The following is a 115,343-nucleotide window of genomic DNA, read 5'->3' as shown; positions in this document are numbered from 1 at the left end:
TAATTTTGGAGAGCATTATTAAAAATAATCATATCAAAGGACTGAGCTTATGTTGGATTTTTTTTCCATGGAGAAAATTGTTGAATTGACGCAGTCCTATCGGGCTTTTGGTCCGTTGATCGGTTTCCTGCTGCCGTTCATTGAAGCATTCTTGCCGTTCTTGCCACTATTTGTCTTTGTTTTTGCCAATGCAACGGCCTATGGGCTGTGGCTTGGCTTCTTACTATCCTGGAGTGGTTCAGTCCTAGGTGCGTATGCGGTGTTTCTAGTAATCCGCAAGTACGGCCGGGCACGTTTCATGAACTTCATGACAAGGCATGAAAAAGTGCAAAAACTGATTCACTGGGTGGAACGAAATGGATTTGGTCCGTTGTTCTTGTTGTTATGCCTGCCTTTTACACCGTCAGCCCTGGTCAACCTGGTTGCAGGCTTGTCGAATATCCGCAGACACTATTACCTGTTAACGGTCATGGCTGGGAAATTCGTCATGGTGTTCACAATTTCCTTTGTGGGCTATGATCTGCGTGCTCTTTTTACCCAGCCGGTACGGACAGCGATTGTCGTCCTGGTGATCATCTTGCTGTATGTAATCGGTAAAATTCTTGAGAAGCGACTAAATAAAAAAGTGGAAGCAGATTTCCGTTTGGCAAAAGAAGAACGTGAAAAGCAGAGATAATAAAAGATTATTGGATGGCGTTCAACTATTGATAATTGTATAATTAGAACAAACGTTCTTATTCGAGGGAGTGGTCATGTGTCTTTACGCATTGTATATGGCAGAGCGGGGGCGGGGAAAACTCGCTTTGTCCAGGAAAAAATAGTGGATGAGCTAAAACGGCAGGCGGACGGAGAGCCGATTTTTCTCATCGTACCTGACCAGATGTCGTTTTCCACAGAGTATCGACTTGCTGCCGCCTATGGCATGAATGGCATGATCCGGGCACAGGCTGTCACCTTTAAGCGGCTTGCGTGGCGTGTTCTGCAGGAAGTCGGGGGCATCAGCAGGAAAGAAGTCGACACCTTCGGTTACCGGATGCTGATCCGCAGCCTGCTGGAAGAGCATCGTGAAGATTTTCAATTGTTTCGCAGAGCAGCCGGAAAGCGTGGCTTTACAGACCAAATTGAACAATTGGTAAAGGAATTCGCCCGTTATTGTGTGGACTGCGGGGAATTGAGTTTGATCCGCTCTTCCTTAACGGAAGCGGGGGCGCCCAAAACGCTGCTCGACAAAGCGGAAGATCTGGAATTGATCCTGACGCAGATTGAAAACCGTCTTGGCAAAGTGTTTGTTGACTCAGAAGGCCATTTAGCCCTTCTGAGTGAGAAAGTTCCTTACTCTGATTTAGTCAAATCGGCGACTATCTATATCGATGGATTTGTGACATTCACTGCCAGGGAGTATGAAATTCTCTTTGAATTGATGAAGCATGCCAAATCGGTGACCATTGCGCTTCCGATGGATGAGCGGACAGATCCGAACGACGAGCAGGCCCTGTTCTATCAATCTGCCAATACGGCCCGCCGATTGAGCGAACAGGCAGCCAAAGAGGGCATCGAGATTGAAAGTCCGGTGTACCTCGATTTGCCGCGCCGATTTGTGCATCCGGAACTGGAACATATTGAACGTCATTTCGATGATTATCCGATCAGGAAAATTCAAGGCCAGGGCCATGTGTCCCTCGTCGAGTCATCGAACAGAAGAGCAGAAATGCATGCTGTGGCTCGGAATATAAGAGACCAAGCGAGAAATGGCCTTCGCTATAATGAAATCGCGATCCTTTACCGGCAGCCTGAAATTTATGACGAGCTGATCAACACCATATTTCCGCAATATGAAATTCCGTATTTCATCAGCCAGAAAAAATCGATGCTCCATCATCCGTTGATTGAATTCAGCCGTTCGGTCCTTGAAGCCGTTGTCTCCAATTATTCCTACGAATCTGTTTTTCGGGCAGTCAAGACAGATCTGTTTTTTCCGTTAGGGCCTGTCTCCAAATGGCGGGAGCGAAGCGATGTGCTGGAAAACTTCGTCATAGCCAATGGCATATACGGCGAGCGCTGGTTTGAGGAAAAGCGCTGGTTCTATAAGAAATACCGCGGCTTGGAATTTCATACCTCTATACAAACGGACGAAGAATTGGCTGCACAAATGGAACTTCATGCGGTCCGTGATTTGATCAGAGAGCCGTTAGCCCAATTAAAAGAACAGCTGAAACTCGGCAAAACCGGAAGAGATATCGCGGAAGCCTTGTTCCTATTCATCGAGAAAATGGATGTTTACGCAAAAATCCAGGCTTTGAGGGAACGTGAAGAAAACGAGCATCGCCTATTGGCAGCTACTGAACATGAACAGGCCTGGAACCAATGGGTCGGTGTACTGGATCAATTTGTGCTGATGTTTGGGGACAAAGAAATCAATTTGGCCACAGCTGTCAAAATTTTGGACGAAGGGTTTGAAACGCTGGAGTTTTCACGGATTCCGCCTTCGTTGGACCAAGTGACGGTGTCTAAAATCGATTTGGCGCGTTTAATGGACATCAAGTCAGTATTCGTCATCGGTGCCAATGATGGCATATTGCCAAAACGAATCGAGCAAGAAGGGATTCTAACCGATACGGACCGTGACTGGTTTGCACAAATTGGCTTTGAATTGGCCCCGACGTCGAAAATGCGTTTAATGGATGAAACCTACATGGTCTACAAGGCCTTTACCTCCGCCTCGGAGTTGCTGACTGTGTCGTTTCCGATTGCAGATGAGGAAGGAAAAGCGCTGCTGCCTTCCCTTTATATCCAAAAATTGAAGGATATGCTGTCAATCGATTTAATTCCTGCAGTCATCGACCCTGAAGAGCTGCTGGATAGATCGCCAATGGCTTATATTTCGCATCCCCGGGCGACCCTGGCTTATTTGACTTCGCAGATCCGCGGCGGGGACTTGACGGCCGAGTGGCGTGCCGTTTTGAACTATTACCGGGAAGATCCGTTTTGGTCTTCTGTCATTGAGCGGATTTTAGCGCCGATTAAGCCAAATACAGCGGATCCACTGCGTCAAGACATTACCGAGCCCTTGTATGGCTCTCCAATTTCATCCAGCGTTTCACGGGTTGAAACCTATTATAGCTGCCCATTTGCGCATTACGTCACCTATGGCCTGCGCCTTGAAGAACGCAGCCAGTATAAATTAGCGGCTCCTGCAATGGGAGACCTGTTCCATGCGGCGATCAAATGGATTTCAGACGAAGTTTTGAGGCTTGGGGTGTCCTGGTCATCGCTGACCCGTACGCAATGCCAGAATCTGGCCAAAGAAGCAATCGAGCAGTTATCGCCTTATTTCGTCAATCATATTCTGATCAGTTCTCACCGCTATCGCTATATCCAGCACAAATTGGAGGGCATCATCCGCCAGACCGCGTTTATGCTCAGCAAGCATGCCAAAGTTTCGGGATTTGTACCAGTGGCTTTGGAAGTCGGTTTTGGACCGCAAGAAACGATTCCTCCGCTCGACATTCCGTTGGACAAGGGGCGCAAAATGAATGTCCGCGGCCGTATTGACCGAATCGATTCGACTGAAATCCACGGCAAACCGTATTTGCGCGTTGTCGACTACAAATCATCCAAACAAGGGCTCGACCTCAGCAATGTCTATCACGGCTTGTCTCTGCAGACGTTCACGTATCTGGATGTGGCATTGACCCACTCGGACCGTTGGCTTGGGGAGAGTGCGGAACCGGCTGGTGTGCTGTATTTCCATATGCACAATCCGATGCTGAAGCTGACCAAATTGATGACAACCGAAGAACTGGAAGAAGAAATGGCTAAGTCATTTAAAATGAACGGCTTGGTCGTCGAAGATCCTGAGGTGATCCAGGCCATGGATGATGGGATTGATGGCTATTCCAACGTCATACCGGTAAGGCTCAATAAAAGTGGTTCAGTGTCCGCTTCCCAGTCAAAAACAGTAGTCAAAGAGGATATGCAGGCCATCCGCCGATTTGTCCGCGGCAAGCACCAGCATGCCGGCAATGGCATTTTGGAAGGCAATACCAGCATCACCCCTTATAAAGTGAAGGAAGATACGCCTTGCCAATTTTGTTCCTATCGTTCTGTATGCCAATTCGACCCGGCAGATCCGGAACAAAGCTATCGCAAACTCCCGGCTTTATCACCGGATAAGGCCGTGGAGTTGATCAGAAAGGAGACCGCTGACGATGATACCGAAAAAACCGATTGATGCCACATGGACCGATGAACAATGGCTGGCGATTTGGGCAAAAGGCCAGGATATGCTTGTGTCAGCGGCAGCCGGTTCAGGAAAAACAGCTGTCTTGATCAATCGTATGATTGAAAAGGTGCTGGCTGAAGAAGACCCCATTTCAGTGGATGAACTTCTGGTCGTTACCTTCACCAATGCATCAGCTGCTGAGATGCGGCATCGCATGTCGAATGCATTGGAAAAAGCGGTAGCAGAAAATCCTGAATCGAACCATCTGAGAAAACAATTGCGTTTGATCAATAAAGCCCAAATCTCGACACTGCATTCTTTTTGTCTGCAGGTGGTAAAACAATACGCTTATTTGCTTGAGATTGATCCGGGATTCCGGATTGCAGGAGAGACAGAAGCAGCTTTGCTGCGGGACGACGTCCTCGAAGCGGTTCTTGAAACAGCTTACGAGGGAGAAGGAGCGGGCGCGGTATACCGGCTGGCGGACAGTTTTACTTCCGACCGAAGCGACCAGGCGATGGAAGTGCTGCTTAGCAAGCTTTACGATTATTCGCGTGTTCACCCTGACCCGGAGAGATGGCTGCAGCAGGTACCGGCCTTATACGATGTGCCGGCATCTGCCGCCATCGACGAGCTGCCGTTTATCGGTGACTTGAAACTGACGATACGCCATGCTTTGGAGGAAGCCTTGCAGCTCACGCAGGAAGGCCTTCAATTGGCGCTGCAGCCGGATGGTCCAGCCTTGCTGGAAGATACCTTCAAGACAGATGCAGAAGTGATCAAGACCGCCATCCTGTCACTCGAAGCTTCCTGGGACAAGCTTTATGCTTTTTCGAAGTCATTCAAATGGGAAAAGGCGGCCAGTATCCGTAAAGACTCGTGCGCCCCTGGTCTTGCAGAAGAAGCGAAGGCTATGCGAAATGAAGTGAAGAAAATCGTCAGTGGCCTCTTTGATGCCTATTTCACCCGCTCTCCTAAGCGGCTTCTTGATGAGATGCGCGAAATGGCACCCATGATGAAGACCTTAGTGGAGCTGACACAGGATTTTGCCGATCAATACAAAGCGCTGAAGATCGACCGGGCATTGGTTGATTTCTCTGATTTGGAGCATTATGCGCTGGAGATCTTATCGGATGGAGGAGAACCTTCCGCCATTTCCAAAGAATACCAGGATCGTTTTAAGGAAGTGCTGGTGGATGAATACCAGGATACCAATCTGCTTCAGGAAACCATTTTGAAGCTAGTGAAGTCCGGAGACGAACACGACGGCAATCTGTTTATGGTGGGCGACGTCAAGCAATCGATTTACCGATTCCGACTTGCTGAACCGATGCTTTTTTTAGGAAAGTATTCCCGCTTTCGCCATGATGCAGAAGGTGCGGGGCTGCGCATTGATTTGAATGCGAATTTCAGGAGCCGCAAAGAAATACTGGATGGCACCAACTATATCTTCTCGCAGATCATGGGCGAACGGGTTGGGGAAATCGATTATGATGAAGCTGCGGCGTTAAAAGCCAAGGCCCCTTATCCGGAGCAGCAGATTCCGATTGAGTTGGCTTTGATCCATGAGCCGGAAACTGAAGAGGAAGTGTTGGATGAGGACCTGGTGAAATCCCAATGGGAAGCGCGCTTTATTGCAAAGAAAATCAAAGAAATGATGGACCAGGAAATGCTTGTCAACGATCCCTGGACACAGCAGCAGCGCAAACTGGAATACCGGGATGTCGTCGTCTTGATGCGTTCCATGACATGGTCGGGGGATTTTGTGGACGAATTCAAAATGGCTGGCATTCCATTATATGCCGAGTTGACCGGTGGCTATTTTGATGCACTTGAAGTGATGATCATGCTCAATACGCTGCGCGTCATCGATAATCCGTACCAGGACATTCCACTGGCTTCCGTTTTGCGTGCACCCTTTATCGGATTAAAGGAAAATGAACTGGCTGAAATCCGTTTAGCGGCACCCCAAGCCTCGTTTTACGAAGCAGTGAAAACCTTTATGCGCGCCGGGTCAGGAATTGATCCTGCCGCGGCTGAAAAGCTGCAGCGCTTTATTCTCCAGCTGGAGGGATGGCGCAATCAGGCTCGACGGGGATCGCTGGCGGAGCTGATTTGGCAGGTCTATCTGGACACGAATTATTATGAGATGGCAGGCGCCATGACAAATGGCAAGCAGCGGCAGGCCAATTTGCGTGCGTTGCACGACCGGGCGCTGGAATACGAAAAAACTTCTTTCCGTGGCTTGTTCCGCTTCTTGCGTTTCATCGACCGGATGCGTGAGCGGGGCGACGATCTCGGCACAGCCAAATCGCTCAGCGAAAAAGAAAATGTCGTTCGGCTCATGACTGTCCACAAGTCAAAGGGCCTTGAGTTTCCAGTGGTTTTCTTTGCCGGTACCGGCCGCTCCTTTAATGAAATGGATTTCCGAAAATCTTATCTGTTCGATCAGGATTATGGATTGGCCGTCAAGGCGGTCAATCCTGACACGAGAATTGAATACACGTCCCTGCCTTTCTTGGCGGTCAAGGAAATGAAGCAGCTGCAGATGAAAGCGGAAGAGATGCGGGTGTTGTACGTAGCCATGACGCGGGCAAAAGAGCGGCTGTATTTAACAGCTTCTGTAAAAGACGTCGATAAGCTCTTTGAAAAATGGAAAGTCGGTACAAATGATGTCCGGCTTCCGGATTTCATGCGGTCGCGGGCTAAAGGCTATTTGGATTGGATTGGCCCGGCCGTTGCAAGACATCCGGACGCCGCAGGACAGTTAAATGTCAATGGCAATATTCTCGATCACTCTTCCCGATTCCATATTGAAATCATTGAATCCCAGTCGTTGCTTCCAGGAGTGGTGAATTTGGATGAGTTGCTGAAAGGCGACGACTCGAATGAAGATTATCAGCAGCTTGTCAATGACCGTTTCAATTATCAATACCCGCATCAAGAAGCAGTTGAGAAGCGCTCCAAACAATCGGTGTCAGAAATGAAACGGCTGCAGATGCTGCAGCGCCTGGATGAACCTGAATCCTTCATTCAAACGGCAAAGCCTGAAAGAAAAATGCTGCTGCACCGTCCGGATTTCATGATGGACAAACGGTTATCCGCAGCTGATGTCGGGACGGCTGTCCATGCGGTCATGCAGCACATTCCACTCGATCGAACGATGGATTCCGTTGAAATAAAAAAATTCATCGACACATTGGTGGGAATGGAAATCCTGTCGCCTGACGAAGGAAAAGCTGTGGAGATTGAAGAAGTCGAACGCTTTTATGCCAGCGAAACCGCGGCGCGTCTTCGTGCAGCGAAGAACATCAAGCGGGAAGTTCCGTTTACATACGCCAAAGCGGATGCAGACGGAGACCATCAAATCATCCAGGGAATCGTCGATTGCCTGTTTGAGGAAGCGGATGGCTGGGTGCTGCTCGATTATAAGACCGACCGGGTATCGCATATCAACAATGTCCAGACGGAAATGGCCAAGCGCTATGGGGTTCAGCTGGCTGTCTATCAGGAAGCCGTTGAAGCGATTCTTCGCATTCCGCTCAAAGAACGGCTGCTGTATTTGTTTGCAGCAAGCCAAGAAGTGAAAATCTAGGAGGATTATTTTGAACTTACAGCCGGTTTCTACAAATGAACGAGTAAAAGCGATCGATTTAATGAGAGGGTTCTCGCTTTTTGGCATATTGATCATCAATATGCTGGCTTTTCACTCTCCTCTTTCCTATATCGATCCCTATAAATGGTTTGATGGAAATGTGAATGAAGGAACGTACCTGTTTATCGATATATTCATCCAAGCCAGTTTCTATCCTTTGTTTGCCATGCTGTTCGGCTACGGACTGGCGATGCAATTTATGCGCGCAGAAGCTAAGCAGCGTCCCTTTATGCCAATAGCCGTCAGACGATTAACGGTGTTGTTGCTGTTCGGCATCATCCATGCCTTTTTGATCTGGTATGGGGATATTCTGATCACTTACGCCATCATGGGCTTTTTGCTGATTGGTATGATTCGGCTGCCGTCTAGCTGGCTGATGGGCTTTGCAGCCATCATCTATGCAGTTCCGCATGTGCTTTTATTAGCCATCATGTTTATAGCAGCTGCCGCGGATCCCAATCTTTATGTGGGGTACATGGAAATTGAAAGCTCAATCCAATCCTACCAATCAGGCAGTTTTGCGGAAATCTTCAGCCAGCGTTTAGCAGATTGGACCTACAGCAATAATTTGGCCAACTACATTATCCTGATTGCTACCATCTTGCCATTTCTGATGGTCGGAGCGGCTGCAGCCAAATGGCGGCTGATTGAGCGGACGCAGGAAAAGCGCAAACTTTGGCTGTTTTTGGCTGTTGGTCCACTGCTGATCGGTTTGCTGTTGAAATCTGCTCCGTTCCTGTTTGAGCCGAATTATGCTTTTGTTTATCTGCAGGATATATTCGGGGGGCCGCTTGTAGCAATCGGCTATGCAGCTGTAATTGCGTTGCTGGCCCAAAAAAACAGCCTCCAGAAGCTGTTGTCTCCGGTGGCTAAAGTGGGACGGATGTCGCTGACGACCTATATTAGCCAATCTGTTTTAGCTACACTGATTTTTTATTCGTACGGCTTCGGTCTTTACGGGCAAGTGGATCTGCTGACAGGCACGTTGATTGCCCTCGGAATTTTCGTAGTTCAGCTGATTTTTGCGGAACTTTGGTTTGAGAAATTTTCACGGGGACCACTTGAAATTGTTTGGAGAAAATGGACATACGGAAATAATTTCGAAAAAACTAACAATTCAAAACCCTGAGTGTGTATAATGAATTCAATCAAAGAAAAGGAGTGTTTGACGAATGAAGCTGTTATCATTTCGCTACGAAGGAAAAGAAGGATTCGGACCAAAGGTTAAAAAGGAAGAAGCTGTTTGGGATCTGGTTGCTATTCAACAGCAATTAGAAGTTCTGCCTGCATTTCCTGCACAATTGATCGAAGGAATTCCGCAAGGACTGGAGTTTATCGAACAGATTCGTAAACTGACGGAAGCCGCTGTCCAGTCTGACCGCTCTGAAGAATTCAAACACTCTTTTTCAGAAATTGAATGGTTAGCTCCGATTTCAAGAACACCTAAAAATATTATCTGCATCGGAAAGAATTATGCGGATCATGCAAAAGAGATGGGCGGAGAAGCTCCTGTAGATTTGGTGGTTTTCACCAAGTCACCGACCTGTATTTCAGCGGACGGCGAAACTGTTTCTGTTCACAATGATGTGACCGATTCTTATGATTACGAAGGGGAACTTGCTGTCATCATTGGAAAAGCTGGCCACAAGATACCGAAGCAGATGGCTTATGACTATGTTTTTGGCTACACGATCGCAAATGACTTGACTGCACGGGACCTGCAGGAAAAGCACCAGCAGTACTTTCTTGGGAAAAGCCTGCCGGGCTCATGCCCATTGGGGCCTTATATCGTGACAAAAGATGAAATCCCACAATCACAGAATTTGTCGATTGTGACAAAAGTCAATGATGAAGTGCGCCAAAACGGCAACACGGAAAATATGATCCGCCGTGTGGATGACCTTGTAGCAGAAGTATCAAAATATGTTGAACTTGAACCAGGAGATGTTCTGCTAACCGGCACACCCGCTGGAGTTGGAAAAGGCTTCCATCCACCTAAATTCCTGAAAGCAGGGGACACCATCAAAGTGTCAGTTGAATCCATCGGTACACTCGTCACACATTTGTCATAAGATCTGCCCTCTTTCTTACGTCCGATTTATGATAAACTGGAAAGGACTTTATTAGAAGAGGTGAGCTTTTGGATATTTTTACACAGACTACACATTTACACATCACAACATGGGTTATTGCAGTCGTTTTGTTCCTGATTGCGGCATTTATGCAGCGCGACAGCAAAGGGCGTAAAATCCTGCATATGGTATTGCGGTTGTTCTACATTTTGATCATTATCACAGGACTTACGTTGTTCATCGAATGGTCTGCTTCAGATTCGATGCTGTACGGCATCAAATTCCTATTAGGTGTTTTGACAATCGGAATGATGGAGATGGTTTTGGTCCGTTCGAAAAAACAAAAACCGGTTACTATGTTCTGGGTGTTGTTTGCGGTATTCTTATTCGCAACAACATTCATCGGATTTATGTTGCCGATCGGTATGGATTTCTTTTAAGGAAAGCAGGCAGGTGCACTCAGCACCTGCCTTTTTCGTATTTTGAGAAGGTATAGTTTATAGCGCTTCATTTGATGTCCAGAACCCAAAGCCCAACTCTTCAGGTCATAAGCCACTCGAGTGTCCAATTTCAGTACCTAGCTCTTCGGGATTTTCACAGTTTAGACGAAACTCCGGCAAGTCGGTGCTGAAAACTTAACTTAACATGGCGGCGGTAGCTGTAGTTTGATAAAATTAACCGAGTGGAACGCAATAAAAACCTCATTGAAGGAGGATTTCAGATTGAAGGCAAAATGGATTTCAAGCATCATAATAAGTATGTTGCTGCTGGCACTTGTCAATCCAGCATTTGCTGCAGACGAGCGTGAACTTAAAGATGAGCTCATCTATGATGTGCTGGTTGACCGTTATTTCAACAAAAAGATCAACAATGATTATGAAGTGAATGCTTTGGACCCTGCAAGTTTCAGCGGGGGTGATTTTGATGGCATGGCCAGTGAACTATTATTTGTGAAAGAAATGGGCTTTACTGCTCTTTCAATAGGACCTGTATTTTCGACAGCTACATATGATGGAAAAAGAGTCTTGGACTATACCAAATTTGAACGCCATTTTGGGACAGAAGAAGAATTTGAGACATTGGTAGCTGGAATCCATGATCAGGACATGAAAGTAATTGTGGATATTCCCACGCAGCAAGTAAGTGAAGATCATGTGTGGGCAGCCGAAAACCCCGAATGGTTTACGGAAAATGAAGACGGCAGCCTGGCTTTGGACACAGCAAATGCTGAGGTTCAGGAAGCGCTGATTTCTACGTTTGCCGAATTTAGTGGGACTTACAACATTGATGGTTTCCGGCTGCAGAATGCAGATCAACTGGATCCTTCCTTTATCCTGGAATTTTCTGAAGCTATTAAAGACGTTCGGGATAGCTATATCCTAAGTGATCGGGAAATGGATGAGACACCTGGATTTGATGCCGTGGTACTGCCTGGCGTAGAAGAAACCTTGCGTGCTGCATACAAGAATTTCGACCAGGATTTGACGGATATTTCTTCTGTAATGGAAGAAAGTAAAGACAAACTGATTCAAGTGGATTCTTTGATAGGGTCCCGGTTTACAGCGGATGTTGTTGAGGAGAATGGATTTCCGCCGACACGTTGGACGCTGTTGCTGACCCAATTATTGACAATGCCAGGCATTCCGGTTGTCCAGTATGGTTCAGAATCAGCAATGAACGGAACCGAGCTGCCTGAATCTCATCAAATTTTGGATTTGGCTGTAGATAAAGAACTGGTAAACCACATCACAGACTTGACGTCGTTGCGCAATTCGTCTGAAGCGTTGCGGACAGGTGAATTGGAAATACTGCATGACGAAGATGGCTGGTTGCTCTACAAACGTTCCAATGACGAAGAAACATGGATTATCGCCATCAATAATTCTTCTTCGACAAAGAACATCAACCTGTCTGCTGACGCCATTGGTGACGGACAGGAATTGCGCGGGTTGTTCGAGAGCGATATTGTCCGCCAGGAAGACAACGGGGACTACCGTGTGACGCAGGACCGTGAAATTGCAGAAGTTTTCCATGTGATCGAAGAGACGAAACTTAACTCCGCCTATATTGCGACACTTGCCATCATGTATGTCGTGTTCATGCTGTTCCTGTGGGTTGTTTGGCGCAAAGGCAAGCAACGCAAAGCAGACGCAGCGAAACAAAAAGCAAGTGGAAAAACGGTACAATAGGTTCTCATAATAAAACAGGCAAAGAAAAAGCGAATTGCTTTTTCTTTGCCTGTTTTGATGTTGTGGTCAATTATCGATGGTCTTATAGCCAATCATATTGATTGGATCTTTTGGTGAAGAATAGGGAGGGGCATAGCAGAGCTCCAGTGCCTGCAAATCATCGACTGTCAACCCGCCATAGATGGCTGTAACAATGACATCGATTCGCTTATCGACGCCTTTGCCGCCGATGCATTGCGCTCCTAGAATTTTTCGGGTCTGTGGATCATAATGGACCTTTAAAGTGAGTTTTGAATGTTCAGGGTAATAACCCGCATTCGAGTTGCCGGTGTGGATGACCGTAGCTGATTGCAGATTTTTGTCTTTAATGGCCTGTTCATTCAACCCGGTCATGGCAGCGGTCAACGAGAAAATCTTCAGTACAGAAGTACCGAGCAATCCTTTTTTCGCTATTTTGTCCCCGGTTAAATGGCGTGCTGCGATAAATGCCTGACGATGGGCTGGAGAGGCAAGCGGGACTCTCTTTGGATCCCCTGTCACCATATCAAAATTCTCTGAAGCATCCCCAATTGCATAAATCGACGGGTCATTGGTCAGCATATATTCGTTGGTTTGAATGCCTCCGGTTTCCCCAATCTTCAGGCCGGATTTAACGGCAAGACCGGTATTGGGCCTCAACCCGATACTCATGATAATGAAATCGGCCTCCAATTCAATGCCATTCGTCAGCTTGATGGTTTTGCCTTGGGTTTTTTCAATCGCAGTTCCAGTAAGCAATTTAACGCCCTGGACGGCCAGTTCTTTTTCGATGATCAGTGAAATATCGAGATCTAAAATAGACATGATGGCCGCAGATTTATGTACCAAGGTAACGTCCAAGCCGATATTTTTCAGGTTTTCGGCCATTTCAAGACCGATGAATCCGCCTCCTGATACCACGCAGTTTTTAGGATGCTGAGTTTTGATGAATTGGTCAATCCGCTGCATATCTTCATAATTGCGCAAAGTGAAAACCTTTGAAGTATCCAATCCTTCAACTTCAGGAACGATGGCAGAACCGCCTGGAGCCAAGATCAACGCATCGTAAGGCTCTTTGAATTGTTCCCCATTTCCCATATTTTGGACCAGGACTGTTTTAGCTTCTCTGTCGATTTCCAGCACTTCATGGCGCAATTTAACATCAATATCACGCTTTTTCTTGAAACTCTCAGGATCTGTCATGATGATTGAACGTTCGTCTTCAATCACATCGCCAATGACGTACGGTGTTCCGCATGCCGCATAGGACATCGTTGAATCGCGATCGAATACAGTGATGCGTGCATCCGGATCATAGAACCGGACTTGGCCAGCGGCTGTTGCGCCGCCGCCTACTGCACCTATGATAACTATTTTTTTCAAAGTCCCATCAGCTCCTAGTTAATCTTATTGAAGAAGAATAAAGCCAAAGTTCCAGGCCCCGTATGTGCTGCAATGACAGAACCGATCATATGGATCTCAATTTTTTGAGGATGGAAGTTCTCCTCGATTTCCTGTTTCAGGACGTTAGCAAACTCTTCGTCATCGCCATGGCTGATGGCAATTGTCTGCTGATCTAATTGCGTACCGCGTTCTTTCATCAATTCAATCATGCGCTTGATGACTTTCTTGCGTCCACGCAGTTTTTCAATCGGCACCAACTTGCCGTCTTCTACGTGAAGCAATGGTTTGATGTTCAATAATCCGCCTACAAAGGCGCTGCCTTTGGAGATGCGTCCGCCTTTTGCCATATAATCCAGGTCCTCAACGGTAAAGAGGCTCTCCAGATGATCGGCCATAAACCGGATCTTTTCAATGATTTTTTCCAGCGGTTGTCCCGCGTTGCGCATTGCGGCAGCTTTTTTCACCAACAGTCCATAGCCGAGGGAGGCAGCTTTCGAGTCCAGTATCGTCAGTTTCATGTCTGGGTATTCTTCACGTACCTGATCCGCCACCATTACCGCTGTGCTGTAAGTGCCGGAAAGTTCAGAAGAAAAGGCGATGTAATAGCCTTCATCGTCGTCTTTTGCCAGCTGCTCAAAAGCACTCAGCATTTCCTCGGGTGAAACCTGGGATGTTTTTGGGTGGTTGCCTGCACGGATCGTATCGAATACTTTAATAGACTGAATACCTCTTATGTCTTCAAAATCCTGGTCTCCAATGTGGACGCGGAGCGGGAACAGAACGACTTCCTCGTTTTCAAAAAAATCCTTTGGCAGATCCGATGCGCTGTCAGCGAATAATCTCATAAGTAATCCCCCTTTTATTATTTACAGTTTCAATCGGTCAATCAGCATTTCAGCGATGCCGTCGTCGTTATTGGTTAAGGTGATTTCATTGGCAATATTTTTTAAAGGACTTATGGCATTGCCCATGGCCACACCGATTCCTGCAAAATCAATCATTTCAAGGTCGTTGTCTTCGTCTCCGAAAGCGATGATATTCTCCCTCGGAATGCCAAGAGACTTGGAAACTCGGTCCAATCCGACAGCCTTGCTCATGCCGCTTTTAACAATTTCAATAACATGCCAGGGAGCTCCCCAGCGGCGGTGGTCGATCACTTCGGCATGGACGGAAGACAGATGATCGTGGATTTCCTGTACCCGCTCATAAGGAGCGTGGATCAAAATGGACGTCGGATCAGTCTTCAAATAATTACGCAAATCCCCTGTTGTGATGGTAGGATCTCCGAAGCGGAAAATATCCATCAGTTTTTCATCATGGTGATGAACGTAAACATCGTCCAGGACTTCGGCGACAATATTGTGGAAATCATAGTCATGCATTGATTCCACCACTTCGTGCACAACGTCCAATCCGATCGGTGTGTGATGCGTGCCCCAATGCCGATTGGCAGGGTGATGGACAAACGCACCGTTAAAGTTAACGATCGGCGTTGTTAATCCTAATTCCTTGTAATAGGTTTCGCTTGAACGATAAGGCCGGCCGGTTGCAATCATCACCTCATGCCCTGCTTCTAGTGCTTTATTTAAGGTTAGTTTTGTTTTTGGTGAAATGACTTTCTGGTCGGTTAATAGGGTTCCATCCAAATCAAGAACGATTAAATGCTGTTTCATAAAATAGCCGTCTCCTTTCTATATATTACTAGTGTAGCGATAAAACAAGGGATTCGTCAAAAAATCTTGAGGAAATCAAAAGACTTTAATTGGAAGAAGATTGGTGTTTGCTGGATATCTGGAAGATTGGTACGATTAATGGCGAAGGAAGTGATTTCAATTGAGAGTGCAACGACAAATTTGGGGGCATATTCCCTTGCTTCATATAACTCCGGATCAAGATGCGGAAGCGGCATTGCCGACAGTTGTTTTTCTTCATGGTCATATGAGCGCCAAAGAGCATAATTTGCATTACGCTTATCAATTGGCTGAAAAAGGGTTGCGGGTGATTTTGCCGGATGCGCTTCTTCACGGGGAACGAAATGAAGGATTGGATGAAGTTCAAATAAGTCTGCGGTTTTGGGAAATCGTGCTGACATCAATTGAAGAGCTGGCATTTCTGCACAAAGAATTGCATAGGCGGGGATTGGTCGCCGGGGAACCGGGAGTAGGCGGAACTTCCATGGGTGGAATCACCACCTTGGGCGCGATGGCGGTTTATCCGTGGATCAAAGCCGCGGCCGTCATGATGGGCGCCGGAAACTACGTGGAACTGGCACAGGCACAGATGGCGCAATATGAATCGAGAGGCTTCCAGCTGCCAATCAGTGCGGCAGAACGGGAGCGGATGCTTGCGACTTTAGCTATTTTTGACAGCGAACGGAACCAGCCGAAATTCAATGGACGCCCGATCTATTTCTGGCATGGCGAACAAGATGTGACCGTGCCGTTTGAACCGACTTACCGCTTGTTCAAAAACCTCGAAAATCAATATGAAGCAGCACCTGAAAAAATTGTATTTACCCGTGAAAGGGAAGCGGGACATGCAGTAAGCCGAAAAGGAATGCTTGAAGCGACACAATGGCTCGCGAAACACCTGACTGATTAAGCGTGTAGATTTCAATTCTACTCAAAGTTTGATAAGATGGTACTACTATAAAGGGAGGGATTTTGAATGGATCAAGATATGAAAGACAGCATGATGGGTGCGTTGGAAACAGTAATCGATCCCGAATTGGGCGTTGACATTGTCAATCTCGGGCTTGTATATGATGTAATGGTGACAGAAGACGGCTTTGCGGTAGTAACCATGACGTTAACGTCGATGGGATGCCCAATGGGACCTCAAATTGTAGAAATGGTCAAAGCTGCTTTGTATGAGCTGCCTGAAGTGGAAGAAGTCGATGTTAAAATCGTCTGGACGCCAGTATGGGGCAAAGACCATATGTCACGTTATGCAAAAATGGCGCTTGGCGTCCGATAATCAATACGCGAAAATCCTTTCTGGAATATATTCCGGAAAGGATTTTTTGTGTTGAAAAAATTATTTTGTGGCATGCTCTTCTGCAGCAATGCAGCGACATCTGAAAGACACTGCCGGCGCTTGAAGCGATTTCTTTAACTAATATATAGATTCTCAAACACAAAAAATTCAGGGCCTTTATAATTGCTTATTTCTGAGAATTTGACTATAATCTAATTAGTCAAAGATAGTCAAACTAATTGAGAGGTGTGGTTGGTATGGTTCAATCCCCAAATAACACAGAGCAAAAATCCCCATTGGAGCAGTTTGGCCGCAATATGGTAGAACAGGCACAATCAGGAAAAATGGATCCGGTCATCGGCAGAGACCAGGAAATCCGCAATGTCATACGTATCCTGTCACGGAAAACAAAGAACAATCCAGTATTGATCGGAGAACCTGGAGTTGGTAAGACGGCGATTGTCGAAGGGCTGGCACAGCGGATCGTCCGCAATGATGTTCCGGAAGGCCTGAAAAACCGGACCATCTATGAACTCGACATGAGCGCATTGATTGCCGGAGCCAAGTACCGCGGTGAATTTGAAGAGCGCTTGAAAGGCGTTTTGAAGCAAGTTAAAGACAGTGAAGGCCAAATCATCTTGTTTATTGATGAAATTCATACCATTGTCGGAGCCGGAAAAACGGAAGGGGCAATGGATGCAGGAAATATGCTGAAGCCGATGCTTGCACGGGGGGAACTGTATTGCATCGGAGCGACCACATTGGATGAGTATCGGATGCATATTGAAAAAGATCCAGCCTTGGAACGCCGTTTCCAGCAGGTTATGGTACGAGAGCCTTCGGTGGAGGATACAGTGTCCATTTTACGCGGTTTGAAAGAACGCTTTGAACTGCACCATGCTGTCCGTATACATGACCGGGCGATTGTAGCTGCTGCTGCGATGTCGGACCGCTATATCACAGAGCGCTTTTTGCCGGACAAAGCAATCGACTTGATCGATGAAGCTTGTGCAATGATCCGTACAGAAATCGACTCGATGCCGCAGGAGCTGGACGAAGTGACGCGCCGCCTCATGCAGCTGGAAATTGAAGAGCAGGCACTGATGAAAGAAAAAGATGTAGCGAGTAAAACAAGGCTGGAAACCCTGCGGAAAGAAATCGATGAGCTGCGAGACTCTTCTGCTGGCATGAAAAACCAGTGGACTGAAGAAAAAGAGTCATTGAAAAAAATTCAGGAAAAGCGTGAGAAGTTGGATCAGTTTCGCCGTCAGCTGGAGGATGCGGAGAACCGTTATGACTTGAATGCGGCCGCTGTTCTGCAGCATGGCAAAATTCCAGAACTGGAAAAAGAATTACTGGGGCTGGAAGCAGAACTGGAAAAAGAAGGTGCTGAACGCTTATTGCGTGAAGAAGTCACCGAAGAAGAGATTGCCGGAATTGTGGCAAGATGGACTGGAATTCCGGTGACGAAATTGGTGGAAGGCGAGCGGGAGAAGCTATTGCGTTTAGGGGAGACCTTGAAAGAGCGCGTAATCGGTCAGGACAAAGCGGTCGAATTGGTGACTGAAGCGGTGTGGAGAGCACGCGCCGGCATCAAAGACGAGCGGAAGCCGATTGGTTCGTTCATTTTCCTTGGACCGACGGGTGTCGGTAAAACCGAATTGGCCAAAGCATTGGCGGCGAACCTGTTTGACTCGGAAGATCACTTTATCCGTATCGACATGTCCGAATATATGGAGAAACACAGTGTTTCCCGTTTGGTCGGAGCGCCCCCAGGATATATCGGATACGAGGAAGGTGGGCAACTGACAGAAGCGGTTCGCCGAAACCCTTACTCGGTCGTGCTGCTTGATGAAATCGAAAAAGCACATCCTGATGTTGCCAATATCCTGCTGCAGATTCTGGATGATGGCCGCATCACTGATAGCCAGGGCCGATTGATCAACTTCTCAAACACTGTAGTAATCATGACTTCCAATATCGGATCTGCGTACATCAGCGATACCAGCAGTGAGCATGATATCGAGGATATCGTCATGACTGAACTGCGCAAGCACTTCAAACCTGAGCTCTTGAACCGCATCGACGATATCGTCATTTTCCATGCGCTCAATAATACCCATTTCTATGGCATCACCAAGAAGATGATTGCAGAACTTGCTGCTCGCATCAGTCAGCAGCAAATCAAGATGACTGTGGATGATTCAGTCATCGATTATATTGTAGAAGCTGGAACCGATCCGGTATTTGGAGCACGTCCGTTAAAACGGTTTATCCAGCGCAATATTGAAACTAATATTGCCCGCGAATTGATCAAAGGCGGAATTGTCGCGAATACGGAATTGGAATTGACCATGGATGACAATAAACAAATCGTCATCAACAAAAAAGAAGCGTAATCCGGATTTCCGGGTTACACTTCTTTTTTTTTAATGCTTTTCAGGAGCTGGTCCGTCTGGGATAACGGCTGACATCAAAAAGATCAGAACTGAAACCCCGACTGAGATGTAAACGCCGATCATGAAATCGAAAGGTACGTTCTGTACTGCACTTACCACGTAATTGACCAATGAAATCAATAAGAATGACCATAAAAAAGTTCCAATATATTGCATCTAGTTTCACCTCTACATAGAATATCTAGATTAATCATAGCATAAGCCTTAACAGACAGAAAGAAAGATTGTTGAGAATGAAGATTTTTTGTCGGAATTATGTCAGTTAGTTGAAATTAAGCACTTGTTGGCGTATTATTAACACCAGGTACTAATATATGATGACAATTGAAATGAGGGATAATAGATGAATGCTGGAATAATCGGTTTGGGCAGATGCTTGCCAGAAGACAGATTGACGAACTTTCAATTAGAACAGCGCATGGATACTAATGACGAGTGGATCCGTACTATGACAGGCATAGAAGAACGCCGGATTGCGAAAGCTGATCAGGATACTTCCGATATGACACGGGAAGCTGCAAAAAAAGCGATTGAAGATGCTGGCATTGATCCTGCTGAAATCGGTTTGATTTTAGTGGCGACAGTTACGCCTGATCAGCCTTTTCCATCGATGTCTTGTGTAATTCAACAGGAAATTGGGGCTGTCAACGCTGCCGCCATGGACATTTCTGCTGCATGTGCAGGGTTCATGTATGGAGTTATCACTGCAAAACAATTCATCGATTCGGATGTTTATAAATATGTCTTGGTTGTTGGTGTTGAGAAGTTATCAAAAATCACCAACTGGGAAGACCGCAACACGGCTGTCCTATTCGGTGATGGCGCCGGAGCAGCAGTAATCGGCAAAGTATCTGAAGGCCGCGGAATCCTATCTTTTGAACTTGGTGCAGACGGTTCAGGTGGGAAACACCTTTACCAGGATGAGAAAGACCATCTGCAGATGAACGGTAGAGAAGTATTCAAGTTTGCTGTCCGCCAAATGGGTGAGTCAGCAATAAACGTTATCGAAAAAGCAGGATTACAAAAAGAAGATGTCGATTTTCTCATTCCTCATCAAGCGAATATTCGCATCATGGAAGCATCTCGAGAACGCCTGGGTCTTCCGATTGAAAAAATGTCGAAAACGATTCATAAGTATGGCAATACTTCAGCAGCATCGATCCCAATTTCTCTTGTCGAAGACATCGAGGAAGGCCGTGTAAAAGATGACGATGTCATCGTTATGGTCGGATTTGGCGGCGGCCTGACATGGGGCGCGATTGCTATGAAGTGGGGCAAATAATCAGGTATGCGAAAGGAAGAAGATAGAATGGAAAATCGCCGTGTAGTCATTACAGGAATTGGTGCTGTAACACCTTTAGGAAATAATATCGAAACGACATGGGAAGCTGTGAAAAGTGGTAAATCCGGAGTCGGTCCTTTAACTAGATTGGATGCAGATCTGTATTCAGCGAAAATTGCAGCAGAAGTAGATGATTTTTCAATAGAAGATTATATTGAAAAGAAAGATGCACGAAAAATGGATCGGTTCACGCATTATGCATTGGCTGCGTCTATCATGGCCATGAAAGACGCAGATCTTGAATTGGACGACAACACAGCGTTGCGGACAGGCGTATGGATCGGTTCAGGTATCGGTGGCATGGAGACGATTGAAAATCAGATGAATGTGCTAAACACAAGAGGCGTTCGCCGCATCAGCCCATTCTTAATTCCAATGATCATTCCAGATATGGCATCAGGTCAAGTTTCGATTTACTTTGGTGCCAAAGCCATCAATTCATGTTCGGTGACTGCCTGTGCTTCAGGCACAAACTCAATTGGCGATGCCTTTAAAGTCATTCAGCGCGGAGATGCGGATGTTATGATTTCTGGTGGAGCCGAAGCGCCGATCACTCAATTGTCCGTTGCTGGATTTACAGCCAATACGGCATTGACGACAAATCCGGATGCAGCTACAGCATCCCGCCCGTTCGATAAAAACCGGGATGGCTTTGTTATCGGTGAAGGGGCAGGAATCGTTATCCTTGAAGAGTACGAGCATGCAATTGCGCGCGGTGCTAAAATCTATGCAGAAGTTGTTGGTTACGGCTCAACTGGAGACGCTTATCATATTACAGCTCCTGCTGAAGGCGGAGAAGGCGCAGCTCGTGCAATGGCGCAAGCCTTGGCAGATGCAGGTGTTAAAACGACAGAAGTCGGATACATCAACGCCCATGGAACAAGCACACCGTATAATGATTTATACGAAACAATGGCGGTCAAAACGGTATTTGGCGAGCATGCCTATAAACTGGGGATGAGTTCGACAAAATCCATGACCGGCCATTTGCTTGGAGCAGCCGGTGGAGTTGAAGCGATCTTTACAGCTTTGGCATTGCAGGAAGGCATCATGCCTCCGACAACTAATTATGAAACGCCGGATGAACAATGTGATCTGGATTATGTTCCAAATAAAGCGCGAAAAGCGGATCTTAAGTTTGCGATGAGCAATTCACTTGGATTTGGCGGTCATAATGCTTCTTTAGTATTCAAGAAAATTTAATGTCCGATTGTTGAAAATGGCCACCTGCAATTCTTGCAGGTGGCCATTTTTTATTTGTCTTGAAAGTAAATGATTAGGGGATACACCCATAATTTTATAAAAATTGAAAAAATTTTCCGATTATTAACTATCTTATGGTATTCTAAATTAAAGAGGTAATAGTATTTAAATATTTGGATCCATTCTACAAATTATATGAATAATATATACTGTAATTCTGATTTGCAATAAAAAAGTATTTATACCTAAAAGCCAATTAGACTAAAGAATGGTGATGTACAAGGATTTTGATAATGAAAAAAATTCATGCAACTTGATCATTCAAAAAATAAAAAATAATGTTGTCTTTGTAATTTTATCGTAATAAAATTAATAATAGAGACTATTATCCAAAAAAATATAGTGGCTTATGTAAGTTGTTTGGAAAAGTGTAAGGTTCCATTTTTTACATTATTTTTCTGGGGATATAAATCTGAAGATTCAATTTTTTTGAGTAAAAACTGCCGGTTGCGGCCAGAAGACAGCCGTATGACTGGCTCAATGTTGAGGGGGATAAATGTGAGTGAAGTTTTGCTTGATATCAAAAATCTGAAAACGTCCTTTCGAATCAAAGATGATTATTACGCAGCGGTCGATAATGTTTCGTTAATAGTCAAAAAGAATGAAGTATTGGCGATTGTAGGTGAGTCGGGTTCCGGAAAAAGTGCATTTGCGTTTTCCATTATGGGACTTCACACTAGAGCCAAAATTGAAGGGGAAATAAATTACAAGGGCAATAATTTAGTCCAAGCAAGCCCCAATCAAATGAAAAAGCTGCGTGGAAATGAGATGGGGATGATTTTTCAGGATGCGCTTTCTGCGCTGAATCCACTTATGGTAGTAGGTGCCCAGATTGATGAAGCGATTTTCCTCCATAATCCGAAAAGCTCCAAGAGCCTGCGGAAAAAGCAGGTCATTAATTTACTGAACCAGGTTGGCATACCCCGACCTGAAAAAACATATGATCAGTATCCGCATGAACTGTCTGGTGGAATGCGGCAGCGGATTGTCATCGCGATGGCAATTTCAAATCAGCCCGAGCTGCTTATTGCTGATGAACCGACTACTGCGCTGGACGTGACGATCCAATCGCAGATTCTGGATTTGATTAAAGAATTGAAAGAGACGATCCATGCCGGCATTATCCTCATTACCCATGATTTGGGAGTAGTAGCGGAAATGGCCGATAGAGTGGCGGTCATGTACGCAGGGCAAATTGTGGAGATTGCCGATGTTTATACATTAATGGAAAATCCACAGCATCCGTATACACGTTCACTTTTAAATTCAATACCGACATTGAACGATGTGAAGGAAGACCTTCATGTAATAGAGGGTGTTGTGCCGTCGCTTCAAAATTTGCCAAGAACCGGCTGCCGATTCGCTTCGCGAATTCCTTGGATCAAAGATTCTGTGCACGAGGCATCACCGGAACTCCATGAAATTAGTTCTGGCCATTATGTGCGCTGCACATGCTACAAGGACTTTTACTTCCCAGAACAAGCCGAGGAGGAGTGCAATTATGTCGCTAATTAAAGTGGAAAACCTGAAAGTTCACTTTCCAGTACGTGGAGGAGTTTTCCAGACAGTTAAAGACCATGTTCGTGCAGTGGATGGTGTCTCATTCTCCATTGAACAAGGCCAGACCTACGGGCTTGTTGGAGAATCAGGATCAGGAAAAACTACGACAGGCCGTGCAATAATTGGATTGAATGATATAACTTCAGGAAAAGTAATGTTTGAAGGCAAAGATTTATCGTCTGTCAGCAAAAAAGAGTATATAGATGTACGAAAAGATATCCAAATGATCTTCCAGGATCCGTTTTCATCACTGAATCCAAAAAAGCGGGTGGCGGATATCGTAGCTGAACCGCTGCGCAATTATGAAAATCTTTCTCCAAAAGAAGAGCGTATCCGGATTCAGGAATTGATGGAATTGGTGGGGCTGAGTCCTGAAGCCATTTATAAGTATCCGCACGAATTCTCAGGGGGACAGCGGCAGCGGATCGGCATTGCCCGTGCCATCGCGCTGAATCCAAAGTTGATCATTGCGGATGAACCTGTCTCTGCCCTGGATGTTTCCGTACAGGCTCAAGTATTGAACTTCATGCGGGAAATTCAAAAAGAGCTAAACTTGACGTATTTATTCATCAGCCATGACTTGGGCATCATCCGCCATATGTGCGATCACATCGGCATCATGTACAAAGGACGATATGTCGAAGAGGGCACATCAGAAGAAATTTTCACGAACCCGCAGCATATTTACACCAAACGGCTGATTGCGGCAATTCCGGATAGCAACCCGCGCAACCGGGAAATGCATTACGAAAATCGCAAATTAGTGAAATCTGAATATGACAAGCTGGAAAAAGACTTTTTTGATGAAAAAGGATTGCCTTTCTCGTTAAAATCAATTTCAGCTACCCATCAAGTAGCGTTGCCTGAGAGAGGTTGAATGGTATGTGGAAATTAATTGTACGCAGAACACTCATAACAATCCCACAAATTATTGTTTTAAGCATTTTGGTATTCATATTAGCCCAGGCAATGCCTGGAGATGCATTGACCGGGTTGATCGATCCAAACATTGATCCAGCAACCATTGAAGCGATGCGAGAGCGCCTTGGATTGAACAATCCCTGGTATGTACAGTATATAGACTGGGTCAAAGGGGTACTGCAAGGAGATTTCGGACAGTCGTTCCGCTTTAAGATGCCCGTATCTGATTTGATTGGCGAACGCATGGTCAATACTTTGTGGTTGTCATTGGCAACCCTGATCCTGACTTACTTGATCGCCATTCCATTAGGAATCATCAGCGGACGCTTCAACGATACATGGTTGGACCGTGCCATCACCGGATATACGTACATTGGTTTTGCAGCTCCATTATTTATTTTCGCTTTAGTTATGTTGTTCGTTTTCGGATTCCAGCTCGGCTGGTTCCCAACAAGCGGAAGTGTCGCTCCGGGCACTGAACCTGGTACCTTTGCATATTTCATCAGCAAGCTGAATCATTTATTATTGCCGGCATTGTCGATGGCATTGATTACGACTGTTTCAACAGTCCAGTATTTGAGAAGTGAGATCATCGATACGAAACAAAAGGATTTTATCGTAACGGCCCGTGCCAAAGGCGCTTCCGAATCACGTGTCTATAATCGCCATGTATTGCGGAATTCCCTGCTGCCGATTGCAGCGTTCTTCGGCTACGAAATCACTGGATTGATTGGCGGGACCATATTCATCGAAAATATTTTCGGCTATCCAGGAATGGGTGAGTTGTTCCTTTCCTCCATCAGTTTGCGTGATTACAGCGTAATGACGGCTCTTGTCCTACTGTTCGGACTGGCAGCAATTATTGGGGCATTATTATCTGATATCATCTTAAGTTTGGTCGATCCACGTATCCGAATTAAATAATAAATGACAATTTTGAGGTGTGAATATGAGAATTGATAAAGACAGTGGAGCACAAATCCAGGATGTGGATCTCGGCAAAAGCCCATCCGGGTTCAGTATATTACTAAGAGAGTTAATACGGGACAAAATTGCATTTGGTTCTCTATTGTTACTGTTCCTGATCATTTTCGGTGTATTCGGTACATCGATCATCATGGACCAGTCTGAAATTATCAAAGTCGACCTTTTCGCTCTTTATGAGCCGCCATCGGCCACTTATTGGCTAGGTACGGATTACGGCGGACGGGATATCTTTGGTCAATTGATCATTGGGACACGCAACTCATTGGCCATCGGTTTTTTGGTCACGTTGTTGACAGGAATCATAGGCATACTGGTCGGGCTGATTTCTGGATATTACGGTGGTACTGTGGACAATGTCTTCATGCGTTTCGTGGATTTCTTCATGGTTTTACCGATCTTGATGATTGTCATCGCATTCGTAACAGCTGTACCTGGATATAGCATTGTGTCCTTCTCGTTAATCATGACGGCTTTCCTATGGATGGGAATTGCACGGCTGATCCGTTCAAAGGCGCTGCAGGAAAAAGAATTGGATTATGTAAAAGCCTCTAAGACATTGGGGACATCCGATTTTAAAATCATGTTTTTCCAGGTCTTGCCAAATTTGAGTTCGATCATCATTGTGACGATGACGTTAAATTTGGCAGGCAATATCGGAATTGAATCCGGCCTGTCCTTTTTAGGATTCGGCTTTCCAGAATCAACTCCGAGTTTGGGGACCTTGATCAGTTATGCAAGAAACCCTCAAACACTGGAATTAAGATGGTGGATTTGGTTACCTGCATCAATTCTGATTTTTGTATTGATGCTTAGTATAAATAATGTTGGGCAAGCCTTAAAACGCGCTACCGATGCCCGACAGCGCAGAGGGTGACAAAAAAGTGGGGAAAAGGGGGAGTAGGGTTCTCGGTACCAGGCAGAAATAACTCTATTCAAGTACAGGGACAGTCCAAAAAAGCTTTATTTAAGAAAAAAGAGGAGGAAACAGAGAATGGCGAAAAATAAATGGTCTAGATATTTAGCATTGCCAATGTTGTCTTTTGTGTTGGTCTTGGCAGCTTGCACCGGTGACGATACGTCCACGGAAGAAAGCGGCGGGGAAAAGGATACTGAAGGCGGACAGGAACTTGAAAACGGCGGGATGTATTCAATTGATGATTTCAGCAATGTAAAAACGAATGAAGGGGAAGCCATCGATGGCGGAAACATTACATTCGGTTTAGTATCGGATACAGTATTTGAAGGAACATTAAACTGGAATTTCTACTCTGGAGCACCGGATGCAGAAATCTTGAATTGGTTTGATGAAGGTTTATTAACTTGGGATGAAAACTATGTCTACACAAATGATGGAGCTGCAACTTATGAAGTTTCAGAAGATGGCCGTACATTCACCTTCACAATCGGCGATAATGTCAATTGGCATGATGGCGAACCTGTGACTGCAGAAGATTGGTTGTTTGCGCACGAAGTAATCGGTAACCCTGAATATGATGGCCCGCGCTATAATTCTGACTTCACGAATATCGAAGGAATGGAAGAATACAATAGCGGATCGGCTGATACGATTTCAGGCATTGAAGTCATCGACGAAAAGACTTTGTCGATTACGTATATTGAATCTACACCTTCCCTATTAACGGGAAGCATCTGGTCTTACCCATTGGCTAAACACATCTTTGGAGACATGGCAGTTGCCGATATCTCTTCTTCACCTGAAGTGCGTGAAAACCCAATCGGTTTTGGACCATTCAAAGTGGACAGCATCGTACCTGGTGAGTCTGTAACTCTTACTAAGAACGAAGATTACTGGCGCGGAGAACCAAACCTTGATGGCGTAACAATCAAAGTAATCAGCAGTTCAACAGTTGTTCAGGAACTGGAAACTGGAGGAGTTGACTTGATCAGCGAATTCCCAGTGGATCAATTCCCTGACAATGCTGAAATGTCCAACGTAGAATATTTAGGAGCGATTGATCGCGCCTACACATATATTGGCTTTAAATTGGGAACATGGGATGCTGAAAGCAGCACTGTTGCTTACGACCCTGAAGCGAAAATGAACAATAAGGAACTTCGTCAAGCAATGTGGCATGCAGTCGATAACGCAGCAGTCGGCGAAAAATTCTATAATGGTTTGCGTTGGAATGCGACAACTTTGATTCCGCCATCCCACCCCGAGTTCCATGATGACAGCAATGAAGGAAGAACTTACGATCCTGAAGTAGCAAACCAGCTATTGGATGATGCAGGATATGTTGATACAGACGATGATGGATTGCGCGAAGATCCAGAAGGCAACCCACTTGAAATCAACTTCATTTCAATGACAGGCGGCGATACGGCTGAACCTTTGGCACAATACTATGTTCAGTCATGGGAAGCAGTTGGTTTGAAAGTCAATCTGGAAATGCTTGAATTCAACTCATTCTATGACCGTGTTGGCAACGGCGGGGAAGATGATCCGAGTGTTGATGTCTTCCAGGCAGCTTGGGGAGTCGGGATTGACGTAGATCCTTCAGGACTTTACGGAGCTAACGCCATCTACAACTTCGCACGTTGGGAAAATGAAGAAAATGAGCGCCTTCTTGAAGAAGGACGTTCAGAAGAAGCATTTGACCTTGCATACCGCCAGGAAGTTTACAACGAATGGCAGCAGTTGATGGTCGAGGAAGTACCGGTATTCCCTACTTTATACCGTGCAATTTTGAGCCCGGTTAACAACCGCGTATTAAACTACGCAATCGGTGACGGTACTGGGGTTTACTTGTCTGATCTTGCAGTCAGCGAAGAATCACCAGTTATTGCAGAATAAAAACTAAACAAAAAGGAGCTGCGAATTCGCAGCTCCTTTTTTCTATTTTCTTTTGCGTCCAAGACCCATGGCGTTTTCCATTTTCTTTAATGTCTTGTTGGCGAGGGAATTGGCTTTTTCAGCGCCAGCGTCAAGAACTTTGTCCAATTCATCCGACTCAATCAATGCAGCATAGCGCTCTTGAATCGGTGCCAAGTGTTCAGTGACGGCTTTAGCAACAGAAGCCTTGAAATCCCCATAACCTGAGCCAGCGTATTTTGTGACTAGATTATCAATTGATTCACCGGTAAGCGCAGCTTCGATGGTCAATAGGTTTGCGACTCCCGGTTTGTTGATCGGGTCGTAGCTGACAATGCCTTCCGAATCGGTAACAGCACTCTTGATTTTCTTTTCAATCGTTTTCAAGTCATCCAGCAATGTAATAATCGCTTTTTTATTGGTGTCTGATTTGCTCATCTTTTTCGTTGGATCCTGCAGCGACATGATGCGTGCGCCATTTTTCGGAACACGGATATCAGGGATCGTAAAGATATCGTTATATTTGCGGTTGAACCTCTCTGCCAGGTCACGGGTCAGTTCGATATGCTGCTTCTGGTCATCGCCGACAGGTACGATATCGGTCTGGTACAATAGGATATCAGCTGCCATTAATGGGGGATACGTAAGCAATCCAGCTAAGACGGAAGCATTTTTTGCCGATTTGTCTTTATACTGCGTCATGCGCTCAAGTTCGCCGATGGTCGAAACGCATTGCAGCATCCAACCTGCCTGCGCGTGTGCGGGAACTTCTGATTGAATAAACAAAGTCACTTTCTCCGGGTCGATTCCTACAGCCAGATAAAGCGCTGCTAATGCTTTGATGTTCTTCCTAAGTTCTAACCGATCCTGGGGCATCGTGATGGCATGCTGATCCACGATGCAAAAGATGCAGTCGTATTCATCCTGTAAATCCGTAAACTGCTTGAAAGCACCTATGTAATTTCCGAGTGTTACCGTACCGGTAGGCTGAACGCCTGAAAATATTTTTTTCATCCCAATTCCTCCTCAAAGTAAAAAACACAGCACACATCCCTGAAAAAAGGGACGAATGATGTGTTTTCCGCGGTACCACCCTAGTTGCCGTCGCCGGCCACTCTTCTTCATAACGTGAAGAACACGGAAACGGCTACTGTGTGTTCACCGGTTCAGCTCAAAAGTCCATTCAATGCAACACTCCATCTGTTCTCACCAACCACAGACTCTCTTTATAGAAGGAACTGCATTTACTCTTCTTTTTCATCGCTCGTTTTATATCTTTATATTATAATACATAAGCAAATTAAGAAGCAATATTAGATGCTGTAAATCACCAGGCAAATTACCATTACCAGCAAGGTGATCGTTCCTGTAATGAGCAACGGTGCACTGGAAAAGCCTAACGCTTCAGAAGGTGAGCGCATTTCGTCTTCCTCTAATGTGGATTTCAGCTTGAAAGCCTTTCTCATGCTGGCGGTGAATATATCAAATACACCTGTCCGTACAACAAAAACCCATAAACCAAAAAACAGTAGGATTCCTCCGTATACAAAGGAATTGTTAATATATGACAGAAGGGAGAGATCTTCTGTTCGCAAAAATATAGTAACAAAAATCAATATTTGAATAATGAATGTAAAAAAAAAGATTTTTTTCAAGTTTCGCACCTCGATTCTTATCAATTGTAGAAGAAAATCAAAAAAAAATCAAAAAAATTCACAATTATACTAGACGCAGAAAACGCTTACAAATCCAATATTCGTGCGGTGTTCTGTAATATGAATGTAACGGAATTGTTACAAGAGTGTAAAAATTTCCAAAAAAAGTTCTGTACAAGAAAAAAATCTTATGTATAATTAGCCTTGTACCAATTTTTCAGAAAACTTGAGGGGGTCAATTTAGTGAAGAACAGCAAGATTTTTTGGCTATTAAGCCTAGTATTAGTTTTAAGTGCTTTTCTAGCGGCGTGTGGCGGCGGAGACGACACTGATACAGGAACCGAAGCTCCAGAGGATACAGAAGGAACAGAAACATCTGGAGAATTAGACTCAGAACAAGTACTTAGCTTGATGGAAACAGCTGAAATTCCTACTATGGATATTTCATTAGCTGAGGATGCAGTCGCGTTTAACATTTTCAATAATGTTAACGAAGGCCTATTCCGTTTAGATCAGGAAAACTTAGCTGAACCGGCACTCGCTGAAGGCGAGCCAGAAGTTAGCGAAGACGGTTTGACTTACACATTTACATTACGTGACTCAAATTGGTCAGACGGTACACCTGTTACTGCCGAAGATTTCGTTTACTCTTGGCAGCGTTCAATTGATCCAGATACAGGTTCTCCATACGGAGCTTACATGATGGCTGGTTCAATTGTAAATGCTACTGAAATTGCTGCAGGGGAAATGGAACCAACTGAACTTGGAGTTACTGCTGTAGACGAAAAAACTCTTGAAGTACAACTTGAGCGTCCAGTACCTTACTTCATGTCATTGATGGCTTTCCCAACTTTCTACCCACAGAACGAAGCTTTCATAACTGAAAAAGGTGATGCTTATGCTTCTAACTCTGAAAACTTGATTTTCAACGGACCATTCACACTTACTAACTGGGATGGTACTGGTTTAACTTGGTCAATGGAAAAAAATCCTGAATACTGGGATGCTGAAACAGTTAAACTTGAAACAATCAATGTCGACGTTGTAAAAGAACCTGCTACTGCGGTTAACCTTTACAACTCAGGCGAGAAAGACCGTACTGGTTTGACCGGAGAATTTGCTATGCAATACGCAAATGATGAAAACCTGATTACTGAATTAGAACCAACTGTTTTCTACTTTAAACTTAACCAAGAGCGCAACGGTGAAGAAAATGCTCTTTCAAACGTTAATATCCGTAAAGCAATTGCAAAAGGCTTCAACAAGCAAAATCTAGTTGATGTAGTATTAGCGAACGGTTCATTGCCAGCTAACTACTTGGTGCCAACTGAGTTCACTTTCGATGAAAGCAACACTGACTTCCGTGATGTTAACGGAGATCTAATTGAATTTAATGCTGAAGAAGCTGCAGAACATTGGGCTACTGGCCTTGAAGAATTGGGAGTGGAAGAAGTCACTCTTGAAATCCTAGGTGGAGACACTGAAACTGCTAAAAACATGGATGCTTACTTGAAAGAACAACTTGAAACGAATCTTGAAGGGTTGACGATCAACCTTAAAGCTGTACCTTTCGGAGTTCGTTTAGAACTTGACGAAGCTCAGGACTATGACATCCAAACTGCTGGATGGGGACCTGATTACCAGGATCCTATGACATTCATTGACTTGTTTGTTACTGGATCTGCACAAAACAAAATGTCTTACTCTAACTCTGAGTATGATGCTTTAGTTGAATCAGCTAAAGGCGAATTGGCTACAGACCCAGCTGCACGTTGGGAAGCAATGGCACAAGCTGAGAAAATCCTTCTTGAAGATGACGCTGCAATCGCACCAATCTATCAGCGTGGTTTAATGTCACTTCAACAGCCTTATGTTAATGGTATCGTTACACACCCATTCGGTGGAGATTACAGCTACAAATGGGCATACATTTCGGGCAAAGAATAATTTAATCCCGCTACTGTAAAAACAAAATAGAAAGAGAGTATATCGCATTTAGGAGTCGATATACTCTCTTTTCTAATGTATAGGAATTAACCGAAAATTGACCATTTTCTGCTAAGTGATGAATGCTGCGAGTCCGCATTTTTCAGTCAACGGGCTTGTCAAATAGAATTAATTTTGGAGGTGCACTATGGCTAAGTATATTGGCAAGCGTTTAATTTATATGGTGATCACTTTAGCACTGATCGCTACTTTCACTTTTTTCTTAATGAAAGTTTTACCAGGATCCCCCGTCGCTTCCGCAGATAAATTATCTCCAGAACAAAGGGCAGTCGTAGAAGCCAGATATGGATTGGACAAACCGCTTCCGGTGCAATATTTCGATTACATGTTTGGCTTATTGCAAGGTGATTTAGGAATTTCCATCAACCAGTTTAAAGGCAAAGATGTTACGGATGTGATTTTAAGCCGTATGGGTCCTTCTGCACAAATTGGTTTACAAGGAATGCTATTGGGAACTGTGTTAGGGATCCTACTGGGAATGATTGCTGCTCTAAGGCAAAACTCCTGGGTTGACTACAGCAGCACATTCATCGCAATTGTCGGAATATCGATTCCTTCCTTCGTTTTTGCTTCGCTGCTGCAATACTGGTTCGGATTAAAATGGGGTTTATTCCCGGTTGCTTTGTGGAAAGACGGCTTTATGTCCAGCGTTCTGCCATCTATCGCATTGGCTATGTTCCCTCTAGCTACGGCGGCACGTTTTATCCGTACCGAAATGATTGAGGTTCTTGGCTCGGATTATATTACATTAGCTAAGGCCAAAGGGGCGAGCGGATCAGAGATTGCATTTAAACATGCCTTCCGAAACGCGTTGATTCCGTTGGTTACGGTTCTTGGACCAATGGCTGTCGCTATCCTTACCGGATCGCTTGTAGTGGAACAGATCTTTGCAATTCCGGGTATCGGGGAACAATTCGTTAAATCGATCATGGTCAATGATTTCGCCATCATCATGGGAACCACTCTCTTCTTCTCAGTATTCCTGATTGTGATAATCCTGTTAGTAGATATTTTGTATGGTGTCATTGATCCTCGTATTCGTCTTTCAGGAGGTAAAAATTAATGACTCAAAAAATTGATAAAATTCCCGAACTTCCGAAAGGTTCGTTTGAGCGGATTACATTGGATGCCCATCAAGCGGAACGCATCACTAAACCAAGCGTCAGCTTCTGGCAGGATGCCTGGTACCGTATCCGTAAAAACAAAGGTGCTTTGTTCAGTCTGATCCTATTCGGCTTGATTGTCATCATGGCATTTTTAGGGCCAGCGATCAGTCCATATGAGCCTAATGCACAAACGATTACTCACGCAAACCTGCCACCTAAAATTCCGGTCATTGAGAACTTAGGAATATTTGATGGTGTTGGTACTTTGGGCGGCCAGGAAGTCGACTTATACGAAATGAAAAATGTTGAAGTCAACTATTGGTTCGGAACTGATGGGCTTGGCCGTGATATGTTCTCCCGCGTTTGGACAGGGACTCAAGTATCCTTATTCATTGCATTTGTGGCAGCTGCGATTGACATGCTTATCGGGGTAATCTATGGAGGTGTTTCAGGATACTTCGGTGGACGCATTGATGACTTTATGCAACGGATCGTTGAAATTCTGACGGGTATTCCTAACCTGGTTGTGGTAATCTTGTTCATCTTGATTATGGATCCCGGGATACTGGCTATCATTATCGCTTTAACCATAACCGGATGGACCGGGATGTCCCGGGTTGTCCGTGGACAGGTACTTAAGTACAAGAGCCAGGAATTCGTTTTGGCTGCGCGCACACTAGGTGCGAGCGACAGCCGTATTATCTGGAAACATTTAATGCCGAACGTTCTGGGCGTTATCATCATCAACACGATGTTTACCATCCCAAGCGCTATTTTCTTTGAAGCTTTCTTAAGCTTTATCGGACTGGGGCTGCAGGCACCGGATGCTTCGCTTGGAACATTGATTAACGATGGTTATTCGTTAATTCAATTTTCACCGCATATTTTAGCATTCCCGGCTATCTTGTTGAGTTTAATCATGATTGCGTTTAACTTGATCGGTGACGGACTTCGTGATGCCCTCGATCCGAAGATGAAAGATTAAGGAGGAAAGTCGATAATGGAGAAAATTTTACAAGTAAAGGACCTCGAGCTTTCCTTTAATACCCAAGGCGGGGAAGTTAAAGCGATACGAGGCGTTAACTTTGATCTATATAAAGGCGAAACTTTGGCAATTGTAGGAGAGTCCGGTTCAGGTAAATCTGTTACGACAAAATCCATCATGCGGTTGTTGCCTGAAAGTTCAGCGGAGTTCAAAAGCGGTGAAATTCTGTTTGGCGGCCGGGATTTGACGAAGTTGAGCGATAAGGAAATGCAGAAGATCCGCGGAAAAGAAATCTCGATGATTTTCCAGGATCCGATGACTTCCTTGAATCCAACAATGCCGATTGGCCGTCAATTGACAGAGCCCTTATTGAAACACCAAAAAATTAGTAAAACTGAAGCGAAAAAAGTAGCGATCGATTTGCTGCGATTGGTAGGCATGCCAAAACCCGAATTGCGGATGAAGCAATATCCGCACCAATTTTCAGGCGGTCAGCGCCAGCGGATTGTTATTGCCATTTCACTTGCCTGCAATCCGAAAATCTTGATTGCAGATGAGCCTACAACTGCTCTTGATGTAACAATTCAAGCCCAAATACTGGAATTGATGAAAGACTTGCAGAAAAAAATCGATACATCAATTATTTTCATCACACACGATCTTGGTGTCGTAGCAAACGTAGCGGATCGTGTAGCGGTTATGTATGGCGGTAAAATTGTTGAAATCGGTACAGTCGATGAGATCTTCTACAACCCGCAGCATCCATATACATGGGGGTTGTTGAGTTCAATGCCATCATTGGATACAGAAGATGCAAAATTGTATGCGATTCCAGGAACACCACCTGATTTGCTGGATCCGCCTAAAGGAGATGCTTTTGCTCTTCGAAGTGAATACGCATTGAAAATTGATATGGAGCAAAATCCTCCGTTTTTTAAAGTCAGTGATACACATTCTGCTGCCACGTGGTTATTGCATCCGGATGCACCACGAGTAGAACCGCCTTTGACTGTCATTGAACGTATGAAAAAATTCCCAGGAAGCAGATATTATGAAGGGGGCGCGCTCTAATGGCTGAAAAATTACTGGAAATTAAAAACCTGAAACAGTATTTCAATATCGGTAAAGCTAATGAAGTCCGCGCGGTAGATGATATCAGCTTCGACATCTACAAAGGTGAAACTTTGGGCTTGGTTGGTGAGTCAGGCTGTGGTAAGTCCACTACTGGCCGCTCCATCATCCGTTTGTATGATGCAACTGATGGTGACGTTTTCTATGAAGGCGAAAATGTCCATGGCAAGAAATCAAAGCAGGAACTGAAAAAATTCAACCGCAAAATGCAGATGATTTTCCAGGATCCATACGCTTCGTTGAATCAGCGTATGAAAGTGATGGATATTATTGCTGAAGGTATCGATATCCACGGCTTGGCGAAAAATCAGGCTGAGCGCAAAAAGATGGTCTATGATTTACTGGAGACAGTCGGCCTTAACAAGGAACACGCCAACCGTTACCCGCATGAGTTTTCAGGCGGACAGCGTCAGCGCCTTGGAATTGCCCGTGCTTTGGCTGTAGATCCGGATTTCATCATTGCCGATGAGCCGATCTCTGCATTGGATGTTTCCATCCAAGCACAGGTTGTCAACTTATTGAAAGAACTTCAAGAGGAAAAAGGATTGACGTTCCTGTTCATCGCCCATGATCTATCAATGGTCAAATACATTTCAGACCGTATTGGGGTAATGTATTTCGGTAAGTTAGTGGAATTGGCGCCTGCTGAAGAGCTGTATAAGAACCCGCTCCACCCTTATACGCAATCCTTGCTGTCAGCCATTCCATTGCCAGACCCAAACTATGAGCGCAACCGGGTCCGAAAATCCTACGATCCTGCAGTTCATGACTATACTAAAGCTGATGATGTGCGGATGAGAGAAATCAGCCCTGGCCATTTTGTTCAATGCTCAGAGCGTGAATTCGAATCGATCAAAGCAGCTTCAGTGATCAATTAATCGAAGAACAGTGTCCTCAGGGGCACTGTTCTTTTTTTATAGTTTGCATGTGCCAGAGACAGTCATGTGCCAGGACTTCAATCGCTGGCACATGACTGTCTCAAATGCTGGATAGACCGGTAATTTCTTATTTCAATTTGTCAGTTAAATGATAGAATGGAAGAACAATGGATAAAGGGGTGTAGAGGGATGGGGAAGTCATGGAAGTGGCTGGCAATTTACGCAGCAAGCATCAGTTTGGTAAGTGCAGGAAGTGTATACGCAGCTGAGGAGGATAAGGCTCCTGATTTTACACAGCGAGCTTATCATACAGTGGAACTTGACTCACAGGTACTGGCATCATCGGAATTATACAAATTTGATTCAGGTTTGGATTTTAATTATCCCGATGCTGTTCGGGGTATTTTTGTAACAGCGCATTCTGCTGGAGGAGAACGGTTTGATTCATTGATCAATTTGGTGGATACAACTGATTTGAATGCGATGGTCATTGACGTGAAGGAAGATCTCGGCTATTTAACGTACATACCGGAGGAAAGCTCGCCTTTGGCAGAGCTTGACATGGGACAGCCTTTAATAAAAGACCCACGCGCAATGCTGGAAAAATTAGAGGAAAAAGAAATTTATCCAATCGCCCGTGTTGTGGTTTTTAAAGACACGGTATTGGCGGAACAAAAACCGGAACTGACGTTTATGGATGGAGAACAGGTTTGGAAGAATAACCGCGGAGACTCATTTGTAAATCCATTTCTTCAGGAGGTATGGGATTATAATGTCCAGATTGCCATCGAAGCGGCAAAACTTGGATTTAAGGAAATTCAATTCGATTATGTCCGCTTCCCGGAAGGTTTTGAAAACCGGGCCGATGATTTAAGCTATTCATTTGGCGACTATGCAGATTCTGATGCTGACCCTGTGCAGAGAAGGGTGGAGGCGGTAACTGATTTTGTTGCTTATGCAAAAGAACAATTAAAGCCTTACGGAGTGGAAGTATCGGTTGATATTTTCGGCTATGCTGCAACTTTGCCGGAAGCTCCGGGCATCGGTCAGAATTTTTCAAAGATTTCCGAAAACGTGGATGTCATCTCTTCTATGATTTATCCAAGCCATTGGACTTCTTATTTTGGAATCGATAAACCGGACCTAGCACCCTATCAGCTCGTTGCTGAATATGCCAAGGTGGAAAACCAAGTATTAGCTGCCTTGGAGAATCCGCCTGTCTCACGGCCGTGGCTGCAGGATTTTACCGCAAGTTATCTTGGATCAGGCAACTACATGAGATACGGCAAAGTGGAGGTGGAAGCTCAAATCAAAGCCCTGCAGGATAACGGGATTGAAGAGTTTCTTCTATGGAACGCAGGCAACTCCTATTCGCCAGGTGTAGATTACACACCTTAATAGCTTGAAGAGGAATTGTTCCCATAAGAATGGGGCAACAAGAATCGATAGACTATAGAACTGATCCGCGAGAAACGCTCAGCGGGATGTGTCCATAAAAAAACGAGTAATCAGGCATATATTTGCGGATTATATGAAACTATTTTGGTTTTTAAACGTATTATATAAGTATAAAAGTATTTTCAAGAAGAAAACGTAACTGAGAATAAATAAATTCATTTCGGAAGTTTACGACACTCGAAAAAGGGGTAAATTTAAGTTATATAGTTGTGAAAGTATAACGAATATATAGCTATTATGTGACAAAATGATTGATTTTTAATTTTTTTCTTGCTAAATACTATTAAATTCATTCCATACATTGTATAATGAATGTAGAGCCTCTAAACTATAATGATTCTAATTTGAAAAAAATTAAACTGATTTTCAAGAATCCGAAAGGAAGTGCTCCACTATGATGGTTACACTATTTACTTCTCCAAGCTGCACATCTTGCAGAAAAGCGAAAGCTTGGCTTGAGGAACACGAAATTCCATATACAGAACGCAATATTTTTTCTGAACCACTGACAATCAGTGAAATTAAAGAAATTTTACGCATGACTGAAGACGGCACAGATGAAATCATCTCTACCCGTTCTAAAATATTCCAAAAATTGAATGTAGATGTTGAGAGTTTACCGCTTCAGCGTTTATATGAGTTAATCCAAGAGCATCCAGGCCTTTTGCGCCGTCCAATTATCATGGACGAAAAACGCTTGCAGGTCGGCTACAATGAAGATGAAATCCGTAGATTCCTTCCACGTAAAGTTAGAGCTTATCAATTGCTCGAAGCTCAGCGAATGGTGAACTAACAATAAGCACATCAGCTGCCCGGTCTTTATGGTATTTCATAAGAGATCCTGGGCAGCTTTTCTTTATTTAATTAGTTGCATAAATCTGCTAAGTGAATTAAACTCTATGTACTTGTAACTTGTCTTTGGGGACAGGCATAAACTTTTTCTTTATCAACAAAAAAAGTTATACTTGTAAAAAGCAAAACAGCACGGCTCTGAGGAATGTTCTCTTAGTCCAAACCGTAAAGGAGAGGTGTAAAATGGAAATCGAACGTATCAACGACAACACAGTTAAATTTTACATTTCCTATCTCGACGTTGAAGAGCGAGGGTTTAGCCGTGACGAAATCTGGTTTAATAGAGATAAAAGCGAAGAGCTTTTTTGGGAAATGATGGATGAAGTCAATGAAGAAGCCGATTTCGTAATGGAAGGTCCACTTTGGATCCAAGTCCAGGCTATGGATAAAGGTCTTGAAGTTACAGTAACACGTGCTCAATTAACTAAAGATGGGCAGAAACTTGATTTGCCTGATGATATAGAAGAACGCCGTAAAATGTTTGCAAGTGAAGATGCGGCCACTACAGAATTTGATGAGTTTGAACCGGTTTTCGATGAGCCAGATATTAAGAAACTTGAATATACATTTGTTTTCTCGGAAGTGGAAGAGCTGCTGCCGATTGCACGACGCCTGATGTACGTGCCGATTGAATCTGCAGTTTATTATTTCGAGAACAAGTATTACCTTTACACAAGTTTTGATGAAGTCCTCCATTCGGAAGAAGACATCAAAAATAATGTCAGCATCATCACGGAATACCTGCGCATCTCGCCGGTAACGGTTCACCGTCTTGAAGAATACGGCAAATCGATTTTTAAAGAAGATGCACTCTCAAATGTACTTCATTATTTTGGCTAAGATCTCCTTTGCAGGAGGTCTTTTTCTTACGGATTCAAGACCCAAAAAGACCTTCGACCTCCACTTCACCTCTACTATAAAAAAATAGTAGGATAAACCAATGCCTTGGTTCGTCCTACTAATCTTAGTATGTTTTTATTGCCAAAAGCTTTCCTGTTCCATATAATGGAAAAAAGGAGAGTGATCTGTATATTAGTAGCCAAAACCGCCCGACAGGAATTTTTTTATTTAACCGGAAAGCACACTCGAACAGAACTTCAGGAGATTCGTTTGCGGGAACAGTTTTTTTGTCCTTCCTGCCAGGCTCCACTACTTTTGAAAATTGGAGAAATCAATATCCCTCATTTTGCACACCAGACGCTTTCGCTCTGCGATAATTTCAGTGAACCCGAATCCTCTCTTCATCTTCAAGGAAAACTTCTTCTTTATCAATTCTTCCAACAGCTGGACTTCAAAGTCGATTTAGAAAGCTATATCCCTCAAATCCGTCAGCGCGCAGACCTTTTGGTCAGTGGGCAGTTTGCCATTGAATTTCAATGCAGCAAGATACCAGTCCCACAGCTCAACCAACGTTCAGAAGGCTATCGAAGGCTGAATATACAGCCTATTTGGATTAAAGGCTTAAAAGAGCCCTGCTGTGAAGAAATCGGGTTGATCCGATTGGGAACGCATGAGGTCGAAATGAGGCAAGGTGCTGATCAGGCTCTCTTCATTCTCTTGTTCCACCCGCTGGACAATCGATTTTATTATCATTCGAATTTGTTTTATGTGAGTTCGAATCGCTGGGTGGGGAAAACCAAATCGATTCGAGCAAGAAACCAAATCTTTCCTTTCGCTGTCCCGAAACCTCTGACAAAAGAGGAATTTAACGTGGTGCTTGGAATTTTCCGGAATGTCAGGCAGCGGTACACCCGAAGTCAGCTGTACAATGAAAACCGAATAAAAAGTTTGTATTGCCGTCTGTGCTACGAATTGCGTTTGGATATGACGAATTTGCCGGCTTTTTTCGGAATTCCTATACTCGGTGCCGAATGCCTGAAGCAGCCGGCGGTATTATGGCAGTTGCAGGCAGTTGCAGCCTGGGAAAAAGGCGTTTCGGTGGATACGCTGATCGCTTCTGGAAAACTGGTGTTATCCAATCCGGCCCATGCTTCTCAGGCCGTGGCATTGGTTTCAGAATATCTGGCCATATATATGACGTTGAAGGATGGTTCTTCGAAAGATTCCAGCCTTTTGGATATTGCCTATGATAACTATTGCAAAAACTTGCGAAAATTGAGAAAATAAGGTGTAGTTCGTTTCCCGAAAGAATGGGACAGAGGAGGAAATTAAACGGTGAATAAAGTATTGGCAAGAGAAGAAGTTCCGACAGAATTGACGTGGAAATTGGAAGATATATTCGAAACCGATGAACTTTGGGAAAAGGAGTTTGCCGAAGTTTCAGCTATCGGCGACAAAGCAGAATCGTATCAGGGAAAATTACAGGAAAGCGCTGAAGCCCTTTACGAAGTGCTTGTTTATAAAGATGGATTGACAGAGCGGTTGAGACGTCTTTATACGTATTCTCATATGCGCTACGATCAGGATACGACCAACTCGAAGTACCAGGCGATGGACAGCCGTGTAAAATCTTTATTTGCGAAAGTATCCGCCGGCTTGTCGTTCCTGACGCCCGAAATTTTGGCTTTGGAAGAGTCTGTACTGAACGGCTATGTAGAAAGCCATGAAGGCCTAAGGCTATATAAGCAAGCGCTTGAGGAATTGAATTCGTTGCGTCCGCATGTGTTGCCGGCAGAGCAGGAATCCCTGCTTGCTCAGATGTCTGAAGTAAGCCGAGCGTCTTCAGAAACTTTCGGCATGCTGAACAATGCTGATCTGGAGTTTCCGGAAATAGAAGATGAATCAGGCGAAAAAGTGCAGATTACGCATGGCAATTACATCCGATTCCTGGAAAGCAAAGATCGTCGTGTACGGGAAGATGCATTTAAAGCGGTTTACGCGACTTACGGCAAATTCCGCAATACCTTTGCTTCCACGCTGTCGGGCAATATTAAGCGCGATAACGTCAATGCACGGATCCGTAAATTTGAATCGGCACGCCAGGCAGCTTTAGCTGATGATCATATTCCAGAAGCGGTATACGATAACCTGGTGGAGACCGTTAATAACAACCTTCACCTTTTGCACCGCTACGCAGCATTGCGCAAGGAAGTTCTTGGAATCGATAAAGTTCATATGTGGGACATGCACACGCCTCTTGTCAAAGAAGTGAAGATGGACATCCCATATGAAAAAGCCACAGAAATCATGCTTAAAGGGCTTGGCGCTCTGGGCGAAGAATATGTAGGCATTGTCCAAGAAGGCATCGACAACCGCTGGGTGGATGTGAAAGAGAACAAAGGAAAGCGCAGCGGAGCATATTCATCGGGCGCTTACGGAACCAATCCTTATATCTTGATGAACTGGCAGGACAATGTAGATAATCTGTACACTCTGGCGCATGAATTCGGCCACAGTGTCCACAGCTACTATACACGTGCAAACCAGCCTTACGTCTATGGGGATTACTCGATTTTTGTAGCAGAAGTGGCTTCGACCACCAATGAAGCTTTGCTGAACGAATATATGGTAAACTCCACTGAAAACGATCAGGAGCGTATTTATTTATTGAACCACTGGCTGGACGGATTCCGTGGGACGGTATTCCGCCAGACTATGTTTGCTGAGTTTGAACACATGATGCACAAAATGGACCAGGACGGCGAAGCATTGACAGCCGATCGCCTGACAGAGGTCTATTTTGAACTAAATCAAAAGTATTTCGGCCCGGATGTGGCGGTCGACGAAGAAATTGGTTTGGAATGGGCACGAATTCCACACTTCTACTATAATTATTACGTTTTCCAATACGCTACAGGCTTTAGCGCAGCTACAGCATTGAGCAAGGGGATTCTTGAAGAAGGACAGCCTGCTGTGGATCGCTATATCAATGAATTTCTGAAGGCAGGAAGCTCAGATTATCCAATTGAAGTGCTGAAAAAAGCCGGAGTCGACATGACGCAGTCAAAAGCTGTTGAAGAAGCCTGCAAAGTATTCGAACAAAAGCTGAACGAACTTGAGAAACTATTGCTGAATAAATAAAAATGGAAAAGAAGCTGACTTTGTAAGTCGGTTTCTTTTTTTATTTTAATATAATTAATTAAGAGCGAAAAGAGACAGGTATAGCATTAATTATGACGAATTTGTGAAAGTACCTGTGAATTATTGCATTAACTATTATCCCGTGATAAGATTATGTTGTGAAATAAATCACATACAAACATACACCCCTTTGTTTGAGCGTGAACATTTCTCCCATCCCCTTTGTGTAATATAGAAAGGCGCCTTCCGGACGTGGAAGGCGCCTTTCGCTTTGGTGTAAGAAAAGGGGAAGCAGCCATTAAGACCCGACAAGCGCTGGAGGCCTTACCAGTAATGGCGTTCTGCAGCCATTGTTGGTAAGGGTGAAGCGACTCGAGGGGCTGGCTGCTGAAGTCTGGACAATAAGAAAAGCGGAGGTGCCCGTGGAGATTCGACGGGCATAAGACGATCTGGCGAAGCGGCGTTCTTCAGCCGCACAGCCAGAGTGGCTTATGACCCTAGAATCTGCGCGCCGGAGCTGGACAATAAGAAAAGCGGAGGTGCCCGTGGAGATTCGACGGGCATAAGACGATCTGGCGAAGCGGCGTTCTTCAGCCGCACAGCCAGAGTGGCTTATGACCCTAGAATCTGGGCGCCGGAGTCTGGACAATAAGAAAAGCGGAGGTGCCCGTGTAGCTCTGACAGCCAATTTATAGAAGGCTTATTTCAGTTAAATGGATATATTTTCTGGTTATACGCAAATACTTTCTAGTTCGAGTCAAATACTTTCCAAAAGAAATCAATTACTTTCTAAACCCACTACAATATTTCCCGAAGCCAAATCTAAGCCCTAAAAAAATAACCTGTCTCCCACAATGGGGAGACAGGTTATTTTACTTTCCATAAGGTTTCTTTAGGCATACAAATGCGCTCGAGCTTTTGTTGGAGAACTTGTTTTTTTAGTTCGCATTCTGCGGTTTGTTCGGAAATATTGTATATAGAAGCAATTTCTTTGGTTGCCATAGTCGAGTATTTGGTGAAAAGATCATCCAAGGATGGTGGGGTCTGCCGGTTCAAGCTTTCTTCCCCCAACATTTCCTGTAAAATTGTTTGATAAACATCATAAGAATAAAGTCCGGATATTTTAACGCCTTCATCTTCAATGCATTCATTGAAAAAAACAATGCTTGGTACTTCATTGATTTCCATTTCACGGGTTATCTGTAAATCGCATTGGAAAGCTTTTGCGGTGTGTACAGAATGGAAATCCAATTTGAATTCTTCCTGATCCAGTTCTGCTTCTTCCGCTATTTCCAATAGGACGCTGTAAGAAGAGACGTCTTTCGACTGAAGGAACAGCTGCTCCTGCAATTTATGCAGGAACCGGTTTCCAGAACGTTTTCCCTGAAGCTCTGCAGCTTTGATTGCGACAGAGGGCAAAACAGGATGGGTCAAGTTGTCGGTATCGATATTTGCGGAAAGTGTTGCTTTATTTAAGTTGAATAGTTGTGTACTCAATACAGTACGCATGGAAAAATAATGGCCGTATTCAATCTGTAATTTTCGGATAACTGCCTGTAGCTCCCAGCAATCCGGATTCAAGGGATCTACAAAAACATACAGCTCCATTGGTTTTAAAGAATTCGCAGGTTCGCGAATTTCCTGGGCCAAATCTAGATTGCTCACTCCAACTCCTCCTCACTATCAGACGCATTGATCATATGATGTGCAGTTAAAACAAGTCGATTGTATAAGGTTTCACGGAATATCCCGTTTAACCCCACATCGTCCATTGCTTCACTCATGCACTCAAGCCAAGCCTGAGCTCTAGCAGGCGTAATTGCGAATGGGTGATGTCTTGCTTTAAGTCTCGGATGGCCATGCTCTTCTGAATAAAGATTCGGACCACCTAAGTATTGGGTTAAAAACTGTTTTTGTTTACGGGCGGTTTCTGAAAGGTCATTTGGAAAAATAGGCTGCAGCTTTGGATGTGCCGCTACGCGAGCATAAAATGCATCGACTAACTGTGATAATGTCTCCGCACCAATCTCTTCGTACGGAATAATCGGTTTTCCAGTCATCATCGTATCTCCTTTGCTTTAGCTGTAAATTCATTCTAACAACGCAGCCCGAATATCTCAAACAAATCGATTGAGTAGCTGGTAAAATTTAGGTTTTAAAATTGTTAATCTATGGAACGGGCAGAAGCGGAATCCATGAAGCGTGCGATTTTCTTTTGTGCTGAACGTTCCGGAATCTCTTGCTTCTGCAGGAAGGACAGGAAGCGTTCCAGGCCTGTTTCGGCGTCTGTCACTTCAAATTCCAGTTCGAAATCTTCCTGGCCGTTGTATTCGGAATGATCGATCACCAATAAGCCACCCAGGTAATCAAATTCCACCCGGTGCGTGGTCAATGTGCCGATTGTCGTCAACTCGGCAATCGCTATATCCAGTGTTTTCAGAGCATCTGCAACTTCAGCTGCTTCGAAAGTTTTTAGATCGAGCATCCGGCGCGCCTGCTCTTCGGTCAATTTATCGGTGATTTCGTAATGTCCAACAGGTGCAGGGGTTTTCAGCGTGCATTCAAAGCGGCCGCTTTTGTTCCGGATGCGCAAGGCACTGCGCTGATCTTTTAATTGAAAATCGGCAGTATCAAAATAATGGTTATGCTGGGTGACGGGGCCGTTATGAAAAGCGGCGAAATCTTCCAGCAAACGTCTGTACTCTTCTTTTGTCAGCATGTTTTTAAATTCGATTTCGAGTTCTTTTGTCATGGGAAACACCTCTCTATTAACTTCATTATCGGATAGTTTAGTGTAAACTGCAACGAATGGCAGAGCTGTGTTAAAATATCATTATTAAGAAGCAAGAAAGGAAGTATCGATTTGCATAAATTAGTAGCGATAAACAGAACTGAAATTACTGAAAACGAAATTGAATTCTTCATTGAAGAAACTGAACCAGCTGAAGCACTTGAAGCTTCTGGCCAAATGCTGACAGATTCCGACAACCAGGCGTTTGTTTATTTGCTGGATACGGGTACTGACTATATATATGTTCAGTTTGATGTACATACATGGCCAGCGTTGACCAAAGCGCTGCAGCTAAAAAAAGTTCCGCTTCTGACATGGGGGAAACAAATCATGCCACTGGCAGATTTTCATGAAGAATTATGGATGCTGGTGGAAAACATCGAAGGCAACGACAATTACGGAGAAACTTTCCGTACGGCTGTAGAACATGCATTTCATGAGGCGCTTGCTTCAAGATCTTAAAAGAAGTGAGGGGGACCGGAGATGGGTCAATGGAATCGGTTTTTAGCACCATATAAACAGGCAGTAGATGAATTGAAAATAAAATTCAAAGGAATGCGAAGCCAGTTTGAAAATGACAACACAAATTCACCAATCGAGTTTGTGACCGGCCGCGTCAAACCTTTAGCCAGCATCTACGACAAGACCCTGGAAAAAGGCATTCCATTCGAGCCTTCCGAAGAGCTTGCGCATCAATTGCAGGATATCGCTGGAATTCGAATGATGTGCCAATTTGTCGGGGATATCGAGACTGTAGTCGGCTTGTTGAGGCAACGCAAGGACTTGCGGATTGTGGAAGAAAAAGATTATATCTCCAACGAAAAACAAAGCGGCTATCGGTCATACCACGTTATTGTGGAATATCCGGTCCAGACCATCAACGGTGAGCAGCTGATTTTGGCGGAAATCCAGATTCGGACTTTGGCAATGAATTTCTGGGCGTCTATCGAGCATTCCTTGAATTACAAATATAAAGGTGTTTTTCCGGAAGAGATAAAGAACCGGCTTCAGCGCGCTGCTGAAGCTGCGTTCCAATTGGATGAGGAAATGTCGCAGATTCGGGACGAGATTCAAGAAGCCCAAGCCTATTTCACTGAATTCAAGGAATCGCATGGAACTCATTTTCGAACCGATAGAGAGGGAGGTCGACCAGAACGATGAAATTCTATATCATATCGAGAAGTGACAAACTATCCAACAAATTGATGGCCACGGCAAAGAACCATTTGGAGGATTTGGGGATGGAATGGAACGAGGAATCGCCAGACGTCGTCTTGTCGATTGGCGGTGACGGAACCTTGCTTCACGGGTTCCATAAATACAGTGAGAAGCTGGCAGATGTAGCCTTTGTCGGAATACATACAGGCCATCTTGGCTTTTATGCCGACTGGAAGCCGAGTGAAATCGAGAAGCTGGTTTTATCGATTGCCAAAAAGGACTATGAAGTGATTGAATATCCATTACTGGAAGTCAGTATCCACTACCAGAACCTGGACGAACCGGCGGTTTACTTGGCGTTGAACGAATCAACAGTAAAATCTCCTGATGTCACATTGGTGATGGATGTCTTTTTGAACGAAAGCCATTTTGAACGTTTTAGAGGAGATGGGCTCTGCATGTCCACTCCTTCCGGCAGCACAGCCTATAATAAAGCCTTGGGTGGCGCCATCATCCATCCCTCGCTTCAAGCGATGCAATTGACGGAGATGGCCTCCATCAATAACCGGGTTTTCCGTACAGTGGGGTCGCCTTTGGTTCTGCCTGGACATCATAAATGTACGCTGCGTCCAGTGAAGGCGCCTGATTTCATGGTCACTGTCGATCATCTGCAGCTGCTTCACAAAGATGTGAAATCGATCGAATATAAAGTGGCCGATGAAAAAATGCGATTTGCCAGGTTCCGCACATTCCCATTCTGGCAGCGCGTCCACGATTCCTTTATCGACAGCGAGCTATCAGATTGAGCGCCATGAAACCTTTTCAACTAACGTATACCGCTGAAGTGCCAAGCCTGCTGCGCGAGGCACTCGGGGAGTGGGGCATCTCCAAACGAACACTGGCTTCCGTCAAATACGGCGGCGGCCGGATTTTAGTGAATGATGCAGAAGTAACGGTCAGGCATCCCTTGGAAAAGGGCGATGCTGTGACCGTTATTTTTCCGAATGAAGATCATGGAAAAGGCTTGGCCGCAGAAGACGGCAACCTGGAAATCGTCTATGAGGATGAAGCCCTGCTAATCGTTGAAAAGCCGCCTTTGCAAAATACCATTCCATCCCGTGAACATCCTTTTGGCAGTTTGGCCAATATTGTCGCCAAGCATTTCAATGATACCGGCATTCCTTCTACTCTGCATATTGCGACCCGGCTGGACCGTGACACTTCCGGACTTGTCTGCATTGCAAAAAACCGCCATATTCATCATATGATCTCGCTGCAGCAGCAGGAGAAAACGATGAAACGGCGGTATGAGGCATTGGTTCATGGTCGGGTAGACCGAGAGGAATTTACGATCACCGCTTCAATCGGACGGAAGAACACGAGCATCATCGAAAGGGAGGTGCGTGAAGACGGACAATTCGCGGAAACCGAAGTCCGTGTGCTTCAAAGGCTGGAAGGCTATTCGCATATCACCCTGCAATTGAATACCGGCAGAACGCATCAGATCCGGGTTCATTTATCCCATATCGGCCATCCGTTGGTGGGAGATGATTTGTATGGCGGCAAGAGGAATCTGCTGGGGCGCCAGGCGCTTCATTGCACGGAATTGGAATTGACCCATCCGGTTTCAGGGGACAAGCTGTTCTTTAGTTCTTCGTTGAATAGAGACATGCAGTCGTTGCTTTAAAGAAACAGGTGAAAGCGTTCAGGTTGATAGGGTTGTTGGGAAGGTACAGAAACAATTTCTTTTTCAGGAAAGCGGAAAGCGGTCAATGAGCCACCGAACACGCAGCCAGTATCGATATTAACCGTGTTGTTGATAAAATAAGGTTCCTCAGTCGGCGTATGGCCGTACACGACCCATTTTTTTCCTCTATAGGATTTAGCCCAGTCGCGCCGGACAGGGCGGCCATCAGCATGGAACCTCCCAGTAATATCACCGTACAGCACAAAAATTGCAATGCCTTTACTAAGCGGTTTTCCGATCATTTCGGCTTTTAATCCGGCATGGGCGATAATGAGTTCATTTTCAAGCTGCTGGTAATGCGGAAGCTGTTCGTAAAAGTGAATATAGCGTTTCCGGAATTGCTGCTTTTCCGGTCCGGTCAGCTGCTGCCATTCGGCTACGGTGATTTCGAGGCCATGGGCAAGCTGGACATCATGACCTTTAAAAAAGCGGAAAAGTTTATTGCAATGATTTCCAGGGGAATAATAAAGGATGCCTTTGTCCTGTAGCGCAAACAGCAATCTCAAGACGTTGAGCGACTCGGGTCCCCGGTCCATGGCATCGCCGACAAAAGCGAGTTTTCGGTCTTGGGGATGGATAAATACATTGCCTTGTTTTTCGTAGCCCAGGTGTTCGATGAGCAGCAGCAGCTCCTGATAGCAGCCGTGGATATCACCGATAATGTCGTATTTCATGGTACACACCTCTTTGTTTTTAAAATTTACTATACATACCTATGGTGTAGCGTATAGACTACTATAGCAAGCACAGAGAATCTTCGAAAGGAGGGAGTATACATGATGGAAGAAAAAGTAGTACGTGATGAAGAATTGAATGACGCATTGTTCACTGAATTGCTTATCCGCGGAGATGTAAAAGAATTCCGCGATGAGTTTTTATCGCACCATCCATACGACCAGGCAAGTTTTTACGAAAAGGCGGATTCTGGGAATAGGCAATTGCTGTATCAGTATCTCTCTCCTCAAGAGATGGCGGATATTTTTGAAGCTATTGAATTGGATGATGATGAATACGAAGATCTATTCCAAGAGATGAATGCCCGTTACGCCTCAGATTTATTGTCTTATATGTACACGGATGACGCGGTGGATATCTTAAACGAATTGAATAAAGAACAAGTCGCCAGTTATCTGACGATTATGGACAAGGAATCAGCGCAGCAAATCAAAGACCTGCTGCATTACGAAGAGTATACGGCAGGATCCATCATGACCACAGAATTTGTCGCCGTACCAAAAAACTCCACAGTCCGTTCCGCGATGAACATCCTTCGGAATGCAGCACCGAATGCTGAAACCATCTATTATGTGTTTGTGATTGATGACGATAAGAAGCTTTCGGGAATTGTGACTTTAAGAGATTTGATCCTTGCTGAAGAAGATACGCTCATCAGCTTAATCATGAACGAACGGGTCGTCAGCGTTTCTGTCAGCGAAGATCAGGAAGAAGTGGCACGGATGATAAAGGATTACGATTTCCTGGCTTTGCCGGTTGTCGATTTTCAAAATCATCTGCTCGGCATCATCACAGTCGATGACATCATTGACGTGCTGGAAGAAGAGGCATCGGACGATTACTCCAAGCTGGCAGCTGTCTCTGATATGGATACATTTGACAAAGGACCACTCGCTGCCGCCAAAAAAAGGCTGCCATGGTTGATTCTGCTGACGTTCCTTGGGATGTTGACTGCTAATTTGATGGGAATGTTTGAAGCGACATTGGATCAGGTGGCGTTGCTGGCAGTCTTTATCCCGCTTATTGCCGGAATGGCCGGAAACAGCGGCACGCAGGCTTTGGCTGTAGCTGTCCGAGGAATTGCAACAGGCGATATTGCAGAACAGAGCAAGACCAAGCTGTTGTTCCGTGAAGCTGGTACTGGATTGATTACGGGCGTTGTCTGCGGCGTTGTTGTTGTCGCATTGGTTTATTTCTGGAAAGGCGAATTGCTGATCGGCATGCTCGTCGGAACAGCGGTTATGAGTTCCATTTTTGTGGCAACATTGGCCGGATCATTTATTCCGTTATTGATTCACCGGATGAAAATCGATCCAGCCGTAGCATCAGGGCCTTTTATTACTACTTTGAATGACATCATTTCAATTTTAATTTATTTAGGCTTAGCAACTACATTTTTAAGCCGGCTCTAGAAAAGTGCGAATTGCACTTTTCTTTTTTATGAGGTATTATTAGTACCAGGTAATAATAACAGACGCAGGAGGAATGGACATGTCAATATCATTAAAAGGAAAGACTTTTGTCATTATGGGAGTAGCCAACAAGCGGAGCATTGCTTGGGGAATCGCACGTTCTTTGGACCAATCGGGAGCAAATCTGATTTTCACGTATGCAGGAGAACGCTTTGAAAAATCGGTCCGTGATTTGGTGGCAACGCTCGACGGCAATCATGAACTAATCCTGCCATGTGATGTAACAAACGACGAAGCCGTAGCCCAATGTTTCACTGCCATTAAAGAGCAGGTGGGAACCATCCACGGATTGGCACATTGCATCGCGTTTGCAAAAGGCGAGGAATTGTCGGGCAATTTTTCGGATACATCAAGAGATGGATTCCTATTGGCGCACAATATCAGTGCCTATTCATTGACGAGCATCGCGAAAAACGCCAAGCCATTAATGGCTGAAGGCGGAAGCATTGTGGCATTGACTTATATTGGCGGCGAACGCGTCATGCCAAATTATAATGTGATGGGTGTTGCGAAAGCCTCTCTCGAAATGTCTGTTCGTTATCTGGCTGCGGACCTTGGAAGACATGGCATTCGCGTCAACGCGATTTCTTCGGGTCCGATTCGCACGCTGTCTTCAAAAGGCGTCAGTGACTTTAATTCAATCCTCCGTGAAATCGAAGAAAAAGCACCGTTGCGCCGCAATACGACACCTGAAGAAGTGGGCGATACTGCTGCTTTCCTATTCAGCGATATGTCACGCGGAATTACAGGGGAGACCATCCATGTAGACAGCGGATTCCACATTCTATAGGAAATACAAAAAGCAGATCGGCCGGTAACTCGGCCGATCTGCTTTTTTTTTTGCCCTTTAAAGTATCAGGTAACAACTTTTTCCATCGACTTGTGGGGAATGCCGGCATCTAAGAATTCATCGGATGTGATATCATAGCCGAGTTTTTCATAAAAAGCGAGAGCATGGGTCTGGGCATTCAACTTGAGCCTGAAAAGGCCGTTTGTCCGCGCATACTCTTCTAACTCGTTCATTATCAAAACGCCGATCTGTTGTCCGCGGTACTCGGAAAGCACACAGACCCGTTCAACTTTGCCGAGGCCCGTTTCCACTTCCCGGATGCGTCCTGCAGCAATGGGCTGTTCAAGCTGGTAACCGACAAAATGAATTGCACTGTCATCGTATTCATCCATTTCAATGTGAAGCGGAACGTGCTGTTCCTCCACGAAAACTTTTCTGCGGATATCAAAAGCCTGTTCTTTTTCCAGTTGGTTTTGAGCTATTTTTACTTTCAGCATTTATTGATCATCTCCAGTTAATCGGAATGTCTCGTATACCGTCCATGAACCATCATCCAATTGATAGAGGAGGTGAATGCGGTCAATAACTTCTTCGTGGTCGATGCCGGCCATCTTCAATTGAGCATAGACATCGGCATGTTCTGTATCGGATAATTCTTGTCCAATTGTGATATGAGGCATGAAAGAATGCTTTGGCATGCCTCCGAAGAAATCAGAATGCAGATCTTCGTGTAGCGCCGCAATTTCAGCATTCTGCTCTACCTTAAAATATAAGGTATTGGTAACCGGTGAAAATGTGCTGACACGCGTAGCGTGTAATTTAAACGGTTTTTGTCGCTTTGCGATGTTCAGCATTTCTGCTGCGATGTCTTTAATCGTTGATGCATCCGCCACAAATGGCCCTTTTAACGTCATGTGAGGGGTAATCTGCTCATAATGCGGATCATAACGTTTTCGATACGAATTAGCAAGATCCTGCAATTTTTTTGAAGGAAAAGCTGCAACTCCATATTTCATCCTAACAACCTCCTTGTCTGTGATAACCATTCATGTCGATGGTGCCGACTTTGTCTTGGAATACCGCAAGCTCTACATGCCGAAGTTCTGAATAAGTGCACGCCTTAAATCAGGCTGCCAATGCTTCCAAGTATGGTCTCCTTCAAATTCTTCATAAAAGATCGAAAACCCTTTATTTTTCATTAAATTATTTAATTTTCGATTTGGTTCGATGAAATCCGCGGTTTTGCCATTGCCCAGTTTGACAGCGGTTTCCTCTTTTCCGATAACATGGTAAACCGTAAAGGAATTGGCCGAACTAAATGCTTCCACTGCTGTCAGCATTTCTTCCCCGACCTTTGGAGATTGAAGAATGACGCGGCCAAAAATATTCGGGTATTTTAAAGCAGCCATCAAAGATACGGTCGCCGCCAGTGAATCGCCGATTAACGCACGTCCCATGCCTACCTGATAGGTCGGGTATTTTTCGTCGAGGAATGGCACCAGTTCATGCGCGAGGAAACGCAGATAGGCGCCGTGCTGTTCACCGGTAGGTTCATATTTTTTATTTCGATCTGCGACACTCTTATAGGGTACGCCGACAACGATGATGTTTTCGATTTCCTGATTTCCCAATAATTCGTCTACAACGCGTGGAATCCGCCCTAACTGAAAATAATCTTTGCCGTCAGAAGCGATGACCAGCGTGTATTTATATAAAGGTGAGAAATTGGAAGGAAGATAGACGAGCAATTGCATGTCTTCTTGGAGTTCCTTGCTGTAGATGGATAAATCTTCTACCTTTCCAGTCGTCATTGTTATGCCTCCTTTAGGGTTCTGTAAGAAAATTGTACCATATTGAATGTCCAAGGTATAATGGGAAAGAACACCAACTAACTAAGGCGAAAGGGGTTTTGGACATGGATGGCAGAAGGTTCAGGGTTCACTCAGACGACGTGACAAAAGCAACACATGAAGCATTGGAGCGACGGGGAGTTACGAACGTAGACATAGCCAAAATAGTTTTGGATATGCAACTGCCTTTTAATGAAGGCCTTAAAATTGAGCATTGTATGGAATCAGTTGAAAGTGTATTGCGTAAACGTGAAATGCAGCATGCCTTGCTGGTAGGGATTGAATTGGATGAACTGGCAGAACAGGGAAAACTGTCACGCCCACTTCAACAGATAGTCGGTTCGGATGAAGGACTCTTTGGCGTCGATGAAATGATTGGCCTGGGCGCAGTATTGACTTATGGCAGTATTGCCGTAACGACATTCGGACATCTGGACAAAAACAAAACGGGAATTATCCACAAGCTCGATACGAAATATGGTGGCCAGGTTCATACTTTCCTGGACGATTTGGTAGCAAGTGTGGCTGCGTGTGCGTCAGCACGGATCGCCCATCGAACCCGTGACCTGGAAGAGCAGGGCAGAACCTTCGAAGATTTGGCTCCAGAAGATACAACTCCTGAAACGCATGTAGAAGGCGCTGAAACATAAGAGTTTTCTAAATGTTCCCGCTGTAAGCGGTTGTATTTCTAAAATTTCATTGAAACTAGTAAGAAAGCCATGGTATTATAAAATTGAAACATAGAAAACTATTTTAGAAAAGGGAGGTCACTTTATGTTGAAAAAGAAATTTGGTTTATTTGCTGCAGTAACTCTTGCAGGATCTGTATTTTTGGCAGGTTGCGGAGATGACGCAGCTACAGAACCGGAAGGCGAAGGCGGCGGGGCAGCGGATCCTGAATTCCTTAGCATCTTGACGGGCGGCACGACAGGAACTTATTATCCACTTGGCGGCGCAATGGCGACAATCGTCGAAAATGAAACAGGCTTGGACACGACTGCCGAAGTTTCACAGGCTTCTGCTGCGAACATGACGGCACTTGCTGATGGAGCGGCGCAAATCGCATTTGTCCAGACGGATACAGCATTCTATGCTGCTGAAGGATCAAACATGTTCGAAGGCGAAGTGATTGATACGGTTTCGGCCATCGGTGCACTTTATCCGGAAACGATTCAATTGGTTACTACTGCAAATTCAGGAATTGCTTCATTTGATGACTTGGCAGGAAAAAGCATCTCTGTTGGCGCTCCTGGATCTGGGACTTATATTAACGCTGAACAGTTATTGGAAATCCATGGCATGACAATGGAAGATATTGATGCTCAGAACCTTGACTTTGGTGAGTCTCAGGAAAGCTTACAGTCAGGTCAAGTTGATGCGGCATTCATTACTGCAGGAACTCCAACGGGCGCAGTTGAAAGCCTTGGAGCTACTTCAGACGTTGTCATTGTACCTGTAGAACAGGACAAGGCAGACGAACTGATTGAAAAATATCCATATTATGCGAATGACGTTGTACCTTCCGGCATCTACGGGTTGACTGAGGAAGTTCCGACTGTCTCTGTTTTGGCTATGCTGGTGGTTCAGAACGATCTTTCAGAAGACCTTGTCTATGACATCACGAAAGCGATCTATGAAAATACAGATCAAATCCAGCATGCAAAAGCTGATTTTATCAAATCTGAAACAGCTCTTGACGGAATCGGGATCGATATCCACCCGGGAGCACAGAAATATTTCGACGAAGTAAATTAATTGAATGAGCGATTAACTGACGGTAAAGCGCAAGCTGTGCCGTCAGTTATTTGTTTTTAAAGATGAAGGAGAATAAACTATGCGGATACTCCGGATACGAATAATTCTTCCATTATTGATTGCCCTCAGCTTAATCGGCTCCTTAATCACATTCTTCCCTTTCCATAAATATTATGTATTTATCGATAATGAGACTGAAGAAACAGCAGCTTATGTGCCGGTGGAAAGTCCGTTTTTTCAACTAAGATACACGCATTCAATCCACCTGTCAGAAGTTATCGAGAGTTATAAAGTAATCGATGATGATATTTTGATGATGACAGAGCTTGAATACGAAGATTTTAATATCGGCATGCCTTCAAATGCAGGAGAAGGAGAGACCTTTGTCGAAAAGGACGGGAAATACTTCATTAAGAATATGACAAGGGAAATTCCGGAGTTCCGGCTGTTTGTGGGTGATGTTGATGCGGGATTATCTTTTGTCACCAAAGGGCACGAGATGGATTTGAAAAAAACGCTTGAAAGAGGTAAGTCGTATACTTTTCGTGTAGAGCGCTTATCCCTATTTCAACTAAGAGAAGGAGTGAGAATTGATGAGCGATAAGTTGCCTCCAGAAGAACGCGAACAGCAACATCTTCCACCAGAGGATGAATCTTACATCTCAGAAGAAAAACAAAAGGAAATTTTACAGAAATATGATCCTGAATCCAACACGCGGGATTTAAGTGGAATGATCAAGCATGTGGTCTTTTTCGGTTTATTGGCATTTTCTTTATTCCAACTCTATACTGCGATTTTCGGACAGTATACCGCCTATATTCAGCGGTCGATTCACTTAGGATTCGCCCTTTCTTTAATTTTCCTGTTATTTCCTGCCAGAAAACGTAAAGGGGCCCGCCATAAAGTTGCTTGGTACGATTACATACTGGCGTTGCTATCAGTTGGCGTAGCTTCCTATTGGCCGATCATGTACGATGACCTGGTATTCCGTCTCGGACGGGTTACCGAATTGGACTTGGTCGTCGGGGTTTTAGCGATTCTGCTGACGCTTGAAGCGACACGTCGGGCAGTCGGCATGCCGATTACGGTCATTGCTAGTTTATTCTTGGCATATGCCTTTTTCGGGCCTTATTTCCCTGGATTTTTACGCCACAGAGGGCAAGATCTCGATGCACTTGTCCAGCTGATGTTCTATACTACCGATGGGATATTGGGAACTCCAATCGGCGTATCGGCCACCTTCATTTTTACCTTCCTGTTATTTGGTTCGTTCCTCGTGAAAACAGGAGTCGGGCAATATTTCAATGACTTGGCCGTATCACTGGCAGGGAATTTGACAGGTGGACCGGCAAAAGTGGCGATTTTCTCCAGTGCCCTGCAAGGGACCATTTCGGGGAGTTCTGTTGCCAACGTTGTAACATCGGGTTCCTATACGATTCCGATGATGAAAAAACTGGGTTATAAGAAAGAATTTGCCGGTGGGGTAGAGGCAGCGGCCTCGACAGGTGGACAATTGATGCCACCGATCATGGGTGCCGCAGCTTTCCTAATGGTGGAATTTATCGGGGGAGTAACCTATTGGGAAATTGCCAAAGCAGCCACAATACCGGCTCTTTTGTATTTCACAGGTGTTTGGATCATGACCCATTTTGAAGCAAAACGGATCGGTCTGAAGGGTCTGTCTCCGGAAGAGATGCCGGACCGCAAGGAAGTATTGAAAAAGATTTATCTCCTATTGCCGATTGTTGCAATCATCTTCTTCCTGTTAATCGGTGTTCCGACTATGCAGGCGGCACTTTACGGAATTCTGCTGACGATTTTTGTCAGTGCCTTTAATAAAGAGACACGATTGAATTTCAAAGACATGATTATGGCATTGGTTGATGGTGCACGAACGGCTTTGGCCGTTGCAGCAGCAACAGCGGCTGCTGGTATTATTGTCGGAGTGGTCGTAAAGACGGGACTCGGTTTGAGTTTAGCAAATGGACTGGTTTCAGCTTCAGGAGGAAATGTCCTGTTAACCTTGTTCTTCACAATGCTCGCAGCGATTGTCCTGGGTATGGGCTCTCCGACAACTGCCAACTACGTCATCACATCTACGATAGCGGCACCAGCCATTATCACGCTGTTGATGCTGGATGAGCCGGTTGGAGCAGCGGTACCGCTAGTGGTCGCTTTATCTGCCCACTTATTTGTTTTCTACTTTGGGATTATTGCAGATATTACACCACCTGTTGCGCTTGCAGCCTTTGCAGCATCAGGTATCTCAGGCGGGGAACCGATACGCACCGGTTTCACTGCAGCCAAATTGGCGGCAGCAGCGTTCATCATTCCTTATATGTTCGTTTTGTCTCCATCGCTCCTGATGATCGATACAACCTGGCCTGAGCTGATCTGGGTATTGATTACAGCTCTAACAGGGATGATAGCCATCGGAGCAGGGCTGATCGGTTATTGGTACCGGAAGCTGAACTGGTTCGAGCGCATCATTACCTTCGCAACTGGATTGGCTTTGATTTATCCAGAAGGGTTGTCTGATATAATCGGTGCAATTTCGTTTGTCATTCTATTCGGATTCCAGTGGATAGCACGCGATAAAAAACCTGCTAAAACAGTGGGAGCTTAATAAAATCTAAAACCGTCCGGGCTGATGCCCGGACGGTTTTTATTGTTCTGTCACTTTTATTAGGAATAACGAAAAAAGCCACCACCCGAAGGTGATGACTTTTTCAAAGCAAACTTTGTTCCTAAAGCTTGCAGTGGGTTTGGCACCCAATAGTTCCTACTGATTTCTGAAATCTGATAAGAACGATGGATGTCAAATCTCTTACTTGTGTATCTTATAATATCTGGCACCAAATGTAAAGTTGTTAGAAAATTTGACGAATATGCAGTTCTTTAATGCTTTTTGGACAACCTTTCTGATTTGATGCTTTTAAAAAAGATTCTCTTTGAAAAACCCTCTCTGTCCGAATTCAGGCCACTGAACGACAGGTCGTTTTTATTTTCTCAAAAGGATTGCCGTCACGGTATTCATAGTATAGAATAAGAACAAACGTTCCCATTGGAGGGGTGGTAATTATGGAAATTCTTAAATTGCCAGAACCTTATATATTTTGCATCGATATGCGCGGCTTTTACGCCAGCGTTTCTGCAGTTGAACTGGGCTTGGATCCACTGGAAACCTGTCTTGCGGTTGTCGGGAATCAGGAACGAAAAGGAAGTGTGGTTTTAGCTGCGTCGCCGATGATGAAGGAACGGTTTGGCGTGAAGACCGGCACGCGGCTTTTTGAAATTCCAGACCATCAGGACATTTTGCTGATAGAGCCGAAAATGAAGCTGTATTTGCAAAAATCCATGGCGATTACGGAGTTGTTGGGAAACTACGTGCCGAAGGAATCAATCCATATTTACAGTGTGGATGAAAGTTTTATCGAGCTGACAGGTACCGAAAAACTATGGGGCCCGCCGGCATTCACCATGCGCCGCATCCAGCAGGAGCTGCTGGACTGTTTTAAACTGCCTTCATCAGTAGGGGGTGGGCCGAATATGCTGATGGCGAAGCTGGCTCTCGATCTGGAAGCGAAAGAAACAGGGTTTGCCAATTGGACTTACGCTGATGTACCGACAAAGTTATGGCCTGTCACACCTCTCCGCAGAATGTGGGGCATCGGATACCGGACAGAAAAGACTTTGAACAGTATGGGCATCTATTCTGTCGGCGACTTAGCTTGCGCAGACATCTCCCTGCTGGAAGACCAATTTGGCATTTTAGGCAATCAGCTACACCAGCATGCCAATGGCATCGACCTGTCCGATATGGGATCACCCTTGATCGAGGGGCAGATCAGTTACGGAAAAGGACAGATTTTGTATCGGGATTACATAGAAGAAAAAGACATCATGACCATTATTTTGGAAATGTGCGAAGATGTTGCGATGCGGACACGACAAGCCCGTCGTGCAGGGAGGACCATCCACTTGAGTGTCGTCTACAGCAAGACGGCTTTCGGTGGCGGATTTTCCCGCTCTCGATCCATTGATGAAGCGACAAATGACACACTGAAGATTTATCGTGTCTGCCTGGGGATTTTCCAGGAGCATTTTCAACACAAACCGGTTCGGCAGATTTCGCTGGCCATCAGCAATCTGGAAGAAGAATCGTCGATGCAGTTGAGCCTCTTTGATGAAAGGAAGTTCGAAAACAGAAGCCTGGGAGAAGCGATGGACACGATCCGGAAACGGTATGGCTATTCGGCAATCTACCGAGGCATATCGGGTACAGGGGCAGGCACCGCCATAGCACGGACCAAGTTGATCGGCGGACACAATAAAGAATAAGGGGATGGTCCAATGAAACGCAATAAATACTTAAAGACCGTAGGCGATATCAAAGACCGCGGAAGGATCAAGTGGACAGCCTTAATGCTGCCGGAACACGTTGAGATGATCCGGGAATGGTACGAGCAAGACGAGCGGGTGCCAAAACCCGATCTGAATGAATTCGACCTGCAGCTACTCCAAGAGGAGATGGACATTGCATTGAAACGCCAATGCGAAGTCCTTATCCACAGCTGGGAGGACGGGATAATTCATAAACACAGGGGAACGATTGAAGGCATTGATGCAAGAAGCCGTATGTTGATCTATGAGAAGTCAGATGAAAAGCATAGGGTGCCGATGGATAAAGTGGTTTCGATTGAGATGGTTGATTGAAAACAGAGAGTAACTTATTGGAGAAATTTAAAAAAGGGATGATGGGATGAAGCAGTTAAATTTGTATTTCTTTGGTGAAGAAAAGGTAAGTGTTCAAGATGGATTCTATTTTTATGGTATTATTTTGCTGATTATAACATTATTGTTTTTAATATAATGTCGCGTTCGCCGTTTTTTCCAGCTGGCTGTCCGCAGATTGCTAAAACATAGGCCACAAAAAAACCGCGCAGCCAATAAGGCTACGCGGTTTTATCACATTAACACTTATGATTCCTACTGGGCTCGAACCAGCGACCTCTACCCTGTCAAGGTAGCGCTCTCCCAGCTGAGCTAAGGAATCTCAATTTCCAGGACAAATATAAGTATAGCTTGTCCTGGGAAAAAGTCAATAGTTATCAAGAAAGAAAAAAATGTCTGGATTTTTAGTCATTCGCTTGTCTTCACGCGGCGATGCCGAGCTTGAGATAGCTTTATCGACACCTCGTGTTCTATTGGCCAACGCCTCTAAAGCCGGCATCTTTTGCTTCCTGTTCCGAACAGAACCATTCTTCGGGATTAGTTTGTTCGTAGGAAGAATTGCTTGGCAAGTGGTAGATTTTATTGCCGCTGCGGTTAATGTTGCCTTTGATGTCACAGTCGCCGCTAGTTTGTTCTACGGTGGAAGAGCTGGCATTTCCGGAAGTCTCTTGTTCATAAACGTCCGAATTGAAGCCTCGGTCAGTTGAATAGTTTTCGTATTGCCAAATACCTGCTTCATTGTCTTTGGCAATTTGTTCTGCTTGCTCAAAGTCATCGAGGTAGCGGGTGTTTGGTGGGAAGACATAGGCGACTCTGGCAAGGCCCGACTCCAGCAGCTGTTCTTGGACACTTTCGCCATCGACATAAATATAAGCCAGCAACCGGTCATAATCGTCAAAGCGGTCGCCGACATCAAACTCGATCGACACATCGCCCGATTCAATCAGCCGTTTGTTCGCTTCAGTGGCTTCCTTGCCTAGAGGCTGTTCGCCCAGGCGCGGGTGATTGGTTTCAGGCGTGTCCATCAATAGGTATCGCACGGTCACTTCTTCGCCTTCGTAGATGATTTTAATGGTATCGCCGTCAATGACCTGCGTCACTTCCACGTCAATGTGATCGGTCGTACCGGACGTGTCAGTCGATTCCAGCATACCGCAGCCTGAAAGAAAGAATAATATCAATAACATAAGTTTCAGTTTCATAAAGATCCCTACTTTCGTTTCTTCATTAATTATATGAATAAATGGGCTTCCTGGCAATCGGTCAGTGGTTTGTGAAGCTTGTTCAGGAGCGGCATCCCTGAAATTTTTCATAACAAACCGCCTCTTTCAATCCTGGAAATTGTAAAAGGCGGTTTTATGTGTTTGAGCAACAGGCGTAGGCAAGTTTCAGCAATTAAGGGCTGACTCCGTTTGTTATGCAGCTTCATCAAAATACAAGGTGGATTCTTCCGTAAAGCTTTCCAGCTTTTCTTTATTGACCCCAACTTCCGGTTCTCCTCTAGAAAATAGGTTCCAACCAAATTTAGTTGCTTAGTCATCTTATTCCCTCCGCGGAATGGGAATGGTATTGTTTGACTATTCTATCCCCTTACAGGTTACACTAATAAACAAACAGTGAAAAAAAGCCGGAAAGGCTTAAAAGGGGGAGATTCTTTATGATTTCAATTGGCATCATTGGAGCAGGAATTGTTGGGGAACGGATCATTAAACAAATTCAGCAGGAAAGCCATGTGGAAATAAAAATAGTCTACGACCAACAGTCAGAACGCCTTACAGAAATCAGCGAAGCTTACGGAATTCCAATGGCAAAATCAGTGGAGGAAGTGCTGTATTCGGATATCAATTGGGTTTACATAGCGACGCCGCCCGCTTTTCATGCGGAAATCGCCGAACTTGCGGCAAGTGCCGGAATCAATATCCTGTGCGAAAAACCATTGGCACATAATGTGGAAGATGGCGAAACTATGGTGAAGTCCATCGAAGGCAATCATGTGCAGACCGCTATGCATTTTCCCTTAATGTATAAACCGGCAGTCCGCGAAATGGCCAAGCGCATCAAGAACGGACATATTGGAAAAGTGGTCAGGATTGAGCTTCAGACCTTTTTCCCGGATTGGCCAAGATTGTGGCAACAGAATCCATGGATCGGTTCAAGAAGCCAGGGCGGCTTTGTTCGCGAAGTATTTCCGCATTACTTCCAATTGATGAGCCGACTTTTCGGTGAATTGTCGTTTACTTCCCATCACATCACTTATCCGGAACAGGCGGATAAGTGCGAAACTGGGGTAATTGCCCATGGACTCACCCGCGACAAGATTCCGTTCCTAGTGACAGGCATCAGCGGCATCGGCCAAAAGGAATTGCTGCAGTTTAAGGTATACGGCGAACAAGGGGTTTTGACGCTGGAAAATTGGTCGGATCTATACGAATCGATGAAAAGTGAAGACCGCCAGTTGATCAACGAGTTTGAAGATGTCCCGTCGCTTTTTGAGGAAATGAACAATCATTCGACTCTTTTGGTCAATTTTGAAGAAGGTCTGGTCATCCAGCGATATATCGATTATTTATTGGCTGAATAAGTGTTCATTTTTTGAATCCAGTATCTTAGTTGGTATAATATAGAAACTCAGAGGAGGTTGGAAAGTGAATTTTACAGCAAACGATGTAGAACACATGATAGAAGAACAGCGCACTTATTTTTATACAGGTGATACGAAGCCAGCCGCTTTTAGGATTGAACAATTATACCGATTAAAAAGTGTGATTCAATCCCATAAAACAGAAGTGATCGATGCTTTAAAGAAAGACCTGGGCAAAAGTGAATTTGAAGCCTATGCAACAGAAGTCGGTTTTGTGCTCGACAGCATCAGCAGCATGGCAAAAAATCTGGAAGACTGGATGAAGCCTGAGCAAGTAAAGACACCGATGCATCTTCAGCCATCTAAAAGCTTTGTCATCCGTGAACCGTATGGCTCTGTATTGGTTATCGGGCCTTTCAACTACCCATTCCAGTTGGTGATGGAGCCGCTTATCGGTGCTATTATTGGAGGGAATTGTGCAGTAGTCAAGCCTTCTGAAGCAACCCCGAATGTCGCAAAAGTTATCCGCACGATTATCGAAGAGGCATTCCCCTCCTATTATATTCGGGTAGTCGAGGGCGAGCGTGAAGAAGTCACGGCTTTGATCCATGCTTCGTTCGATTATATTTTCTTCACAGGCAGCGTCAATGTCGGAAAAGTCATCATGAAAGCGGCATCTGAGCGCTTGACGCCTATCACATTGGAACTTGGCGGGAAAAGTCCGGCAATTGTTGACCAAACAGCAAATCTGGATTTGGCGGCGAAACGGATTGCCTGGGGAAAACTGATGAACACCGGCCAAACTTGTGTCGCTCCTGACTATATTTGTGTGCACGAATCGATTAAAGACGAATTCCTGGAAAAGCTGACGAAAACGATACAGGAATTTTACGGCAAAGATGCACAAAGGAGCCCGGATTACGGACGCATCGTCAATCATCAACATTTTGACCGCTTAGCAGAAATTGTGCAAAAAGAGTCCAAGCACATTATATATGGAGGAAAAGTTGACCGGAATGACCGCTACATTGAACCTGTGATTTTGGATAACATCACTTGGGACAGCCCTTCAATGGAAGATGAAATTTTTGGACCGATTTTGCCGGTCATCAGCTATACGGATTTGCCGTTATTGCTGCGTCAAATCCGTAAATTGCCGAAGCCGTTATCGGCTTACCTGTTCTCGGAAAACGAACGCGCCATCCGGTTCTTCCTGGACCAATTGCCATTTGGCGGCGGCTGCATCAATGACACGGTTTCGCATGTGGCCAGCTCTTACTTGCCGTTTGGTGGAGTGGGCACATCAGGAATCAATTCCTATCATGGCAAAGCCAGCTTTGAAACCTTCACGCACGCTAAATCAATCTTGAAAAAATCAACTAAATTATCCGTAAACCTGGTCTTTCCGCCTTATAAAAATAAAGCGAAATGGATCAAAACGGTAATGAGATAAGCGGCCTGCGGGTCGCTTTTTTCATGCCAGTATTGCTGCGCATTTAGGTCAGCATCTTATTGGGAGTGGCAGTATTGGTTTTTCTTTTGTTTCAGCGGCCTTCCCCGGAAATTGCGGCAGAACAGGCTAATGAAACGGTGATCAGTCTATACGGAGGAAGATCACTGAATCCGGCGATGTTTTTGAAGTGGAATTTCATCGGCCTGGTGGACTTTATCTGGCTCTCGTCAACCGGCAGAATGGGCAAGTGGAAGCGATAGAGTTGATTGAAAAAACGGAAGCGGCTAAAGAAGTCACACAACAGCAGGCAGAGCAAATTGCATTAGAACAGGCGGAATGGGAAATTGGCGGCGTTTCCTATAACGAAGAACGCAATGAGTATGAAGTCAATGTTCGGGAAGAAACGCAACTTTCTACATTTATCATATCTGCAGCTACTGGCGAAGTGAAAAAAACAGCCAGAAACTGATTGAAGCGGAACCGCAAGTGGAAGAACCGGAGCCAGTTCGAATCATTACGCGTGATGAAGCGGTTCGGGTGGCCAAAAATACGTTGGACGGAGAAGTTCAGGAAGCAGAGTTTGTGCAGACGGAAGATGGTGGCTACTACCTGGTGGAAATTGTAAACGATCAGACCGAACAAGAGGCAACCATTCAAATCCACGCAGTCCGTGGAGATACCATGTCGGTCGAGTGGGACGATTGACTATGAGAGCCGGTTCATGTATTTCTCATCATATTCTCATGATGCCTTAATCTTCTGCTCAGAAGAAAAGGTTATTCTGCGGGCAAAAGAATGGTGGCAGCTGTTCCCACGCCGAGTGTGCTCGATATGCTGAGAGTACCTTTATGTTCCTGAATGATTTTTTGCGAAATAAGCAGACCCAATCCTGTTCCAGTTGCTTTTGTCGTATAAAAAGGTTCGAAAACTTCACTCAGGTCTTCTTCAGAAATACCGTTTCCTGAATCATTGAAGCTGATCGACAACATGGAATCATTTTCGGCCCTCAGCAGTACCTGAATTTCTCCAGGTTCATCCATTGATTCAATTGCATTCTTCAATAAATTGATGAAGACTTGTTTCAAGTGATGTTCTTCTCCGTTCACCTGAAAATCTTCACGCCAGTCTTTGTTCACCGTAATGCCATGCATATTAAGCTCTGGACCAAACAGCAGCAGAATATCATCCAGTGCATTCTGTATACTGAATTTTTTCAGTGCAGCAGCCTGGGGTTTGGCCAAGACCAGAAATTCGCTGATGATTAAATTGATGCGCTCCATCTCAGACTGGATTAAAGCCGTATATTCTGGGAAATGATGCTTTGGGTCGTGATGCATCATTTGGACGAAACCGGAGATAACGGTCATGGGGTTTCTGATTTCATGTGCGACACCTGCGGCAATTTCTCCAGCAAGCTTTAGTTTTTCTGATTGCAAAATCAGTTTTTCCGACTCTTTCTGATAGCTGATGTCCCGCGAGATGATAGAAGTGGCGATCACTTTTTGGGACTGATCGAATATAGGCGACAAGGTAACCTGAGCATGAAAGCGGCTGCCATCTTTTCGGACATCCACGGTTTCAAGGAGAGAATAGCTTTCTCCCTGCTGGACTTCCCGTGTCCGCATCTCGGCTGCCTCTTTCATATCCTGTGGATAAAGCGGCAGTGTTTTTCCGATGCATTCCTTAGCGGTCCATCCATAAAGTTCTTCGAAAGCCGGATTGACGGCGATGATTTTATTATTCGAGTCGAACACAGCTATGGCGTCTTTGGCTGTTTCAAAAAACAGCTGCAGGTAGCCTTCTTTTGACAGCAGAGCTTTCTCCATGGAAGCGTTTTTTATCTCTAACTGCTTCCAATACCGGCTGAAATAAATGCTGTGAAGCAGGGTGATCGCCAACACTGTAACAAAAAAGATGATGATCGATAATTGATTATATTGCAATGGTGCCCTATCAGCAAAACGGTCAACTACAGTTAATAGAAGCAAAGCTTCAAAAGAAGTGACAATGGCCAGCAGGATGATCGGTTTTGTGTCGTTATATAAGGCAGAAGCAATGATGGGTACGACAAAAAATACCAGTGTCACAGAAGATAAGGATTCGAAATTTAAAATGAAGATATACAGGTTCATAGTAAAAAGAATCACGACTTGAAGCAAACGTTCCGTTATTTGGCTGGAAAATAACACCAGCAATACCAGGTAGGAAGCGATGCCGAATAGCGGGGAAATAACTGCTGAATTTAAATCAACCCATTGATTGAGCAAAAAATGCAGGATGCTTGCAAATCCGTATAAATGGATGAATAATTGATTTCTTTTGCGGTTGGTCACATTGCGTTCCATTAGGCACCTCGAATTTTATGGTTTTTAATTTTATATATAAGTTGAACAAAAGAAATTTCCCTCTGCATCTGGCTTCAATCATGAAGAGAATAGAGCTTGCGTTAGGGAAAATGGAGAGTCCATGCAACTCAGCTGAAGAAAATCACCTCAACTAATACTATAATACTATAAGACAGGACTGTCCGAACATCTTTGATTTTGATATGATAATAAGACGGAGGAGTGATAGAGATGACTTACCAGTGGAATCAAAACGAAACGATTGATGTATTAAAAGAATTAGTGGGAATTCCAAGTCCGTCCGGCTACACCATGGACGTCATGTCAAAAATCCGCACTTTACTGGCACAATGGAACGTTGAGTACAAGACAACCCATAAAGGGGCAGTAATCGCAACAATCCAAGGGAAAAATAAGCAGCAACATCGCCTGCTGACAGCGCATGTTGATACACTTGGCGCCATGGTGAAAGAAATCAAACCGAGCGGCCGTTTAAAGCTGTCGTTGGTTGGCGGCTTTAAATTCAATGCGATCGAAGGCGAGAATTGCCTCATACATAAAGCGGACGGCTCGACCGTCTCCGGAACGATCCTGCTGCACCAGACGACAGTCCATGTCTACAAAGATGCGGGCACGGCTGAACGCAATGCTGATAGTATGGAAGTGCGCCTTGACGAAAAAGCCTTTTCGAAAGAGCAAGTGCAAAATTTGGGCATTGGAGTGGGAGATTTCGTGTCGTTCCAGCCGAGATTTGAAGCGACCGAATCCGGCTATATCAAATCCCGCCATTTGGATGACAAGGCGAGCACCGCTTTATTGCTTCAATTGGTGAAGCATTTCAGCGAAACTGGAGAAGAGCTGCCCTATACAACCCATTTCTACATTTCCAATAACGAAGAAATCGGCTATGGCGGGAACTCCAGCATCCCACCGGAAACACAGGAATACATTGCTGTTGACATGGGCGCCATCGGAGACGGCCAGGAATCAGACGAGTACACGGTTTCCATTTGTGCGAAGGATTCAAGCGGCCCTTATCATTACGGATTGACCCGCCATTTGATTTCCCTGGCACAAGACCATGCCATTGACTACAAAGTTGATATCTATCCCTATTATGGATCGGACGCGTCAGCTGCCATCAGCGCAGGACATGATGTCAAGCATGCATTATTCGGCCCTGGGATTGAAGCCTCCCATTCATACGAGCGCACACATACGGATTCATTAAAAGCGACGGCAGCATTGCTTCATGCATATGTGTTGTCTTCCTTGGTTTCATAAGAGTAAGGAGAGGAATTTCATGAACAGCAAAGATTTACTGACGGCAATTCCATACAACCAGATTAAAGGTGCATTACCGGAAACGATTAAGCATCTGACAATAGATTCCCGTGACATTAAAGCGGATTCGATTTTTGTTTGCATCGCGGGCTATACAGTGGATGGCCATAATTTTGCACAGCAGGCAGCAGATCAGGGCGCTACAGTGATAGTGGCAGAAAAGCCGTTGACGATAGAAAATGCGACAGTAGTCATTGTTGAAAGTACTTCGCGGACGCTCGGATTATTGGCTGCAAAATTCTATGATTATCCTTCAAAACTTCTGCACATGATCGGTGTTACAGGCACCAATGGCAAAACCAGTGTAGCTGGAATCGTGCATTCGCTGTTGATGGAGCTGGGCGAGAAATCGGCTTTGACAGGAACAATCGGTTTTGACTTGAATGGCCAAGTGCACCCATCAGCCAATACGACAAACGATGCGTTGACGACACAACAAATGATTGCGCGCGCACGTGATGAAGATTGTTCCCACATGACCATGGAGGTTTCGTCGCATGGATTGATTTTGGGCCGCTTGGCCGGGGTTGAGTTCGATACCGCCATTTTCACCAACCTGACGCATGATCACTTGGATTTCCACGGGACGATGGAAGAATATGGCCATGCCAAAAGCTTATTGTTTTCACAACTTGGCCAGGATCTTGCCAACCGAAAACAGGCCATCTTAAATGCTGATGATCCCTGGTCCAATGAAATGGCGAAAATGACTCCACATCCGGTTTATACGTATGGGATCCAAAACAATGCGCAATTCCAGGCAAAAGATATTCTATTGACGCATGAAGGAACAACATTTACCTTGGATTGCAAAGAAGGGCAATTTCCGGTGAAGATGAAACTGCTTGGGGAGTTTAATGTGTCCAACGCGTTGGCGGCGATTGCTGCTTTATATGCGGAAGGCTACATGCTGGATGAAATCCTGAAGGTGCTGCCAGTGATCGCTCCGGTTGAAGGGCGGATGCAAAAAGTTGAGTTGGCTGCGCCAATTTCTGTTTTTATAGATTACGCGCATACACCTGATGCCATCGAAAAAGCGATTGAGGCCGTACAGGATTTTAAAAAGAACCGCATCATTTTTCTGGTGGGCACAGGCGGCAACCGCGATAAGACAAAACGTCCCGTCATGGCTGAAAAAGCGTCGGTTGCAGATTATGTGGTCCTGACAACAGATGATCCACGCGACGAGAGTTATGAAAGTATTTTAGGGGATCTTGAAACTGGGATGACCCACAGCCATTTTTCCTGCATCGGCGACCGGGAAGAAGCGGTCAGGCATGCCGTACAACAAGCAGAGGCGGGCGACATCATCATACTCGCTGGAAAAGGGCACGAAGATTACCAGATTATCGGGAGTACCAAGTATCCGCACAGCGACAAAGAAATCGCGATACAGGAAGCATTGAAAAAGTTTCAGTAAAAAAGGGGCCTCTGGAGGCTCCTTTTTTACTGCAGGCGTTAAAATCCCTTGTTTTTTTCAGTTTCCTTCTCTAATATGAAGAGAGTAGATTAAAGGAGCGTATAAACATGTCAGACCAATTAAAGAATGAAATTCAAAATAGAAGAACCTTCGCAATCATTTCCCACCCGGATGCCGGGAAAACGACCTTAACCGAAAAGTTGCTGTTATTCGGGGGAGCTATCCGTGATGCAGGAACTGTGAAAGCCAAAAAAAGCGGCAAGTTTGCTACGTCCGACTGGATGGAAATCGAAAAGCAACGGGGAATTTCTGTAACTTCTTCCGTTATGCAATTCGACTATGCCGGACACCGTGTCAATATTCTGGACACCCCTGGACACCAGGATTTCAGTGAAGACACGTACCGGACCTTGATGGCTGTCGACAGTGCTGTCATGATCATCGATGTTGCCAAAGGGATTGAAGCACAGACCGTTAAGCTGTTCAAAGTTTGTAAAATGCGTGGCATTCCAATCTTTACCTTTATCAACAAAATGGATCGCCAAGGCAAAGAACCGCTGGAATTGATGGAAGAACTGGAAGAAGTTCTTGGCATTCAATCTTACGCGATGAACTGGCCAATCGGCATGGGCAAAGAATTCCTCGGCATTTATGACCGTTTCAATAAACGCATCGAACCGTTCCGTTCAGAAGGCGATCGTTTTCTTGAGCTTGACGAAAAGGGCAAATTGATTGAAGACCATGAAATGAAAAAAACTTCTTATTATACACAGGCAATGGATGATATTGAATTGCTGGATGAAGCAGGCAATGACTTTTCAATTGACCGCGTGAAAAAAGGCGAATTGACGCCGGTATTCTTCGGCAGTGCTTTGGCTAACTTTGGCGTCGAGACGTTTTTGGAAACCTACCTGCAATTTGCACCGTCACCGCAGCCGCGTGACACGCAGGAAGGCGAAAAAATTGATCCGATCGATATGCCTTTTTCCGGCTTTATTTTCAAAATTCAGGCCAATATGAATCCAGCTCACCGTGACCGCATCGCTTTTGTGCGTATCGTCTCCGGCAAGTTTGAGCGCGGCATGAACGTGACGTTGACGCGCACGGGCAAAGTCTTCAGGCTTACACAGACCACTCAATTTCTGGCAGACGACCGTGAAATGGTCAATGAAGCTGTAGCGGGGGATATCATTGGCCTCCACGATGTAGGGAATTATCAAATCGGAGACACCATTACGAGCGGCAAGAAGTTTCAATTTGAAAGCCTGCCACAGTTTACACCGGAACTTTTCGTCAAAGTAACCGCTAAAAACGTCATGAAACAAAAACACTTCCATAAAGGGATTCTTCAACTTGTACAAGAGGGGGCAATCCAGTACTATAAAACACTTCATTTGGAAGAAGTCATCCTTGGCGCAGTCGGCCAGCTTCAATTTGAAGTGTTCGAACACCGGATGAAAAATGAATACAATGTGGATGTGCGGATGGAGCCGGTCGGTTCCAAAATCGCACGCTGGATTGAAAACGAAGAAGAGGTCAAAGAATCAATGTCCAGTGGCCGGTCAATGCTTGTACGCGACCGTTTTGACAACTACGTCTTTTTATTCGAAAACGAGTTTGCGACACGCTGGTTCCAGGATAAAAATCCAGGCATCCGATTATACAGTTTGTTATAAAAATGAAAACCTGCTGCTGGCAGGTTTTTTTGTTTTTTTCAAAAAAGTGGCAGATAAGTGAACACGCTCTATAAAGTTTGCGGTTGCAAGGGATATTTCTTATGATAGAAGAACAAGGAGAGAGGGTTGAACAAATGAAAATAAGCGATTTTTCGATAAAAAGGCCAGTCTTTACACTGGTAATCATGTTTTTGATCATTATTCTGGGAGTGGTATCATTTACCCGTATCCCTATTACTTTAATCCCTGAACTCAATCCGCCAATTGGTGTAGTTGTTACCAATTATCCAGGTGCCAGCCCGACAGAAGTAAGTGAAAAAGTGACAAAGCCTTTAGAGGCGAACCTGGCGACCTTGCCAGGCATCCAATCGATTCAATCGAATAGCCAGGAAGGCTCAAATTTTATCCTGCTGGAATTTGATTGGTCGACAGATATAGACGATGTCCAATCAGATATCGTCCAGCGAATCGATCAGACGCCGATTCCTGACGATTCAAATGATCCACGTTTTTTAAAGTTTGATCCTGCTCAATTTCCGATTCTTCAGTTGTCATTGCGCTCAAGTGATCCAGATGCTGATGTGCGGGTGGTTGCGGAAGAGCTGGAAACGGAACTTCGTCAAACTGATGGCGTAGCCAGTGTCAATATCTCAGGCTCTTTAATAGAGGAAATCCAAATTGAGTTAAACCAGGCCGAACTGGAAGAGCGGGGCTTGCAGCAATCAGACGTCGTACAGCTTCTTCAGGCTAACAATATTTCGCTGCCAGGAGAGCCGATTGAGACCGAAGATGGCCGAAACCTGACGACCCGGATCATCAGCACGCTGACCAATGTGGAGGAAATCCGTGGACTGGTCCTAACCATTGATCCGATAGAAGGCGATAATGTCACAATCGGTGATGTGGCGGAAGTCAATATAAGTGAGCGTGAAAGCAATAGTGAAACAAGAACCAATGAAGAGCCGGCTGTCCTATTGTCTGCCCTCCAGGAATCGCAGGCAAATACAGCGGACGTTTCAGATGCCTTCCAGGAAAGGTTGGACGAGCTACTGAGCGAAGAGCGCTTCGAGGGAGTCCAGGCAGATATCCTGTTTGACCAAGGGGACTATGTCAAACTGGCCATCGGCAATATTGGACAGACACTGATCCTAGGCGGTATTTTTGCCATGCTGGTCTTATTCTATTTCCTGCGTGGCATTAGAAGTCCAATCATCATCGGTGTGGCGATTCCGTATTCGGTCATTGTCACGTTTGTTCTGATGTTTTTTGCCGATTTTGCTTTGAATATTTTAACTTTAGGTGCACTGGCTCTAGGAATTGGGATGCTGGTGGATAACGCCATTGTTGTTATTGAGAATATTGAACGCCATTTGGCAATGGGCAAGAATGCTAAAAAAGCGGCTTCAGAAGGGGCGAAGGAAGTTTCAGGCGCAATCATCGCTTCCACCTTGACCACCGTAGCAGTTTTCATTCCGGTTATCTTCATCTCGGGATTGATCGGAGAAATATTCTTTGAATTCGCTTTAACAATTTCGTTCAGCCTCTTTGCTTCTTTGGCGGTTGCTTTAACTGTTATTCCAATGATGGCCTCGCGAATGCTGGGCAAACCCGGAACAAAGCCGAAAGTGAAAAAAGACCGCACCAGAAGTGTCAAAGCATTTGAAGGGTCCGTTGTATGGGCATTGCGCCACAGAATCATCGTATTGCTTACAGCATTGGTATTATTGGTGTTCGGGGCTTTCGGTGTCATGCAGGTTGGTACGGAATTTATTCCAGCTACAGATGAAGGCTTTGTCAGTGTTTCCGTCGAACTTGAAAATGGTTCTTCCAGAACTGCGACGGACGAAGTAGTCAATCTGATAGAAGATGAATTGAAACTGGAAGAAGAAGTCGACGTATATGTCAGCCTTATTGGTTCCACGCAGCAAGGACAGGCGCAGGGTACTTCTGCATCGAATACTGCTGAAATTTACGTGAAATTGGTGGACCTGGCAGATCGGGACCGTTCGATTTTTGAATTCGTTGATGATGTGCAACCACGGATTCTGGAGACTGTTGGAGAACGCGCACGGGTCAGCTTCAACTTGCAGACAGCAGCGGGTTCTTCACCAAACACCTTGTCGTTCACTTTAACGGATACGGATCGTGCCCGTTTGGACAATGCAGTCGCTGACGTAGAGGCTGCCTTAACGGAGCTTTCGGAAGTGACGGAGCTGACGAACGATCGTCAGGAAACCATTGATGAAATCCAAATGACCATCAACCGCGAAGCAGCCACCGAGTATGGCCTGCCTCCGGTACAGATAGCCCAGACCGTCAATAACATCACTCGTGGGGTTTTGGCTACACAGGTACTGACAGAGAATGATGAAGTTCTCAGTGTTTATGTAGCTTACGAAGAAGGGGAAAGAAACAGCCTTGAGAAACTTCGGAGTTTGATGCTTCGGACGCCTGCAGGTGAATTTGTGGAGCTTCAGGAGCTGGCTGATATTGAAGTTGCACAGGGCCCTGTCAGCATCCAGCGTGTCGATCAGGCGGACAGTGTCTCCTTTACACTCCAGCACCAATCGAGTATCACATTAGGGGATATGTCTGCTGAAGTGGATGCGGCCATTGAGGAGCTGGATCTGGATGAAAATACACGGGTTTCGTTTGGCGGAGACCGTGAGCTTCTGGATAACTCCATAAACGATATGATGATGGCTGTGTTACTGGCGGTTGTGCTCGTCTATATTGTCATGGCAGCACAATTCGAATCCTTTAAGTATCCACTGGTCATCATGTTTACCGTGCCATTGATGGCGATTGGCGTAGCGATTGCGCTGTTCGTCACTCAGACGCCAATCAGTATCACCGCCGTTATCGGTCTACTGGTTCTGGTAGGTATTGTCGTCAATAACGGGATTGTGCTGGTTGACTATATCAATCAACGGAAAGAGGCGGGCATGGATTCCTATAATGCCATCATCACCTCTGTCCATGATCGCCGCCGCCCGATTTTGATGACAGCATTAACAACCATTCTTGGATTATTGCCTTTGGCGATAGGAATCGGAGAAGGAACTGAAATCAATCAGCCGATGGGAATTACCGTCATTGGCGGACTGATCAGTTCGACTCTGTTGTCGCTTTACGTCGTGCCGATTGTCTACAGCCTATTTGATCGGCAAACGAGAAGAATGAACAAAAAGTAAGCCTTCGGGTTTACTTTTTTCTTATGCTGCAAATTAATGGGAAATTTAGTATGATGGAAGAAAAGGGGGCTGAAGCTATGAATCAAGTAGTGTTTACAGGGTTTCCGGGATTTATTGCCAGTCAATTGATTCAAAAGCATGCGCAGCAAAACGAGTCAATTTCTGCCATTATCCTCTCGTCTGAACGGTCAAAAGCAGAAAAGGAAGCTCAGCGCATCCAAAAGGAAACCAATTGCCCCACTATTAAACTAATTGAAGGAGATATTACGAAAGCTGGTCTGGGGCTTACCGATTCCGACACAGCCTATTTGAAAGCGCAGAGGGTGACCTTTTGGCACCTTGCGGCCATTTATGATTTGGCAGTTCCCAGGGATCTTGCTTGGAAAGTCAATGTGGAAGGCACCCGTAATGTAAACACCTTTATCAAAGAGCTGCCCAATTTGGAGCGTTATGTATACTTCAGCACAGCTTATGTAGCCGGCAATCGGGAAGGCACCATTTACGAGGGACAATTGAGCCGTCCGGAAGCCTTCAAAAACTACTATGAAGAAACCAAGTTTGAAGCGGAACTGCTGGTGGATGAAATAAAGAAATCGGTATCGGCCACAATCATCCGGCCCGGCATAGTCCGTGGCCACTCGATTACCGGGGAGACAATCAAATTTGACGGGCCTTACTTTTTCCTGAATCTGATTGACCGGGTCAAGTTCCTGCCATTCATTCCATTCGTCGGGCGTTCCACATCCTACATAAATGTGGTACCGATTGATTATATTTTGGAGGCATCCATTTATCTCAGCAAATTGGAAGCGGCAACTGGACAAACCGTCCATCTGACAGATCCGAATCCCCACCCAGTTGAAGAAGTTTATCGCAGCATGGTCCAATCAATGACTGGTAAGAATCCAAAAGGGCGTCTGCCTCATAGCTTGGCCAAATTTTCCTTGTCCATCGGTCCGGTAAGAAGGGGCTTGGGTGTGGAAAAAGAAACCCTGGATTATCTGACGTGGTCAGCTGATTTTGATACTCAAAATGCTGAAAGGCTGTTGGCAGGAAGCGGCATACGCTGTGCCGATTTTTTGGATAGCATGCCGGCCATGGTGCGATTTTACAATTTGTATAAAAAAGACAAAAGTTTTCAAATCACCATCACTTAAACTTCCACTCGAATTAAAATGATGCTATAATAATTTTACAAAAAAATACACTTTGACTTTCAGTCAAGGGGGAGTAGCTATGGGGAAACCTATTTCACAGTCGTCAAGACATGGTTAGTAGCCATCGGTTGTGATAGCAAATTAATTTGCTTAGCGAGACCTTTGCCTTTATTTGGGCAAGGGTCTTTTTTGTGGTTAAAATTAGGAGGAGAGAGTGGAATGGAAGCAATTTTATTGGAGTATGCCTGGGTACTGTTGGTTTTAGTTGGACTTGAAGGGCTACTGGCTGCAGATAATGCAGTGGTAATGGCGGTAATGGTCAAGCATTTACCGAAAGCGCAACAGAAAAAAGCGTTATTTTATGGTTTGGTAGGAGCTTTCGTTTTCCGTTTTGCAGCGTTGTTCATGATTACGCTGTTGGTTAACATTTGGCAGATTCAAGCACTTGGGGCGGCTTATCTATTGTTTATTTCAATAAAGAGCATATATGATCAGCGCAAAGGAGAGACAGATGAAATTCTTGAAGGCGTTGATGCAAAACCGGAGAAAAAAGGTTCAAGTTTCTGGATGACAGTCTTGAAAGTTGAGTTGGCTGATATTGCTTTTGCTATCGATTCGATGCTTGCAGCAGTTGCTTTGGCTGTCACATTGCCGCATTTGAATGTCTTTGGAATGGATGATATTGGCGGGATTAACTCAGGCCAGTTTATGGTCATGCTTGCAGGTGGATTGATCGGTGTGATCATCATGCGATTTGCAGCACATAAATTCGTACAGTTGCTTGAGAAATATCCACAGCTCGAAACAGCAGCATTCGTCATTGTTGGATGGGTCGGAGTAAAACTATTGGTCATGACATTATCTCACGAAAATGTAGGCATTTTGCCGCATGATTTCCCGCATTCTACACCGTGGACACTTGTCTTTTGGACAGTGTTGCTTGGCATTGTTGTGGTAGGCGGAATTTTAGGGATTAAACAGAAGAAAGAACAGGTTAAGGAACAGGAAGTCAAATAATTTTTTTCCGAAGAGCTTGATTAAAAGGTGCGTTGATTCCATTCAATGCATCTTTTTTCTATGGTCATGTCAATGATAGATTTATGGATAGAAAAAGACCACCACCGACAAAAGAATTGATTTATAAGCGAATAATGGTAAGAACAGAAAAACCTCCCTCTTTTCAATTAGATCCTTCAAAGTTACAATCAACTAGGCAGTAACTTTGAGAAGAGGTGAATGGTGTGCTTTTGTCTACATTAGGCGGGAGATTTGGACGTATTGAAAAATCCGATGCTGAAATAATGGTATTACAGGCACAAGGCGGCGACGAAGAGGCGCTGCACGATTTGCTTTTTTCTTATTCACCTTTTATGAAAAAAACGGCATCTCAAGTATGCAAACGATTTATCGATGACCACGACGATGAATACAGTGTGGCACTATCTGCGTTCAATGAAGCTGTACAAAAATTCGATCAAACCAATAATGCAACATTTCTAACATTTGCCCACATGGTCATTCGCAGACGCGTTATCGATTTTATACGCAAGGAAAGCCGGCGGGAAGAATTCAGCTATGATTTTCTGCCGGCAGCAGAGCCGGAAGTGCATAACGGCATTGCCGATCATGCCGCGTCTAAAGCCTATACGGCCGAGGAGCAAGATCAAAAAAGGCGTGAGGAAATTTCCTTATATGAGGAAATGCTTCAGGAATTCGGCTTGTCATTTCAAATGCTGGTCAAAGTATCGCCTTCCCATGAGGATGCGCGCATCACATCCATTCAGATTGCTCAGCTGGTAGCTGAAACGGATGAATATAAAGATTATATGGTGAACAAAAAAAAGTTGCCGATCAAGGAAATTGAAAAATTGGTAAAGGTCTCCCGTAAGACGATTGAACGCAATCGGAAATACATAATTGCAATGGCTCTACTGCAGATGAGCGATCTGCATTTCTTAAAAGATTATTTGAAAGGGCGGTTAAACTAATGCGGATAAAATCAGGAATATGCATTGAACTAAACCATGACCGCTCAATTTTTTTGATGAAAAATGGGCAATTCGTAAAAGGGGCCCCTGCCGGCGACCCTTCAATAGGTGAAGAAGCCTCTTTTTATCCGTGGGTAAAAAAACCGGCCGTTCGTTGGCAGCCTGTTATGGCCCCTGCAATAGCGGCAATAGCTGCTGCTGTGTTATTCATGTCTGTATTGGCATTCCCTGCTGAAGAGGCATTTAGCTATGTACAGGTTCAAATCAATCCGGGTATTGAGTTGGGAATCAATGACCGGTATGAAGTAGTGTCGATCCGAGAGTTGAACAGCGATGGATACGATCTGATCCATCAACTTGATGATTGGGAAAATGAGCCCCTCTTTGATGTATTGAATCGTGTGTTTGAACTGGCTGTAACAGATCAGACGGAACAAATCACCATTACCGCGGTTGAAGAAGACGACCGGGAGCTTGACGAATCCATAAAGAAATTCGTTCTGGCGGTTTCTGCTATTGCCCAAAATGAAAATATGGCGATCCAGATGAAAGAAGCTACCAAGGAACAATGGCGTCAATCAAAAGACGATCATGTGCCTGTCGGCCAAATGATCGAGAAAGCTGAAAACTTGAAGATTCAAAAAGAGACTGAAGTACAGGAGCCGACACAAAAGGTCGTGACACCACCTGTTTCAAAAGAAGATAATGTGATAGATGAAAAAGAAGCGCCAAGCGAAAGCAAACAATCAACCAGCAATAAAGAAACGAACAAAAACAAAGAAACGAACCCAAGCAAAGAAGAAAATGAAAGCAAAGAAAAGAATATAAAGAAAGAACCAAACAAGAATAAACCAACAGAAAAAAACACATCAACTTCATCTGCAAAGGAAAAGAAAAAAGGGGAGCCTTTACCGAAAACAGAGCAACAGCCCAAAAAAACCGAGCAAAATAATAAGGCTGATGAGTCTTCGACTAAAGCCGACAATCCTGCTCCAGTCAAAAAAAAGGAGAAAGAAAAGTCGGTAAAACCTGTGCCGAAGGAAAAACCGGTTGATAAAAAAGGGACACCTGCAGGCAGCGCCAATTCATCAGAGAAAAAAGAAACTCACCTAGCCCCTTTAGAAGATAAGAAAAAAGAACAGTCTGCTGATCACTCTGGTGAGAAAAAGCAAAAAGAGCAAAAAGAAATTGAGAGCTCTACGGACAAGGGAAGCAAGCAAGAGAAGAAACAAAAAGAGTAGAAGGAATTCTTCTGCTCTTTTCATTTATTTAAGTTTGATAATCATGGCAACCGGATTCTTTATTATTACTAATCATTATCAATTTAAATAGATTTTCGATTTCTCTTTCTTTTTGTCTATTCTTTTCATAGAATGAGGAGAGAATAAAATGCCGAAGGGAATCAATGTCTTATGAATAAAACATTTCAAAAAGTACGAAACCTTACACCTGCACAAGCGATTGTTTCGTATTATTTTGTGGCGATTGCAGTTTCCTTCTTATTATTAAGATTGCCGAATGTCCATAAACCAGGGATGACCATCCCATTAATTGACAGCTTGTTTACTGCAGTTAGCGCTGTGAGTGTAACAGGCCTAACCGTCATTAACGTTGTTGACACCTATACGGTATTCGGCATCGTCGTTTTGATGTTTATTTTGCAGTTGGGTGGAATTGGCATCATGTCGATTGGTACGTTTTTCTGGCTTCTGGTCGGTAAACGCATCGGCTTGCGTGAACGCCAATTGATCATGGTTGACCATAATCAGTCGAGTATGTCTGGTGTAGTCAAACTTATTCTTGAGATCGTCAAAATTCTGCTGCTGATTGAAGCGGTGGGCGCGCTTATTCTGACGGTCTATTTCACGCAGTATTTTCCGACATTCCAGGAAGCTTTGCTTCATGGTGTCTTTGGTTCCGTAACAGCCACGACAAATGGCGGGTTTGATATCACCGGAGAGTCATTAGTTCCTTATTTTAATGATTATTTTGTCCAAATTATCAATATGATTCTGATCATATTGGGAGCCATCGGTTTCCCGGTTCTGATTGAAGTGAAGGAATTCTTATCCAATAAACAAAAGTATTTCCGATTTTCCTTGTTCACTAAAATAACGACAAGCATATTTGCGATTTTATTGGCAGTCGGAGCCATCGGCATCCTGCTCCTCGAATCGTTCCGTGCATTTAAAGGGATGAGTTGGCATGAGTCTGCCTTTGCAGCGATTTTCCACTCTGTTTCATCGCGTTCAGGCGGTTTGGTAACTATAGATATTACGCAATTCAGCGATGCGACAAATGTCTTTATGAGCGCATTGATGTTTATTGGGGCTTCTCCAAGTTCCGCAGGAGGCGGAATCCGCACCACAACTTTTGCTATCGCTATTCTGTTTTTAATCAATTTTGCAAGGGGTAAAAACACCATTCAAATATTTAAGCGCGAAATTGAGCTGATTGACGTATTTCGTTCTTTCGCTGTTATTTTTCTGGCGGTCTTTATGGTTCTTGTGGCGACCATCGCCTTGCTCATTACGGAACCGCAGGCAACCATTATAGAAATCATATTTGAAATCACTTCGGCGTTTGGAACATGTGGTATGTCGCTTGGCATTACCAGTGACCTATCAGGTACCGGGAAGTTTATCATCATGGCGTTGATGTTTGTCGGGCGAGTTGGATTGATTTCATTCCTCTTTACGATTGGCGGTAAAACAGACCCGACAAAATTCCATTACCCGAAAGAACGCGTGATCATTGGCTAAAGGCAAAGGTGAAGCCTGGAAGGTGTTATTCTAGCGAAAAAAGACTATAATTAGCGTAATGCAGCTTAAATAGTGGAAAGAGTGGATAGGATGAATGAAGAGATTAAACAATCGCTGAAATTATTTATTGTGCTGTCACGTGCACATAAAGCAATTACCGAACAGACCAACCATTTTTTTCAGGCAAGTGGAGTAAATCCAACAGAATTTGCCGTTTTGGAGCTTCTATACCATAAAGGAAAGCAGCCACTTCAAAAAATAGGCGGCAAAATCCTTCTGGCAAGCGGTTCTATCACATACGTGATCGATAAGCTCGAAAAAAGAGGCTATATCACGCGCGTAAATTGCCCGAGCGACCGCCGTGTGACTTATGCCGAAATATCGGAGCAGGGCAAAGAATTCATGGCGCAGATTTTTCCGGAGCATGAAAAGAAATTGCATGAATTGACGGATGCGTTGTCGAGCGAAGAAAAAGAGCAAGCCATTGAATTGATGAAGAAACTTGGTTTGTCGATCAAAGATTTATCCTATTAAAGAAAGCAAAAGGCCATCCGAATTTCGGATGGCCTTTTCGATTGCATTGGTTTATTGTTCAAGCGTCCCGATGGTTCTGCCCATAGTGATAAAGTCTTCGGTAGCATTGACAGTGCTGTCGTCAAAAATTGTCAGGCGCACCAGAAGATCTTCTTTTTCATAAACAATGCCGGTTACGGTGCCTTCCGTACTTGGTATTTCATAAGCAGCAGACTGTTCAAAATCAGCTTCATCAAAATTCGTGGCTTCAGCAGGTTCTTCTTCCGGGTTGACGGCTTGCAGAGTTTGTTTCATATTTTCTTCAAGAGAAGCGAAATCGGTTTCTCCAGCAGCGAATGTCTCGATGCGCATGAAGACACCTGAATTATCCGCGACGTAGAGTGCATCTTTATTCGGCTCTTCTGCTGTCAGCTCGTAGCCATCGAGAACATATAATTCATAGTTCTGTTCATCACTCTGTGTAAGGGTTCCGGCAGGCTCAGCTTCTTCTGTGCTTTCACCGGTGTTGGTTTCTTCTTCAGGTTCTTCGGCCACTTCTTCTTCAGCTTCTTCTTCCTCTACTTCTACAGTCGTTTCTTCAGCCGTTTCTTCGGGGGCAGTGCCGGTGTCCTCCTCGACAGTATCTGGCGTTCCGCAAGCTGTCAGCAATACGCCAACCGTCAGGATAGATGATAATAAAAATAAATTCTTCTTCATAAAAAATTCCCTCCTATCGGTTTGTCTAGTAGACGTTCGAAAGGAAGGAATGTTTCATCTTAAACTGGCAGCGGCAAAATCAGGAACAGCAGGACAATCATGACCAGATGGGTGACAATGATAACAGGCATGCTTTTTTTCCATTCGTAAAGCAGGCCAAGAATCAGCCCTGCTGCGATACCAGCCCCTACACCGGGCCAAAATCCGCCCAATGCCAGTGCAAAACCGAAAAGAATGGAGCTGGCCAGAATCGCCAGCGGTGTAGAGATATATTTTTTCAGCTTTTGTTGGACCAATCCCCTCCAGAAAATTTCCTCACCTGGAACGATGATGAACATCAAAAGGAGATAATGCCAAATCGAGACAGGCGCAAACGCGGATAAGAAAGAATCGACAGAACCCGAAATGTTGAAAGGAGTCAGAAGCAGCAATTGGAAACCGACGGCAATGAGTCCGTACAGGAGTGTTCCGTAACCCAATCCATAAACCAAAGATTTCCAAGTAACAAGTTCGTCAAAAACCTTAACGAATATAATAGCGAAAGACATTAAAATCAGCATCGCAAATGTGTACATATACCAAAAGATGGCGGGGTTTTCAAAGGCTAAATTGTACAAATAGAAAGCCAGTGGCAGCATCACAATCAAAGGATGCTGCTTTAAAAAGTTGATCATGCAAATCCTCCTAAAAATTGAAGCCGTGCCATTCGATTGGCAGCGGCATGGACAAAGATGTCCGACTTGATTTCTTGCTGTATACTATTTCTTAGTGCAGATTTTTGAAATCTGTCTAAAGATGATTCTGTATAATACTTGCTGAATACGATAATTATCATCCGTCTAGTATTATAACAGAAGGGTTCATCAATACTAAGGCAAAAGGAGAACAATTCATGACTGACTATAGCCAGCAACTCGAAGATTTGAAAAATGGGGAGATTGAATCCATCACAATCGAAAAAGGAGATTTCCTGGATTTCCGAACAGTTTTGATAGTGCGTGAGGATTTCAAGCATTTCAGAGGCACCGCTTACCACCACGGAACCACTGTCTATACGTATACAGAAGAACCGTCGAAATAACATAACAGAGTTGAACATATAATGTGTTCAGGCAAAGCGATTTTTCAATGGCTTCTCAAAAATATAAGGTGAATGTTTAAAAGAAAATGTTTAAAGTGCTTTCAGGAGGGGGATAATATACTTGAACACAGCAACATTCTCATTTCCCCCTTTTGTGGTCGATCCATTGCGGATCGGCTTCTTTTTTTGCGATTTTTTTGTGGAGGAAGAGCTGCTTGGGCGCCTTTCCATTCCCTTTTTTATTCCAAGAGTGAATATCCTGAAGATTTTTGCTAAACTGAAGATATACAAAAGGAGGAAATACATATGAAGCTCGGATTTATCGGCACTGGAGTCATGGGCAATAGCCTGGTTAAACATTTAATGGATCATGGGCATGAGGTTTCCATATATACACGGACAGCAAAAAAAGCGGAGAACCTGGTTGAAGCAGGCGCTGTGCTGGTGGAATCACCCCAGCAGGTGGTGGAAAGAAGTGAGGTCATTTTCACCATGGTCGGCTATCCTTCCGATGTTGAAGAAATCTATTTTGGGGAGAAAGGCATTATCCATAACGCCAAAGCAGGATCTGTGCTGGTCGACATGACGACTTCCCAGCCGCATTTGGCACAACGGATTTTTGAAGCTGCGGCCGAAAAAGGGCTTCATGCTTTAGATGCCCCGGTATCCGGTGGGGACATCGGTGCTAAAAATGCTGTTTTGTCCATAATGGTTGGCGGCGAAAAAGAGGTCTTTGAGCAAATTTCTCCACTGCTCAACCTGTTTGGTGAAAACATCGTCTTTCAAGGTCCCGCGGGTTCAGGACAGCATACCAAAATGTGCAACCAAATCAATATTGCCAGCAATATGATTGGAGTTTGCGAATCGTTGGTTTATGCAAAAAAAGCGGGGCTTGATCCAGAGCGCGTCCTGCGATCCATTTCTTCCGGAGCAGCTGGTTCCTGGTCACTGTCTAACCTAGCTCCAAAAATGATCAACGAAGATTTTCGTCCGGGCTTTTACATCAAGCATTTTATTAAAGACATGAAGATTGCAGCAGAAGAAGCGGAAAACTGGGGATTGCAGCTGCCCGGTCTGCGTCTGTCATTAAGCATGTACGAAGAGCTGGCGGCCCAGGGATATGAAGATAACGGAACACAAACTTTAATCCGCCATTACGAGGCATAAGAAAAGCCGAAAACCTGGGAAGGTTTTCGGCTAGTGGCTGACTTCAATCAAAATAAGATTTTTTAGGCGAATAAAACCGGTCAATTTGCCGAGGCTGATAGGATTTGGTGAAATTGGAGACAGCCGATTCTTTTTTCTGCGGCTCTAATCCGGTCAGAATCCGTAAGATTTCTTTGGCCACTTTCAAGTTCATTCGGCTGGGGGGATTGCGGTATGTGTCATCCAGGTGGCCTAAATGCTCGAGTGATGAGAAATCTTCTTTTTTCGGAAGCATATGAAAATAGTAATTGCCGCATTTTATGAGGACTGAAGATTGTTGTTGACTTTTCTGAGGGTTTTTACTGAAGTGTAAACCGATTTTTTTGGCGCGCTGCTGTTCAATCATCAGATTTAAAGCTTCTTTTTTCAAAGCATACAAATATTGATTGTCGGGGGCAGTTTTGGCGTGCCGATTAACCGTGAAAATGGCTTGTGCGATATCTGAATCTGACTTGGAGGATGGCATTGACTCATTCCTTTCATTTTAAATAATGGTTAGTTTCGACTCCATCATATCAAAATTTCCAGTCACTGTATACTGAATGGGTGTTTGCAATAAAAGGGAAAACCGATGGCTATGTAGAAGATAAATAGTTAAGTTGAACTAAGAAAGATTTCTTGTCTGCGTCGATTTATCGGCAGATGAAGATTATTCGTTCAACGTATATCATTTAGTCTAATCAAAAGGGGATGTTTGCATGTTCACGGATCAAACAATTATTATTACGGGTGGCTCCAGCGGCATGGGGCTGCATATGGCTAAGAAATTCGCTTCAGAAGGCGCCAATGTCGTCATAACGGGGCGCGATATGGAAAAGCTGAACGAAGCTGTGAAAGCGATTTCAGGAGACCGCGGTTCAGTCGAAGTGTTCCAAATGGATGTCCGGGAACCTGAACACGCTAAAGCGATGGTGAAGTTCGCCCATGAAAAATTTGGAAGAGTGGACGGGCTGGTCAATAATGCCGCTGGAAACTTTATTGTCCATGCGGAAAAACTATCGCCGAATGGCTGGAAATCGGTGATCGATATTGTCTTGAATGGGACCTTTTTCTGTTCCCATGCGGTCGGCAATTATTGGATTGAAAACGGCACAAAAGGAAATATCCTGAATATGCTTGCCACGTATGCCTGGAATGCAGGAGCTGGAGTTGCACACTCAGCTGCAGCTAAAGCGGGTGTCATGTCATTGACACGGACATTGGCTGTCGAATGGGGAACGCAGTTTGGCATCCGGGTCAATGGCATTGCTCCGGGTCCAATCGAGCGGACTGGTGGAGCCGATAAGCTGTGGGAATCCGATAAAGCCGCGAAGCGGACATTGGAATCGATTCCTCTGGGCAGACTCGGTAAACCCGAGGAAGTGGCAGAGCTTGCAGCCTTTATCATGTCGGATAAAGCCTCTTATATGAACGGAGAAATCGTCACTTTGGACGGTGGGCAATGGCTGAATAAATTTCCTTTTTAAGCCATTTTGCACAGCATTTAAATAGTTTCAGAAATCTTGATGTGTTATGATGAAATCTGAATGGATGGCATCTAATACAGGAGATGCAAAAGGAGTAGAGTACATGATTTCATTACCAAGCAGAGATTTTCTGGATACACCAATCGAAGACTATATCATTTCTTCCGAAAAAGTTGCACATGTTCAGATGGGCAATAGCGCTGAACATGCATTGCTCGTACTGACAAAGACGGGCTATTCAGCAATTCCGGTATTGGATTCGAAATATCGCTTTCGCGGCTTGATCAATGCGCAACGGATTACTGATGCAATTCTAGGAATGGATCATATAGAATACGAACGGCTTTCTGATATCCGCGTGGAAGATATCATGGAAAAAGATCTGCCTTTGATTCACGTCAACGAACGTTTTCAAAAAGCGCTGGATATGGTCATCAACCAAAATTTCTTATGCGTCATAGACGACGAAGAAATGTTCATGGGGATTTTGACGCGGCGGGTTGTGTTGAAGCAACTTAAAAAACAAATTTATCAGTTGAAAAGATAACACAGCAACAGTGGAGAAGGTCTCGTTCTAGAGGCCTTTTTTATGCTTAAGAAAGCATGAATCCTCTGTTCTACATAAGTAGTTTAGATTCCAGCGCCCAGATTTCAGGAACACAAGCCATTCTGGCTGTGCCCGTCAAATCTGAAAGGGCGCTTTCGCTTTTTATTGCCAGCCGAAAAGAGGTTTATTCAATGGATAAAACAAAAAGGCCGCTGATTTTGGCTTCTGTCATGCTGGCGATGTTCGTCAGTGCTGTCGAGGCGACGATCGTATCAACAGCCATGCCAAGCATCGCGTCTGAACTGGGCGGGTTTTCGAAATACAGCTGGGTATTTTCGGCCTATTTGCTGATGAGCACCGTAACGGTTCTGCTATACGGCAAACTATCTGATATATTTGGCCGCAAACGCATATTTGCTGTTGGCATGCTGCTGTTTCTGCTCGGTTCTTTGTTATGCGGCTTTGCCAATTCGATAGAAGAACTCATTTTCTACCGGTTTATCCAGGGAATGGGCGCGGGTGCCGTCATGCCGATTGCGACAACAATTGTCGGAGACATCTATTCCCGTGAGGAACGCGCGAAGATCCAGGGTTACCTATCAAGTGTCTGGGGCATTTCAGCCGTTACTGGCCCTGCAATCGGGGGCATCCTTGTGGCAACCGTCGGCTGGGAATATGTGTTTTGGCTGAACCTGCCTCTTGGCATATTATCGCTGACGGGCGTACTGCTGTATTTGAAAGAGCCGGTGAATACAAAAAAACCGGCGATCGATTACAAAGGGGCCGCCTTGTTGACGGCGGCCTTATCGAGCATGCTGTATTTACTGGTGGAAGGGGGGGTGTCGTTTGACTGGCTGTCCAGACCATCCATGATTTTGCTGGCGGCCAGTCTGCTGTTTTTTGTGCTGTTTATCTGGGCAGAGCAGAAAGCGATCGATCCGATGATGCCTTTTGAGATTTGGCGGAACAAGGCCATCCTCTATGCCAATCTCGTTTCTTTGGCAACCGGCGTCATTTTAATCGGCATCTCCAGCTATTTGCCTACTTATGTCACAGGTGTGATGGAACAGCCGGCAGCTATCGCAGGTTTTACATTGACAGCCATGTCGATCGGCTGGCCATTGGCTGCTTTTTTCTCCGGGGGGCTGCTGCTTAAAATCGGCTACTTCAAAACGTCTTTGGCAGGAGGTGCTTTTCTTGTAGTAGGGACTTTGCTGTTTGTTCTGATGCAGCCTGGCTTTGGTCCTTTATGGGCCGCCATGTCCAGCTTTTTTGTTGGCCTCGGAATGGGGTTGACCAGTACAGCCTTTATCGTTTCGATTCAGGCATCGGTTTCCTACGAGCTACGGGGATCCGCCACTGCTTCAAATATGTTCATGCGGAACTTGGGCAGCACGATTGGTGTGGCCTTGCTCGGCAGTATCCTCAACAGTTCCTTGTTGCGGTCCTTTGCTGACAATGGCCAAAACTATTCCTTAAGCTCCATCAATGATCTGCTCAGTGCCGACAGCCGTGCGAGCCTTTCAGCTGAATCATTAGGCTTTCTTCAGCAGGCATTAGCTGGAGCGCTTCAAAATGTCTACCTGGTCACCGCATTTTTCGCGCTCGTCAGTTTTATCTTGATCTTTGGGCTTCGCGGACAAAAAGGAGTGAAGAGCAGTGTCAAATGAAGAATTGATCATTAAAGTGTTGGCCGAAGAAGGCAATATGAGAAAAGCGTCAGAACGGCTGTTTTTGTCGCAGCCGGCTTTATCGCAACGCCTGCAATCCATTGAGAAAGATTGGGGCCAGCAATTGTTCGTTCGTTCGCAAAAAGGGCTGTCGCCAACACCTGCCGGAGAATTGGTCATCCAATACGCCAATGAAACCATCCAACGGAAAGAAGAAGTTTTTGAAGTGCTTCATACCTTAACATCAAAAGTGCATGGCACATTGAAAATTGCATGCGCGACGATCATTGGCCAAAACTGGCTGCCAAAAGTGCTGAAGGATTTTGTGACCCTTTATCCGGAAGCAAAAATCCAGCTGATTACAGGCTGGAGCTCTGAAATTGTCCGTGCGCTTTACGATGGCGAAGCGCATATCGGGATCGTCCGCGGCCATACGGATTGGAAAGGGCCAAAGCTGCATTTATTCAAAGACACCTTATATTTGGTCGATAAGGAAATCCGGTCACTTGAGGAACTTTTTCAGACTGAACGGCCGTTTATTCAGTTTAAAAGCGACTCGAATTATCATGAGGAAATCCAGCAATGGTGGCAAAAGCATTTTGCTTCCAATCCGAAACGGCAGATTACGGTCGACCAAATCGAAACCTGCAAGCAGATGGCTATCAATGGCATCGGCTATGCCATTCTCCCGTCGATTACACTGACCGGCACAGAAGATGTGCATATGATGCCATTGACGAACAACAAAGAAGAGTTGGAATTGACACGGGATACCTGGCTCATCGGCTATGAATCCGCCTTTCAACTGCGCCAGGTAGTGGCATTTGTCGATATAGTCGAAAAACATGCCGCTTTATTAAGGTGAAGCGGATGAATTTTTATGCTGAATCAGATATAATAACAACATCACATAATGGAAAGAGGTTTTTATTGATGAAACAAATGGATGCAAACGAAATTATCTCGTACATACAGAATGCGAAAAAAGCTACACCCGTAAAAGCTTACATAAAAGGCGAAGGAGTTGCTGACCTTAATTACGGCGCAGACTCTAAAGTGTTCGGAGAAGGCAGTTCAATTACTGTGTTCGGCGAATGGTCAGATATTCAGCAGGCATTGGAAGCAAATTCTGCAGTTATCGAAGATTCAGTTGTGGAAAATGACCGCAGAAATTCAGCGATTCCGTTACTGGATCTGAAAAACATCAACAGCCGCATCGAACCGGGAGCATTTATCCGCGAAAATGTGGAAATCGGCAATAATTGCATCATCATGATGGGTGCTGTCATCAATATCGGATCTGTCATCGGTGACGGAACTATGATCGACATGGGCGTTATCATGGGCGGCCGAGCTACGGTCGGAAAAAACTGCCATATCGGAGCGGGCGCTGTACTGGCTGGTGTTATCGAGCCGGCATCCGCAACTCCTGTCATCATTGAAGACGATGTTATGATTGGTGCCAATGCAGTTGTTCTTGAAGGCGTTCGCGTCGGCAAAGGAGCAGTAGTTGCAGCGGGAGCGATTGTTATTGAAGATGTACCTGAAAACTCAGTCGTAGGCGGAACACCAGCACGCGTATTGAAATTGATGGACGCAAAAACACGTGCAAAAACAGAAATCAAACAAGAGCTTAGACAGCTTTAATCGGTGAATCCAATGGAATTAGTGAAAATCAGAAGAGATCTGCATCAAATTCCGGAAATTGGTTTTCAGGAAGTCAAAACACAGGCCTATCTATTGGAAACCATATCCCGGCTGCCTCAAGAGCGGCTGGAAGTGGTTGAATGGCGGACCGGCATCGCAGTTAAAGTACTAGGCATAAATCCGGCGAAACGGATTGGCTGGCGGACTGATATTGACGCCCTGCCGATCACCGAAGAAACCGGATTGCCATTTCAGTCGACTCATCCTGGATTTATGCATGCTTGCGGTCATGATATCCATATGGCGATTGCACTGGGTTTATTGCAAAAACTCATTGAAGAGCCAATCCAGGATGATGCGGTAATTTTGTTCCAGCCTGCAGAAGAAGGTCCAGGTGGGGCATTGCCATTCCGTGAATGGCTGAAAAATGACAGACCGGATTTTCTGCCGGACGTCATTTGTGCGCTGCATATTGCGCCAGAGCTCCCAATCGGCACAGTAGGAACCCGGCCAGGCTTGTTGTTCGCCAACACCTCTGAGCTGTTTATCGACCTTCACGGCAAAGGCGGGCATGCCGCTTATCCTCATTTGACGGAAGACATGGCCGTTGCAGCTGCTTCTTTATTGATGCAGCTGCAGAGCATTGTAAGCCGCAACGTCAATCCGATGGACTCTGCCGTGTTGACCATCGGCAAGATGAGCGCTGGAACGGTACAGAACATCATCGCTGAACATGCCCGGCTGGAAGGTACGATTCGCACCTTGAATAGCGAGTCCATGATTCACATGAAGCGACGGATTGAAGGCTTTTGCCAAGCGGTCGAGACAGCCTACAATTGCCGAGTGACCATCGATTATGGTTCAGGCTATCTGGAAGTTAATAATGATGAGGCCTTGGCAGAGAAATTTCTGCAGTATGCCAGCACATCTGAAAGCATAACAGCGACTCGCAGTGAGGCAGCCATGACAGGTGAGGATTTCGGTTATTTCACCGAGCAGCTCCCAGGGATGATGTTCTGGGCAGGGGTTTCTTCACCTTATGGATTGCACCACGCGAAACTGGAGCCGGATGAAAAAATCCTCAGCTTCATGCCGGAATTTATCCACAGATTCTTTTCTGAACTATAGGAACGGTCAGCATATGCTGACCGTTCTTTTTTTTTCTGTAAAATCAAGAAACCTATATAGGTATTTCTTGTGAGAAGATGGAACTATTTTACTTTCTCAGCGTACTAATAAAGAGACGAGTAAAAGGGGGATCATCATGCATAAACGCTTGCTGGCATTTTTTGCTTTTGCATTGCTTATCAGTTTATTTATCATGCCGCAGGTGTCAACGGCGGCGCCACAAATCACCGTGGATTCCAGCGCCGGTTTCCAAAACAAGGTCAAGTATGAAAAAGGCCTGCCGCTTCAGTTTACAGTCACCAATGAGGGTTCAGCGTTCTCAGGCGACTTAGTGATCAGTTATTCGGAGACTTATAATCTGGGAGCGGGTTTGGCGATGCCGATCGAACTTGCTGAAGGCGAGAGCAAGACACTGCAGATTGCATCATCCGGTTTATCTGACATGTATTATACAGGAGGACCCAATGACCAAAGCATTTTCCTGTTCGAGGGAGGCTGGGAAGAAGGGGAATCGATTGCTTTTAAGGGAAAAAAAACGATACAGCCCTCCTATTATTCGCCAGGGACTATGTTTGTTGCCAGCCTGACAGATAATCAGGACCGGCTATTGCCATTAAAGCAGCTGGCTGTGCCGGCAAGCGAAGGAGTAGAGGTGTTTCACCTCAATCAATTGAAGAGCTTTACATTGCCGACAGAAGCGCAGGCCTGGGACATGATTGACTATCTGGTCATCGACGAGTTTGCTTACAGCGATCTGCCCGAGCCAACACAACAGGCAGTTCTGCAATGGATTCAGCAAGGCGGCCATGTAATCACGGGTTCGTCGGGCAATCTGGAAGCAGAACTCGGTAATTTAAGCGAATACCTGCCACTGAAATTAGCTGAAACGATTGAAGTTGCTGTTCCTGGACTTGAAAAATCAGTTCCGGCTTTTCAGGCAACAACTAAAGAAGGAGCAGCCACAAAAATGGAGAATGATGGCCAGGTACTGGCCGCAACACAGCCAGTCGGTTCCGGAAGTTTGACGCAACTGAGCTTTTCTCTTGGAGATGAAACCGTATCGGCTCAAAAAGGTTATAGCCAGATGCTGTCAAATTTCTTTCCAGCACCAACGGCCAATTACAATTCAACGGGCGGCCAATCGATTCTCGATTCTATGGCCTATGAAGTTGGCGATGTCAACGAGCTGTTCGAGAGCTTTGCCGTGTCTAAACCGTTTATCATTGCTATTATTGTCCTTTATATTCTGTTGATTGTCCCGGTTCTTTACATCGTGTTGAAGAAAAAAGACAAACGGGAGTATGCCTGGTTTATTATTCCGGCCGTCGCTTTACTGACTTCAATCGGATTATTCGCTTATGGGGCGAAAGATCGGATCGGCAATCCACAAATTCAGCAGACTGGCTTTTTTGAAGTGGATGCGGACAATGGACTGAATGGCTATTATGTCAATTCATTGCTGTCGAACCGTGGCGGAAACTATCAATTTACAGCCCCGCCGTCCACTACCATGACGTACCGGTTGGCCAGTGAATTTTCTGGAACTCAGCCCTATCTTTCCGCAATGATGGAAAAAGGGGCCGCCAATAACCACATGACTTTAAGGGACATGCGCTATTGGTCTGTCGAATCCATTATGGGGCAGTCTTATATTGAAAACACTGGAAACTTCAGCATTGAGTTGGAAGTGGCCGAAGAGAAAATTATCGGAACCATCCGTAATAGTTTTCCATTTGGAGTGGAAGATGTTTCGATTTGGACAGGTACACGCCTACTGGAATTGGGTAACCTGAATCCAGGAGAAGAACTGGCGGTGAACGAAACCATTCAATCTGATATTCTTTCGCCTGCTGCAGCCATTGGCCAATCTTATGGCTATCAGCCGATTGCCGATTTGGAAGAGCTGGAAAAAGCACGCCGCGAAACGTTGCTTTCCACTTCTTATGAACAGTTGTCACAGAATGGGAAGTCGCCCTATGTGATTGCCTATACACAGGATGCCATTGTTCCAATTAATCTGGAAAATCAACGGGCTTCCGTAGACTCTGTCCATTTGATTGCACAGAGCTTTAAACCGGAGTTGTCACTGAGTGGGGACATCACTTTGAACGCAGATGCCTTTGGCATGGAAATGGTTGGCACCAGCAATAATGCTTATTTCGAAAATATGTCAAGCGACCCTTATTTATTCTATTTGGAACCAGGAGACTATGACATGACCTATACAGTGCCGGAAGATGTAGAATTGAAAAAGGCTGCATGGAATGAACTGTCGATTGCCACTTCCGGTCAAAGTCTTTCCGTTACTGTACTGAATCACGAAAGTGGAGACTACGAAGAAATCACGCAGTCCAACCAAAAATTCACCGATAATGCAAAAAACTACATCAGTTCTGAAGGGACCATCAAGATGAAGCTGAAGATGGTCGATAGTTCAGGGAATCCTGAAGTTGCCGTGCCAAAAGTCAAATTGAAAGGAGTGGTTGCCCCGTGATTCAAACAATCGGATTAACTAAAAAATACGGTTCGTTTTATGCGCTTCAGGACTTGAACCTAGTTGTGGAAGACAGCACTGTCTTCGGTTTTGTCGGTGCGAATGGCGCAGGGAAATCAACGACTTTTTCAATTTTGGCGACGCTCCTGCAGCCGACAGCGGGTGATGCGTTTATCAATGGAATGAGTGTTACCAAAAATCCGCAGGAAGTGCGCAGGCAAATCGGCTATGTGCCGGATTTCTTCGGAGTTTACGATCAATTAAAAACAGACGAATACCTGGATTTTTACGGTGCCAGCTATGGCATTAAGCCGAAAGAGCGTGCTGTGCTGATTCCAAAGCTTTTGGAATTGGTCAATTTGGAGAATAAGCGTTACGATTATGTCGATCTGCTGTCTCGCGGGATGAAGCAGCGGTTATGTTTGGCCCGGGCACTGATCCACGATCCGAAAATCCTGATACTGGATGAGCCGGCTTCCGGACTTGACCCGCGAGCTCGTGTGGAAATGCGGGATATCCTGAGAGAATTGAAAGCGATGGGCAAAACCATTTTGATTTCTTCCCATATTTTGCCGGAGCTTGCTGAAATGTGCGACAGCATCGGTGTCATCGATAACGGAAAGTTGATCGCACAAGGTTCTGTGCAGGCTATTCAAGCACAGCTGCAAAGTGAGAAAGTGATTCGGGTTAAGGTGATGGGAGATACCAGTTCTGTTATTCCGTTTTTCGAAATGGATCCTTTTGTTTCCCAAATAGAAGAACAACGCGACAAGAGGGTCATTCAATTTTTCTACCGGGGAACAGAAGGCGACCAGCTGCGGCTGCTTCAGGAGGCAATAACCCAAAACATACCAATCTTGTCATTTGCAGAAGAAGAAACAGATCTGGAAGATGTCTTTATGGCGATCACAAAAGGAGTGGAAATTGGATGAAAACCCTATTTACCAATCCGGTGCTGATCAAAGAACTTAAATTGCGTTTCCGCAACCTGAAAAGCTTTACAGGCATCCTGTTCTACTTGATCGCCATGAGTATTTTCGTTTTCGGTTTTATCTTTCTGGCTACATCTCTGACTGGGAATGGATTTTTTCGTCCAGATGAGAGTTTCATGCTGTTCAGCATCATGACCTATATCCAGTTAGGCTTGATTTTATTCATTACGCCCGCATTAACAGCAGGAACCATCAGCTCAGAGCGGGAAAAACAAACCTTAAATATTTTACTGACAACCTCCCAGACTTCCTTCCAAATCATATTTGGGAAAATGACGTCATCGATTGCCTTTCTGCTGCTGATGATTGTTTCCGGGTTGCCAATTTACAGTCTGGTATTCTTGTATGGAGGGGTTTCACCCAGCCAATTGTTTTACATTTTCCTGTTTTATTTGCTGACCTTGCTGGCAATCGCCAGCATCGGCGTGATGTTTTCGACCTTGATCCGGAAAACCATCGTTGCCATCATTGCTACATATGGCGCGATGATTTTTATCGCTGGTGTCACCGCATTCTTTCTGCTGATATCGGTTCAGGTTTCCCAAATGGGCTCAGGCACGCCGACCATGTCTCCAATGGCTCATTTTTGGGCCACCATCAACCCGCCGGCCGTAATGCTGACCTTGCTTCAGCCACCGATGGAAGATCAGCTGCAGAGTGTGACAATGGTATCGGTTCCGCTGTGGATTGGCTATGTGATCTTTTACAGCCTGCTGACCATTTCCTGTATTTTCCTGGCAGTCAAAAGGCTGCGCGTCAATATGAATAAATACAAATAAGGAGAGATTTGCATGAACAACCGCGACATTCAAAAGTATGTCAGAAAGACAGCCAGGCTATTGAAAATGCTTCACCTTAGCCACAGTTCACAGTTTGCCTTTTTTGCAGGGCTTGCTTCAGCCGCATTTTTGCTGCTGGTGTCGCGATTGTTTGTGCTTCCTTATTATGAATTTTATGCATATGCAGCGGGAATTGCTGCTATAGCGAGTTGGATCCTATTGACTATAAAAGATTTGCCGAACACGCAGCAGGCAGTACAGGAGCTGGACCGTTTTACACCGCATAATCAATTGCTGACAGTATGGAAGCTGACCGAGAAAAATGCATTGTCAGAAGAGTTGACCAATAAAACCGCGCAAACCATCCCATATAGCTATCAGCTGTTCCGTAAAGAACGAAAAGCGTGGCTGCGGCCAAAGTGGCTGATTGGTGCATTAGTAAGCGGTGCGCTGCTGCTGCTGCTTTTGGTTTTTCCAAGCAATCTGCAAACTCAAGCAAATGATGCCGAAAAAGAACTCGAGTTAGTAGAAGACATCAAAAAAGAAATCGATAAAATAGAAAAACAGACAGAAACAGAAATGGTAAAAAAAGAATTGGATGAATTAAAAACAACGATAGAAGAAAAAAAAGACCCTGAAGCTGTATTGAAGGAAATCGTGAAAAAACAAAAAGAGTTGGATTTAAAAAAACGGCAGCTGGCAGAGGAACAGAATGGAGATGACGAAACCAGCTCTAAGGATCTTGGAAAAGCTTCCGACCAATTGGCCGAACAGGCTGGGAAAACCCAAACGGCTTTAAGCAATATGGGGAAACCGGTAGCATTTCCACTGCAGCAGACCATTGCCAATCGTGAGCATTCCGGCGAGGAAAATCCAAGCGGTCCCGCTGCCGGCGAATCTTCGGACAAAGCCGGCCAAGCATCAGTCAATGGAGAAGATGCAGGAGAAGCTGGAGGTTCAGAGGATTATTCAGAAGGCAACCAAGACCAAGGCCAGAGCCAAGGCCAAGGACAAGGACAAGGCCAAGACCAGAGCCAAGGTCAGAGCCAAGGCCAGAGCCAAGGCCAGAGCCAAGGACAAGGTGCTGCCAAAGGCCAGGGCAGCCGGGACTTGTTGACTGTGCCTTCCCGCATCGGCGGAGAAGGTGAGACTGCGGTCGACAGCGGCGAAATTGGTGAAGGGCAAGCAGCAGGAGAGCAAGAGGGTCCGGTTCCTGCAACGAAAGGAAGCGTTCAGCCCTATACCGACGTGGTGGGTGATTATTCAGCGTCTTATTTCTCAAGCGCAGATCGCCTGCAATTGCCGCCTGATCTTCAAACCATTGTAGAGCAGTACTTTACGGATATTGAAACCGACGAATAGAAAAGAGGGGTTTTATGACACATACAACCGATCAATTTGCAGAAATGAGCCAATTGCTTCAGGAAGTCAAAGCAGAGATTGGCCGCTTTATCGTAGGGCAGGAAAGCGCGGTCGAGTTCTCTTTATATGCCATTTTAGCGGATGGCCATGCCCTGCTTGAAGGGCTTCCCGGGCTTGGCAAAACGATGTTGATCCGAACCATTTCAGATGTACTCGATTTGTCGTTTTCAAGAATCCAGTTTACGCCTGATTTGATGCCGTCTGATATTACGGGAACAAGCTTGATCGAGCGGGATGCAGAAGGGCGCCAGCAGTTTATATTCCGTGAAGGGCCGATCTTCCACCAAATGGTGCTGGCCGATGAAATCAACCGGGCGACCCCTAAAACCCAAAGTGCGCTGCTCGAAGCAATGGGAGAAAAAACGGTGACCATCCTTGGTGATACGAAAGAGATGGCACGGCCATTTTTCGTCTTAGCAACTCAAAATCCGATTGAAATGGAAGGAACTTATCCGCTTCCGGAAGCGCAGATGGACCGTTTTCTGTGCAAAATCCTGGTTTCCTACCCAAGCCGCAATGAGCTGGCCGAAATCAGCCGTCGGACGACAGGGGCCGACACCATCAACCTTAGCAAAAAGATGAATACCCCCAGCCTGATCGAAGCGCAGCAGATGGTCAAAGAAGTCCTGATGGCAGAAGACATTTTGATGGTAGCTGTCGACATTATCCAAAACACCCATCCGGAGCATTCAGAGCACGAGCCTATCCAGCATTATGTTCAGTACGGCAGCGGACCACGCGGCCTGCAGAGCCTCGTTCGTCTGGCTAAAGCACGGGCGTTGATGGAAGGGCGCTACCATGTATCCATCGGTGATTTGAAACATGTCGCAAAGCCGGTATTGCGGCATCGATTATTGCTGAATTACGAAGCTGAAGCGTTTGGCAAAGAAGCAGACGAATTGATTGACTTGGTGCTCAGCACAGCCGGAAAAGGCGTTTTAAAATGACTTTGTTGAACTTGCCGGCCGATTGGGGCTCACGCCTAAGCCGCTATGCCATTGGTACAAAAGCGAAGATCAAAGGACATCACAAAGGATCTCACCGTTCGATGCGTTTTGGCAGCTCGCTGGATTTTTCCGATTTCCGTGAATACCATCCTGGAGATGATGTCCGCCACATCGACTGGAACGTATACGCAAGGACCGAACGCGTCTACATCAAGCGTTTTTTGGATGAACAGGAAATGCGCATCCACATTTTGCTCGACAGCTCGAAGTCGATGGACAGCAAATGGCTGTTTGCCAAACAGCTGGCCTTTTCCCTTGGGCTGATGGTGTTGGGGAGCGATGATCGCCTGACGGTTTCAGCTGGACAAAAAGAAGGTGTGCCTTTTCGAAAAAAAGGGAAGTCTGCGAAAAAACTGTTCGAGCATTTTATGGCTGCTATACCGAATCCGAAAAATCTGTCGTTTGCGAAGCAGGCTAGTTTTCATGCAGCAAAAGATTCTACTGTTCTGTTTATCGTTTCGGACGGATTGGAACCGCTGGAAGACTGGCAGGTATTCTTCAGACAGGCACCGGCCTATGCGCATGATATCCGATTTATTCACATCAGTACAGAAGAAGAGCGGTTTCCATCCTACAAAGGGGATCTTCGTTTTATCGATGACGAAACGCAGCAAGTATTGAATGTTACGGTTACGGAAGAGGCGCTCCACGCGTATCAGGAACAAAGCAAACTTCATGCCAAGGGGTTGGAGTCGCTTTGCCGAACATACGGCATCGCTTATTTGCCGGTACGTGTAGAAGATGGTATCGAGCAGGTGCTGTTTCATCAGATGGCACGAAAAAATTGGATTAAATGAGGGGGGGAGCGGCATGGGTGCATCAAATTGGGGAATGATCTGGACAGCAGTTATGCCGCTGGCTGTGATCCTCTACTATTTCTTCAGAAAAAAATACAAGGACCAGCGGGTGTCATCGACCCTGTTCTGGCAGGAACGGATGAAGGAACTGCAGGTTTCTCCATACTTGAAAAAACTGCAGCGTCATTTATTGTTTTATCTGCAAATAGCGGCGCTTCTGCTTTGTGTACTGGGTTTACTGGGACCGTTCAGCGAGTCGGAAACGCTGGCGGGCAATGACTTTGTTTTTGTGGTGGATACCTCAGCAACGATGCTGGCAGGTTCACCGTCTCATTTTGAAAAGCACCAGCAGGAAATGAAAAATCTGGCCGCGCAAGTAGGCGGCAAACCGGTAACGATCGTCACAACAGGCAACAGCCCGAAAGTGGCCATCCGTAACGAGCAGGATCTTGGGGCTGTTGAAAAAGCAATCGATGGACTGGCGGTAAGTTACGAAACTGCCGAAATGGAGCAGACAATTTTATTTGCGGATACACTGGCAATTGGCAATTCGACGGTCATCCACATTTTTACCGATGCATTGGATCGCGATATGCTGGCCAATAAAACCGGCCAGAGCTATCAGGTCCATGGCGTTGCAGAAACGCTGCGCAATGTTGCCATCCGGCAGTTCGGCCTGTCAGAAACTGAAAACGGCGTACGGGGCATTGTGCAGCTGGTCAACAACAGCGAAAAAGCGTTGCCGGCGACAGTTCGTTTGTCAGCTGGTGACATGGAGAAAACGATGGAAGTGGAGCTGGCAGCTTCAGAGGAACTGCTGGTTCCTTTCGAAGAGTTGCCGCATGAAAAACTTTGGCAGGCGACTGTTGACGTCCAGGATGATTATGCCGCTGACAACATGATGGCTACCTATTTAGCACCTCCGACCAACTCTGTAATGATTGATTCGGCGCTGCATGAATTGATCGCCAGCGGTTTCCGTTCACTCGACCTAAACGTCCGGCTGGCTGAAACGGCCCAATTACAGCCGGATTCAGGGCTGCCGCTCGTCACCAATCAAAGCGAGTTATTAGATAGAGCGGCACCAATCTTGTTGATTGGCCGCAATGGCGAAACTGCTTTCGAAGTTTCGGGAGAGATTGAAACGCAGGAGCATCCGCTGTTTGCTTATGCTGAAATGGAGAGAGTCTATGTCTCGGAGCTGTATCCACCTTTTGATGGTTTTGAAACCATTGCTTCAATAGATGGACATCCTTTTATCCAATTGTCTCCAAAAGGCGACATTGCCGTACTGACAGATGTCCAGTCTACCGACTGGCCTCTTTTCCCTTCATTTCCTTTGTTCCTGTGGAGCAGCATGGACAGCCTATCGGGAGATGCTGAATTTCTCGGATTTTTCCAGCCCAACGAACACCGTTCCGTTTCCCTGACTTCAGGTACGGGAGAATGGGAAATCTTTAAAGATGGAGAATACAGTCATTCCTATATAGAAGAGAGTGGTCCGTTTATTGCTCCTGCCGAGCCTGGAATCTATGAAGTGATCGGGGATGCAGAGACAAAAAATCTGATTGTTCAGCTGGCCAGTGAAGAGAAAATAATGGCCGCGGGCTCGAATTACACAATGGGGCAGGCAGAAACTGCTCAGAACACGGTCCGTTTTTCATTTGTGCCGTTTATCATTGCGTTAATCCTGCTGTTGGTTGTTGTGGAATGGGAGGTGTACCGCCGTGGAATTGCGACTCGATGAACCGATTTGGCTAGTATTGCTCATCCCTGCAATCGCCTATTTTGGGTGGTTTGGAACAAGAAGTTTCTCCACCAGCTCCAAAATGGCGAAAACGGTTTATGTTCTTCGCATAGCGACAGTCGCTTTATTGATTTTTGCATTAGCGGCACCTTCGCTTTTCCGTCCGGTGAAAGAAGAGCAGGTCCTTTTCCTGCTGGACAGGTCTGCCTCTCTAGAAGGGATGGAAACGGAAATGGCAGCTGCAGTGGAAACTGTTTTATCGGCAAAAAAAGACCATCAATCGGTCGGGGTTTATACGTTTGCTGAAGATTTTCAAAGCCTGCTGCCGGTGACAAAAGAGCCACAGACCTTGCCGGCAGAACTGGCAATTGGCCAAAGCGGACATACTAATATCGCCCGTGCGCTGGAGCTCGCTTCAAATAGCGGAGATACCGACTTGGCGACACGGCTAGTGATTCTGACTGATGGCAATGAAACCCAGTCCTCCGCTCTGGAAAGTTTAAACCGTTTGGAGTCCGACCGGCTGCAGGTGGATGTCTGGCCAATCGAGCAAACAGCGGAAAATGATATGGCCATCAGCCGCTTTGAAACACCTTCACGTGCATTTTTAGGGGAATCCCAATCTTTTGCTGTAACCGTCGATTCTGATACGGAAGCTCAGGCAAAGCTGATTTTTTCCGTCAATGATCGGGAATTGGATACGAAAAAAGTCGATTTGGCGGAAGGTCAGAATGTTTTTACTTATTCGTATCCAGCCAACTCAGAAGGTTTGTTGAAGTACGAAGTGCGGCTGGAAACGGCCGAAGATGCTTTTCTGGAAAATAATTCACTGGCCAGTATCACCGAAGTTTCCGGGAATCCGGAAGTGCTCGTGGTCAACAGCGGAGAGCCAAGTCCGATCCCCGCTTTATTGGATACGGATAACCTGCGGGTGACGGAGCTGTCCTCAGCCGAATTGCCGAGCAGCCTGTCCGCCATCCTACGCTATGATTCCATTATTTTTGACAATGTTTCCGGTACTTCGGTGGGAGAGCAGCAGATGAATATCATTGAACAGGCCGTCCGGCAATTCGGGGTTGGTTTTATGATGGTCGGCGGTGAACAGAGCTTTGGCCTTGGGGGCTATTTCAAAACTCCGATTGAGCGTCTCCTTCCGGTCGAAATGGAGGTCAAAGGCAAGCATGAATTGCCTTCACTCGGTTTGATGATCGTCATGGACCGTTCGGGAAGCATGATGGGCATGAAGATGGAACTGGCGAAAGAAGCGGCAGCACGTTCTGTCGAGCTTCTGCGTCCTGACGATACATTGGGCGTCATTGCCTTTGACGATCAGCCGTGGGAAATTTTACCGACTGCCAAAGTGGCCGATCCACAGGAAGCTATGGATAAGATCCTGGCTGTTACTCCCGGAGGCGGCACCGAAATTTATCGCTCCTTGCAACAGGCCTATATGGAGCTGGAAGATTTGGAGCTGCAGCGCAAGCACATCATCCTGCTGACGGATGGCCAATCGGCAACTTCCAACGATTATGATGCGTTGATCGAAAATGGCAAAGACAATAATATCACGTTATCCACTGTCTCTATCGGTCAGGATGCAGACCGGAATCTGCTGGAGCAATTGGCAGACACTGGCAGCGGCCGTTTTTACGATGTGGCGGATGCCACAACGATTCCGGCTATTCTGTCTAGGGAAACCATCATGATGTCCCGGACCTATATTGTTGATGAACCATTTTATCCGGTTGTCTACAGTAGCGAGTGGAATGATTTATTTGGGGATGGTGTCCCGCAGCTTAATGCCTACATTGCGGCAACTGCAAAAAGTACGGCATCAGTTGCACTGGAAAGTGGTGAAGGCGATCCGGTGCTCGCCAGCTGGAATTACGGCCTTGGCAAAACAATCGCTTACACTTCCGGAAGCAGTTCATGGAGTGGGGATTTCCAGAGCTGGGCACGTTGGCCGGATTTCTGGAATCGCAGTGTAGCCCAACTGCAGCCTGCTTTTGAAGAAATTCCGTATTCGGTGACACGCAAAGAACAAGGAATCTACACGGTTGAAGATCCCACGCAAAGCTCAGCGATCCTGACGGTTGCAGCGGTTGACGAACAAGGCAACGAGATTCCATTGCAGACTGATCCGGTGTCGCCCGGCAAAGTCGACGTCAAACTGGATGCAGAGCCGGGGCTGGTGTTCTTCAGCATCACGAATGAAAGCGGAGCAGCCTATAAAACAGGCCTGACGATCCCTTATGGCGACGAATACCAAACCGCAGAGGCGAACATGCCCTTACTGACAGGGCTGGCTGAGCGGACAGGTGGACAGGTATTGACCACCATGGAAGAAGCGTTCCGCGACATGACCTTCACCAGTGGCACCTTTCGTCCAATTCAGCTGTTTCTGCTGCTTGCCGCTATGCTCCTGTTCTTCACAGATATCACGCTTCGGCGTTTTGGGCTTCCAAAGCCTGTATCAAAAAGAAAAACCGCAGAAGAAGCTCCTTCTCCTGCGGTAATCGATCAATTAATAAAAGCGAAAAAGAGAGACTGACTCTTTTTCGCTTTTTTCTGTCTGCATATATTGAATTAGAGATGGAACTTAAGCTGTTCAATTGAGGATATTCTGAAAAATTTTTTCATCTTTATACTTTTTCCTAGCTCCGGCTCGCAGCCAGGAGCTGCTGTTTCCGCATCGACCAGGTATTGGCGATGAAGAAGCAGGTGATCAGGATAGCGGTTCCTAAAATATAAGGATAGCTCATATTGATATCGAACAGGATACCGGCGAGTGCGGGGCCAATCATATTGCCAAGACTCATATAGGCATTGTTCATCCCCGCTGCAAAGCCCTGCTCATCACCGGCCAATTTGGAAATGAGGGTATTGATGGCCGGACGCAGCAGGGAGGCGGCAGTGAAAAATACGGCTGACACCAATAGGATTGCCCAGAACGAACTGACAAACAAGATCCCAATCATTGCTCCTGCAGATACCAGGAGGTTAACCAGGATGACTTTCATTTCGCCAAAGCGCTTAAACAGTTTGTCGATGACGAAAGTTTGGACCACGACGCCAACAAATCCGCCGACGGTGATCAGAATGGCGATTTCCTTTGGTGTAAAGCCAAACTTCTTATCGGCATATAAGGCGATGGTCGACTGGAAGTTGGCCAGCCCAAAAGCGAAAATGAACATGACCAGCAGCATGACAAAGTAGGGAGTGTAGGTGGAGCGCTTCATCTGCTGCAGCAGATTTTCAGATTTTTCATCAGCGGCTTGAATCTTGGGCGCTACATTCGGCAGTACTAAAAAGGAGATGAAAGCTGCAATCAAGGCAACCGCTGTGGCGATATAAAACGGAAACTGAATGCTGACTTCCGCCAAAAACCCACCGATTCCAGGGCCGATCATAAAGCCAAGAGACATGGATGCACCGAGAAGCCCCATCCCTTTACCACGTTCGTCATATGTCGTGATATCAGCAACAAATGCCATCATCGGTGGAATCAGGAATGCAGCACCCAGTCCGCTGAAAAAGCGGGCAAGGTACAGCATCCATAAATGAGAAGCCATCCCGAATGCCAGCTGGGATAATCCGAAGACGATCAAGCCGAAGATGATCAGGTTTTTACGGCCATATTTATCGGAAAGCTGTCCCGACAACGGTGAGAACAGGAACTGAGCTAAAGCAAAAGTGGCGATCAATGTGCCAAGTGCCTGGCCTGCCACACCGAATGTATCCAAATAGGCAGGCATGATCGGAATGATTAATCCAATGCCGCTCATAGCAATGAACATATTGAACATCAGCACATAAAGTGCAAACTTATTTGATCTAACGGCCATGGAGAGACCTTCTTTCATTATTATTTCGTATTACTAAATTTCAGTATTTAGAATCTACATACTATACCTCAAATTCCAAAAAAAAAACAGGCAAAGGTTCTGCCTGTCAATTTTCCATATCCATTTTAAATTCCAGGAATAATTCATTGTAGGTACCGAGCATTTCAAGCCCGAGGTTTTCATAGACTTCCAGGCGTTCCCGAAGTTCTTCCGGTGGATAGAAACGTTCATCCCCTGTAACCTCTGGATCCATAAGGGCAACCGCCTGTTCATTCGGCGTTGAGTAACCGACGTAATCTGCATTTTGGGCAGCCACTTCAGGATCCAGCATAAAGTTGATGAACGCATGGGCGCCTTCCACATTTCCGGCTGTTTTTGGAATGATCATGTTGTCAAACCACAAATTTGAACCTTCTTTCGGAACCACGTAATCGATGTCTTCGTTGATCCACATCATATCTGCAGCCTGTCCGGACCAGGTGACGGCTACAGCAGCTTCTTCGCGTCGCATCATTTCGACGATTTCATCACCGATGATGGCTTTGACATTTGGGCCCATGGTTTTCAATTTATCGGTGGCTTCACGCAATTCGCCAAGATCGGTCGAATTCAGTGAATAACCGAGGCTGTTCAGCCCCATTCCGATGACTTCACGTGCACTGTCGACCAGGATGACTTCCTGCTCGAGCGTCGGATTCCACAAATCGTCCCAGCTCTCAAACGTCTGGCCCTCCAGCAAGGTCGGATTAAATGCAATGCCGACAGTACCCCAGAAATAAGGAATCGAGTATTCATTTCCCGGATCAAAAGGGAGGTCAAGGAAATACGGATCGATGTTCTCCAGATTCGGGATCAGCTCATGGTCAATCGGATGCAACAAATCATTTTCTTTCATTTTTTCAATGGCATACTCGGAAGGCATGGCGACATCGTAGGTCGTGCCGCCCTGCTCTATTTTGGTCATCATCGATTCATTTGAATCGAAGGTTTCATAGATCACCGAGATATTGGTTTCTGCTTCGAATTGGTCGATCAATTCGGGATCGATATACTCGCCCCAGTTATAGACCGAAATGGTGCCGCCATCAGTTGTAGCTGAACTCTTTTCCAGGGCATTAACGGCATATAAGAGAATGGCCGATACAAGCAGGATAGCTATAGCGGCTCTAACGATTTCCTTCATACTTTGGCGCCTCCTGTTCCAGGGGATTGTCCAGCGCGTTGAGTAAAGAAGTAATAGCCAAGGACCAGCCCGAGCGTCACCGCGAAGATCAATGCAGAAAGAGCATTAATGGTAAGAGTGATTCCAGCCCGTGCCATTGAGTAAATTTCAATCGATAAGGTCGAAAAGCCGTTTCCTGTGACGAAAAAAGTTACCGCGAAATCATCCAGTGAGTAAGTTAAAGCAAGGAAAAATCCAGCGAAAATACCCGGCTTAATATACGGAATGATGACGCGAGTCAAAATATCGCGTTTTGATGCACCAAGGTCGGTGGCCGCATCGATCAAAGAATGGCTCATTTCCTGCAGTTTTGGCAAGACCATAATGACCACAATCGGGATGCTGAAGGCGATATGCGAAATCAGGACAGAGGCAAAGCCAAGCTTGACGCCAATCATAGTGAACAGGATAAGAAAAGATGCCCCAATAATGACATCCGGGCTGACAATCAGGATGGTGTTCAGTGATAAGACGGCATTGCGTGTTTTGCGGTTTCGCAGAAACACGATGCCGATAGCACCCAAAACGCCGATAGCTGTCGAAATAAGAGAAGACAGCAAAGCCACAATTACGGTATTCATTAAAATGATCAATAGGCGGGTGTCATTGAAGACGGCGGCGTAATGTTCCAAAGTAAATCCTTCGAAACTCGACATGGTGCCGCCGCTGTTGAACGAATAAAAAATCAAATAGAAAATAGGTGCATAGAGAATGGCAAAGACGAGTGCCAAATAGATTTTTGCCGGCTTACTTAGTTTTGCCATTATACGAGCCTCCTTTTTCTTTCTGGCCTGTCAGCATCATGATAATGATCATAAATAAGATCAGGAACATGGCAATAGTTGAACCCATGCCCCAATTCTGAGTGACCAGAAATTGCTGCTCGATGGCTGTACCAAGCGTAATGACCTTGTTTCCAGCAATCAGGCGGGTAATGACGAAAAGCGATAAGGCAGGGATGAATACAGCCTGCACGCCTGATTTTACGCCGTTGATCGCCAATGGGAAAATGACCCGTCTGAAAGTGGTGAACGACGAAGCACCCAAGTCCCGTGATGCGTCAATCAAAGCCGGGTTGATTTTGTCCAATGAATTGAAGATCGGCAGGACCATGAACGGAATGAAAATATAAACAGAAACAAAGATAAAGCTGAAGTCAGTGAACAAAATCTGCCATGGCCCTGCACCGAGTGTCTGCAGAAGCTTATTGGCAGGGCCATACAAGCCAAAAATGCCGATAAAGGCATAAGCTTTCAAAAGCAGGTTGATCCAAGAAGGAATGATGATCAGCAGCAGCCACAGCTGCTTATGCTTGGTCTTGGTCAGCCAATAGGCAGTCGGATAAGCGATCAGAATCGTAATCAAAGTGATCAGGAAGGCGTACCAGAAAGAACTCAAGGTCATCCGCAGATAGACGGAGGAAAAGAAGTTCTGATAGTTTTCCAGCGTAAAGGCCCCCGTCAAATCCAAAAATGAAAAATAGAAGATCAGCGTGATCGGCGCAATGACAAACAAGGCGATCCATAGATAGTAGGGAACCAGGTAAAAAGGGCGCGATGGGTTATCTTTCATTGACAGACGCTCCATAAGACTCTAGGCGCGCATCGAATGCTTCTTCTGATTCGTTCAAACGCATGACATGAATCGCTTCCGGTGAAAAATCCAATCCGATCTGAGAACCAACTTCCACTTTTTTCGTAGAATGGACGAGCCATTCATTGCCTACTTCATCAATTGTGGAAATTTCAAAATGCACGCCTCTAAACAATTGGGTGTCGACGGTAACGGCCATTTTGCCGAAACCGTTCGGTGTGATTTCCAGGTCTTCCGGACGGATGACGATTTCCACCTGCTCATGGGGATTTAAGCCAGCATCGACGCACTCAAAATCCTTATTGGCAAAACGGACTTGGTAATCCGCAATCATTTCCCCACTGACAATATTGGATTCCCCGATAAAATCAGCGACAAAACGGTTGATTGGTTCGTCATAAATATCCATTGGCGTGCCGCTTTGCTGGATTTGGCCGGCATTCATGACGAAAATCTCGTCGGACATGGCAAGTGCTTCTTCCTGGTCATGGGTAACAAAGACAAAGGTTTTGCCAAGGCGCTGCTGCAGTTCACGCAGTTCATACTGCATCTCTGTCCGTAGTTTCAAGTCCAAAGCGGATAATGGTTCATCGAGCAAAATAACTTCCGGATCATTGACGATGGCCCTGGCAATGGCGACACGTTGGCGCTGGCCGCCCGACATTTCCGCGATTTCGCGTTGTTCATAGCCCTGCAGATTGACGAAAGCTAAAGCTTCACGTACCCGCCGCTCGACTTCCGGACCTTTGACTTTCTTGATGCGCAGGCCGAATGCGATATTTTCGAATACATTCAAATGAGGAAATAAGGCATAATCCTGAAACACTGTATTGACCTGGCGTTGATTGGCCGGAACGGTGTTCATTTTTATACCTTCCATATAAATATCACCGCTGGTCGGTGTAGCAAAACCCGCAATCAGACGCAAAATGGTTGTTTTTCCGCAGCCTGATGGGCCCAGTAGCGTATAGAATTTTCCTCTTTCAAGTTCAAAGCTGACATTGTCCAGGACATTGCCGGCACCTTCGTATGCTTGAGTGACATTTTCGAAGCTTATTATAGATGTTTCGGTCATAAGATCCCTCCTGAATTATAAATAAGATTGTGTTGTGACAATGATCAGTTCGGATATTCCCTCAAAATCATTGATTAGCTGATGATGATCGGAGGCTTCGAAATAAATGGAGTCACCGACAGCTGCCACGTATCGATGATCACCGATTTGGAGCAGTACCTGTCCTTCAAGAACATAGATGAACGTCTCAGCTGAAGACGGTTCAAACTCTTTAAAGTGGCCATTTTCCTGAAAGGTCAAAAAGACGGGTTCCATTTCTTTCTCATTGGATGTGGGGATAAGCCATTCCACTTTATAACCCGCTTCTTCATCAATGTGTGCAGTATGGTCAGCAGTGGAGTAAACTACTTTGACATCGTGTTCATCGGCAAAGAATTCTTTAGGGGTAGTTCCTAATACTTCAAGTAAAGTAAAGAATGTTTCAATAGAAGGGGAATTCATATTCCGCTCTAGTTGAGAAATAAAGCCTTTGCTCAGGTCAGTCCGTTTACCGAGCTCTTCCTGAGTCAAACCGTTCTTTAACCGAAGCCGTTTGATTTTAGTTCCGATGTCCATCAGAATTCTCCTCGATTCCTTATAGCTGAATGTTTGCAGAAAGTTTAGTTAAAATATACTTTTAGTTTACTAATAGCATATATTTATTATACGAGACGATTTAAATTTTTCAAGTCGGAAATTATTTTCAATAAGGGATTGTTATCTATTGCAATTTACCGGCTGTTTTTACTATCATAGAGAAAGTGTGAAATTAATAATGGTATATAATATTTTTGTTGAACCAAACTAAAACTTAAATAAGATCGATTAACAAATAAACCGAAATGACAAGAAGCGGAAAAAACAAGCTTCATGAACCTGAAGCCAGCAATTTTCCACAATGGGCCCGTGAACACACCGGTGCCCTGAGAATCCCGTTTTTACAGTTCGACCAAACTCTAGGAGTGATCAATGTGAACGGCAAAATGAATTTCTTTCTTGATCCCAAAAATCGGGTCATTCAAAAACCTTCAATCATGAATTACAAACAAGACCAGCAAGGATTATATCTTGTGGCCGACAAGCGGTTCATCAACTGGATGGATGTCCATACGTATTGCCATACTTGCTTGGCAGCATTGACTTTTGATGATGAATTTGACGCAAGCTATTGCGCCAGCTGCAACGAATGGCGGGAAGAACCCTGCACGGATATCAGCTGTGAATATTGTGAAAACCGGCCGAAACGCCCACTGGACCCCCGCCGATAAGCGGGGTTTTTTACTGCCTCGAATGGCGGTCTTAGCTGAATTGAAAACTCAGCTTTTGCAAATGGGGAGAGCTCTGGACGCGCCGGTGCTGCTAAAGACATTATGTGGAATATCAGAAGATGTAGATTTTTAGTTCAGGCTAAATATGGTAGAATAAAGCCACATGATTATTTGGAGGATGGATATGAAAAAGGAATTTGTAGTCATTGGACTTGGCCGTTTTGGCGGCAGCATTGTACGTGAACTAATCGAACAGGATGCGGACGTTATGGCAATCGATAAGGACTCGGAACGAGTGGATGAGTATTCTTCCATCGCAACACAGGCCGTCGTAGCGGATACGACGGACGAGGCGGTACTGAAATCGCTGGGTATCCGGAACTTCGAGCACGTAATTGTGGCAATCGGTGAAAATATCCAAGCCAGTATTTTGACGACACTGATGCTGAAGGAAATTGGCGTAAAGAAAATTACGGTAAAAGCGCAAAATGATTACCACGCCAAAGTGTTGAACAAAATCGGGGCGGATAAAGTGGTCCATCCGGAACGGGATATGGGCATACGGATCGCCCATAATATCCTTTCCAATAACGTGCTGGATTATTTGGAACTGTCTGATGAACATTCCATCATGGAAATCAAGGCAAATCACAAGTTGGCAGGCTATACCTTGATCGGACTCGATATCCGGGCACGCTATGGCATTAACATTGTAGCTATAAAAAGGGGACAAGACATAATCGTTTCTCCGCAGGCCGATATGGAAATCGAACCGGAAGATATCCTGATCATCATCGGTTCCGATGCAGACATCAATCGTTTTGAGAAAAAAATGATGAATTGATCAAAATGCCGCCGGGAAATATCCGGTACGACAGAAGACCTGCAAGGGATAACCATCCCTTGCAGGTCTTCTGTCGGTTATGCAAATAGAAACAAGGCTCTGTTTAGAGCAAAATAAAAGGTGCATCGGGTTTTAACCCGGTGCACCTTTTATGGCCTACATGGCCTTTATTGTTATACTTCCATAATCACTGGCAAAATCATTGGGCGGCGTTTTGTTTTTTCATACAGATACGGCCCCAGAACGTCAGAAATATCATTTTTCAATTCTGCCCAATCTGTGTTTTTGCTGTGTATTTTCTTGTTGAGGTGGCGATTCAGCATTTGCTGTGCCTCATAGATCATGGTGCCCGACTCGCGCATATAGACAAATCCGCGGGAAATGATGTCAGGACCTGAAACCATTTTGTTCTTTTTCATATCAACGCTTACGACCACAATGACCAAGCCATCTTCCGAAAGGACGCGGCGGTCACGCAAAACAATATTGCCGATATCGCCGATTCCGCTGCCGTCGATATAAACATCACCGGAAGGGACGCGGCCTGCAACAGAAGCTTCATCCTGCCCTAAAGCGAGAACCTCGCCGTTTTCCATAATGAATGTGTTTTCCAATGGGACGTCACATTCAACTGCCAATCCTGCATGCGTTTTTAACATCCGGTATTCACCGTGTATCGGCATGAAGTATTTCGGTTTGATCAAACGGAGCATCAATTTGTTTTCAGGCTCTGAACCGTGGCCAGATGTATGGATATTGTTAAGCGATCCATGAATTACATCTGCTCCTGCTCGGAACAACAAATTGATTGTCCGGTTGACGCTGCTCGTATTGCCCGGAATCGGAGAAGACGAGAAGACGACCGTATCGTTCGGCTGGATCTGAATTTGGCGGTGGGTACCGTTGGCGATTCTTGAAAGAGCAGCCATCGGTTCACCTTGTGAACCGGTACAGAGAATCAAGACTTCATTAGCCGGCAGGCGATTCAAGGTTTGTGTATCAACAAATGCATCTTCAGGAGCGTTGATATAACCAAGCTCACGGCCGATTGTCATGGCATTGTCCATGCTGCGTCCAAAGACGGCAATTTTGCGTCCCTGTGCAACAGCTTCATCAGTCACTTGCTGCAGACGATAGATGTTGGAAGCGAAAGTAGCGAAAATCAAACGGCCATCAACTTTTCTCATAATGTCTTTGAGTGTGTCGCCAACTTTTCGTTCAGACAGGGTAAAGTCAGGAACTTGTGCATTTGTGCTGTCGGATAGCAGGCATAATACGCCTTCACTGCCGATTTGTGCCATTTTCAATAAGTTAGCAGGTTTGCCTACTGGAGTGAAGTCAAATTTAAAATCACCAGTATGGACAATATTGCCGGGAGGGGTTTTCACCACAACACCAAAAGAATCAGGAATACTGTGGGTGGTACCGAAAAAGCTGACTGCTGTCTTTCGGAACTTAATGACATCGTCTTCTTCGATTTCCGTCATTGTCGTTTGGCGCAGTAAACCATGCTCTTCCAGCTTTTTGCGCAATAGGCCAAGAGCCAGTTTGCCGCCGTATACTGGAATATTGATCTTTTTAAGCAAGTAGGGAATACCGCCGATGTGATCTTCATGGCCATGTGTGATAAAAAGGCCTTTGATTTTATCGACGTTTTTTACTAAATATGTGTAATCCGGAATAACATAATCGATTCCGAGCAAATCGTCTTCCGGGAATTTAATGCCTGCATCAATCAGGATAATTTCATCCTGGAATTGGACACCATACGTATTTTTGCCGATTTCACCCAGTCCGCCTAGGGCGAAAACAGCAGTTTGATCGTTCTTAACGAATTTCATCGTTATTCGATACTCTCAACTTCGTAATATTCGCCGGCTTGTTCATACTGGAGGTGGTTGCCTTCAAGTAGTTGAACAAGTTCAATATTGTAGTTGCGGTCTTTTAGGTGGTGTCGGACTTCACGCTCGGATGCTGCTTCCACATAAAGGCTTTGGGTATTTTCACGAACTGGTACTTCAAAACGGTTTTCTTGGTAGTATACTTTAAAAATCATTGTTTGCTCTCCTTTTTCCACGCTCAAATAAATGCACTTCCTTTATATTATCATGTCATTAGACTAAAATAAAGAATAGCCCTCCTTATTTATAAAGAAGGGCTAAAAAGTTTATGCAATTTTCTTTTTGTTCATGATGCCATTGAGCTGTCTGAGAAGTTTTCTCTTCAAACGTTTCAGCATGGCTAACCACTCCTTACAGCGATTATACTGCGTTTTCTGACAACTGTAAAGAAGTCGGGCCTTGGTTTAAAAGCCTTATCTAACAGAATGGAGACTATAAAATGCCTAAATTATTATTACTGGATATTGATGGGACCTTACTGGATTCTCATAAGAAATTGCCGGCTTCTGCAAAAGAAGCATTGGAGCAAGCGCGGATGAATGGCCACGATTTGGCGATTGCGACAGGACGTGGACCGTTCATGATCACTAAGATTTTGGAAGAACTGAAGATTGATACGTATATTACGTTCAACGGGCAGTATATTGCCCATAAAGGACAAGCTATCCATAAACAGGCTATCGAATCGAATATGTTGAACGATATCTTTGAATTTGCGGAACAGCGCGACCACCCGATTGTGTTTATGAACGAAAAGAAAATGGTATCCTCCATTGATTTTCATCCGGACATTGACGAAAGCATCAAAACTTTAAAAATGCCTCATCCAGAAGTAGAGAAAGATTTTTACTTGAATAATGAAATTTATCAGGCGCTGGTGTTCTGTGAGAAAGAAGAAGAGCAGCAATATCACGATACGTTCAAGCAAGTGGATTTTGTCCGCTGGCACCGGGTATCATGCGATATTACACCAAAAGGCCGCACAAAGGCGAGTGGCATCGAGCGTTTGATCCGCGCCACAGGACATTCGATTGAGGAAACGATCGCATTCGGAGATGGCCTGAACGATCTGCAGATGATGGACATTGCCGGATACAGCGTAGCGATGGAAAACGGCCACATAGAAACAAAAAAACGTGCCTCCTATGTCACGGACCACGTCGACAACGACGGATTGGCTAAGGCGTTCAAGCATTTGAAATTGATTTAACAAAAAAGCGCAAACGCTCTTGGGCTGAACAAAAAAAGAGGCTCGGCTTACTCAGCCGAGTCTCTTTCGATTGCAATGGCATTTTCAATTTCGGCAAATGGATTTTTCGGATTGATGTGGTCGAAGAACATGATGCCATTCAAGTGATCAAGTTCATGCTGAAATGCGATGGCGGGGAGTCCTTTTAAGCGCAATTTGACTTCTTCTCCATCTAAGTTAAAAGCTTTGACGGTGACCCGAGCATATCTGGGCACATAGCCAGGAATTGCGCGATCAACAGATAAACATCCTTCTCCTGCCGCTAAATAAGCTTTTTCCACAGAATGGCTGACGATTTTAGGGTTAAAGGCGATCATGCTGAGGTTTTCTCCAGAACTATCGTCAAAGTGCAGGGCGAAAATCCGTTTTGCCTGATTTATTTGAGGCGCTGCAATTCCGACGCCGGGACGCAGGTCGTATTTTTCAGACAGTTCGTCGTCCTGGCTATTCACTACGTATTCGAAAAGGTCTTCACCCAATTTCCGATCTTCTTCAGAAAGAGGGAACTTTACATCTTCTGAACGTTTCCTGAGTGTAGGATGACCTTCACGTATTATTTCTTTCATTCGTATCAAGTGATTTCATCCTTTCAAATAGCTTGCTATACATTTTATTATAACGCAACTCAGCGATTTTGAAAAAAGAAAAAGCTGTGGGCTGAGTTGTATTTTCTCCAGTGGCATACTATAGTTAATTCATGGAAATTAAGGGGTGAAGTGTAATGAAAAAAGTAGGGATAGCAGCTATGGTTGCCAGCTTTCTGTTTTTGGCTGGCTGTTCGGGATCAGGCACTCGTGAAGAGTTGGATCAGGTATTAAATGACACCTTTAATGAGGAAGAGGAATACCGGGCTGTGCAGGATGATCTGGAAGAGCGGGAGAAAGCCGAACAGCAATTATTCGAGCAAGCAATGTCTTTGACACAAGAGCAGCAGGACCAGGTGGTGGAACAGGCTCAGGAAGCGCTTGATTCGGCAGATGAGCGGCTTGAGTTCCTGCAGGCTGAAATGGACTCGATGCAGTCAGCTGAAGAAACATTTGCTGAAATCGATGGAGTGATTGAATCAACCGATGAAGAAGCTGTGAAAACGGATCTGGAAGCGCTAAAAGCGGAAATGCTGGAGCGTTTTACCGCGCATGACAGATTTGCTGAAGCGTACGAAGAATTGATCGTGCATCAGAAGGAATTGTATGAAATGCTCATGGACCAGGAAAGTACGCTGCAGATGCTTCAGGAAAAGGCTGCTGAAGTGAACAGCCAAAATGAAAAGGTACAGATGGCTGTTACAGAGTTTAATGAATTAACGCAACAGGTAAACGAATTGAAGGATACAACAATGGAGAAATTAAATGAGAGTGGGGAATAAGCGACCTTTGAGGTCGCTTTTTCTGTGCTATAAAAGATGTTTGGATTAGGATCTGTATTATAATACAGGAGAGAAAAGTAACTGATACAGTTTGAGAAATTTGAATTATCTTTCAATTATTCTTGTCCAATAATGTTAGGTTCTCTATGATTGACCGAGTTATTCTTCTAACGTATACTGAAAGGGATTGCGGAATTGTATCATAAATTGTATCTAAATATTTTAATACAGATAAAAAGGAGAGTTGCTTTTATGGCTGCGAAAAAATCACAGCAGTTCGATCCAGTGGAAACGCTTAATGCAATTGAAGAAAAGTTTGAAATGGTTCAGATTTTGAATGAAGAAGGCAAAATCGTCAACGAAGAGGCGGACCCGAAACTATCGGATGAAGATCTTCAAGAATTGATGAGACGTATGGTATATACACGGATTCTTGATCAGCGTTCAATTTCATTGAACCGTCAAGGGCGTCTTGGTTTCTATGCTCCTACGGCAGGACAGGAAGCTTCTCAACTGGCTTCTCATTTTGCTTTGACAAAAGAAGATTTTATTTTGCCGGGCTACCGCGATGTTCCACAATTGATCTGGCATGGATGGCCGCTTCATCAGGCATTCCTTTTCTCCCGTGGACATTTTATGGGGAACCAAATGGCGGAAGGCTTGAACGTTCTGCCTCCGCAAATCATCATCGGTGCTCAGTTTATCCAGGCTACGGGCGTTGCCCTTGGTATGCAGAAACGCAAAAAAGAAGCTGTTGCAGTAACCTATACAGGAGAAGGCGGCTCTTCACAAGGTGACTTCTATGAAGGAATCAACTTTGCCGGAGCTTTCCGCGCACCGGCTATTTTCATTGTGCAAAACAATCAATACGCGATTTCTACTCCTCGGGAAGCCCAGACTGCGGCTAAAACGATTGCCCAAAAGGCAGTAGCTGCCGGAATTCCAGGCATTTTCGTCGATGGAATGGATCCATTGGCTGTTTATGCTGTAACACGCGATGCGCGTGAACGCGCAATCAAAGGAGAAGGCCCAACGCTGATTGAAACATTCTGTTATCGTTATGGACCACATACGATGGCGGGGGATGACCCGACACGTTATCGTACATCGGATATCGACAGCGAATGGGAAAAGAAAGATCCGCTTGTCCGATTCCGCAAATACCTAGAAGCAAAAGGCATCTGGGATGAAGCGAAAGAAAATGAAGTAATGGAAAAAGCTAAAGAAGAAATTAAAGCGGCAATCAAAAAAGCGGATGGCGCTCCAAAACAAAAAGTTACAGATTTGCTCGGATTCATGTATGAGGAATTGCCGTTCAACGTACAAGAGCAGATGGATATCTATAAAGCAAAGGAGTCGAAGTAAGCCATGGCACAACTAACTATGATCCAAGCGATTACCGACGCTCTGAAAACAGAGATGAAGAACGATGAAAACGTTCTAGTTTTCGGTGAAGATGTAGGAAATAACGGTGGGGTATTCCGTGCAACAGAAGGTTTGCAGAAAGAGTTCGGAGAAGAGCGTGTCTTTGATACGCCTTTGGCGGAATCAGGAATCGGCGGCCTTGCAATAGGTCTTGCTTTGCAGGGATATCGTCCTGTTCCCGAAATCCAGTTTTTCGGATTTGTCTTTGAAGTGATGGATTCCATCAGCGGACAAATGGCACGCATGCGTTTCCGCAGCGGCGGCAGCCTGAACTCGCCGGTAACAATCCGTTCACCATTTGGTGGCGGCGTTCACACACCAGAAATGCACGCTGATTCATTAGAAGGATTAATGGCGGCTCAGCCTGGCCTGAAAGTGGTCATCCCTTCTACACCTTACGATGCAAAAGGATTGCTGATTTCAGCAATCCGAGATAATGACCCGGTTATTTTCCTTGAGCATATGAAACTGTACCGTTCATTCCGCCAGGAAGTACCTGAAGAAGAGTACACGATTCCACTTGGCAAAGCTGAAGTGAAACGTGAAGGCAAGGATTTAACCATTATCGCTTACGGCGCGATGGTGCAGGAAAGCATCAAAGCGGCAGAAGCACTTGAAAAAGAAAACTATTCGGTTGAAGTGGTCGACCTTCGCACCATCCAACCGCTTGATATTGAAACAATCATCGCATCTGTGGAGAAAACTGGACGCGCTATGGTGGTTCAGGAAGCTCAAAAACAAGCTGGCATCGCAGCGAGTGTCGTGGCTGAAATCACTGACCGTGCAATTTTGAGCCTGGAGGCACCAGTTCTTCGTGTAACCGCGCCGGACTCCGTATTCCCATTCTCACAAGCGGAACAAGTTTGGCTTCCAAATGCGAATGATATAGTAGAAACAGCAAAAAAAGTACTTACGTTCTAAAATAGACAGAAACGAAAGGGTGAAATACATGGCTTTTGAATTTCGTTTGCCTGATATCGGAGAAGGTATCCATGAAGGTGAAATCGTAAAATGGTTCGTAAAAGCAGGTGATACGATCGAAGAAGACGATATTCTTGTCGAAGTGCAAAATGACAAGGCGGTCGTTGAAATTCCGTCGCCGGTTTCAGGAACAATTGAAGAAGTATTAGTGGAAGAAGGGACCGTTGCTGTAGTAGGCGATGTTTTAATCCGCATTGATGCACCTGATGCTGATGGTGGAGAAGATGAAGAACAAGGCGACAAAAAAGAAGCCGCTCCCGAAGTAAAAGAAGAAACCGCTGAGCAAGTGCAATCCGGTACAGCTGAATCAGGGCAGGAAGTTGACAAGGCGCCTGCCAAAGAAGAAGCACCGAAAGAGCAGACCGGTGCCGGAGATCAGCCACAAGCTGACTCAACAGAAGAGTCAGATCCGAATGCACGCGTCATTTCAATGCCATCTGTCCGCAAATTTGCGCGCGACAACGATGTTAACATC

Annotated in this window: 103 protein-coding genes, 1 tRNA gene and 1 other annotated feature (1 of these 105 cut by a window edge); of the genes, 76 read left to right on the top strand and 28 right to left on the bottom strand. The window is 45.2% G+C overall.

Features of this window, described 5'->3' with window-relative positions; all coding sequences use genetic code 11:
- Positions 1–67: 67 nt before the first annotated feature.
- From J7I83_RS07440 to J7I83_RS07410, 7 genes are all read left to right on the top strand, one after another.
- On the top strand, positions 68–676 hold the full coding sequence (locus J7I83_RS07440; RefSeq protein WP_215100050.1) for a TVP38/TMEM64 family protein: 609 nt from the start codon (positions 68–70) through the stop codon (positions 674–676).
- Positions 677–754: 78 nt separating this feature from the next.
- Entirely contained in the window at positions 755–4,231 is a 3,477-nt protein-coding gene (addB, locus tag J7I83_RS07435; RefSeq protein ID WP_215100049.1) for a helicase-exonuclease AddAB subunit AddB, read from the top strand.
- On the top strand, positions 4,209–7,817 hold the full coding sequence (gene addA, locus J7I83_RS07430) for a helicase-exonuclease AddAB subunit AddA (RefSeq protein WP_215100048.1): 3,609 nt from the start codon (positions 4,209–4,211) through the stop codon (positions 7,815–7,817). Before addB ends, addA begins: the two co-directional genes overlap by 23 nt.
- 10 nt (positions 7,818–7,827) lie before the next feature.
- The gene (locus J7I83_RS07425) at positions 7,828–9,006 is read left to right on the top strand and encodes a DUF418 domain-containing protein (protein WP_215100047.1); all 1,179 of its coding nucleotides are present in this window, start codon (positions 7,828–7,830) and stop codon (positions 9,004–9,006) included.
- Positions 9,007–9,049: 43 nt separating this feature from the next.
- Positions 9,050–9,949: a fumarylacetoacetate hydrolase family protein gene (locus J7I83_RS07420; protein WP_215100046.1), complete on the top strand. Its 900-nt coding sequence runs from the start codon at positions 9,050–9,052 to the stop codon at positions 9,947–9,949.
- 68 nt (positions 9,950–10,017) lie between these two features.
- Positions 10,018–10,389 (top strand): YisL family protein, encoded by a 372-nt coding sequence (locus J7I83_RS07415; protein ID WP_215100045.1) that lies wholly within the window; start codon positions 10,018–10,020, stop codon positions 10,387–10,389.
- A gap of 282 nt (positions 10,390–10,671) precedes the next feature.
- Complete coding sequence (locus J7I83_RS07410; protein WP_215100044.1) at positions 10,672–12,138, top strand: alpha-amylase family glycosyl hydrolase; 1,467 nt, start codon at positions 10,672–10,674, stop codon at positions 12,136–12,138.
- A gap of 66 nt (positions 12,139–12,204) precedes the next feature.
- Here the strand turns inward: J7I83_RS07410 and J7I83_RS07405 are convergent, their stop codons facing one another.
- From J7I83_RS07405 to J7I83_RS07395, 3 genes are read right to left on the bottom strand one after another with little or no spacing between them, the layout of a single operon-like run.
- Positions 12,205–13,539, bottom strand: a complete 1,335-nt coding sequence (locus J7I83_RS07405; protein ID WP_215100043.1) for a CoA-disulfide reductase — start codon at positions 13,537–13,539, stop codon at positions 12,205–12,207.
- A gap of 14 nt (positions 13,540–13,553) precedes the next feature.
- Positions 13,554–14,405, bottom strand: a complete 852-nt coding sequence (locus tag J7I83_RS07400; protein WP_215100042.1) for a DegV family protein — start codon at positions 14,403–14,405, stop codon at positions 13,554–13,556.
- A gap of 21 nt (positions 14,406–14,426) precedes the next feature.
- Positions 14,427–15,233, bottom strand: a complete 807-nt coding sequence (locus J7I83_RS07395; protein ID WP_215100041.1) for a Cof-type HAD-IIB family hydrolase — start codon at positions 15,231–15,233, stop codon at positions 14,427–14,429.
- 160 nt (positions 15,234–15,393) lie between these two features.
- Between J7I83_RS07395 and J7I83_RS07390 the strand changes: the two genes are divergently transcribed.
- The 3 genes from J7I83_RS07390 to J7I83_RS07380 all read left to right on the top strand — a co-directional run bounded on the left by J7I83_RS07390 (position 15,394) and on the right by J7I83_RS07380 (position 18,935).
- Positions 15,394–16,161: a prolyl oligopeptidase family serine peptidase gene (locus tag J7I83_RS07390; RefSeq protein ID WP_215100040.1), complete on the top strand. Its 768-nt coding sequence runs from the start codon at positions 15,394–15,396 to the stop codon at positions 16,159–16,161.
- 66 nt (positions 16,162–16,227) lie between these two features.
- Positions 16,228–16,536, top strand: a complete 309-nt coding sequence (locus tag J7I83_RS07385; protein ID WP_215100039.1) for a metal-sulfur cluster assembly factor — start codon at positions 16,228–16,230, stop codon at positions 16,534–16,536.
- Between the two features lie 257 nt (positions 16,537–16,793).
- Positions 16,794–18,935, top strand: coding sequence for an ATP-dependent Clp protease ATP-binding subunit (locus J7I83_RS07380; protein ID WP_215100038.1), 2,142 nt, complete (start codon positions 16,794–16,796; stop codon positions 18,933–18,935).
- A 30-nt stretch (positions 18,936–18,965) separates the two neighbouring features.
- Here the strand turns inward: J7I83_RS07380 and J7I83_RS07375 are convergent, their stop codons facing one another.
- The gene (locus tag J7I83_RS07375) at positions 18,966–19,151 is read right to left on the bottom strand and encodes a YjzD family protein (RefSeq protein WP_215100037.1); all 186 of its coding nucleotides are present in this window, start codon (positions 19,149–19,151) and stop codon (positions 18,966–18,968) included.
- Positions 19,152–19,338: 187 nt separating this feature from the next.
- Between J7I83_RS07375 and J7I83_RS07370 the strand changes: the two genes are divergently transcribed.
- From J7I83_RS07370 to opp4A, 7 genes are all read left to right on the top strand, one after another.
- Positions 19,339–20,277 (top strand): beta-ketoacyl-ACP synthase III, encoded by a 939-nt coding sequence (locus J7I83_RS07370; RefSeq protein ID WP_215100036.1) that lies wholly within the window; start codon positions 19,339–19,341, stop codon positions 20,275–20,277.
- Positions 20,278–20,304: 27 nt separating this feature from the next.
- Positions 20,305–21,540 (top strand): beta-ketoacyl-ACP synthase II, encoded by a 1,236-nt coding sequence (gene fabF, locus J7I83_RS07365; RefSeq protein WP_215100035.1) that lies wholly within the window; start codon positions 20,305–20,307, stop codon positions 21,538–21,540.
- A gap of 558 nt (positions 21,541–22,098) precedes the next feature.
- Positions 22,099–23,115, top strand: coding sequence for an ABC transporter ATP-binding protein (locus tag J7I83_RS07360; protein ID WP_353048237.1), 1,017 nt, complete (start codon positions 22,099–22,101; stop codon positions 23,113–23,115).
- Complete coding sequence (locus J7I83_RS07355) at positions 23,102–24,037, top strand: ABC transporter ATP-binding protein (protein WP_251047500.1); 936 nt, start codon at positions 23,102–23,104, stop codon at positions 24,035–24,037. The genes J7I83_RS07360 and J7I83_RS07355 overlap by 14 nt, the downstream gene beginning before the upstream one ends.
- Positions 24,038–24,042: 5 nt before the next feature.
- Positions 24,043–25,005, top strand: coding sequence for an oligopeptide ABC transporter permease (gene opp4B, locus J7I83_RS07350; RefSeq protein WP_215100034.1), 963 nt, complete (start codon positions 24,043–24,045; stop codon positions 25,003–25,005).
- Between the two features lie 25 nt (positions 25,006–25,030).
- Positions 25,031–25,942, top strand: coding sequence for an ABC transporter permease (locus J7I83_RS07345; RefSeq protein WP_215100033.1), 912 nt, complete (start codon positions 25,031–25,033; stop codon positions 25,940–25,942).
- A gap of 117 nt (positions 25,943–26,059) precedes the next feature.
- The gene (opp4A, locus tag J7I83_RS07340) at positions 26,060–27,883 is read left to right on the top strand and encodes an oligopeptide ABC transporter substrate-binding protein (protein WP_215100032.1); all 1,824 of its coding nucleotides are present in this window, start codon (positions 26,060–26,062) and stop codon (positions 27,881–27,883) included.
- 42 nt (positions 27,884–27,925) lie between these two features.
- Here the strand turns inward: opp4A and trpS are convergent, their stop codons facing one another.
- Positions 27,926–28,915, bottom strand: a complete 990-nt coding sequence (gene trpS, locus J7I83_RS07335) for a tryptophan--tRNA ligase (RefSeq protein ID WP_215100031.1) — start codon at positions 28,913–28,915, stop codon at positions 27,926–27,928.
- Between the two features lie 44 nt (positions 28,916–28,959).
- Positions 28,960–29,171, bottom strand: a binding site (T-box leader).
- A 43-nt stretch (positions 29,172–29,214) separates the two neighbouring features.
- On the bottom strand, positions 29,215–29,565 hold the full coding sequence (locus J7I83_RS07330) for a DUF3899 domain-containing protein (RefSeq protein WP_353048236.1): 351 nt from the start codon (positions 29,563–29,565) through the stop codon (positions 29,215–29,217).
- A 234-nt stretch (positions 29,566–29,799) separates the two neighbouring features.
- Between J7I83_RS07330 and J7I83_RS07325 the strand changes: the two genes are divergently transcribed.
- From J7I83_RS07325 to pepF, 10 genes are all read left to right on the top strand, one after another.
- On the top strand, positions 29,800–31,503 hold the full coding sequence (locus J7I83_RS07325; protein WP_215100029.1) for a peptide ABC transporter substrate-binding protein: 1,704 nt from the start codon (positions 29,800–29,802) through the stop codon (positions 31,501–31,503).
- A gap of 187 nt (positions 31,504–31,690) precedes the next feature.
- Positions 31,691–32,626, top strand: a complete 936-nt coding sequence (gene opp3b, locus J7I83_RS07320) for an oligopeptide ABC transporter permease (protein ID WP_215100028.1) — start codon at positions 31,691–31,693, stop codon at positions 32,624–32,626.
- A complete protein-coding gene (gene opp3C / locus J7I83_RS07315) occupies positions 32,626–33,654 on the top strand; it encodes an oligopeptide ABC transporter permease (protein ID WP_215100027.1) in 1,029 nt (342 codons plus the stop codon). The genes opp3b and opp3C overlap by 1 nt, the downstream gene beginning before the upstream one ends.
- A 15-nt stretch (positions 33,655–33,669) precedes the next feature.
- Entirely contained in the window at positions 33,670–34,725 is a 1,056-nt protein-coding gene (locus J7I83_RS07310) for an ABC transporter ATP-binding protein (protein ID WP_215100026.1), read from the top strand.
- A complete protein-coding gene (locus tag J7I83_RS07305; RefSeq protein ID WP_215100025.1) occupies positions 34,725–35,663 on the top strand; it encodes an ABC transporter ATP-binding protein in 939 nt (312 codons plus the stop codon). Before J7I83_RS07310 ends, J7I83_RS07305 begins: the two co-directional genes overlap by 1 nt.
- A 189-nt stretch (positions 35,664–35,852) precedes the next feature.
- On the top strand, positions 35,853–37,061 hold the full coding sequence (locus J7I83_RS07300; RefSeq protein WP_215100024.1) for a putative glycoside hydrolase: 1,209 nt from the start codon (positions 35,853–35,855) through the stop codon (positions 37,059–37,061).
- Positions 37,062–37,518: 457 nt separating this feature from the next.
- Positions 37,519–37,914, top strand: coding sequence for a transcriptional regulator SpxA (gene spxA, locus J7I83_RS07295; protein ID WP_006829729.1), 396 nt, complete (start codon positions 37,519–37,521; stop codon positions 37,912–37,914).
- 242 nt (positions 37,915–38,156) lie between these two features.
- Positions 38,157–38,813 carry an adaptor protein MecA gene (gene mecA, locus J7I83_RS07290; protein WP_215100023.1) on the top strand — a complete coding sequence of 219 codons (657 nt, stop codon included), beginning with the start codon at positions 38,157–38,159 and terminating at the stop codon, positions 38,811–38,813.
- Positions 38,814–38,978: 165 nt separating this feature from the next.
- Positions 38,979–40,100 (top strand): competence protein CoiA, encoded by a 1,122-nt coding sequence (locus J7I83_RS07285; RefSeq protein ID WP_285228680.1) that lies wholly within the window; start codon positions 38,979–38,981, stop codon positions 40,098–40,100.
- Between the two features lie 48 nt (positions 40,101–40,148).
- A complete protein-coding gene (gene pepF, locus J7I83_RS07280) occupies positions 40,149–41,954 on the top strand; it encodes an oligoendopeptidase F (protein ID WP_215100022.1) in 1,806 nt (601 codons plus the stop codon).
- An 867-nt stretch (positions 41,955–42,821) separates the two neighbouring features.
- Here pepF and J7I83_RS07275 read toward each other — a convergent pair.
- The 3 genes from J7I83_RS07275 to J7I83_RS07265 form a co-directional block, all read right to left on the bottom strand.
- Positions 42,822–43,619, bottom strand: a complete 798-nt coding sequence (locus J7I83_RS07275; RefSeq protein WP_215100021.1) for a ClpXP adapter SpxH family protein — start codon at positions 43,617–43,619, stop codon at positions 42,822–42,824.
- Positions 43,616–44,014 (bottom strand): globin domain-containing protein, encoded by a 399-nt coding sequence (locus J7I83_RS07270; protein ID WP_215100020.1) that lies wholly within the window; start codon positions 44,012–44,014, stop codon positions 43,616–43,618. The genes J7I83_RS07275 and J7I83_RS07270 overlap by 4 nt, the downstream gene beginning before the upstream one ends.
- 104 nt (positions 44,015–44,118) lie before the next feature.
- A complete protein-coding gene (locus tag J7I83_RS07265) occupies positions 44,119–44,706 on the bottom strand; it encodes a CYTH domain-containing protein (RefSeq protein ID WP_215100019.1) in 588 nt (195 codons plus the stop codon).
- A 111-nt stretch (positions 44,707–44,817) separates the two neighbouring features.
- Here J7I83_RS07265 and J7I83_RS07260 point away from each other — a divergent pair, with 111 nt between their 5' ends.
- From J7I83_RS07260 to J7I83_RS07245, 4 genes are read left to right on the top strand one after another with little or no spacing between them, the layout of a single operon-like run.
- Entirely contained in the window at positions 44,818–45,207 is a 390-nt protein-coding gene (locus J7I83_RS07260) for a UPF0738 family protein (RefSeq protein WP_215100018.1), read from the top strand.
- Between the two features lie 21 nt (positions 45,208–45,228).
- Positions 45,229–45,906 (top strand): GTP diphosphokinase, encoded by a 678-nt coding sequence (gene yjbM, locus J7I83_RS07255; RefSeq protein WP_215100017.1) that lies wholly within the window; start codon positions 45,229–45,231, stop codon positions 45,904–45,906.
- Positions 45,903–46,709 carry an NAD kinase gene (locus tag J7I83_RS07250; RefSeq protein ID WP_215100016.1) on the top strand — a complete coding sequence of 269 codons (807 nt, stop codon included), beginning with the start codon at positions 45,903–45,905 and terminating at the stop codon, positions 46,707–46,709. Before yjbM ends, J7I83_RS07250 begins: the two co-directional genes overlap by 4 nt.
- A 5-nt stretch (positions 46,710–46,714) precedes the next feature.
- Positions 46,715–47,590, top strand: coding sequence for an RluA family pseudouridine synthase (locus J7I83_RS07245; RefSeq protein ID WP_215100015.1), 876 nt, complete (start codon positions 46,715–46,717; stop codon positions 47,588–47,590).
- Here J7I83_RS07245 and prpE read toward each other — a convergent pair.
- Positions 47,587–48,324 carry a bis(5'-nucleosyl)-tetraphosphatase PrpE gene (prpE, locus tag J7I83_RS07240; RefSeq protein WP_215100014.1) on the bottom strand — a complete coding sequence of 246 codons (738 nt, stop codon included), beginning with the start codon at positions 48,322–48,324 and terminating at the stop codon, positions 47,587–47,589. The genes J7I83_RS07245 and prpE overlap by 4 nt on opposite strands.
- 102 nt (positions 48,325–48,426) lie before the next feature.
- On the opposite strand from prpE, the gene mgtE reads away from it, so the two are divergent.
- Positions 48,427–49,797, top strand: a complete 1,371-nt coding sequence (gene mgtE, locus J7I83_RS07235; protein WP_215100013.1) for a magnesium transporter — start codon at positions 48,427–48,429, stop codon at positions 49,795–49,797.
- Between the two features lie 79 nt (positions 49,798–49,876).
- Positions 49,877–50,647 (top strand): enoyl-ACP reductase FabI, encoded by a 771-nt coding sequence (gene fabI, locus J7I83_RS07230; protein WP_215100012.1) that lies wholly within the window; start codon positions 49,877–49,879, stop codon positions 50,645–50,647.
- Between the two features lie 65 nt (positions 50,648–50,712).
- On the opposite strand, the gene J7I83_RS07225 is transcribed toward fabI, so the two are convergent.
- The 3 genes from J7I83_RS07225 to J7I83_RS07215 all read right to left on the bottom strand — a co-directional run bounded on the left by J7I83_RS07225 (position 50,713) and on the right by J7I83_RS07215 (position 52,458).
- Positions 50,713–51,144 carry a GNAT family N-acetyltransferase gene (locus J7I83_RS07225; protein ID WP_215100011.1) on the bottom strand — a complete coding sequence of 144 codons (432 nt, stop codon included), beginning with the start codon at positions 51,142–51,144 and terminating at the stop codon, positions 50,713–50,715.
- On the bottom strand, positions 51,145–51,663 hold the full coding sequence (locus J7I83_RS07220; protein ID WP_215100010.1) for a YjcG family protein: 519 nt from the start codon (positions 51,661–51,663) through the stop codon (positions 51,145–51,147). It lies immediately after the preceding gene.
- Between the two features lie 72 nt (positions 51,664–51,735).
- Positions 51,736–52,458 (bottom strand): alpha/beta hydrolase, encoded by a 723-nt coding sequence (locus J7I83_RS07215; RefSeq protein WP_215100009.1) that lies wholly within the window; start codon positions 52,456–52,458, stop codon positions 51,736–51,738.
- Positions 52,459–52,562: 104 nt separating this feature from the next.
- Here J7I83_RS07215 and J7I83_RS07210 point away from each other — a divergent pair, with 104 nt between their 5' ends.
- The 6 genes from J7I83_RS07210 to J7I83_RS07185 all read left to right on the top strand — a co-directional run bounded on the left by J7I83_RS07210 (position 52,563) and on the right by J7I83_RS07185 (position 58,969).
- The gene (locus J7I83_RS07210) at positions 52,563–53,147 is read left to right on the top strand and encodes a phosphatidylglycerophosphatase A family protein (RefSeq protein ID WP_215100008.1); all 585 of its coding nucleotides are present in this window, start codon (positions 52,563–52,565) and stop codon (positions 53,145–53,147) included.
- 124 nt (positions 53,148–53,271) lie between these two features.
- Entirely contained in the window at positions 53,272–54,252 is a 981-nt protein-coding gene (locus tag J7I83_RS07205; RefSeq protein WP_215100007.1) for a TAXI family TRAP transporter solute-binding subunit, read from the top strand.
- Positions 54,253–54,331: 79 nt separating this feature from the next.
- Positions 54,332–54,856, top strand: coding sequence for a DUF1850 domain-containing protein (locus tag J7I83_RS07200; RefSeq protein ID WP_215100006.1), 525 nt, complete (start codon positions 54,332–54,334; stop codon positions 54,854–54,856).
- The gene (locus tag J7I83_RS07195) at positions 54,846–56,879 is read left to right on the top strand and encodes a TRAP transporter permease (RefSeq protein ID WP_215100005.1); all 2,034 of its coding nucleotides are present in this window, start codon (positions 54,846–54,848) and stop codon (positions 56,877–56,879) included. The genes J7I83_RS07200 and J7I83_RS07195 overlap by 11 nt, the downstream gene beginning before the upstream one ends.
- A 455-nt stretch (positions 56,880–57,334) precedes the next feature.
- Positions 57,335–58,594 (top strand): Y-family DNA polymerase, encoded by a 1,260-nt coding sequence (locus tag J7I83_RS07190; protein WP_215100004.1) that lies wholly within the window; start codon positions 57,335–57,337, stop codon positions 58,592–58,594.
- Between the two features lie 12 nt (positions 58,595–58,606).
- Positions 58,607–58,969: a YolD-like family protein gene (locus tag J7I83_RS07185; RefSeq protein ID WP_215100003.1), complete on the top strand. Its 363-nt coding sequence runs from the start codon at positions 58,607–58,609 to the stop codon at positions 58,967–58,969.
- A 267-nt stretch (positions 58,970–59,236) separates the two neighbouring features.
- On the opposite strand, the gene J7I83_RS07180 is transcribed toward J7I83_RS07185, so the two are convergent.
- Both J7I83_RS07180 and J7I83_RS07175 read right to left on the bottom strand, forming a co-directional pair.
- A tRNA-Val gene (locus J7I83_RS07180) sits at positions 59,237–59,309 on the bottom strand.
- Positions 59,310–59,457: 148 nt separating this feature from the next.
- Positions 59,458–60,300 carry a thermonuclease family protein gene (locus tag J7I83_RS07175; RefSeq protein WP_251047498.1) on the bottom strand — a complete coding sequence of 281 codons (843 nt, stop codon included), beginning with the start codon at positions 60,298–60,300 and terminating at the stop codon, positions 59,458–59,460.
- A 344-nt stretch (positions 60,301–60,644) separates the two neighbouring features.
- On the opposite strand from J7I83_RS07175, the gene J7I83_RS07170 reads away from it, so the two are divergent.
- From J7I83_RS07170 to J7I83_RS07155, 4 genes are all read left to right on the top strand, one after another.
- Positions 60,645–61,568 (top strand): Gfo/Idh/MocA family protein, encoded by a 924-nt coding sequence (locus J7I83_RS07170; protein WP_215100002.1) that lies wholly within the window; start codon positions 60,645–60,647, stop codon positions 61,566–61,568.
- A 64-nt stretch (positions 61,569–61,632) separates the two neighbouring features.
- Positions 61,633–63,021: an aldehyde dehydrogenase gene (locus J7I83_RS07165; RefSeq protein ID WP_215100001.1), complete on the top strand. Its 1,389-nt coding sequence runs from the start codon at positions 61,633–61,635 to the stop codon at positions 63,019–63,021.
- Positions 63,022–63,208: 187 nt separating this feature from the next.
- Entirely contained in the window at positions 63,209–63,490 is a 282-nt protein-coding gene (locus tag J7I83_RS07160) for a hypothetical protein (RefSeq protein WP_215100000.1), read from the top strand.
- A 17-nt stretch (positions 63,491–63,507) separates the two neighbouring features.
- Positions 63,508–63,726, top strand: coding sequence for a PepSY domain-containing protein (locus J7I83_RS07155; protein WP_215099999.1), 219 nt, complete (start codon positions 63,508–63,510; stop codon positions 63,724–63,726).
- A 71-nt stretch (positions 63,727–63,797) separates the two neighbouring features.
- On the opposite strand, the gene J7I83_RS07150 is transcribed toward J7I83_RS07155, so the two are convergent.
- Positions 63,798–65,366 (bottom strand): ATP-binding protein, encoded by a 1,569-nt coding sequence (locus J7I83_RS07150; protein ID WP_215099998.1) that lies wholly within the window; start codon positions 65,364–65,366, stop codon positions 63,798–63,800.
- Between the two features lie 231 nt (positions 65,367–65,597).
- Between J7I83_RS07150 and J7I83_RS07145 the strand changes: the two genes are divergently transcribed.
- The 10 genes from J7I83_RS07145 (at position 65,598) to J7I83_RS07100 (ending at position 79,441) form a co-directional block, all read left to right on the top strand.
- Positions 65,598–66,650, top strand: coding sequence for a M42 family metallopeptidase (locus J7I83_RS07145; RefSeq protein ID WP_215099997.1), 1,053 nt, complete (start codon positions 65,598–65,600; stop codon positions 66,648–66,650).
- A gap of 19 nt (positions 66,651–66,669) precedes the next feature.
- Positions 66,670–68,130 carry a UDP-N-acetylmuramoyl-L-alanyl-D-glutamate--2,6-diaminopimelate ligase gene (locus tag J7I83_RS07140; protein WP_215099996.1) on the top strand — a complete coding sequence of 487 codons (1,461 nt, stop codon included), beginning with the start codon at positions 66,670–66,672 and terminating at the stop codon, positions 68,128–68,130.
- 107 nt (positions 68,131–68,237) lie between these two features.
- A complete protein-coding gene (locus tag J7I83_RS07135; RefSeq protein ID WP_215099995.1) occupies positions 68,238–69,806 on the top strand; it encodes a peptide chain release factor 3 in 1,569 nt (522 codons plus the stop codon).
- Between the two features lie 134 nt (positions 69,807–69,940).
- The gene (locus J7I83_RS07130) at positions 69,941–73,000 is read left to right on the top strand and encodes an efflux RND transporter permease subunit (protein ID WP_215100119.1); all 3,060 of its coding nucleotides are present in this window, start codon (positions 69,941–69,943) and stop codon (positions 72,998–73,000) included.
- Positions 73,001–73,077: 77 nt separating this feature from the next.
- Positions 73,078–74,157 carry an SDR family oxidoreductase gene (locus J7I83_RS07125; RefSeq protein ID WP_215099994.1) on the top strand — a complete coding sequence of 360 codons (1,080 nt, stop codon included), beginning with the start codon at positions 73,078–73,080 and terminating at the stop codon, positions 74,155–74,157.
- Between the two features lie 219 nt (positions 74,158–74,376).
- The gene (locus tag J7I83_RS07120; protein ID WP_215099993.1) at positions 74,377–75,174 is read left to right on the top strand and encodes a TerC family protein; all 798 of its coding nucleotides are present in this window, start codon (positions 74,377–74,379) and stop codon (positions 75,172–75,174) included.
- A 224-nt stretch (positions 75,175–75,398) separates the two neighbouring features.
- Positions 75,399–76,145, top strand: a complete 747-nt coding sequence (gene sigI, locus J7I83_RS07115; protein ID WP_215099992.1) for an RNA polymerase sigma-I factor — start codon at positions 75,399–75,401, stop codon at positions 76,143–76,145.
- The gene (locus tag J7I83_RS07110; RefSeq protein WP_215099991.1) at positions 76,145–77,386 is read left to right on the top strand and encodes an anti-sigma-I factor RsgI family protein; all 1,242 of its coding nucleotides are present in this window, start codon (positions 76,145–76,147) and stop codon (positions 77,384–77,386) included. The genes sigI and J7I83_RS07110 overlap by 1 nt, the downstream gene beginning before the upstream one ends.
- Before the next feature lie 171 nt (positions 77,387–77,557).
- Positions 77,558–78,907 (top strand): TrkH family potassium uptake protein, encoded by a 1,350-nt coding sequence (locus tag J7I83_RS07105; RefSeq protein ID WP_215099990.1) that lies wholly within the window; start codon positions 77,558–77,560, stop codon positions 78,905–78,907.
- A gap of 90 nt (positions 78,908–78,997) precedes the next feature.
- The gene (locus tag J7I83_RS07100; protein WP_142826163.1) at positions 78,998–79,441 is read left to right on the top strand and encodes a MarR family winged helix-turn-helix transcriptional regulator; all 444 of its coding nucleotides are present in this window, start codon (positions 78,998–79,000) and stop codon (positions 79,439–79,441) included.
- A 51-nt stretch (positions 79,442–79,492) separates the two neighbouring features.
- Here J7I83_RS07100 and J7I83_RS07095 read toward each other — a convergent pair whose 3' ends face one another.
- The gene (locus J7I83_RS07095; RefSeq protein ID WP_215099989.1) at positions 79,493–80,137 is read right to left on the bottom strand and encodes a hypothetical protein; all 645 of its coding nucleotides are present in this window, start codon (positions 80,135–80,137) and stop codon (positions 79,493–79,495) included.
- Between the two features lie 59 nt (positions 80,138–80,196).
- The gene (locus tag J7I83_RS07090) at positions 80,197–80,811 is read right to left on the bottom strand and encodes a CPBP family intramembrane glutamic endopeptidase (protein ID WP_215099988.1); all 615 of its coding nucleotides are present in this window, start codon (positions 80,809–80,811) and stop codon (positions 80,197–80,199) included.
- A gap of 218 nt (positions 80,812–81,029) precedes the next feature.
- Here J7I83_RS07090 and J7I83_RS07085 point away from each other — a divergent pair, with 218 nt between their 5' ends.
- Together J7I83_RS07085 and J7I83_RS07080 are read left to right on the top strand one after the other, a co-directional pair.
- Entirely contained in the window at positions 81,030–81,218 is a 189-nt protein-coding gene (locus J7I83_RS07085; protein WP_215099987.1) for a hypothetical protein, read from the top strand.
- Positions 81,219–81,524: 306 nt separating this feature from the next.
- Positions 81,525–82,385: an NAD(P)-dependent oxidoreductase gene (locus J7I83_RS07080; protein ID WP_215099986.1), complete on the top strand. Its 861-nt coding sequence runs from the start codon at positions 81,525–81,527 to the stop codon at positions 82,383–82,385.
- A 43-nt stretch (positions 82,386–82,428) separates the two neighbouring features.
- Here J7I83_RS07080 and J7I83_RS07075 read toward each other — a convergent pair whose 3' ends face one another.
- The gene (locus tag J7I83_RS07075; protein WP_215099985.1) at positions 82,429–82,890 is read right to left on the bottom strand and encodes a YkyB family protein; all 462 of its coding nucleotides are present in this window, start codon (positions 82,888–82,890) and stop codon (positions 82,429–82,431) included.
- Between the two features lie 232 nt (positions 82,891–83,122).
- Between J7I83_RS07075 and fadH the strand changes: the two genes are divergently transcribed.
- From fadH to J7I83_RS07005, 14 genes are all read left to right on the top strand, one after another.
- Positions 83,123–83,890 carry a 2,4-dienoyl-CoA reductase gene (gene fadH / locus J7I83_RS07070; protein WP_215099984.1) on the top strand — a complete coding sequence of 256 codons (768 nt, stop codon included), beginning with the start codon at positions 83,123–83,125 and terminating at the stop codon, positions 83,888–83,890.
- Positions 83,891–83,993: 103 nt separating this feature from the next.
- Positions 83,994–84,437 (top strand): cyclic-di-AMP-binding protein CbpB, encoded by a 444-nt coding sequence (gene cbpB, locus J7I83_RS07065; protein ID WP_215099983.1) that lies wholly within the window; start codon positions 83,994–83,996, stop codon positions 84,435–84,437.
- 191 nt (positions 84,438–84,628) lie between these two features.
- Entirely contained in the window at positions 84,629–86,107 is a 1,479-nt protein-coding gene (locus J7I83_RS07060) for an MDR family MFS transporter (protein WP_215099982.1), read from the top strand.
- A complete protein-coding gene (locus J7I83_RS07055) occupies positions 86,097–86,972 on the top strand; it encodes a transcriptional regulator CcpC (protein ID WP_215099981.1) in 876 nt (291 codons plus the stop codon). Before J7I83_RS07060 ends, J7I83_RS07055 begins: the two co-directional genes overlap by 11 nt.
- Before the next feature lie 68 nt (positions 86,973–87,040).
- Positions 87,041–87,754, top strand: a complete 714-nt coding sequence (dapD, locus tag J7I83_RS07050; RefSeq protein ID WP_215099980.1) for a 2,3,4,5-tetrahydropyridine-2,6-dicarboxylate N-acetyltransferase — start codon at positions 87,041–87,043, stop codon at positions 87,752–87,754.
- A 12-nt stretch (positions 87,755–87,766) separates the two neighbouring features.
- Positions 87,767–88,882, top strand: coding sequence for an N-acetyldiaminopimelate deacetylase (locus J7I83_RS07045; RefSeq protein ID WP_215099979.1), 1,116 nt, complete (start codon positions 87,767–87,769; stop codon positions 88,880–88,882).
- A gap of 136 nt (positions 88,883–89,018) precedes the next feature.
- Positions 89,019–91,376 carry a hypothetical protein gene (locus J7I83_RS07040; protein WP_215099978.1) on the top strand — a complete coding sequence of 786 codons (2,358 nt, stop codon included), beginning with the start codon at positions 89,019–89,021 and terminating at the stop codon, positions 91,374–91,376.
- Positions 91,373–92,308: an ABC transporter ATP-binding protein gene (locus tag J7I83_RS07035; RefSeq protein ID WP_215099977.1), complete on the top strand. Its 936-nt coding sequence runs from the start codon at positions 91,373–91,375 to the stop codon at positions 92,306–92,308. The genes J7I83_RS07040 and J7I83_RS07035 overlap by 4 nt, the downstream gene beginning before the upstream one ends.
- Positions 92,305–93,147 (top strand): ABC transporter permease, encoded by an 843-nt coding sequence (locus tag J7I83_RS07030; RefSeq protein WP_215099976.1) that lies wholly within the window; start codon positions 92,305–92,307, stop codon positions 93,145–93,147. Before J7I83_RS07035 ends, J7I83_RS07030 begins: the two co-directional genes overlap by 4 nt.
- 12 nt (positions 93,148–93,159) lie before the next feature.
- Positions 93,160–94,509, top strand: a complete 1,350-nt coding sequence (locus J7I83_RS07025) for a hypothetical protein (protein WP_215099975.1) — start codon at positions 93,160–93,162, stop codon at positions 94,507–94,509.
- Positions 94,510–94,523: 14 nt separating this feature from the next.
- Entirely contained in the window at positions 94,524–95,516 is a 993-nt protein-coding gene (locus J7I83_RS07020; protein ID WP_215099974.1) for an AAA family ATPase, read from the top strand.
- A complete protein-coding gene (locus J7I83_RS07015) occupies positions 95,513–96,373 on the top strand; it encodes a DUF58 domain-containing protein (RefSeq protein WP_215099973.1) in 861 nt (286 codons plus the stop codon). The genes J7I83_RS07020 and J7I83_RS07015 overlap by 4 nt, the downstream gene beginning before the upstream one ends.
- A gap of 13 nt (positions 96,374–96,386) precedes the next feature.
- The gene (locus tag J7I83_RS07010; RefSeq protein WP_215099972.1) at positions 96,387–98,120 is read left to right on the top strand and encodes a vWA domain-containing protein; all 1,734 of its coding nucleotides are present in this window, start codon (positions 96,387–96,389) and stop codon (positions 98,118–98,120) included.
- Complete coding sequence (locus J7I83_RS07005; RefSeq protein ID WP_215099971.1) at positions 98,101–100,671, top strand: VWA domain-containing protein; 2,571 nt, start codon at positions 98,101–98,103, stop codon at positions 100,669–100,671. The genes J7I83_RS07010 and J7I83_RS07005 overlap by 20 nt, the downstream gene beginning before the upstream one ends.
- A 103-nt stretch (positions 100,672–100,774) precedes the next feature.
- On the opposite strand, the gene J7I83_RS07000 is transcribed toward J7I83_RS07005, so the two are convergent.
- From J7I83_RS07000 to J7I83_RS06975, 6 genes are all read right to left on the bottom strand, one after another.
- Positions 100,775–101,965, bottom strand: a complete 1,191-nt coding sequence (locus J7I83_RS07000; protein WP_215099970.1) for an MFS transporter — start codon at positions 101,963–101,965, stop codon at positions 100,775–100,777.
- 106 nt (positions 101,966–102,071) lie between these two features.
- The gene (locus J7I83_RS06995; protein WP_215099969.1) at positions 102,072–103,148 is read right to left on the bottom strand and encodes an ABC transporter substrate-binding protein; all 1,077 of its coding nucleotides are present in this window, start codon (positions 103,146–103,148) and stop codon (positions 102,072–102,074) included.
- Positions 103,145–103,951, bottom strand: coding sequence for an ABC transporter permease (locus tag J7I83_RS06990; protein ID WP_215099968.1), 807 nt, complete (start codon positions 103,949–103,951; stop codon positions 103,145–103,147). Before J7I83_RS06990 ends, J7I83_RS06995 begins: the two co-directional genes overlap by 4 nt.
- Positions 103,935–104,759, bottom strand: a complete 825-nt coding sequence (locus J7I83_RS06985) for an ABC transporter permease (RefSeq protein WP_215099967.1) — start codon at positions 104,757–104,759, stop codon at positions 103,935–103,937. The genes J7I83_RS06990 and J7I83_RS06985 overlap by 17 nt, the downstream gene beginning before the upstream one ends.
- Complete coding sequence (locus J7I83_RS06980; protein WP_215099966.1) at positions 104,749–105,855, bottom strand: ABC transporter ATP-binding protein; 1,107 nt, start codon at positions 105,853–105,855, stop codon at positions 104,749–104,751. Before J7I83_RS06980 ends, J7I83_RS06985 begins: the two co-directional genes overlap by 11 nt.
- Positions 105,856–105,870: 15 nt before the next feature.
- A complete protein-coding gene (locus J7I83_RS06975) occupies positions 105,871–106,410 on the bottom strand; it encodes a helix-turn-helix domain-containing protein (RefSeq protein ID WP_215099965.1) in 540 nt (179 codons plus the stop codon).
- A 395-nt stretch (positions 106,411–106,805) separates the two neighbouring features.
- Between J7I83_RS06975 and J7I83_RS06970 the strand changes: the two genes are divergently transcribed.
- On the top strand, positions 106,806–107,102 hold the full coding sequence (locus tag J7I83_RS06970; protein ID WP_006831184.1) for a hypothetical protein: 297 nt from the start codon (positions 106,806–106,808) through the stop codon (positions 107,100–107,102).
- 184 nt (positions 107,103–107,286) lie between these two features.
- Entirely contained in the window at positions 107,287–107,946 is a 660-nt protein-coding gene (locus J7I83_RS06965; RefSeq protein ID WP_215099964.1) for a potassium channel family protein, read from the top strand.
- Positions 107,947–108,119: 173 nt separating this feature from the next.
- Here J7I83_RS06965 and rnjA read toward each other — a convergent pair whose 3' ends face one another.
- Both rnjA and J7I83_RS06955 read right to left on the bottom strand, forming a co-directional pair.
- A complete protein-coding gene (gene rnjA, locus J7I83_RS06960; RefSeq protein WP_215099963.1) occupies positions 108,120–109,787 on the bottom strand; it encodes a ribonuclease J1 in 1,668 nt (555 codons plus the stop codon).
- Between the two features lie 2 nt (positions 109,788–109,789).
- Complete coding sequence (locus J7I83_RS06955; RefSeq protein ID WP_215099962.1) at positions 109,790–110,002, bottom strand: DNA-dependent RNA polymerase subunit epsilon; 213 nt, start codon at positions 110,000–110,002, stop codon at positions 109,790–109,792.
- A 284-nt stretch (positions 110,003–110,286) separates the two neighbouring features.
- Here J7I83_RS06955 and J7I83_RS06950 point away from each other — a divergent pair, with 284 nt between their 5' ends.
- Positions 110,287–111,057 carry a Cof-type HAD-IIB family hydrolase gene (locus J7I83_RS06950; protein WP_215099961.1) on the top strand — a complete coding sequence of 257 codons (771 nt, stop codon included), beginning with the start codon at positions 110,287–110,289 and terminating at the stop codon, positions 111,055–111,057.
- 47 nt (positions 111,058–111,104) lie between these two features.
- Here J7I83_RS06950 and def read toward each other — a convergent pair whose 3' ends face one another.
- Positions 111,105–111,671 (bottom strand): peptide deformylase, encoded by a 567-nt coding sequence (gene def / locus J7I83_RS06945; protein WP_215099960.1) that lies wholly within the window; start codon positions 111,669–111,671, stop codon positions 111,105–111,107.
- A gap of 146 nt (positions 111,672–111,817) precedes the next feature.
- Between def and J7I83_RS06940 the strand changes: the two genes are divergently transcribed.
- From J7I83_RS06940 to J7I83_RS06925, 4 genes are all read left to right on the top strand, one after another.
- Positions 111,818–112,462: a YkyA family protein gene (locus J7I83_RS06940; RefSeq protein ID WP_215099959.1), complete on the top strand. Its 645-nt coding sequence runs from the start codon at positions 111,818–111,820 to the stop codon at positions 112,460–112,462.
- A 252-nt stretch (positions 112,463–112,714) separates the two neighbouring features.
- Positions 112,715–113,827 carry a pyruvate dehydrogenase (acetyl-transferring) E1 component subunit alpha gene (gene pdhA, locus J7I83_RS06935; protein ID WP_215099958.1) on the top strand — a complete coding sequence of 371 codons (1,113 nt, stop codon included), beginning with the start codon at positions 112,715–112,717 and terminating at the stop codon, positions 113,825–113,827.
- A 3-nt stretch (positions 113,828–113,830) separates the two neighbouring features.
- A complete protein-coding gene (locus tag J7I83_RS06930; RefSeq protein ID WP_215099957.1) occupies positions 113,831–114,808 on the top strand; it encodes an alpha-ketoacid dehydrogenase subunit beta in 978 nt (325 codons plus the stop codon).
- Positions 114,809–114,836: 28 nt separating this feature from the next.
- Positions 114,837–115,343, top strand: partial view of a dihydrolipoamide acetyltransferase family protein gene (locus J7I83_RS06925; protein WP_215099956.1) — the beginning only. The gene runs 876 nt beyond the window's last position; only the first 507 of its 1,383 coding nucleotides appear in the window; it begins with the start codon at positions 114,837–114,839; its stop codon lies beyond the right edge, outside the window.

It is taken from the genome of Planococcus sp. ISL-110, assembly GCF_018613575.1.
Classification (GTDB): domain Bacteria; phylum Bacillota; class Bacilli; order Bacillales_A; family Planococcaceae; genus Planococcus.
The sequence above is the reverse complement of the archived record's forward strand: the minus strand, read 5'-3'. Positions and strand labels throughout refer to the sequence as shown.

Excerpts from the sequence above, each read along its gene's own strand:
- J7I83_RS07440 (WP_215100050.1), top strand. The coding sequence starts at position 68 with ATGGAGAAAATTGTTGAATTGACGCAGTCCTATCGGGCTTTTGGTCCG.
- addA (WP_215100048.1), top strand. The coding sequence starts at position 4,209 with ATGATACCGAAAAAACCGATTGATGCCACATGGACCGATGAACAATGG.
- J7I83_RS07420 (WP_215100046.1), top strand. The coding sequence starts at position 9,050 with ATGAAGCTGTTATCATTTCGCTACGAAGGAAAAGAAGGATTCGGACCA.
- J7I83_RS07400 (WP_215100042.1), bottom strand. The coding sequence starts at position 14,405 with ATGAGATTATTCGCTGACAGCGCATCGGATCTGCCAAAGGATTTTTTT.
- J7I83_RS07395 (WP_215100041.1), bottom strand. The coding sequence starts at position 15,233 with ATGAAACAGCATTTAATCGTTCTTGATTTGGATGGAACCCTATTAACC.
- J7I83_RS07385 (WP_215100039.1), top strand. The coding sequence starts at position 16,228 with ATGGATCAAGATATGAAAGACAGCATGATGGGTGCGTTGGAAACAGTA.
- J7I83_RS07380 (WP_215100038.1), top strand. The coding sequence starts at position 16,794 with ATGGTTCAATCCCCAAATAACACAGAGCAAAAATCCCCATTGGAGCAG.
- J7I83_RS07375 (WP_215100037.1), bottom strand. The coding sequence starts at position 19,151 with ATGCAATATATTGGAACTTTTTTATGGTCATTCTTATTGATTTCATTG.
- J7I83_RS07370 (WP_215100036.1), top strand. The coding sequence starts at position 19,339 with ATGAATGCTGGAATAATCGGTTTGGGCAGATGCTTGCCAGAAGACAGA.
- fabF (WP_215100035.1), top strand. The coding sequence starts at position 20,305 with ATGGAAAATCGCCGTGTAGTCATTACAGGAATTGGTGCTGTAACACCT.
- J7I83_RS07355 (WP_251047500.1), top strand. The coding sequence starts at position 23,102 with ATGTCGCTAATTAAAGTGGAAAACCTGAAAGTTCACTTTCCAGTACGT.
- opp4B (WP_215100034.1), top strand. The coding sequence starts at position 24,043 with ATGTGGAAATTAATTGTACGCAGAACACTCATAACAATCCCACAAATT.
- J7I83_RS07345 (WP_215100033.1), top strand. The coding sequence starts at position 25,031 with ATGAGAATTGATAAAGACAGTGGAGCACAAATCCAGGATGTGGATCTC.
- opp4A (WP_215100032.1), top strand. The coding sequence starts at position 26,060 with ATGGCGAAAAATAAATGGTCTAGATATTTAGCATTGCCAATGTTGTCT.
- trpS (WP_215100031.1), bottom strand. The coding sequence starts at position 28,915 with ATGAAAAAAATATTTTCAGGCGTTCAGCCTACCGGTACGGTAACACTC.
- opp3b (WP_215100028.1), top strand. The coding sequence starts at position 31,691 with ATGGCTAAGTATATTGGCAAGCGTTTAATTTATATGGTGATCACTTTA.
- opp3C (WP_215100027.1), top strand. The coding sequence starts at position 32,626 with ATGACTCAAAAAATTGATAAAATTCCCGAACTTCCGAAAGGTTCGTTT.
- J7I83_RS07310 (WP_215100026.1), top strand. The coding sequence starts at position 33,670 with ATGGAGAAAATTTTACAAGTAAAGGACCTCGAGCTTTCCTTTAATACC.
- J7I83_RS07305 (WP_215100025.1), top strand. The coding sequence starts at position 34,725 with ATGGCTGAAAAATTACTGGAAATTAAAAACCTGAAACAGTATTTCAAT.
- J7I83_RS07300 (WP_215100024.1), top strand. The coding sequence starts at position 35,853 with ATGGGGAAGTCATGGAAGTGGCTGGCAATTTACGCAGCAAGCATCAGT.
- spxA (WP_006829729.1), top strand. The coding sequence starts at position 37,519 with ATGGTTACACTATTTACTTCTCCAAGCTGCACATCTTGCAGAAAAGCG.
- mecA (WP_215100023.1), top strand. The coding sequence starts at position 38,157 with ATGGAAATCGAACGTATCAACGACAACACAGTTAAATTTTACATTTCC.
- J7I83_RS07285 (WP_285228680.1), top strand. The coding sequence starts at position 38,979 with ATGGAAAAAAGGAGAGTGATCTGTATATTAGTAGCCAAAACCGCCCGA.
- J7I83_RS07270 (WP_215100020.1), bottom strand. The coding sequence starts at position 44,014 with ATGACTGGAAAACCGATTATTCCGTACGAAGAGATTGGTGCGGAGACA.
- J7I83_RS07265 (WP_215100019.1), bottom strand. The coding sequence starts at position 44,706 with ATGACAAAAGAACTCGAAATCGAATTTAAAAACATGCTGACAAAAGAA.
- yjbM (WP_215100017.1), top strand. The coding sequence starts at position 45,229 with ATGGGTCAATGGAATCGGTTTTTAGCACCATATAAACAGGCAGTAGAT.
- J7I83_RS07250 (WP_215100016.1), top strand. The coding sequence starts at position 45,903 with ATGAAATTCTATATCATATCGAGAAGTGACAAACTATCCAACAAATTG.
- J7I83_RS07245 (WP_215100015.1), top strand. The coding sequence starts at position 46,715 with ATGAAACCTTTTCAACTAACGTATACCGCTGAAGTGCCAAGCCTGCTG.
- prpE (WP_215100014.1), bottom strand. The coding sequence starts at position 48,324 with ATGAAATACGACATTATCGGTGATATCCACGGCTGCTATCAGGAGCTG.
- mgtE (WP_215100013.1), top strand. The coding sequence starts at position 48,427 with ATGATGGAAGAAAAAGTAGTACGTGATGAAGAATTGAATGACGCATTG.
- fabI (WP_215100012.1), top strand. The coding sequence starts at position 49,877 with ATGTCAATATCATTAAAAGGAAAGACTTTTGTCATTATGGGAGTAGCC.
- J7I83_RS07225 (WP_215100011.1), bottom strand. The coding sequence starts at position 51,144 with ATGCTGAAAGTAAAAATAGCTCAAAACCAACTGGAAAAAGAACAGGCT.
- J7I83_RS07220 (WP_215100010.1), bottom strand. The coding sequence starts at position 51,663 with ATGAAATATGGAGTTGCAGCTTTTCCTTCAAAAAAATTGCAGGATCTT.
- J7I83_RS07215 (WP_215100009.1), bottom strand. The coding sequence starts at position 52,458 with ATGACGACTGGAAAGGTAGAAGATTTATCCATCTACAGCAAGGAACTC.
- J7I83_RS07210 (WP_215100008.1), top strand. The coding sequence starts at position 52,563 with ATGGATGGCAGAAGGTTCAGGGTTCACTCAGACGACGTGACAAAAGCA.
- J7I83_RS07205 (WP_215100007.1), top strand. The coding sequence starts at position 53,272 with ATGTTGAAAAAGAAATTTGGTTTATTTGCTGCAGTAACTCTTGCAGGA.
- J7I83_RS07200 (WP_215100006.1), top strand. The coding sequence starts at position 54,332 with ATGCGGATACTCCGGATACGAATAATTCTTCCATTATTGATTGCCCTC.
- J7I83_RS07195 (WP_215100005.1), top strand. The coding sequence starts at position 54,846 with ATGAGCGATAAGTTGCCTCCAGAAGAACGCGAACAGCAACATCTTCCA.
- J7I83_RS07190 (WP_215100004.1), top strand. The coding sequence starts at position 57,335 with ATGGAAATTCTTAAATTGCCAGAACCTTATATATTTTGCATCGATATG.
- J7I83_RS07185 (WP_215100003.1), top strand. The coding sequence starts at position 58,607 with ATGAAACGCAATAAATACTTAAAGACCGTAGGCGATATCAAAGACCGC.
- J7I83_RS07175 (WP_251047498.1), bottom strand. The coding sequence starts at position 60,300 with ATGAAAAATTTCAGGGATGCCGCTCCTGAACAAGCTTCACAAACCACT.
- J7I83_RS07170 (WP_215100002.1), top strand. The coding sequence starts at position 60,645 with ATGATTTCAATTGGCATCATTGGAGCAGGAATTGTTGGGGAACGGATC.
- J7I83_RS07150 (WP_215099998.1), bottom strand. The coding sequence starts at position 65,366 with ATGGAACGCAATGTGACCAACCGCAAAAGAAATCAATTATTCATCCAT.
- J7I83_RS07145 (WP_215099997.1), top strand. The coding sequence starts at position 65,598 with ATGACTTACCAGTGGAATCAAAACGAAACGATTGATGTATTAAAAGAA.
- J7I83_RS07140 (WP_215099996.1), top strand. The coding sequence starts at position 66,670 with ATGAACAGCAAAGATTTACTGACGGCAATTCCATACAACCAGATTAAA.
- J7I83_RS07135 (WP_215099995.1), top strand. The coding sequence starts at position 68,238 with ATGTCAGACCAATTAAAGAATGAAATTCAAAATAGAAGAACCTTCGCA.
- J7I83_RS07130 (WP_215100119.1), top strand. The coding sequence starts at position 69,941 with ATGAAAATAAGCGATTTTTCGATAAAAAGGCCAGTCTTTACACTGGTA.
- J7I83_RS07125 (WP_215099994.1), top strand. The coding sequence starts at position 73,078 with ATGAATCAAGTAGTGTTTACAGGGTTTCCGGGATTTATTGCCAGTCAA.
- J7I83_RS07120 (WP_215099993.1), top strand. The coding sequence starts at position 74,377 with ATGGAAGCAATTTTATTGGAGTATGCCTGGGTACTGTTGGTTTTAGTT.
- J7I83_RS07110 (WP_215099991.1), top strand. The coding sequence starts at position 76,145 with ATGCGGATAAAATCAGGAATATGCATTGAACTAAACCATGACCGCTCA.
- J7I83_RS07105 (WP_215099990.1), top strand. The coding sequence starts at position 77,558 with ATGAATAAAACATTTCAAAAAGTACGAAACCTTACACCTGCACAAGCG.
- J7I83_RS07100 (WP_142826163.1), top strand. The coding sequence starts at position 78,998 with ATGAATGAAGAGATTAAACAATCGCTGAAATTATTTATTGTGCTGTCA.
- J7I83_RS07095 (WP_215099989.1), bottom strand. The coding sequence starts at position 80,137 with ATGAAGAAGAATTTATTTTTATTATCATCTATCCTGACGGTTGGCGTA.
- J7I83_RS07090 (WP_215099988.1), bottom strand. The coding sequence starts at position 80,811 with ATGATCAACTTTTTAAAGCAGCATCCTTTGATTGTGATGCTGCCACTG.
- J7I83_RS07085 (WP_215099987.1), top strand. The coding sequence starts at position 81,030 with ATGACTGACTATAGCCAGCAACTCGAAGATTTGAAAAATGGGGAGATT.
- J7I83_RS07080 (WP_215099986.1), top strand. The coding sequence starts at position 81,525 with ATGAAGCTCGGATTTATCGGCACTGGAGTCATGGGCAATAGCCTGGTT.
- J7I83_RS07075 (WP_215099985.1), bottom strand. The coding sequence starts at position 82,890 with ATGCCATCCTCCAAGTCAGATTCAGATATCGCACAAGCCATTTTCACG.
- fadH (WP_215099984.1), top strand. The coding sequence starts at position 83,123 with ATGTTCACGGATCAAACAATTATTATTACGGGTGGCTCCAGCGGCATG.
- cbpB (WP_215099983.1), top strand. The coding sequence starts at position 83,994 with ATGATTTCATTACCAAGCAGAGATTTTCTGGATACACCAATCGAAGAC.
- J7I83_RS07060 (WP_215099982.1), top strand. The coding sequence starts at position 84,629 with ATGGATAAAACAAAAAGGCCGCTGATTTTGGCTTCTGTCATGCTGGCG.
- dapD (WP_215099980.1), top strand. The coding sequence starts at position 87,041 with ATGAAACAAATGGATGCAAACGAAATTATCTCGTACATACAGAATGCG.
- J7I83_RS07045 (WP_215099979.1), top strand. The coding sequence starts at position 87,767 with ATGGAATTAGTGAAAATCAGAAGAGATCTGCATCAAATTCCGGAAATT.
- J7I83_RS07040 (WP_215099978.1), top strand. The coding sequence starts at position 89,019 with ATGCATAAACGCTTGCTGGCATTTTTTGCTTTTGCATTGCTTATCAGT.
- J7I83_RS07030 (WP_215099976.1), top strand. The coding sequence starts at position 92,305 with ATGAAAACCCTATTTACCAATCCGGTGCTGATCAAAGAACTTAAATTG.
- J7I83_RS07025 (WP_215099975.1), top strand. The coding sequence starts at position 93,160 with ATGAACAACCGCGACATTCAAAAGTATGTCAGAAAGACAGCCAGGCTA.
- J7I83_RS07020 (WP_215099974.1), top strand. The coding sequence starts at position 94,524 with ATGACACATACAACCGATCAATTTGCAGAAATGAGCCAATTGCTTCAG.
- J7I83_RS07015 (WP_215099973.1), top strand. The coding sequence starts at position 95,513 with ATGACTTTGTTGAACTTGCCGGCCGATTGGGGCTCACGCCTAAGCCGC.
- J7I83_RS07010 (WP_215099972.1), top strand. The coding sequence starts at position 96,387 with ATGGGTGCATCAAATTGGGGAATGATCTGGACAGCAGTTATGCCGCTG.
- J7I83_RS07000 (WP_215099970.1), bottom strand. The coding sequence starts at position 101,965 with ATGGCCGTTAGATCAAATAAGTTTGCACTTTATGTGCTGATGTTCAAT.
- J7I83_RS06995 (WP_215099969.1), bottom strand. The coding sequence starts at position 103,148 with ATGAAGGAAATCGTTAGAGCCGCTATAGCTATCCTGCTTGTATCGGCC.
- J7I83_RS06990 (WP_215099968.1), bottom strand. The coding sequence starts at position 103,951 with ATGGCAAAACTAAGTAAGCCGGCAAAAATCTATTTGGCACTCGTCTTT.
- J7I83_RS06985 (WP_215099967.1), bottom strand. The coding sequence starts at position 104,759 with ATGAAAGATAACCCATCGCGCCCTTTTTACCTGGTTCCCTACTATCTA.
- J7I83_RS06980 (WP_215099966.1), bottom strand. The coding sequence starts at position 105,855 with ATGACCGAAACATCTATAATAAGCTTCGAAAATGTCACTCAAGCATAC.
- J7I83_RS06975 (WP_215099965.1), bottom strand. The coding sequence starts at position 106,410 with ATGGACATCGGAACTAAAATCAAACGGCTTCGGTTAAAGAACGGTTTG.
- J7I83_RS06965 (WP_215099964.1), top strand. The coding sequence starts at position 107,287 with ATGAAAAAGGAATTTGTAGTCATTGGACTTGGCCGTTTTGGCGGCAGC.
- rnjA (WP_215099963.1), bottom strand. The coding sequence starts at position 109,787 with ATGAAATTCGTTAAGAACGATCAAACTGCTGTTTTCGCCCTAGGCGGA.
- J7I83_RS06955 (WP_215099962.1), bottom strand. The coding sequence starts at position 110,002 with ATGATTTTTAAAGTATACTACCAAGAAAACCGTTTTGAAGTACCAGTT.
- J7I83_RS06950 (WP_215099961.1), top strand. The coding sequence starts at position 110,287 with ATGCCTAAATTATTATTACTGGATATTGATGGGACCTTACTGGATTCT.
- J7I83_RS06940 (WP_215099959.1), top strand. The coding sequence starts at position 111,818 with ATGAAAAAAGTAGGGATAGCAGCTATGGTTGCCAGCTTTCTGTTTTTG.
- pdhA (WP_215099958.1), top strand. The coding sequence starts at position 112,715 with ATGGCTGCGAAAAAATCACAGCAGTTCGATCCAGTGGAAACGCTTAAT.
- J7I83_RS06930 (WP_215099957.1), top strand. The coding sequence starts at position 113,831 with ATGGCACAACTAACTATGATCCAAGCGATTACCGACGCTCTGAAAACA.